Source organism: Paenirhizobium naphthalenivorans, from assembly GCF_007992095.1.
Classification (GTDB): Bacteria; Pseudomonadota; Alphaproteobacteria; order Rhizobiales; family Rhizobiaceae; genus Allorhizobium; species Allorhizobium naphthalenivorans.
In genome coordinates this window covers 1-86,675 of record NZ_BJZP01000021.1, presented here as the reverse complement: position 1 = coordinate 86,675, position 86,675 = coordinate 1, and the positions used below count along the sequence as shown (strand labels likewise).

Here is an 86,675-nt window from a genome sequence, read left to right as displayed (position 1 = left end):
TCGATCACCCATACTGATCCGCGATCAGTGGCGGAAATGGCGAATGCCGGTGAAGACCATCGCGACATTGTGCTCATCGGCCGCCGCGATCACCTCTGCATCGCGCATCGATCCGCCCGGCTGAATGACGGCGGTGGCGCCGGCGGCGATTGCCGCGAGCAACCCGTCAGCAAACGGGTAAAAGGCCTCGGAAGCAACGGCCGACCCTTTGGTCAGCGGCTCTGCAAGGCCGAGCGCCTTAGCCGCATCCTCGGCTTTGAGCGCTGCGATGCGGGCGGAATCGACCCGGCTCATCTGGCCAGCGCCGATGCCGGCGGTCTGACCGGCCTTAGCATAGATCACCGCGTTCGACTTGACGTGCTTGGCAATCTTGAAGGCAAACTTCATGTCCTCCAGCTCGGCCGGGGTCGGCGCGCGCTTGGTGACGACCTTGAGCTCGAGGTCCTCGACCATGACATTGTCGCGCGACTGGACGAGCAGGCCACCCGAAACCGTCTTCGCAACGATACCGCGGGCACGCGGGTCCGGAAGTGCGCCGGTGGTGAGAAGACGCAGGTTCGGTTTGGCGGCGATGATCGCCTTCGCCTCGTCGGTAACGGACGGAGCTATAATGACCTCGGTGAACAACTTGACGATCTCTTCGGCCGTCGCGGCGTCGAGCATCTGGTTAAGAGCGATAATACCACCAAAGGCCGATGTGGAATCGCAAGCCAGCGCCCGCCTGTAGGCCTCGACCAGACTCGGGCCGGTTGCCACACCACAGGGATTGGCGTGCTTGATGATGGCGCAGGCTGGACCATTCTCCGGCGGGAATTCGGCCACCAGCTCGAAAGCGGCATCGGTGTCGTTGATGTTGTTGTAGGACAGTTGCTTGCCCTGGAGCAGGGTCGCGGTGGCAACACCCGGACGCTGGTCGCCGGTAACGTAGAAACCGGCGCTCTGGTGCGGGTTTTCGCCGTAGCGCATGGCTTCCTTCAGCACGCCGCCGATCGCGCGATACTGCGGCATGTCAATCGATAGCGCCTCGGCAAACCAGTTGGAGATCACCGAATCGTAGGCGGCGGTGCGGGCAAAGGCCTTGGCGGCCAACTTCTGGCGCAGCGCATAGGTCGTCTGGCAATCGTCCGCCTTCAACGCTTCAAGCAGCGCCGGATAGTCGGATGGATCGGTGAGCACGGTCACATAGGCATGGTTCTTAGCCGAGGCGCGGATCATTGCCGGACCGCCGATATCGATATTCTCGACCGTCGTCGGATAGTCGCCGCCAGCTGCACGGACTTCCTCGAAGGGATAGAGGTTGATGACCGAGAGATCGATGCTCTCAATGCCGTGCTCGCGCATTGCAGCGACATGATCCTCGTCGTCACGGATCGCCAGCAGGCCACCATGCACATTCGGGTGCAGCGTCTTGACGCGGCCGTCCATGATTTCCGGAAAGCCCGTCACCTCGGAAACGTCGATGACCGGTAGACCAGCGGCGGCGATCACCTTGTGCGTGCCACCGGTCGACAGCAGCTTCACGCCCATGGCATTCAATGCTTGCGCCAGCTCCACAATGCCGCTCTTGTCGGAAACCGACAGCAGGGCGGTGCGGATTTTGACGCGCTCGGGAACGGGAATTTTCTTGGATACGACGGCCATGGTTCTGCTCCGATCTGAGGTGCCGCGCCGCGTGAAGATGGGAGATCGCGAGCGCGATGCCGCCGCCTAGCACAGCTTACCCAAGGATGGAACCATTCTATGCGTGATGGGCGAGAAACCAGCGTATTTCCGGGCCATGGAAGGCCACTTCCAGCTGCTGCGAGGGCCGAATGCCGGAAGCGTCGGCGAAGAACACGTCCTCACCGATCTCGAGTGTGCCTGCCGGAACAGAGAAAGTCCAGCTCTCGCCGTCCGTTGCCATCAGCCGGATCCTCCGCTCGTCGATGCGCTCCAGCATGATCGCGGGATGAATGTGAAAGCGGGCAATGGCCGGCTCGGACAGCGCCTCGGTTTCGGGCGTACCGTCCGCATGCAGGAACCGGTCGCGCCCGGCGATCTTGTTGCCGGCTTCGTTGATGCGGATCTCGCGCTCATGCAGCACACCGAACTTGCCGAGATAGCCGTCGTGGTTGGCACAGAGGCGGTCGCTGGCGTCCGGGCCGGTCTGACGCGAGACATCGACCTTGGATACACCGGAAATCATCACCGGACCGAGAAAATCGGACTCGGAAAAGCGAGCCGAAGAGGCCGTTCCGACGCAGACAGTGGAATGGGCAGCCGTGGTGCGGGCGAGTTGGCGCAGTTTTTCACCGGCAAAGCGCGGCGAGCCGCTGTTGACGATGAAACGGTGCCGACCGGAGGACAGCTCGAAGGAGAGACAGCCGGCATGCGCCGTACGCGTCAGTTCGGACGAAAGCGGCAAACCGGTATCGATCAGCAACACCGTACTGCCGGCGGCCATCCGGTGATACTGTGAATGAGGCAGCGCCTTGAACGGTTTACCCGCTGTCTCGTCATAGCGCAGCACGGACATGAGATCATTGGCAAGCGTCGAACTTGCCCCGTTGAACAAGGCGAGGTCGCCACTCTGATGGCGGAAGAAACGGATCGCCGGATACATGCGATCGATCGCCGGGATCAGCTTCGCCGGCACGTCATGGCCAAGGTTGATGTAGGTCTGCCGCAACGGCAAGAGATCGAACAGGAGATCGACCGCCGCCTGGGGGTTGCGCGACACATGGCCTCCGTCCGGCAGAATCTGCCGCTCGAGTTCGCGGTCGAGTTCGCGCGCCGCCCTGCGGAGCCGGGTCACGCGCGTTTCCATCGAGATCGATGCCATGGCGAGCGCTATGCGCAACCTGAGACGCGGTAGACCGGCCGGCGCGTGACCCACCAAGCGACGCATGTAGCGGACCTGGAAGGACAGGCTCGCGAGAAAGCGGCGGTAGAAGGCGCTATCGGCGTCTTGGAGCACAACGGTGGAATGGGAAAGCCAGGCAATGACCCGCTGAGCGAGCACATCGGCTTCCCAGGCAACTCCATCGACCCGCGATCCATGCAGATCGATCCAATCATCAAGAATGGCACGGGCATTGGCGCAGGCTCCCGCACTCTTGTCGGCACGAATATGCCGGAGCCAGGAAAAACTGTGGAGCCTCACAGCGAAATGGTAAGACGGCAGTTCCAGCAGGAAGGGCGACTGGTTTCCGGCATCAAGAACGCGCCCCGCCAAGGGGAACCGCCCCTCGTAGATTTCTTCCGCAACGAAGGGATCAATGGCACGCAGATCGGTCGGAGCAACGATGAGGCGGCCCGTGCCAGTTCCCGGAAGGCTGACCGATAATGCCCGAGGCTGTTGTAGAACACGGGCGAGCCATCGCCGGGTTTGGGCGAGATAGAGATAGACCAACCTTTGGCGTTGCGTCAGTCGCATCGTCTTCCCAAGCCGTGGCACAGGACCCGATCCGGCAGGGTCGTCGCCTCCGACCGTCCCGCCTTGATCCGCTCTGTCGCCTGCCTTGATGACCGGGCCCTGCCCGTCAACATGTCGCCGCAGCACCCGCCCGATGAGGCGCCGAGTGCGCATTCCTTCAAGATCCAACAATTCTAATGAAATTTCCGTTAAATTTTAGCGATTACACAAGCATAGAAGCCGTCGACGCCTCCATCGCTTCCCAGCATGGCCGGAGTCGTTCGTATTTCGCCGCGCGGTGTGATCGCTTCCTCCAGCCCAGGCCAATCCTGCGGTGCGACCGGAACAAGGCGGAAGTCCGGATTGTCGGCAAGGACGCGAGCGACCATGTCTTCGCCTTCAAGCGGATCGAGCGAGCAGTTGGAAAAGACCACGCGCCCACCGGAGCCGACCAGAGTCAGGGCATGGCGAAGCAACTTCTCCTGGAGCTCCGCCAGCTTGGCAATGTCGGCCGGCCCCTTGGTCCAGGCAACATCGGGATGGCGCCGCATTGTGCCGGTCGATGAGCAGGGCGCATCGAGAAGGACGGCATCGAAAGGCTGGTCGGGGTAAAAGTCGAGAAGGCTGGCGAGCACGCAATCGGCCTTGAGACCCAGGCGAGCGAGATTGCCCTCTAGCCGCTTGAGGCGGGATTGCGATTGCTCCACGGCGGTCACGGCGGCGCCCTGGTTGATCAACTGCGCCGTCTTGCCGCCGGGGGCAGCACAGAGATCGGCGACGCGTTTGCCACGAATATCGCCGAACAGGCGGGCGGGAATGGCGGCGGCGGCATCCTGCACCCACCATGCACCATCCTCGAACCCTTCAAGGGTCGGGATCGCACCGCGGAACTTCTCCAGCCGTACGCTGCCGGTTGGCAGGACCTTGCCGTTCAGCCTTTCGGCCCAGCCTGCGGCATCCTGCTTGACCGTCAAATCGATCGCCGCGGGCTGAAGCTGAGCTTCGGCGATGGCCAACGCAGCGTCTCGCCCGTAGATGGCAGTCAGTCGGTCGAGGAACCAAGCAGGCAGACAGGGAAGCGCCGCGACGCTTTCGATGAGCGCCTCCTTCTCGCGTCCGATACGGCGCAAAAGGGCATTCACCAGCTTGGCGAAACGACGGTTGCGCGGATCGCGATTGGCCTGTTCGACGGCAAGATCGACCGCCGAATGATCCGGCACCTCGAGGTAGAGCATTTGAGCGGCCGCGATGATCAGCAGATGCTTGAGCGAACGGGCACCTTCTGGCAGCGGCGTATCGAGCAGGCTGTCAAGAATAGCTTCGATCCGCGGAAGATGCCTCAGCGCGCTGTGCAGAATGGCCCGCACCAGCGATCGGTCAGCCTCGGAGAGGTTGCGGATCGCGGGATTGCCGTGTTCGCCATCCAGCATACCATCCAGCGAGGTCTTCTTGTCGATGACCGCACTCAGGATCCGGGTGGCCGCGATCCGGGCATCAAGCCCTGCCTTTTCGATGGGGTCAGGTCGGCGAGCCGAACCTGTCGGCCTTCCCGGCTTGGTATTTTTCGATTTTCCGCGCGATTTCTCGTCGTTCAAGACCATGGACCCTTGGGTGATTCGGAGCCGCCGCGACCCCACCCCGTATTCGGGACGGAACGCGCCTTGCGGGGCGCATTAGCAGTGCGTTCCGGCCACGTCGATCCCCCAGAACCGCTTTCCGGCATGTCGAGCAAGGCCGCGATACGATTTTCGGTGTTCGGGTGGGTGGAAAAAAGGTTGTCCATCCGCTGGCCGGAGAGCGGATTGATGATGAACATATGTGCTGTCGCGGGATTACGCTCGGCATCGTAATTCTCGATGTGCGAAGCATCACCGGCGATCTTCTGTAGGGCAGAAGCGAGAGAACGCGGACTGCCGCAAATCTGGGCGCCGCGCCGGTCTGCCGCATATTCGCGCGTGCGGCTGATCGCCATCTGCACCAGCATGGCCGCCAGGGGTGCAACAATCATCGCGATGAGCACGCCAACGAAGCCGAACGGATTGTTGCGGTCGTCGCGGCTACCGCCGAACAGGAAGGCGAAGTTCGACAACATGGAGATGGCGCCGGCAAGTGTCGCCGTCACCGTCATGGTCAGGGTATCGCGGTTTTCGACATGCGCAAGTTCATGCGCCATGACGCCAGCCACTTCCTCGGGAGTCAAGCGTTGCAGGAGACCGGTCGAGGCTGCGACCGCGGCGTTTTCGGGGTTGCGACCCGTCGCGAAGGCGTTGGGCTGGGGACTGTCGAAGACATAAACGCGTGGCATGGGCAGGCCAGCATTCGCCGAAAGATCTCGGATCATGTAGTAGAACTCGGGAGCGGTGCGCTCGTCGACCTCCTGCGCATGGTAGGTGGACAGCACCATGCGATCGGAGTTCCAATAGGAAAAGAAATTCATCGCCGCCGCGACGACGAAGGCAATCAGCATACCGCTCTGACCGCCAATCAGATAGCCGACTCCCATGAACAAGGCCGTCATAAAGGCGAGCAGCATGGCGGTACGCATGAAATTCATCGCTTTTCTCCGTCCTTACGCGCAAATCGCGGGTCGACGCTTGGTTGACGCGCCCGACTGCACTAGATGTAAACGGCCTTCAGCAAGTTTCAATGATGACCGGAACGAATCGGACATGAGCAGCAGCGCCGACAACGACAACCACCAGACCTCAGCGAACGAAACGCTCGCCGAACAGCCGCCTCGCAAGCCGCTCAGCGAAGCGGCAAAGCGAGCTCTGGCGGAGGCGGAGGAACGGAGAAGGGCCGAACAAAAGGCAGAACCTGCGCCCGAAATCGGCGGTCGCGGCGGCGCCGACCCCGCCCGCTTCGGTGATTGGGAGATCAAGGGCCGGGCTATCGATTTCTAACCTGAATAAAAGCCTATTGATCCCAATGCGTGATAGGAATATCTTCTCTTCATGCGTGATCTCCGGCCTCTCACCACCACCAAGTTCGTATTTGCTTTGCTGACCACTATCTCGGCAGCGGGCAATGTCGAAGGCAGCGAGAGGATTGCCGGGCCGGTAGCAGCCGAACTTATCCGCGTGATTGACGGCGATACCGTGCTGGTAAGCGCTACGCCCTGGCCGAATCATCACGTGACGACTTATGTCCGACTAAGAGGCATCGACGCGCCGGAATTGAAATCACACTGCCCGACGGTCCGCTCGGCAGCGCAACGGGCGCAATCCACACTCACGCAACTGCTTGAAGCTTCGCCCATCGTGGCGCTGCGAGACATATCGGGTGACAAGTACTACGGGCGCGTGGTCGCCGCGATCACGCTCGCTGACGGCAGCGATCCTGCCGATACCCTGCTTGCCGCTGGGATCGCCGTTCCTTACCACGGCGGCCGGAAAAAGCTGGCCGTCTGTCCCTGAAGCGGGAAGGGGAACAAGTCCTGGTTGACGAAGATGGTGGACAAGGGCGGTTCCATCGTCTTCAATCCCTGCATGATCAGCCCCACGGTTTACATGCCCTCCAGACACGCATTCGCCAAGTTGCTGATTGCGATGCTCCTTTTCTTGCCGCCGGTGGGCGCTGAAGCCAAACAGCCGAAGAATCCGGACTTTCCGATCTGGCTCGCTGCGGGGCGCACCTGCAAGCAGGTGGCGAATTGCGCCGAGGCGGTAGAACTCTGGTGCAGCGGTTATAGCCGCGCCGACGCCGACCACGATGGCATTCCTTGCGAGAACGTCTGCCACTCGCGCGACGAGGTCGACCGGATCCGCGGCACGATCGGCTGCTGACCGCGCAACATACAAAAGGCCCCTCCAAATGAACGGAGAGGCCTTTAAGCTTATGACGGCAGGATCGATCAGGCGCTTTTGTTCTGCCGGTTGGCGATCAGATCTTCGACGACGCTCGGATCGGCCAGTGTCGACGTGTCGCCGAGCGAACCGAAATCGTCCTCGGCGATCTTGCGCAGGATGCGGCGCATGATTTTGCCGGAGCGGGTCTTCGGCAGGCCCGGAGCGAACTGGATCTTGTCCGGTGTGGCGATCGGACCGATCTCTGTGCGCACGTGCTTGATGAGCTCCTGGCGAAGCGCCTCGTCACCCTCGTGCTCGGACATCAGTGTCACATAGCAATAGATGCCCTGGCCCTTGATCCCGTGCGGATAGCCGACGACCGCCGCTTCGGAGACGAAGTGATGCGACACCAGCGCCGATTCCACTTCGGCCGTGCCGAGGCGGTGACCGGAGACATTGAGAACATCGTCGACGCGACCGGTGATCCAGTAGTAGCCGTCCTCGTCGCGTCGGCAGCCGTCACCGGTGAAGTACTTCCCCTTATAAGTGGAGAAATAGGTCTCGGCGAAGCGATGATGGTCGCCGTAGATCGACCGCGACTGCCCCGGCCAGCTGTCGATAATGCACAGGTTGCCATCGGCGGCCCCCTCGAGCACATTGCCTTCGTTGTCGACCAGCTGCGGCTTGACGCCGAAGAAGGGCAGGGTAGCCGAACCCGGTTTGAGATCGGTCGCGCCCGGTAGTGGCGAAATCAGGATGCCACCAGTCTCGGTCTGCCACCAAGTATCGACAATCGGCGACTTCTGCTCGCCAACGATGTTGTAATACCATTCCCAGGCTTCCGGATTGATCGGCTCGCCGACCGAGCCGAGCAGACGCAACGACGAACGCGACGAACGCTCGACGAACTGGTCACCGGCGCCCATCAGCGAACGAATGGCTGTCGGCGCTGTGTAGAAGACGTTGACCTTATGCTTGTCGATGACCTCCCAGAAACGGCCCTGATCGGGAAAGTTCGGCACGCCTTCGAACATCAGCGTCGTCGCGCAGTTGGCCAACGGTCCATAGACGATGTAGGAATGGCCGGTGACCCATCCGACGTCGGCCGTGCACCAGTAGATTTCGCCGTCCTTGTAGTCGAAGACGTATTCGTGCGTCATCGAGGCATAGACGAGATAGCCGCCGGTGGTATGCACAACACCCTTCGGCTTGCCGGTCGAACCGGAGGTATAGAGGATGAACAGCGGATCTTCCGCCTTCATCTTGGTCGGCGGGCAGTCCGGTTTCGCCTTGGCGGTTTCCTCATGGTACCAGAGGTCGCGGCCAGGCGCCCAGCCGGTCTTGCCGCCGGTACGACGGACAACGAGGACCTTGTTGACGATCACATACTGCTTGGCGGCGATGTCGATCGCCGTATCCGTGTTTTCTTTGAGCGGAACCGGCTTGCCGCCACGCAGCCCCTCATCGCAGGTGATGACGAAGGTCGATTCGCAGTCGACGATACGGCCAGCCAGCGCCTCCGGCGAGAAACCGCCGAACACCACCGAATGGATGGCACCGATGCGGGCGCAGGCGAGCATCGCATAGGCCGCTTCCGGGATCATCGGCATGTAGATGGTGACGCGATCGCCCTTCTTGACACCCTGTTCCTTCAGCACGTTGGCGAGGCGGCAGACATGTTCATAGAGCTGATTATAGGTGATCTTCTTGTCGATATAGGGGTTGTCGCCTTCCCAGATGATCGCGGTGCGCTCGCCATGGGTCTTCAGGTGACGGTCGATGCAATTGTAGGAAACGTTGGTGAGGCCATCCTCATACCACTTGATCGACACCTTGCCCTTAAAGTTGGTGTTTTTCACCTTGGTGTAGGGCTTGAACCAGTCGATCCGCTTGCCATGCTTGTCCCAGAATTTTTCCGGATTCTCAATGCTCTCTTCATACCACTTCAGGTATTTGTCCTTGTCAATAAGGGCACGATTCTTGGCCGATTTGAGCACCGGATAGATTTTGGCTGACATGAACACCTCCTCATGTTGACGCGCCAACTATTATTCAGGCCGCAGGCACTCCTCCCGAGACCCCTGTGCGTCATTCATAGCAGCTAAAGCCGCTACAGCAATTAGACAAAGGTCATTCGCAAGCAGATGAATTGCATTCGTTGACTTTTGCGGCTATATAGCCGTTGATTTCCGGAAATTGTGGTTGAGACCCACGGCCCGCGGCTCCCGGCGCGGACGCAGAGAAGGATTGTTTCCATGGCTCAGACATTGCTCATGCCAAAGGCGACGGCCGTATGGCTGGTCGACAACACAGCGCTGTCATTCGATCAGATCGCTCAGTTCTGCAAGCTGCACCCGCTTGAGGTGAAGGCGATCGCGGACGGCGAGGCGGCGCAGGGCATCAAGGGTCTCGATCCGATCGGCACAGGCCAGCTGTCGCGCGATGAAATCGCCCGCGCCGAAAAGGATCCCAACTATAAGCTGAAGCTCTCCGAGCCGAAGGTTCGCGTTCCGGAGAGCAAACGCCGCGGCCCACGCTATACGCCGGTGTCCAAGCGCCAGGATCGCCCGAACGCCATTCTCTGGCTGGTTCGCAACCATCCGGAACTGAAGGACGCACAGATCTCGCGTCTCGTCGGCACGACCAAGTCGACGATCGAACAGATCCGCGACCGCACCCACTGGAACTCGACCAACCTGGCGCCGATGGACCCGGTCACGCTCGGCCTCTGCAGCCAGATCGACCTCGACATGGAAGTGGAAAAGGCCTCGAAGGGTCGCCCTCTGCCGACCGCCGCCGAACTCGGCGCGACGCTGCAGTCGGCCAGCGAAACCGAGAACCTCGATTTCAGCTACCATGAAGAGAAAGAAATCGACGCAAATGCCGTCTTCGCCAAGCTGCAATCACTAAAGTCGGATCGCACCGAGGACGAGGACGACGATCGCTTCTGATCGTAACGTCGTCTGGAACGAAAAAAGCCCCGGTCAAACTGCTGACCGGGGCTTTTTCTTGCGTGGCGTTTACTGGGCCATGCCGTGCTCTTTAAGCACCACGGTGATCTCGTCGAGGATGGCCGGGTCGTCGATCGTCGCAGGCATCTTCCACGGCATGCCATCGGCGATCTTCTGCATGGTTCCACGTAGAATCTTGCCAGAACGGGTCTTGGGCAGACGCTCGACCTTCATCACGTTCTTGAAGGCGGCGACCGGTCCGATTTCGTCGCGCACGAGCTGCACGATCTCGCGCTCGATCGCCTTGAAATCGCGATTCACATTGTGCTTTAGCACCAGGAAGCCGCAAGGGATCTGACCTTTGAGCGCGTCGGCAATTCCGACCACCGCACATTCCGCGACATCCGGATGCATCGCACAGACTTCTTCCATCGCCCCCGTCGACAGACGATGCCCGGCGCAGTTGATGATATCGTCGGTGCGTGCCATGACGAAGACATAGCCGTCTTCATCGATGATGCCGGCATCAGCTGTCTTGTAGTAGCCAGGGAACTCATCAAGGCAGGACGAGCGGAAGCGCTCGTCGGCGCCCCAGAAAGTGACCAAACAGCCTGGGGGCAGAGGGAGCTTGACGACGATATTGCCGAGCGTGCCATGCGGCACCGAATGGCCGGCATCGTCGAGCACGTCGAGATCATAGCCCGGCATTGGCACGGCTGGAGAACCATACTTGACCGGAAGTAGACCGAGGCCCACCGGATTGGCGGCAATCGCCCAGCCTGTCTCAGTCTGCCACCAATGGTCAATGACCGGCACCTGAAGCATCTTCTCGGCCCATTTGATGGTTTCCGGGTCGGCGCGTTCACCGGCAAGGAAGAGCGTGCGTAGACCCTTCAGATCGTACTTTCGGACAAACTCGCCATCCGGATCGTCACGGCGGATCGCGCGGAACGCGGTCGGCGCGGTGAAAAGCGCCTTGACGTCGTGATCGGCAACAACACGCCAGAAAGTACCGGCATCCGGTGTACCGACCGGCTTACCTTCGAAAATGATCGTCGTGTTGCCAGCCAGGAGTGGAGCATAGACGATGTAGGAATGACCGACGACCCACCCGATGTCGGAGGCGGCCCAGAAGACCTCGCCCGGCTTCACGCCGTAGATATTCTCCATCGTCCAGGCAAGCGCCACCATATGGCCGCCGTTGTCGCGAACGACGCCCTTGGGCTGGCCAGTCGTGCCGGAGGTGTAAAGCACGTAAAGTGGATCGGTCGCGGCTACAGGCTCGCAGGCGGCGGGCGTGCCATTGACCTTCTCGACCTCGACCGCCTTTGCCAGGTCGACATCGCCATGCTCATAACGCAGCGGCGCATGAAGCTGGTCACGCTGCAACACGAAGGAGTATTCCGGCTTGACCTTCGCCATATCGACCGCGTGGTCGAGCAGCGGCTTGTAGGGGACGATACGGCCGGGCTCAAGGCCGCAGCTCGCGCTGATCACGGCCTTGGCGTTACAGTCATCAATGCGCGTCGCAAGTTCATGCGCGGCAAAACCACCGAACACCACCGAATGGATCGCACCGATGCGGGCGCAGGCGAGCATGGAGAACACCGCCTCGGGGATCATCGGCATGTAGATGATGACCCGGTCACCCTTGCCGATGCCATGATTCTTCAGCACCGCAGCAAACGCCGTAACCTCGGTCAGCAGGTCATCAAACGTGTAGCTCCGCTTTTCCCCAGTCATCGGACTGTCGTAGATGATCGCGTTCTGCGCACCACGTCCAGCGGCCACGTGACGATCGACACAATTGTGACAGGTATTGGTTTCCGCACCGGTGAACCAGCGTCCGTAAACGCCGGCATCGGCATCGAAGATCTTATCGGCGGGCTTGAACCAATCGAGACGGTTAGCCTGGTCCTTCCAGAAAGCTTCCGGATCTCCCATCCATGATTGATAGGTTTCCAGATAGTTACCTTGCATGAATCCCTCCCGATGCGACGCGAGACTATTGTTGGTTTTGCCGCAATACTAAGGATGGAACTGGCATCTGGAAAGTCAGACGAAAGCGGTATGCCCGCCCCGGTGGCAGACAGACCTATAGCCTCCGGCGCAAGAGCACTCGTCAGCGCGACCCGAAGATCGCCGACCCAACCCGAACGCTGGTCGCCCCAAACCCGATGGCAGTTTCAAAATCTCCGGACATTCCCATGGACAGTCTATCGAGACCGTTCTCCGCGGCAAGCTTGGCCAGCAACGCGAAATGCGGTCCGGGATTTTCGTTGGCCGGCGGAATACACATCAGTCCCTCGATCGAAAGGCCGATTACCTCGCGACACAGCTTCAGAAAAGTCGGCACCTCGTCCGGTGCGATCCCGGCCTTCTGCGGCTCCATGCCCGTATTTACCTGAACATAAAGGCGCGGGGTTCGACCCTGCTGCTGCATTTCGACAGCGAGTGCGCGGGCGATTTTCTCGCGATCCACCGTCTCGATTACATCGAAAAGAGCGACGGCATCGGCCGCTTTGTTCGATTGTAGGGGACCGATCAGATGCAGCTCGATCCCCCCTGTCTCCTGCTTGAGACCCGGCCACTTGCCTTGAGCCTCTTGAACACGGTTCTCGCCGAACATCCGCTGGCCGGCAGCAATTACCGGGCGGATATATTCCGCATCGAAGGTCTTCGAGACGGCGATGAGCTCAATAGAATCCGGCTCACGATCAGCCTCGGCCGCCGCTTTCCGGATTCGCTGACGTACTTCGGCCAATCTTTCCTCTACGCTCATGTCTCAATCCGTTCGTTTCCGGTTTCCTGTACGCCGATCTCACGGGGGCAATGGCCAGTTGATCGACTTATTCGTAGCTGCTTTTAGCAGCGACCGGCAAATCGCCGCAATGGCCTCGAAAACTTGACGCTTGGCCGGTTTCGTGGTGAAGGTCGGCACATCCTTCCTAGCTATTCCGGAAATGCGAAATATGGCCACCGAACGTTACAATCCGCGCGATGCCGAGCCCCGTTGGCAGGCGAAATGGTCCGAAGCAGGCGTCTTCGTCACCGACAACAACAACAAGCGCGAGAAGTACTACGTCCTTGAGATGTTCCCCTATCCTTCGGGCCGCATCCATATGGGTCACGTTCGCAACTACGCGATGGGCGACGTGGTTGCACGTTACAAGCGCGCCCGCGGCTATAACGTCCTGCATCCAATGGGCTGGGACGCCTTCGGCATGCCGGCGGAAAATGCCGCCATGCAGAACAAGGTCCATCCGAAAGAATGGACTTACCAGAATATCGCCACCATGCGCGGCCAGCTAAAGTCGATGGGCCTATCGCTCGACTGGTCGCGCGAATTCGCCACATGTGACGTCGAATACTACCAGCGCCAGCAGTACCTGTTCCTCGACATGATGGAAAAGGGCCTGATCTATCGCAAACAGTCGAAGGTCAACTGGGACCCGGTCGACCATACGGTGCTTGCCAATGAACAGGTCATCGAAGGTCGCGGATGGCGCTCCGGCGCGCTGGTCGAACAGCGCGAACTGACCCAGTGGTTCTTCAAGATTACCGATTTCAGCCAGGACCTGCTCGATTCGCTGGACACGCTCGACCAATGGCCGGAAAAAGTGCGCCTGATGCAGAAGAACTGGATCGGCCGTTCGGAAGGGCTGACGCTGCGCTGGGAGATCACCGGCGCTGCTCCGGCAGGTCATTCGGAAGTGACGGTTTATACGACCCGTCCCGACACCCTGTTCGGCGCCTCCTTCCTGGCCATCGCCGCCGATCATCCGCTGGCCAAGGCGGTGTCGGAGAAGAACGCCAAGGTGGCAGCCTTCTGCGACGAGAGCCGGCGCGCAGGGACTTCGCTCGCGGCGCTCGAGACGGCCGAGAAGAAGGGCATAGACACCGGCGTGAAAGTGCGCCATCCCTTCGACCCCTCCTGGGAACTGCCAGTCTATGTCGCCAACTTCGTCCTCATGGACTATGGCACGGGCGCAATCTTCGGCTGCCCCTCGGGAGATCAGCGCGACCTCGATTTCGCCCGCAAATACGACCTGCCCGTCGTTCCGGTCGTCATGCCGAAGGACGGCGATGCCGCAACCTTCTCGGTGGGCGACACGGCTTATGACGGCGACGGCGTGATGATCAATTCCCGCTTCCTTGACGGCCTGGATACCGCGGAAGCCTTCAAGCTTGTGGCCGACAAGCTGTCGTCGACCATGCTCGGCAATGCGCCGCAGGGCGAACGCAAGGTCCAGTTCCGCCTGCGTGACTGGGGTATTTCCCGCCAGCGCTACTGGGGCTGCCCGATCCCGGTCATCCATTGCGACGATTGCGGCGTCGTCCCCGTGCCGAAGAAGGACCTGCCGGTCAAGCTGCCCGATGACGTCACATTCGACGTTCCCGGCAATCCACTTGACCGTCACGCGACCTGGCGCCACGTTGCCTGCCCGGAATGCGGCAAGCCGGCACGACGTGAAACGGACACGATGGACACGTTTGTCGATTCGAGTTGGTACTTCGCCCGCTTCACGGCACCGCGCGAGGACCTGCCGACCGTTCCGGCAATCGCCGACCATTGGTTGCCAGTCGACCAGTATATCGGCGGCATCGAACACGCGATCCTCCACCTGCTCTATTCGCGTTTCTTCACCCGCGCCATGCGCGAGACGGGCCACGTCGGTCTGAGCGAGCCTTTCAAGGGCTTGTTCACCCAGGGCATGGTGGTGCACGAGACCTATAAGCTTGGCGCCGGCGCTCAAGGCCAATGGGTGGCGCCGGCTGACATCCGCATCGAAGAGGTTGATGGAGGCCGGAAGGCCTATCTGCTCTCTTCTGGCGAGGAAGTCGCCATCGGCTCGATCGAGAAGATGTCGAAGTCGAAGAAGAACGTCGTCGATCCAGATGACATCATCGCGTCCTATGGCGCCGACACGGCGCGCTTCTTCGTGCTGTCGGACTCGCCACCCGACCGCGACGTGATCTGGTCCGAGGCGGGGGTAGAGGGTGCACACCGCTTCGTACAGCGCGTCTGGCGGCTGATTTCCGAAGCCGCGGAAGCCATGGCAACGACAGAGGCGAATCCGGCTAAAGAGGGCGCCGCCATGACGGTGTCCCAGGCTGCGCATCGCACGCTCGCCGCTGTCCAGAGCGACTATGACAAGCTCGCTTTCAACAAGGCCGTGGCGCGTATCTACGAGTTGGTCAACACCCTGGCCGGACCGCTCATGGATGTCGCGAACGCTAAAGTCGACGCAGTAATGACCGCCGCCGTTAAGGACGCCGCAGAGATCCTGATCCAGCTGATTAGCCCGATGACGCCACATCTGGCGGAGGAATGCTGGAAGGCTATCGGCCGCGAGGGACTGGTCGCCACCGCACCTTGGCCGGCCTTCATTCCGCAACTCGTGCAGCTGGACGAGGTCGTCATGCCGATCCAGATCAACGGTAAAAAGCGCGCTGAATTGACAATCAGCCGCGACGCGGACCAAGATGCTGTCCAGAATGCGGTTCTTGCACTCGACGCCGTAAAGGCCGCCCTTGCCGGGCAGACTCCGAAGAAGATCATCGTCGTTCCGTTAAGGATTGTGAACATTGTCGTCTGACCCCGTCCGCCTGCCGGTTCGCCGGACCAGCCTACTGCTTGCCTTGGGCCTTTCGGCGATTCTCGCCTCGTGCCAGGCTCGCCCACTCTATGGCGACAGCGCCGCAACTCAGAAGAGCCTCGGGGCAATAGCCTATTCCGAAGCGGATGATCGCGTTGAGCTCGAAGTGCGCAATCAGCTGATTTTCATGACCGGGGGTGGGGCGGGGGAACCGGCCGCGCCAGAGTATAGGGTCGAGCTCAAGGTCGAAACCAAGACGACCGGCGTATTGCTCGATCGATCCTCCGACACATTCAAGGCGGGCCGCGTGGCGGTATCGGCGGATTATACGCTCGAGCGTATCGCCGACAACACCGTACTCAAGGCCGGTCATCGCCAAGCCGTCTCGCTGGTTGATTTCCCGGCTCAGGAGTTTGCCAAGCACAGGGCCATTCGCGATGGTGAAAACCGTGCTGCCCGCGAGCTGGCCGAACTCATTCGTGCCGATCTCGCCATGGTTCTCGGGCGCTGAGGGCACCCGCACCATGGCAGAGGTCAAATCCCACGAGTTTGAAGGCTTCCTGCAGAAATCCGTGCGGCATTACCGCATCTTTGTCGTTTACGGACCGGACCGCGGCCTGGTGGCCGAGCGCGCGGCGCAGATAGCCGCAACCACGGGGGTCGACCTCTCTGACAACTTTGCGCTAATCAGGCTCGACGTTGGCGACATCACTTCAGATCCCGGCCGTCTGATGGACGAGGTGAATTCCTTCGGTCTGTTCGGCGGCGACAAGCTGGTCTGGATTCGTGGCGCGGCCAACGAGAAAGCTTTGGTCGACGGATTGCAGATCATCGTCGAAGCCCCGCCGGAAAACAGTACCGTCCTCATCGAAGCGGGCGATCTGAAGAAGGGATCAGCGCTGCGCAAGGTGGCCGAGGCAGCTCGCAGCATAGCAATCGTTCCCTGCTACCAGGACGATGCAAGGGCGATCAACGCGCTGATCGACACAGAACTTTCAGGGGCAGGCCAGCGCATCACGCCTGCCGCGCGCGAGCTTCTGACTGAATCGCTCGGGGGTGACCGGATCGCATCCCGCAGCGAAGTACGCAAGCTGCTGTTATACTGTCTACATGAGCCGATAATCGACGAGCAGCATGTGGTCGACATCATCGGCGACGCGAGCGCCATCTCGACCGACGAGGTGGTTGACGCGGTGCTATCTGGCGACCCCGATGGCTTCCTGCATGCGTTACAGAAGATCGTAACCTCCAAGACGCCGGTCTTTCTTGTGCTCCAGTCCTGCCTGCGTCAGTTCCAGCAGCTTGAACTGATGCGAATCGAGATGGAAGATCGTCAACAGCAAGCGGGCCAGGTCATACAGTCGCTGGGCCGGGGAATACACTTCCGCCGAAAGCCGCTCATTGAGCGGGCCCTGCGCAACTGGAACGCGACCGATCTGGCCAGGGAAGCCAGCCGCATCCAGGCGACGATCCTACAGACCCGCAAGAAGGCGGCGCTTGAAGACAAGCTGGCCATGCAGACGCTTTTATCGACCACATTGCAATCGGCGCGGCGCAATCGCCGCGCCTGAGGGGCTCAGCTTCGACCTTCGAGCAGACGGCAGATTTCCTCGAGCTGTTCGAGGGTCTTGTAGGAAATCCTGATCTGACCGCCACTGCCCTTGTGGTTGATGGCAACAGCCAGGCCCAACCGATCCGTCAGGCTACGCTCCAGCGCCACTGTATCGGAATCCTTCGGCTCACGGGGCTCCGCCGGCGGTGCGCTCTGAGCCTTGATATGGGTCTGGGCCAGCTTCTCCGCATCACGCACAGACAGCCCTTTGGCGGCTATGGTTTTGGCAAGCGTCACCGGATCCGGGGTGGACACCAGCGCCCGGGCATGGCCGGCCGACAAACTGCCCTCGGCCAACATATCACGCACCGGCTCCGGCAGCTTCAGCAACCGCAAACTGTTGGCCACATGGCTACGGCTCTTGCCGATGATTTCGCCAAGATCATTCTGGGTATAACCATGTTCGGCAATCAGTTGCTCATAGCCGAGCGCCTCTTCGAGCGGATTGAGATCGGCCCGTTGAACGTTTTCGACAATGGCGAGTTCGAGCGCGGTGCGGTCATCTACGTCGCGCACAACAACGGGGATCTCGACCAGCCCTGCGAGCTGAGCCGCTCGCCAGCGCCGTTCGCCGGCGATAATTTCAAAACGATCTTTGGCAAGGGTCCGCACGACGACCGGCTGGACGATACCATGTTGCCGGATTGAGCCAGCCAGATCCTGCAATTCGGTTTCGTCGAAATAGCGGCGAGGATTTTTCGGGTTGCGGGCGACGAATTCGATCGGCACGGTGCGGTCGGGATTAATTCTGGGGCGGACTTCCCCCACCGGCACGGGCTGATCCATCTCTCCGATCAGAGCAGCCAAGCCCCGACCAAGCCGCCGCTTGGAAAGATCGTCACTCATATATTATGCTCCATAACTAATTAGCGCAAACAATCACGCCGCCTTGCGCTGTCTTTCCCGCTGAATGACTTCGGATGCCAGCTGCAGATAGGCTTGGCTGCCGGCACATTTCAGATCATAGAGGATCGCCGGTTTACCATAGGAGGGCGCCTCGGAGACACGGACATTGCGCGGGATGAGCGTCGTATAGACCTTCTCGCCCAGATGCGTCCGCACATCACTGACAACCTGTTGCGCAAGGTTATTACGCGCATCGAACATCGTCAGTACGATGCCCTGGATATCGAGGCTCGGATTGACCGTCTGACGGACCTGGCTGATCGTCTCGAGCAACTGGCTGAGGCCTTCGAGCGCGAAGAACTCGCATTGCAGCGGAACCAGGACGGAATGCGCGGCGGCCATGGCATTCATGGTCAACAGGTTGAAGGAGGGTGGGCAATCGACCAGAACATAGGTGAACCGCCGCGCATCATCCGTCGCAAGGGCCTTCTTGAGCCGGAAAACGCGGTCCGCTTGCTGGGCGATCTCCATTTCAAAACCGAGGAGGTCTAGCGTAGACGGAACGATGGCCAGGTTCGGCACAGCCGTTTCAATAGCCGCTTCGGCAACGGAACGGCTACCGACTAGAACATCATATGATGAAAACTTGCGATCCCGCCGATCGATACCCAGGCCTGTGCTGGCATTCCCCTGCGGATCGAGATCGACAATCAAAACGCGTTCGCCGATGGCGGCAAGCGCAGTGGCCAGATTAATTGCAGTCGTCGTCTTGCCGACGCCACCCTTCTGGTTAGCAATGGTAATGATCCGGTTTTTCTCAACAGTCATTCCGCACCTGACGCTGGTTGACCAATGCGCCGAATATTGGCCAATTCCAAAATGACGGAGTCGGCCTCGATCGCGCTCTGGTGTATTACCAGATCGAAGTGCCAGCGACCACGGGCTTTGTCGATCTCACCGAGATAATCCCGACCTTTGTGGAAATAGCAGCGCAGTGAGGGATTGCGCTCCGCCCAAGGTGCCGCAAAAACGAGCAATTGATCCAGATCGGCCAGTGCGCGAGCAGAGATGGCATCGCAATTGACCAGTTTCTTCTGGGCTTCTTCGATCCGGATCGGATGCACCGCTGCGCGCGCGCCCGTCTCGTTCAATGCGACACGCAAGAAACCTGCCTTCTTGTGATTGCTCTCCACCAGATCGACCCAGCCATCTCCCTGATCTGAAAGAAGAATCGCTGTAATCACGCCCGGAAATCCCCCGCCGCTACCAAGGTCAATCCAATGTTTCGATTCCGGAGCGAGTTTAAAGATTTGCGCGCTGTCGGCGATATGCCTCTCCCAGAGGGATTCCTTTGTGGATGGTGCCACAAGATTGATCGCACGCGCCCATTTTTGAAAAAGACTCGCAAAACGTTCGAGTTTCCCGAGCGTTTCACGTGAAACGTTCAATCCTAGATCAGAGAGAGTTTTCGTCATTGTTATCCGACCTTCAACAGCGGCACCGCCTTGCGCAGATGCGCAATCAACAGCGATAGTGCCGCCGGCGTCATACCGTCTACCCTCTTCGCATGGGCAACCGACCATGGACGCGCTGCGGCAAGCTTATGTTTCAACTCATTAGACAGACCAGGTAGCACCGAATAGTCGAAGTCAGACGGAATCACGCGTTCTTCCTCGCGCTGAACACTCAGTATGTCCGCGTCTTGTCGCTCGATATAGGCCGAATATTGAGCGTCAATCGAGACACCCGTTGCCACTCCGCCCGTAACAGCGCCAAGTTCAGGCCAGATGCGACACAGCGCATGCCAATCCACATCCGGATAAGACAATAGTTCCCGCGCCGTGCGCCTCTTCCCGTCCTGATTCACCGAAATTCCGCCGGCTTGGGCCTCATTTGGCGTTACCGACAGTTCCCCGAGCGCCCGATAGATAGCCAATCTTTCAGTCTCATAGGCCGCGAACCGTGAAGCCCGCTCGCCGCCAACACATCCCAGGTCGATGCCCAAAGGTGTCAGCCGCATGTCCGCGTTGTCTGCCCGTAACGTCAAGCGATACTCAGCCCTAGAAGTGAACATCCGATAGGGCTCGGTGACGCCCGAAGTCGTCAGATCATCCAGCATAACGCCAATATAGGATTGCGTGCGGCTGAACACCACGCCGTCAGCACCACCAGCCAAACGCGCCGCATTGAGGCCCGCCACAAGACCCTGCGCAGCAGCCTCCTCGTAACCGGTCGTGCCATTGATCTGGCCCGCCAAGAATAGACCCGGCACCTTGGTTACCTCGAGGGTAGGCCGCAACTCCCGCGGATCCACATAGTCATATTCAATCGCATATCCGCACTGCAAGATCCGCACGTTCTCCAAGCCGGGAATGGTACGAATATATGCCTCCTGCACATTTTCAGGCAGCGAGGTAGAAATTCCATTGGGATAGACAGTATCGTCATCAAGCCCTTCCGGCTCCAGAAAGATCTGATGACCATCCCGATCGCCAAACCGCATGATCTTATCTTCAATCGACGGACAATATCGCGGCCCAACGCCTTCAATTTGCCCAGAATACATAGCCGACAAATGAATATTGTCGCGGATCACCTTATGGGTCGCGTCTGTTGTTCTGGTTATACCACAGCTGATCTGTGGTGTTTCGATTTGATTGGTCATGAATGAAAATGGTATCGGATCCGAATCGGATTCCTGGCGGTCGAGGCCACTCCAGTTGATCGTCTTGCCGTCCAGACGCGCGGGCGTCCCCGTCTTAAGTCGTCCAATTTTCAACTGCGCGGCAGAAAGCACAGCACTCAAGCCCACAGACGGCGGTTCACCGACGCGACCCGCAGGGATCTTGCGGTCACCTATATGAATGAGGCCTCGCAAGAAGGTCCCGCTGGTGAGAACGGCCGCGCCGCAACGAATTTCTCGGCCATTTGAGAGTGTGACGGAACGGATAGCACCACCAGCATCCAGCGCAAAAGAAACCACATCTCCTTCGAGAATCATCAGGCGTTCTTGCTGAGCCAGCGCCGCTTGAACTGCGTTCTTGTAGAGCTTGCGGTCAGCTTGGGTGCGAGGCCCCCACACCGCTGGCCCTTTGCGGCGGTTCAGCATGCGGAACTGAATGCCGCCAAGATCCGCGCAACGCCCCATAATACCATCCAAGGCGTCGATTTCGCGAACAAGATGGCCCTTACCCAAGCCACCAATCGCCGGATTGCAGGACATCCCGCCGATCGTATCCGCACGGTGGGTTATCAATCCCACCCGCGCGCCCATGCGAGCGGCAGCACTGGCTGCTTCGGAGCCCGCATGCCCGCCACCGATGACGACAACGTCAAAAGGTAGATCTGCCATTCCCATTCCTCCACCGATGATGCGGCCAAAGCCGCAGACCATTTCGGAAGCGTTGTTTCACGTGAATCATTTGCCGACACAGAACTCGGAAAAGATCTTCCCGAGCAACATTTCCACATCGATCCGGCCTGTGATGCGGCCGAGCGCATCGGAAGCACGTCGAAGATGCTCAGCGCGAATCTCGAGACCAAGATCGTCACGCTCAATGGCTCGCCCAACTTCATCAATCGCGTCGCGAAGCTGTTGTCCATGCCTCAGTCGGCTGGGAATCGCAAGCGAAAATGTCCCCACTCGCTGCTCCACAAACGCCAAGACCTTCGCCTTTAGCTCCGTAATTCCATAGCCAGACGCACTGGAGATGAGAATATCAGTTATCGGTTTCGGATCCGAATCAGTGAGTAGATCCGCCTTGGTGCACACACGTACGACGGAACAACCAGCTGGCACCTCGACAAAATCATCGGGGGTATCGACGCTGGCGAGGGACAGTACAAGATCCGCCTCGTCAATCTGACCAAGTGCCCGACGAACCCCTTCGCGTTCAACAGGTTCCGAGGCATCGCGAATGCCAGCTGTGTCGTAGAAGTGCACCGCATAGCCTCCAATATCCAGCTCGCAGTGCAAGATATCACGCGTCGTACCCGCATACTCCGTAACGATCGCCACGTCCCGCCCGGCTAGCGCATTAAGAAGGCTTGACTTCCCGGCGTTCGGCCGACCCGCAATCACAACCTTGAACCCGTCGCGAATAATCTCTCCGGCCTTTAGAGCGTCCAAGGCCTTTTCAAGTTCCGACTGAAAGGCGCGCATGTCGCTCCAGATTCGATCCGAAACCGAACCGGGAATATCGCCTTCATCGGAAAAATCGAGCTCCGCCTCGATCATAGCCCGCGCTTCGACCAGCTTACCGCGCCAGCCCTCATAGAGACTCGACAGATGGCCGGCGCTTTGCTCAACCGCCAACCGACGCTGCATCTCTGTATCCGCTGCCAGGAGGTCGGATAGCCCTTCAATCTCGACTAGGTCGAGCTTTCCGTGTTCGAAGGCGCGCCGCGAAAACTCACCAGGTTCGGCCATCCGGCAATTGTCGAATGTGGATAACTCCTCGAGAATCTTGCGCACGAGTGCGCGACCACCATGCAGATGAAGCTCGAGACAATCCTCTCCAGTGAAAGAGTGTGGTGCCGGAAACCAAAGAACGAGGGCCTGATCGAGCAATAAATCATTACGGGAACGAATCGAGCGAAGCACGGCATTCCTTGGTGCCGGCAATCTCCCCACCATTTCCAGCGCAACCAAACCTGCACCTGGGCCACTCACACGAACAATCGCCACCCCAGAGGGGAGGGCACCGCTGGACAGCGCAAATATAGTTTCCCGAGGGGAGCGAAGCATGGCTTATCACCTCAACAGGCATGAGCGACTTTGGTTCGGAAGCGAATCGAGCGGCAGTTTGACCCGCCGCTCGTTAGAAATTGCATCAAATTCAAGCCTAAGTCAGGTATTCATCGAATCGAAGAAGTCCGCATTGTTCTTGGTCTGTTTCAGCTTGTCGATCAGGAACTCAATGGCATCCGTTGTTCCCATTGGAGCCAAGATACGGCGCAGAACAAAGATCTTCTGTAGATCCTGTCGCGGAACGAGCAGATCTTCCTTACGTGTACCGGATTTCAGAATATCCATCGACGGGAAGATGCGCTTATCGGCGACCTTACGGTCGAGCACGATTTCCGAGTTACCGGTGCCCTTGAATTCCTCAAAGATCACTTCATCCATACGGCTACCTGTATCAATCAACGCCGTCGCGATAATGGTCAGAGAACCACCTTCTTCGATGTTGCGTGCTGCGCCGAAGAAGCGCTTCGGACGTTGCAGGGCATTGGCGTCCACACCGCCCGTCAGCACCTTGCCCGAAGAGGGGACAACAGTGTTGTAAGCGCGGCCAAGACGGGTGATCGAGTCGAGCAGAATGACAACGTCACGGCCGTGCTCAACAAGGCGCTTGGCCTTCTCGATGACCATTTCAGCGACCTGAACGTGACGGACAGCCGGCTCATCGAAGGTAGAAGACACGACTTCCCCCTTAACCGAGCGCTGCATATCGGTCACTTCTTCAGGGCGCTCATCGATCAGCAGGACAATGAGATAGCATTCCGGATGGTTAGCAGTGATCGAGTGGGCGATGTTCTGCAAAAGCACGGTCTTACCAGTGCGCGGCGGCGCGACGATCAGGCCGCGCTGACCCTTGCCAAGTGGTGCTACCAAATCGATGACACGGGCAGACAGGTCCTTCGAGGTCGGAACGTCGAGTTCCATCTTGAACCGTTCATTCGGATAGAGAGGCGTCAGATTATCGAAGTGAACCTTGTGACGGATCTTTTCCGGGTCTTCGAAATTGATTGTATTCACCTTGAGCAGGGCGAAATAGCGTTCACCCTCCTTCGGTCCGCGAATTGGTCCTTCGACCGTATCGCCAGTCTTAAGCGAGAAGCGCCGGAGCTGCGAAGGAGAAATGTAGATGTCATCCGGACCAGGCAGGTAATTGGCATTGGCCGAGCGAAGGAAGCCAAAACCGTCCTGCAGGACCTCGACAACACCCTCGCCGATAATTTCGACGTCCTGAGACGCCAACATTTTCAGGATTGCAAACATCAGCTCCTGCTTGCGCATCGTGCTGGCGTTCTCGACTTCAAGCGATTCGGCGAAGGCGAGCAGATCGGTCGGCGATTTGCTCTTAAGTTCTTGTAGCTTCATTTCAGCCATGAAGATGGACCACGTTCGTTTATTTTTTCAGGGGAAGGCGAGCCGGTTGAATTCGGTACGATCGCGAAAGGCCGCAAATGACAGAATATTACGCAAGCCGAAAAGATGAGATGGCGGGAAAATAGCGGGTCAGCCTTTTGCCCGCAAGCAAAAAGCAGAATCGGACGAAAATAAAGGTCCAGAGTCGTTCAAACGCGCGCTCAAAACGGTTTGACGACCACCAGGACGACGATAACGATCATCAAAAGCGTCGGAACCTCGTTCATCAGGCGCCAAAAACGAGCGTCGCGCACATACTGCCCACGTCCAAAAGCCTTGACCGATCGAGCGAAGAAGCCGTGGACACCAGAAAGACCAAGAACGGCGAGCAGCTTCAAATGAAGCCAGCCACCCTGGAAGCCGAATACCGTCCAGGCCAAATAGAGGCCCAGGACCCATGAAACGATCATTGCGGGGTTCATGATCACCTTCATGAGCCGCACCTCCATCACGCTGAAGGTCCGGGCCTGATCGGAATCCGGCTCGCAATCACTGTGGTAGATGAAAAGTCGCGGCATGTAGAGCATACCCGCCATCCAGGAAATGATGGCGATGACATGCAGCGCCTTGATCCAGGAATAGGCGGCATCCTCACCGAAAACGGCAATCGCCAGAGCGATGGCGCCGAAGAACACCAGTGCGATCGCCGCCTTGGTGGCCGCCTTACGTCCCGGTGCCAGATCCGTCTGCCGCTCGGCCATGCTACTTCCCCCTTCCTCGGACACGCTCAACGAGAAGGCTGACGTTTTTCGGATCAGCCTGAGGCGTGATGCCATGGCCGAGATTGAAAATCAGCGGTCCATGCCCAAGCTTGTCAAGAATACGATCGATCCCTTCCTCGAGCGCCTGCCCTCCGGCGACGACCCGCATGGGATCGAGATTGCCCTGCACCGGCCCGTCCTTCTGCAACTCGACTGCGAAACTCAAGGGCACCGTCCAATCGAGGCCAATCGCATCCGCGCCGGTCTTCTGGCGATAGTCGCGCAGCAGAAGACCAGCCCCCTTGGCAAAAGCAATAACCTTCGCGTAGGGTCTCTGCGCCTTCACCGAAGCGATGATTCGCGCCATGGGCCGAACACAGAAGCGGCCAAACTCCTCCTCGCCGAGAACACCGGCCCAAGAATCAAAGATCTGCACGGCATCCGCCCCGGCATCGATCTGGGCCACCAGATAGGTGGCAGACATGTCTGCGAGAAAATCAAGAAGATGGGCGAAAGCCTCCGGCTCTCGGTAAGCAAAGAGCCGGGCCGGCGCCTGATCAGGTGTGCCGTGTCCAGCAATCATATAGGTCGCGACGGTCCACGGCGCGCCACAGAATCCAAGCAGCGTCGTCTCACTGGGCAAATACTGCCTTAGACGGCCGACCGTTTCGATGACCGGAGCAAGATGCTGCATGAAATCACCGCAAACCAATTTGCGGATACCCTCGGCATCGATCGGATCCATCTGCGGCCCATGCCCTTCGGTGAAATGGACATTGCGATTCAGCGCATCAGGAATCACCAGAATATCGGAGAAAAGAATCGCCGCATCGAAACCATAGCGCCGAATGGGCTGCAGTGTGACCTCGACGGCATAATCGGGCGTGTAACAGAGATCGAGAAAGCTCCCGGCCTTGGCACGTGTCTCGCGATATTCCGGAAGGTAGCGCCCAGCCTGCCGCATCAACCAGATAGGCGGTGGGCTCACTGTCTTGCCGTTCAAGACTTCGAGGATTTTCCGTTCGGTACCGGTCAAGGCGTCAGCCCTCTTAAAAAAGAAAAGATAATTGAATCTTCTTCTATTTCTAAGAGTCTGTGACTATCAAGCATTAAACCCCATCCACAGTTGAACCCGGTTTCGGCACCGCATTCTCTATGAAGTGGTCAGAGCACGGCGGTTATTTCTAAATATTGGGGATAGCGTCAAAAAAGGTAAATAAATCATTTTGTTATAGAGATTTGAGATTGCTGCTTAGCTGTGGATAAGTGGTGGATCAATTTGAAAAACTGCGGCTTCTTACCACAATCCACAATCATCCTTGAGAGAGTGCCGAACAAAGGCCGATGTGGATAAGTTGGCAGTTTTCCCCTTGCCCGAGGCGGGCTTGCGCCGCTACCTCTGTTTGTCCCGAATTATCAACAGGTGGCCGAGAAGAACGTGGAGAACCGGAAAAACTTCTTCCATCTGCATCTCATTTCTGACTCAACGGGCGAGACTCTCATCTCCGCTGGCCGTGCGGCCGCGGCACAATTCAAAGCGTCCAATGCTATAGAGCACGTCTATCCGTTGATCCGCTCGAAGCGTCAGTTGATGTTGGTACTTCAAGCGATCGACAACGAGCCGGGAATCGTCCTCTACACCATCGTCGAACCCGACCTTGCGACTCTCATTGACACCACCTGCCGCGAAATGGGTGTGCCGAGTGTCAATGTGCTGGCGCCGGTAGTGGATACTTTTCAGACCTATCTCGGTGCGCCGTCGCGGGGGAGGGTGGGCGCACAGCATGTCCTCAACGCCGAATACTTCGCCCGGATCGAAGCGCTCAACTTCACAATGGATCACGATGATGGGCAGGCACCGGACGATTATGACGGCGCCGACGTGGTGCTTATCGGCATAAGCCGGACATCGAAAACGCCAACCAGCATCTATCTCGCCAATCGTGGTATTAAGACCGCTAATATTCCGATTGTCGTCGGTGTGCCGCTTCCGGAAAGTCTGATGCGGGCGAAAAATCCACTCATCGTTGGTCTGATCGCTACATCGGACCGTATCTCTCAGGTGCGCGAGAACCGCGAGCTCGGCGCAACGCCGGGCTATGATCGCAGTGAATATACCGATCGAGCCACGATTGCTGAGGAACTGAAATATGCGCGGGCCCTTTGTGCCCGAAATAATTGGCCGATCATCGATGTGACCCGTCGCTCGATCGAGGAAACGGCGGCGGCGATCGTTGCCCTGAGGATCAAGCTGCGTTAATCCGATTCCCAGGGTTAACCGTTTCCAAGGATGCTGCCGTCATGGCTGAAACACTCGTGCTTGCCTCAGCGAGCCAATCACGCCGGACGCTGATGGAAAATGCCGGCCTCGCTTTTGCAGCGGTTGCCGCCGCGATCGATGAACGGGCAGTGGAGCGGTCGATTGAACACCGCAGTCTAGGGCCAGCCGAACTCGCGGTTGAACTTGCCTTACAAAAGGCGCTCGAAGTCAGCGACCGTTTTCCAGGAGCGCTCGTCGTCGGTTGTGACCAGACCATGTCGCTTGGACAGGAGGTCTTTCACAAACCGAGCGACCGCGTGGAAGCACGGACAAATCTGCAAGCTTTGAGGGGCAAGACGCATCGGCTGAACAGTGGTGTGGTTCTGGTGCGGGACGGCGCGGAAATCTGGCGTCACGTTTCGATAGCGGATCTGACGATGCGTGATTTTTCCGAGGATTTTCTCGATGACTATCTGGAGCGTTGCGGCGAGGCGGTGATGAGAAGCGTCGGTTGCTACCAGCTTGAAGGAATCGGAATCCAGCTATTCACTACGATCTTGGGCGACTATTTCACGATACTCGGACTCCCCTTGTTACCATTGCTGGAACGGTTGCGGGCGCTTGGAGAAATCGATGTCTGATTCACGTGAAACAATTAACCATCATGCCTTTGTTGTCGGCTACCCGATCAAACACTCGCGCTCGCCATTGATACATGGTCATTGGCTGAAAACTATGGGTATTGTCGGGACCTATGAACGCGTGGCTGTCTCTCCCGAGGATTTTGCCGATTTCATCGCAGGCGTAAAAAGCGGGGCGCTTGGCTATTGTGGCGGCAATGTAACCATTCCTCATAAGGAGGCTGCGCACGCACTGGCCGATGAAACGGATGCACTGACCGATGAGCTGGGCGCGGCCAATACACTCTGGGTCGACGATGGCAAGCTTAAGGCGACGAATACGGATGGGATCGGCTTTACATCCAATCTCGATGATCGTCATCTGGGTTGGGATCGTGGCGAGACAGCCGTCGTGCTCGGCGCCGGCGGCGCGAGCCGGGCGGTCATTCAAGCGTTGCGTGAAAGGGGGTTCAGGGAGATCCATGTCGTCAATCGAACGCTTGAGCGGGCGAGGGAGCTGGCGCACCGTTTCGGACCGCGCGTCTACCCGCATGCCATGGAAGCTTGTGCCGAGGTGATGCAGGGTGCTGACTTCTTCGTCAATACGACGTCGCTTGGCATGGACGGGGATCCAGCACCTATTCTGCCCTTTCACAGCCTGGAATCTGATGCGGTCGTTACCGACATTGTCTATGTGCCACTGAAGACCGCGTTTCTCGATCAGGCCGAAAGAGTAGGTTTGGCGACTGTTGATGGTCTGGGCATGCTCTTGCATCAAGCGGTTCCTGGCTTTGAAAAATGGTTCGGCAAGCGGCCTGTCGTTGACGAGGTTCTACGGGCCCTGGTCATAGCCGATATGGAGGCGCACGGATGATCGTTCTCGGTCTCACTGGATCCATTGGTATGGGCAAGTCGACGACTGCGAGCCTTTTTGCCGAGGCCGGAATTCCGGTCAACGACGCCGATCAGATGGTGCATGATCTCTATCGCGGCGAAGCGGTCAAAGAGGTCGGCAAGCTGTTTCCCGACGCCATCAGGGATGAGGTGGTCGACCGCAAATTACTCGCGGAGAATCTGGCGAAGAATCCGGATAAATTTCGGGATCTTGAAGAGATCGTCCATCCGCTGGTGCGCGAGCGGGAAAAGCATTTTCTCGAACTCCAGCGTATCGCGGGTGCCGACATGGTCGTCCTAGACATTCCACTGCTATTCGAGACCGGCAACGCCTCGCGTGTCGATAAGATCGTGGTGGTGAGCTGTGACGCGGCTATCCAGCGGCAGCGCGTGCTCGAAAGGCCGGGAATGACGGCAGAGAAATTTGAAATGATCTTGTCGCGGCAGATGCCGGATGCTGAAAAGCGCCTGAGAGCGGATTTTGTCATCGATACAGGCCATGGTGTGGACGCGGCCAGGGAACGCGTGCGACAGATCATTGCTGAACTGAGAGCTGGCAAGGAGAAAATGCCGAATGCGTGAGATCGTCTTCGATACGGAAACCACTGGCCTTGAGTTCAAGAACGATCGCGTCATCGAAATTGGCGGCATCGAATTGTTTAACCATTTTCCGACCGGGCGCAGTTTCCATGTTTATATTAATCCCGGTGATCGGCGGGTTCATCCGGACGCTCTCGCCGTCCATGGGATCACCGACGATTTCCTGAAAGACAAGCCGACCTTCGACCAGATCATCGACGAACTGGTGGAGTTCTTCGACGGCGCGCGCTGGGTGGCGCATAACGCCACCTTCGATATGACCTTCATCAATGCCGAGTTCGCGAGGATCGGGCGCGAGGCAGTGCCGGGCGAGCTGGTTGTGGATACGCTGGCGCTGGCTCGGCGCAAGCATCCCATGGGCCCCAATTCGCTTGACGCGCTGTGCCGCCGTTATGGCATCGACAATTCGCATCGCACCAAGCACGGAGCGCTGCTCGACTCCGAGCTGCTTGCCGAAGTCTACATTGAGATGCTTGGTGGTCGCCAGGCAACTTTCGGCCTGATGCCGGTGCAGGAAGGGCGTGAGCGAGGCAGTGAGGAGACCGAGGTCATCGAGGTGAGCTACGAGCGGCCCCGCCCTCTGCCGCCGCGGATCTCGGCCGCAGAAATGCAGGGCCATGCAGGCCTTGTGGCACGGCTTGGGCAAAAGGCGATCTGGGGGAAATACGGCGCGTAATAAAAAGCCCGGTCACGAGACCGGGCTTTGAGCACTTTCAAGACCGTCGCCTAAATCAGTTAGGTACAGCCTGAACCTTGGCGCGAGCCTGTTCTTCGGCGACACGCTGGGCGAACATCTGAGCGAAATCGATCGGATCGATCAGGAGTGGCGGGAAGCCACCATTGCGGGTCGCATCGGCAATGATCTGGCGGGCGAATGGGAAGAGCAAGCGCGGGCACTCGATGAAGAGGACCGGCAGCATGTGTTCCTGCGGAAAGCCAGTGACGCGGAAAACGCCGCCATAGACAAGCTCGGCCGCGAACAAAACCTTGTCGCCTTCCTTAGCTTCAGCAGTGAGCGCCAGGACGACATCAAAATCGGAATCCGTCAGCGGATTGGCGTTGACATTGACGTTGATGTTGATTGCCGGGGCTTTGTCGCGCGACTGCAGCGAACGCGGTGCACCGGGATTTTCAAACGAAAGATCCTTGATGTACTGGGCAAGAATGTTGAGGGAAGGGCTTCCAGTTCCCTGATTGTCGTCGGCCATTGGGCGTTCCTCACAGCTTGATTTGGTGAGGCCATCTACCATTTTGCCACAGGCCTTACAACCCTGGCCCCAATGGGCTGACCCTGTGAGTCAATCCTTGCGACCTTTGTCAAGCGACCAGGGCGATTGGCGGTTCGGACCGCGATGAAAGTCATTCTCGTCGAGATCGATCGTTGTCGATTCGGACGGGCTTTGGTCGTTCGAGGTGGACGAGGAGGCTTGATAGGAGAAGCGGCTTTCCCGCACGACCGCCACATGCGGCTTAACCAGTTTCCAGGCAAAATCACGGATGAAGGGCAAGAACAGAAGGATGCCGACGATGTCTGTCAGGAAACCTGGGATGATTAGCAGGAACGCAGCAATGACGATCATCGCGCCATGCACGATTTCGCGCCCTGGATCGGCGCCGTTGCGGCTTTCGCTTTGAAGCCTGCGAAGAATGCCGGCGCCTTGCACACGCAGTAACGAGAGCCCGACGACACCGGTGAGGACAGTCAGACCGAGCGTGGCCAACACGCCTATATATTTGCCCACCACGACGAAGGCAGCAATCTCCGCAAGCGGCAGGAAGAACAGGATCGCGAGCGGCAGGCGCATTTCGGTCACTCCGGTCAGATCTCGCGTCGGGGTCTCAGACGCGAGGAAGGATGATGGGGCTTATCAAAGAAAGCCGATTGGCTATTTGAATGATCAGCATTCGCAGACTATATGGGTGACACGACCTAAAATTTAAACAAGGCCGACTGATTGCCATGGGCTCCAACGATTTTGTCACTCTCTTCTTTCTTGTTGCTGCTGTTCTGATTTTTCTTCAGCTGCGTAGCGTGCTGGGTCGTCGGACAGGCAACGAGAAGCCGCCGTTCGATCCCTATAGCCCACGCGATCTGGCCAAGGGCCCAGGTAGCGATGACAGCAAGGTGGTGACCCTGCCGAAACGTGATGACGCAGGCGACGAAAGTTTCGCCGCGATCGATGCCTTTGCCAAGCCGGACACGGCGCTCAATAGCGCGCTGCGCGAATTGGTCCAGCACGATCCGAGTTTCAATCCGAAGGAATTTCTCAACGGAGCGCGCATGGCCTATGAGATGATCGTCATGGCTTTTGCCGATGGCGATCGCAAGACGCTGAAAGGGCTGCTGTCACGCGAAGTGTTCGAGGGTTTCGAGTCGGTGATCGCCGACCGCGAATCCCGCGGCGAGGTGGTGAAATCGACCTTTGTCGGTATCGAGAAGGCCGAGATCACCCAGGCCGTGGTGCGCGACAATGAAGAGCAGATCACCGTTCGCATCCTCTGCCAGCTGATCAGTGCGACCTTTGACAAGGCCGGTACGCTGATCGATGGCGACGCAGAGCAGGTCACCGAAGTCAATGATCTATGGACATTCGCCCGCGACATTCGCTCGCGCGATCCCAACTGGAAGCTGGTCGCCACCGAAGCGGATGCATGAGGGCTAAGTCATGGAGTTCCGTCTTCGGCCGGTCGGCTTCGATGCGCTGCCGGGCTGGGCCGAGGATGATCCGAGCCCACTGTTTTCCGCCCTTGCGGCCTGTCGAAGGCATATTCTTGAGGAAAAGCCCTATCGTACCGGGTTGAGCGGTTTGTCCTCTGATGATCTCATACCCTTGCTGGATGCGGCGGCAAATGTGCAGCCAGAGAATGCGACGCAAGCCCGGGCGTTCTTCGAGGCTGAGTGCCGGCCGTTCGCAATCGATCTGGCGGACGGCGCGCGCGGGTTCGTTACCGCCTTCTACGAGCCGGAGGTCGAGGTCTCCCCACGGCCGGATTCCGTCTACTGTTTCCCCTTCTATCGCCGTCCTGACGATCTTATCGACGTAGACGATAGCAACCGGCCACCCGAACTCGACCAGAGTTATGCTTTTGGCCTTGCGACGGGAAGCGGCATTGCCGCCTATCCCGATCGTCGCGCTATCGATCAGGGCTACCTGGAGGGCAGGGGGCTGGAGATTGCCTGGGCCAAATCGAAGGTCGATGTGTTCTTCGCTCATGTCCAAGGGGCTGCCCGGCTCTGCTTTGGCGACGGCCGGCAGACCCGCGTCACCTTTGCGGCGAAGGCCGGACATCCGTTTTCGGGGATCGGCCGGTTTCTGGTCGAGCGGGGCGAGATCCCGCTTTCTGAGATTTCCATGCAGTCGATCCGCGCCTGGCTGGCGGCGCATCCAGATAGCGTGGACGAGGTTCTCTGGCACAATCGGTCCTACATTTTCTTCCGGGAAGCAGAGGTCGAAGACAGCGCCCTTGGACCGATCGCCGCCGCCAAGGTGCCACTGGTCGCCGGCCGCTCGCTCGCCGTCGACCGTAAGATCCACAGCTTCGGCTATCCGTTCTTTATCCACGCCGAGAGCCTGACACGCCTTGATGAGGGGCGTCCCTTCGCGCGACTGATGCTGGCGCTCGAAACCGGAACGGCCATCGTTGGGCCCGCACGCGGTGATATTTTTACAGGCTCGGGTGAGCGGGCCGGAGACCTGGCTGGTGCCGTGCGCAACGCCGCCGATTTCTATATACTCGTTCCGAAGCAAGCGGCATCGAGGTTCGGCGGGTGACGGGAAAAGGAAAACTGAACGCGGAAGATCGCATCCTCTGGGGCAAGGTAGCGCGCTCGACGCGACCCATGCCAGGCCGGCTCCAGGATTTGCTGGAGTTCGAGGAAGAGTTCAGTGAGCCCACGGCGCCATCGGTTGTGAGCAAACCGGATATCGACAGTTCCGGGCAGCCCGAGAATTCGTTGCCACAGAAAAAACCGGGCGGTACTCATCATCCGCTGGAAAAGCCGGTGAAGCGCAAGCTCTCCCGCGGTCACCTGGCGCTCGAAGCGCGGATCGATCTGCACGGTCTGATCCAGAGCGAGGCGCATGGCATCCTGCTCGACTTTCTCATCCGGGCCCACGAGCGCGGTCTGCGCCATGTCTTGGTGATCACCGGCAAGGGCAGTTCGCTCGGCAGCGACGGCGCCCTCAAGCGCGCCGTGCCGCTGTGGTTTTCCAAGACGGAATTCCGCTATCTCATTTCGTCTTATGAGACAGCGGCACGGCAACATGGCGGAGAGGGCGCTCTGTATGTCCGCCTGTCACGCGGTGGGGGAGAAAGGCGATGACAACCCCCTTCGGCGAAGCCTTGCGGCGCCTGCGCGATCGCAAGGGCGTCTCGCAAAAGGAAATGGCGGCGGCGATCGGCGTTTCCCCGGCTTACCTATCGGCCCTTGAGCACGGACGACGTGGCCGGCCGAATTTTGATTTTCTCCAGCGTGTCGCCGGCTATTTCAACATCATTTGGGACGAGGCGGAAGAATTGTTCATGGTGGCCGATGCCTCCCATCCGCGCGTCATCGTCGATACATCCGGTATGCCCGCCGAATATACCGCTTTGGCGAATGAACTGGCGCTGAAGATTCGCCACCTTTCGCCCGATGTGGTACGAGAATTGAGAAACTTGGTTGAAGCGGCGGGAAAACCGGCCTGACGGCCCGAGAAACGCCGCATATCCACGGGATATGCGGATCCCGCATTTGGAACTTGCTTCAAACCTCTTATAGTTCATTCGCTTGAAGCCGGTGATTCGAGGATCCGGCCTTTTGAAGATTTGACTGGAAAGATTGCTGAATGACCGACACACCGATCGCCGAGAATGCTGCACAAGCAGAATATGGTGCGGATTCGATCAAGGTGCTGAAGGGGCTGGACGCCGTCCGTAAGCGCCCCGGCATGTATATCGGTGACACCGACGATGGTTCCGGTCTTCATCATATGGTTTATGAAGTCGTCGACAATGCGATCGATGAGGCGCTGGCTGGTCATGCGGATATCGTCACCGTGACGCTCAATGCCGACGGGTCGGTCACCGTTACCGATAACGGTCGCGGTATTCCGACGGATATACACACGGGCGAGGGCGTTTCGGCGGCCGAAGTCATCATGACGCAGCTCCATGCCGGCGGCAAATTCGACCAGAATTCCTACAAGGTATCCGGTGGTCTGCACGGTGTTGGCGTTTCGGTCGTCAATGCACTTTCCGTCAAGCTGAAGCTGAGGATCCGCCGCTCCGGGAAAGTCCATGAAATCAACTTTACGCACGGCGTTGCCGATGCGCCGCTCGCTGTCGTCGGTGACTATGATGGCCGTTCGGGCACGGAAGTGACCTTCCTGCCGAGTCCCGAGACTTTTACCAACATCGAGTTCGATTATGGCACGCTCGAGCACCGGCTGCGCGAACTCGCCTTCCTCAATTCCGGTGTGCACATTCTGTTGACCGACAAGCGACGGTCCGACATTCGTCAGGAAGAAATGGTCTATGATGGCGGGCTTGAGGCCTTTGTCGCCTATCTCGACCGGGCAAAAAAGCCGCTCGTCGAAAAGCCTGTCTCGATCCGAGGCGAGAAGGACGGCATTACCGTCGAAGTCGCCATGTGGTGGAACGACAGCTATCACGAGAACGTGCTGTGCTTCACCAACAACATTCCGCAGCGCGACGGCGGCACGCATATGGCGGGCTTCCGGGCGGCATTGACCCGCCAGATCACCTCCTATGCCGATAGCTCCGGCATCACCAAGAAGGAGAAGGTCAGCCTCACAGGCGACGACTGCCGTGAAGGCCTGACGGCGGTGCTCTCGGTCAAGGTGCCGGATCCGAAGTTCTCGTCGCAGACGAAGGACAAGCTCGTTTCCTCGGAGGTTCGTCCCGTCGTCGAAAGCCTGGTGAATGAAGCGCTGAGTTCCTGGCTGGAAGAGCATCCGTCGGATGCTAAGATCCTTGTTGGCAAGGTGGTTGAAGCCGCTGCCGCGCGCGAGGCCGCGCGGCGCGCCCGTGAACTGACGCGTCGCAAGGGCGTTCTCGACATTGCCTCGCTGCCCGGCAAGCTCGCAGACTGCTCCGAGCGCGACCCGTCGAAATCCGAACTCTTCCTCGTCGAGGGTGACTCCGCTGGCGGCTCGGCCAAGCAGGGGCGCTCGCGCGAAACCCAGGCCATCTTGCCGCTTCGCGGCAAAATCCTGAACGTGGAACGAGCCCGCTTCGACCGCATGCTGTCGAGCCAGGAAATCGGCACTCTGATCACTGCCCTTGGAACATCCATCGGCAAGGACGAGTTCAACGCCGACAAGCTGCGCTATCACAAGATCATCATCATGACCGACGCTGACGTCGACGGCGCGCATATTCGGACCCTGCTGTTGACCTTCTTCTTCCGTCAGATGCCGGAACTGATCGAGCGCGGGCATATCTATATCGCCCAGCCGCCACTCTATAAGGTGGCTCGTGGCAAGTCTGTGCAATATCTGAAGGATGAGAAGGCTCTCGAAGAATACCTGATCTCCATGGGCCTTGAGGATACGATGCTTACCCTCGGTCATGGCGAAGTGCGTGCCGGCCAGGACCTGCGCGAAGTCATTCAGGACGCACTGCGGCTGCGTTCGCTGATTGATAACCTGCATTCGCGCTATAATCGCAATGTCGTTGAACAGGCTGCCATTTGCGGCGCGCTCAATCCCGAGCTCACGGGCAACCACGATCAGGCCGAAGCGACTGCGGCCGAGGTGGCCAAGCGCCTTGACCTCATCGCCGAAGAGACCGAACGCGGCTGGACCGGTCATGTGACCGAAGAGGGGGGCCTGCGCTTCGAGCGTATGGTGCGCGGGGTCAAGGAAACCGCAAACCTCGACAATGCCCTTATCGGTTCGGCTGACGCCCGCCATATCGATCAGATGGCGACACGTCTGCATGATATCTACGGTATCCCGCCGGTCTTGCAGCGTAAGGAAGACAAGAGCGAGATTTCCGGACCGCGCGCGCTTCTGGCGTCAATCTTCGCGGTTGGCCGCAAGGGCCTGACGATGCAGCGCTATAAAGGTCTTGGCGAGATGAATGCCGAGCAGTTGTGGGAAACCACGCTTGATCCCAACGTCCGCTCTCTTCTGCAGGTCCGGGTCAACGACGCGACGGATGCCGATGGCCTGTTCTCCCGCCTGATGGGTGATGAGGTCGAGCCGCGTCGTGAGTTCATCCAGGAGAATGCGCTGAGCGTCGCCAACCTCGATATTTGATGAGGTTGTTTCACGTGAATCCGGCTAAGGAGTGATTCACGTGAAACACTTCGTTAACCTGGACGATCAGCCGACCGGAAAGCCGCGGGCAAAGGCGACATCAGCGAGCTTTTTCCGCCCGTTCGGCATTTCTCTGGCCTTGAGGTGATCCGGTAGACCGGCCGGGTCGGCGCGCTTGCCGATGGCCACTGCAGCCTCGGCATGGAAGCCGACCGGCGCGCCGAGCACCTTGATCGCCTCGTCGAAGTCGACACCGGCCATGGCGTGGGCGAGATAACCCGAGCGAAGTGCCTGTAGCGACATCATTGCCCAGGCCGCCCCCGTGTCGAAGCTGTGACTGCGCATCAGCCTGGGCTCTGACCCGTCATGCCTGCGGCTCAGCGTATCGGAAAAAAGAAAGACCAGCGCGGAGGCAGATTTTGCCCAGACCTGGTTTGATTCATTCAGCAGACCGACGAAGCGGTCCCATTCAGGCTCGCTGTTCAACGCATAGACAAAGCGCCATGGCTGGTAGTTGTTAGCCGAAGGCGCCCAGTGTGCAGCCTCGAGAATGGTCAACAGCACCGTTTCGTCCATTGCCTCACCGGTAAACGCGCGCGGTGACCAACGATCGAGAAAGATCGGGTCGATATCGAATTCGGAAGTGCGACTATTGCTGGTGGTCATGGGGACAAGAGCTCCGGATCAAAGACATAGGTTAGGTCTGTGGGATAAGTGAGTGCGACGAGATTAGATATAGGTCGAGCATTTGCTTGCAAGGTGTAGCACCTGTCCTTGCCGCCATCGAATGCAAGGAGCAGCAGCGTTAACCAGCTTCGCCCGTGGAACTTTAACGCCTTCGTGTAATTGTCGGGATGACGACTATCATAGCCTACCCCCAAGATAGCAGGGGGAGGGTACCAACAAAGCGGTTCCTAATTAACCAAACTCTGCTAGTTTTGCAGACCCACGGAAAAACCGCGCGACGCGGAAACCAAAAGGCGGCGAGATTTCATGTTCTACCAGCTCTATGAAATGAACCATGCGGCAATGGCGCCCTTCCGGGCCACAGCCGATGCCATGCGGCTCGCCTACAGCAATCCTCTCAATCCCCTGACCCATACGGTCATGGGTCGGACGCTCGCTGCTGGATTCGAAGTTTTCGAGCGCGTCACACGCCGTTATGGCAAGCCGGAGTTCGGCCTTGCCACGACGACCGTAGACGGCCAGACGGTTGCCGTACGGGAAGAGATCGTCTGGCAGAAACCGTTCTGCAATTTGATCCATTTCAACCGGGACCTGCCGGCCGGTTCGGCACCCGGACCGCGCATCCTGATCGTCGCCCCGATGTCGGGCCATTATGCGACGCTGTTGCGTGGCACCGTGGAAGCGTTGATGCAGGGTGCCGACGTTTACATTACGGACTGGGTCGACGCCCGCATGGTGCCAGTGACCGACGGTGATTTCGATCTCGACGATTACATCGATTACGTGATCGACATGGTCCACCATCTGGGTGCCGACACACATCTGGTTGCCGTCTGTCAGCCGGCTGTGCCGGTTCTGGCCGCTGTTGCAGTCATGGAGGCCAACAATGACCCGCTCTATCCGTCATCCATGACGCTGATGGGTGGCCCGATCGACACGAGGATCAACCCGACCGCAGTCAACGAACTCGCCCAGAACAAGCCGCTCGACTGGTTCAGGGACAATGTCATCATGAACGTTCCTTGGCCACAGCCGGGCGTCATGCGTTCCGTCTATCCGGGTTTCCTGCAACTGTCGGGCTTCATGTCGATGAACCTCGATCGGCACATGATCGCCCACAAGGATTTCTACATGCACCTCGTCAAGAATGACGGGGATTCGGCTGAGAAGCACCGCGACTTCTATGACGAGTATCTGGCGGTCATGGACCTCACCGCCGAGTTCTACCTGCAGACGGTCGATACCGTGTTCATCAAGCACTCTCTTCCAAAGGGCGAAATGATGCATCGCGGCAAGCTGGTCGACACCAAGGCGATCCGCAATGTCGCGCTACTCACTGTGGAGGGCGAAAACGACGACATTTCCGGCATCGGCCAGACACAGGCGGCCCAGACCATCTGCCCGAATATCCCGGACGAAAAACGGATGCACTATTTGCAGCCGGATGTCGGTCACTATGGCGTATTCAACGGTTCGCGCTTCCGCAAGGAAATCGCCCCGCGCATCATCGCCTTCGCCACACAGCAGAGCCGCAGCGTGAAGCAGAGCCGGGTCAAGCGTGTCATCAAGGGCGGCAAGTCCGCTTGATGTGCTCACGTTTTTCGTGAAGGTTTCAGTATATTAGCCGATTGCCAAAATGCTCTCCTTGAACGCAAGGGGAGCGTTTCCCACATCGATTTCATCGGACGGCATATCGCCCCCGATGAAAGCGAGGGTAATTGATGATGAACCAGTCAGCACTGCTTCGGCCGGATTGGACGCCGGCGACCGTTGCCTTGATGGTGCTCGGCTTCATGGTGTTCTGGCCCCTGGGCCTGGCCATGCTGGCCTATATTGTCTTTGGTGATCGTTTCGCCGCTTTCAAGCGGAACGCCAATCAGACGGCCGACGGCATCTTCGCTAAGTGCCGGCACAGCGGATTCCGCGGCGCTCATTTCTCTACCGGCAATGGCGCCTTCGACGATTGGCGCAAGACGGAACTTGATCGCCTTGAAGAGGAACGTCGTAAGCTCGACGAGATGCGTGCCGATTTCGACCGCTATGTCCGCGAACTGCGCCGCGCCAAGGATCAGGAGGAATTCGATCGCTTCATGCGTGGCCGTTCGACCGAGCGCCGCAGCGACAACGCTGCTTCCGGCGCGACCGGCGTCTGATCCTTATCGAGAGCAATCGGCCGGCACCTTGGCGTGCCGGCTTTTTTATGCGCGTAATGTCCGAATCGGCTAAGACGAAGTCATGTTTTCATTCTTGCAAAAGCCAGCCCGGTCAAAGGCACCGGCCACATCGAGCCGCGTGCTCGAGGTGAGCGGTCGCGAGATGCCGCTGGCGATCCGCAGCAACCCGCGCGCCACCCGCATCACGCTGCGCATCGAGCCGGGCGGCAGGGGGCTGAAGATGACGATCCCGCCCGGTCTGCGGGAACGCGAGATCGCCGATTTTCTCGAGCGCCATCGTGGCTGGCTCGAAGTGAAGCTTGCCAAGTTTTCGAGTGACAAACGGCTCGCCGATGGTGGCGAAATACTGCTCCGGGGCGTTCCTCACCGCATCATCCATTCCGGCCGGCTGCGCGGTCTGACTGAAGCGATCGATTCCGAGATTGGTCCAGTGCTGAGCGTAAGCGGCATGGAAGAGCATCTCGGTCGTCGCATCGGTGATTTCCTCAAGAAGGAAGCCCGGCATGATCTCGAGCTGCTGGTCGACGGACATGCAAAGGCTGTCGGTAAGTCCTTCAGGTCACTGACGATGAAGGATACCCGCAGCCGCTGGGGCTCCTGTTCCTGGGATGGCAAGCTGAGTTTCTCCTGGCGCATTGTCATGGCGCCCCCGCCGGTGATCGACTACCTTGCGGCCCATGAGGTCGCGCACCTGCAGGAGATGAACCACGGACCGGCTTTCTGGGCGCTTTGCCGCGACCTTTGTCCCCATATGGAGACGGCTAAGGCCTGGCTGAAGCGGCATGGCACCCAGTTGCATGCCGTCGACTTCGATTGATCGTCGGCGCGGCGAACAGCTTGCGTAGCAAATTGGCTCGACTCTTTTGCATTTTCGTGCGACTTCGGCTGCCATGATACCCGATATAAAGATCTGCGGATTGAAGACGCCGGAGGCGGTGGATCGTGCCGTCGAGCGTGGGGCCACCCATGTCGGCTTCATTTTCTTTGAAAAGAGCCCGCGCAATATCGAACCGGACTTGGCCGGGCACCTAGCCGACCGGGTGAGGGGACGCGCCAAGATCGTCGCCGTTACCGTAGATGCCGACAACGACGAGCTCGACGAGATCATCGCGTTGGTTCGGCCAGACATCCTGCAGTTCCATGGCAAGGAGAGCCCAGAACGGGTGCTGACCGTCAAGGCGGTGAGCGGGCTGCCGGTGATGAAGGCGTTTTCCATCCGCGAGCCCGATGACCTGAAGCGGATCGAGCCCTATATCGGTATCGCGGATCGGTTCTTGTTCGACGCCAAGCCGCCAGCTGGTTCCGATCTGCCGGGCGGCAACGGAGTATCGTTCGACTGGTGCGTTTTGCAGACGCTTGACGACAGTGTCGATTACATGCTTTCCGGTGGCCTCAATAGGGACAATATCGCCGCCGCGCTCCGCGAAACCGGGGCGCGAGGTATCGATGTATCGTCCGGCGTGGAGAGCGCACCGGGCGTCAAGGATCTGGACAAGATGGACGAGTTTTTCGCGGCAGTCGAACGGGCTTCGGCCCGCGAGCCGGTTTCAGGGAGCGCACAGTGAACGAGACACCCAGACCCAACTCCTTCCGCGAAGGACCCGATGAGGACGGCCTGTTCGGCATTTTCGGCGGACGTTTCGTCGCGGAGACGCTGATGCCACTCATCCTCGAACTTCAGGACGAGTGGGAGAAGGCGAAGACCGATGCCGAGTTCCAGGCCGAACTTGCCCATCTGAATACCCATTATACCGGCCGTCCGAGCCCGCTCTATTTCGCCGAGCGGCTGACGGAAGAGCTGGGTGGCGCGAAAATATACTTCAAGCGCGATGAGCTGAACCATACCGGCAGCCACAAGATCAACAATTGCCTCGGTCAGATCCTGCTCGCCAAGCGCATGGGCAAGACCCGCATCATCGCCGAGACCGGTGCCGGCCAGCACGGGGTCGCCTCGGCGACCGTTGCCGCGCGCTTCGGCATCCCTTGCGTCGTCTACATGGGCGCGACCGACGTGGAGCGCCAGGCGCCGAACGTCTTCCGCATGAAGCTTCTCGGCGCCGAAGTGCGGCCGGTGACCTCCGGCCACGGCACGCTGAAGGACGCGATGAACGAGGCGCTGCGCGACTGGGTCACCAATGTCGACGACACCTATTACATGATCGGCACCGCTGCCGGTCCACACCCCTATCCGGAAATGGTCCGTGACTTCCAGTCGGTGATCGGACGCGAAACCCGGGAACAGATGATGGCGGCCGAAGGCCGGCTGCCGGACATGCTGGTGGCGGCCGTCGGTGGCGGGTCCAACGCCATCGGCCTGTTCCACCCCTTCCTCGACGACGCGTCGGTCAAGATCGTCGGCGTCGAAGCCGGCGGCAAGGGTCTCGACGGCGAAGAGCATTGCGCCTCGCTGACGGCCGGTTCGCCGGGCGTTCTGCATGGCAACCGCACCTATCTGTTGCAGGACGGCGACGGGCAGATCAAGGAAGGCCATTCGATCTCGGCCGGCCTCGACTATCCGGGCATCGGTCCGGAGCATTCCTGGCTGAAAGATCAGGGCCGCGTCGAATACGTGCCGATCATGGACACCGAGGCGCTGGCGGCCTTCCAGATGCTGACCCGCACCGAGGGCATCATTCCCGCGCTGGAACCGAGCCATGCGCTGGCCGAAGTCATCAAGCGCGCGCCGAAGATGGACAAGGACCAGATCATCGTGATGAATCTCTGTGGCCGCGGCGACAAGGATATCTTCACCGTCGGCAAGATTCTGGGTATGGGGCTCTGACATGACCGCTCGTATGGACAAGAAATTCGCCGCACTGAAGGCTGAGGGCCGGCCGGCGCTCGTCACCTATTTCATGGGTGGCGATCCAGATTACGAAACCTCGCTGAAAATCATGAAGGCGCTTCCCGCAGCCGGTGCCGATGTTATCGAGCTTGGCGCACCGTTTTCCGACCCGATGGCCGATGGCCCGGCCATCCAGATGGCAGGCCAGCGTGCGCTGAAGGGCGGCCAGACGATGAGAAAGACGCTGCAGATGGCCCGCGAGTTCCGCAAGGGCGATGACACAACCCCGATCGTGATCATGGGTTACTACAATCCCATCTACGTCTACGGCGTAGATCGTTTCCTCGAGGATGCGCTCGAAGCCGGTATCGACGGCCTTATCATTGTCGACCTGCCGGCCGAGATGGATAATGAGTTGTGCATCCCGGCGCGCGCCAAGGACATCAACTTCATTCGCCTCACCACGCCGACGACCGATGACAAGCGCCTGCCCAAGGTGCTGACCAACACGTCGGGTTTCGTCTACTATGTGTCGATGACCGGCATCACCGGTTCGGCCCTGCCTGATCCGTCGAAGATCGCCGGTGCCGTCCAGCGGATCAAGAGCCAGACCGATCTGCCCGTCTGCGTCGGTTTCGGTGTCAAGACCGCCGAACACGCGCGCCTGATCGGCGCCTCCGCCGATGGCGTGGTGGTCGGTACCGCGATCGTCAATCAGGTGGCGACCTCGCTCGACAAGGATGGCCACGCCTCCGCCGATACGGTGCAGGCAGTCGCCACCTTCGTTCGTGGTCTTTCGGCCGGCGTTCATGCCGCTCGCCTTGCCGCCGCCGAATAGTCTTCCCATATTGACTGGGACAGTCAGGAGTTAGTCAAGTGAACTGGATTACCAATTACGTGCGGCCGCGGATCAATTCCATGTTGGGCCGCCGCGAGGTTCCCGAGAATCTTTGGATCAAATGTCCCGAAACGGGCGAGATGGTCTTTCACAAGGATCTCGAGGAGAACAAGTGGGTGATCCCGGCCTCGGGCTATCACATGAAGATGCCGGCGAAGGCACGCTTGACCGATCTATTCGACGAGGGGCGCTATGAAGCCTTGCCGCAGCCGAAGGTGGCACAGGATCCGCTGAAGTTCCGCGATTCGAAGAAATACGCCGACCGCCTGAAGGACAGCCGCCTGAAGACAGAGCAGGAAGACACGATTCTCGCCGGCGTTGGCACGGTTGAAGGCGTCAAGCTGGTTGCCGTCGTTCATGAGTTTAACTTCATGGGTGGTTCGCTCGGGATTGCCGCCGGCGAGGCTATCGTCAAGGCGTTTGAACGTGCCATCGCGGAGAAGTGCCCGCTCGTCATGTTCCCCGCTTCTGGCGGGGCCCGCATGCAGGAAGGTATCCTTTCGCTGATGCAGTTGCCGCGTACCACGGTCGCGGTCGACATGCTCAAGGAAGCAGGCCTTCCCTATATCGTCGTGCTGACCAATCCGACCACCGGTGGCGTGACCGCATCCTATGCGATGTTAGGGGATCTCCACATTGCCGAGCCAGGCGCAGAGATCTGCTTTGCCGGCAAGCGGGTCATCGAGCAGACTATTCGCGAGAAGCTGCCGGAAGGCTTCCAGACCTCCGAATATCTGCTGGAACATGGCATGATAGACATGGTGGTCAAGCGCCATGATATTCCGTCGCTGCTCGCGCGGACTTTGAAGATCATGTTGAAGCGCCCGGTCGGCGTGGGCGCGACAGCAGCCGAGTCTGCCGTGCCTGAGAAGGCATCGGCCTAAGTCGCTTATCGGCCCTGGAACGCGAAGCAGCGGAATATTGTGAATATGGCCGACCCCGCCTTCAGCAAGGCAGAACAGGTGATCAACGAGCTCATGGGGTTGCACCCGAAGGGCTTTGATCTCTCCCTCACACGCATCCGTCGGCTACTGGAACTGCTGGGCAATCCGCAGGACCGGCTGCCACCGGTCATTCATGTGGCCGGCACCAACGGCAAGGGCTCGGTGACGGCCTTCTGCCGTGCGCTGCTCGAGGCGCAGGGCCTCAGCGTCCATGTCCACACGTCGCCCCATCTGGTCCGCTGGCACGAGCGTTACCGTATCGGCGTCAAGGGTGGGGCGGGGCAACTGGTTGAGGATACGGTTTTTGCCGATGCCTTACGGCGGGTCGCCATCGCCAATGGCGGTCAGCAGATTACCGTCTTTGAGATCCTGACGGCCGTGACTTTCCTGCTTTTTTCCGAACAGCCTGCCGACGTCGCTATCATCGAGGTCGGCCTCGGTGGTCGTTTCGACGCGACCAATGTCATCGAGACGCCGGCCGTCTCGGTGATCATGCCGATCTCTCTCGACCACCAGCCCTATCTCGGAGACCGGGTCGAACTGATCGCCGCTGAAAAGGCGGGAATTATGAAGCGCGGCCAACCAGTGGTGATCGGTCAGCAGGAATATGACTCGGCCCGTGAGGTGCTGGTTACAACGGCTGAGCGTCTTGGCTGTCCGCTGGCTGTCTTTGGTCAGGATTTCGGTGCTCACGAGGAATTCGGTCGGCTTGTCTATCAGGACGAATTCGGCCTGATGGATCTGCCGCTGCCGCGGCTGCCGGGGCGGCATCAGTATGGCAACGCGGCGGCAGCGATTCGCGCGGTCAAGGCCGCCGGCTTCGAGGTGACTGCAGCCATGGCGGAAAAAGCGATGAATTCGGTTGAATGGCCAGGTCGCCTGCAGCGGCTGACCGAAGGCAATCTGATTGCCTTCGCGCCGTCGGGCGCGGAGATTTGGGTCGACGGCGGGCACAATCCGGGCGCGGGTGAAGTAATCGCCGAGGCCATGGCCGGTTTCGAAGAGCGTCAGTCGCGGCCGCTCTACCTGATCACCGGGATGATCAATACCAAGGACCCGGTTGGCTATTTCCGCGCGTTTGCCGATATTGCCCAGGACGTATTCACGGTGCCAATCCGTGGCACGGACGCGGCGCTTGATCCCGTCGCTCTGGCTCATGCCGCCTTCGAGGCCGGGTTGGTGGCCGCTCCGATGGAATCGGTTGCCGAGGCGCTTCAGGAGATCGCCGAGCGGATCGATCCGGACGCCGCCCCGCCCCGTATCCTGATCGGCGGCTCGCTCTATCTCGTCGGCAATGTCCTAGCCGATAACGGTACACCGCCCAAATAAGAAAAAGCCGGGCTCAAGCCCGGCTTTCTTGCATGTAACCGACGAGGCCGATCACGCTGCGCTGGAAATCCAGCTCGAAAGAGCGGTCTTCGGCGCCGCGCCGACCTTGATGTCGGCCACTTCGCCGCCCTTGAACATGGCAAGGGTCGGGATTGAGCGAACGCCGAACTTGGCGGCGATTTCCGGGTTCTCGTCAATATTGACCTTGACGACCTTGACCTTGCCGGCCAGCTCGTTGGAGATTTCTTCGAGACTCGGGGCGATCATCTTGCACGGACCGCACCATTCGGCCCAGAAGTCCACGACCACGGGCTCGGCCGAATCGAGGACTTCAGCCTGAAAATTGGAATTATCGACTTTTACCGTAGCCATGAGTTGCTCCTTTACCGGTAACGGTTTCAGCTAGATATGTGATGTGAACCAGCCGCAATTTCAATATGCGGTATCTCATGATGCCTTGAGCGCGGCAAGGGACTGCGACAGGGTATCCTCGTCAAGGCTCAGAACAGTGCCCGCCTCCGTGTAGACGAGAAGGCAGTCGAATTGGCGGTCCGGATAGAGCGGCCGCAGGATCTCGCGATAGATCGCCAGCTGCGCACGATGTGACAGCGGGGCGTCTGCGGGGCTGCGCGGCGAGGAGCGATTGGTCTTGTAGTCCACCAGCATCACTCGTTCATCGACCACGGCCATGCGGTCGATCCGGCCGGAAACGGCACGCTCCTCCCCGTTTAGCAGGAAACTGCCCATCACCGAGACCTCCGCCTGGCCGTCGTCCGAGAAGATGGCTTCGAGGTCGGGGTGCTCAAGCACCGCCATGATTGTCTGGACAAGCTTCTCCCGTTCGGCGGCGGGCCAGAAGCGGGCTGCCCGCGCCGCATAGCGCCGGGCAGCAGCCTCGCGTTCGGGTGCTGCGATTAGGGGCAGCATCTGCAGCATCCGGTGCACGAGGCGACCTTTTTGCAGGGCGATGCCGGCCGATTCCCGTTCTGCGAAGAGGGGAGAAGTCACCAGCGCGTCGTCGGCCTCGTCGATGATTATCGCACCGGCGCCCGAGGGGCTGAGCGGTCGCGGCAGGCCGGGGGTTGCCGGAAGAGGCGTGAGAAGCGCATCCGGCAAGACATCGTCGCGCGTCTCGGCGGATCTTTCGGCCTCGCTGTCAAAGTCCCTTGCCGGATCGGCAAGACGCCAGGCAAGGCCTTCCCATGTGCCGTCCGGGCTGGAATATTCGACCTCGCGGCAAGTGTCTGCCTTGGCACGCAAAGCGTCGGCGATCATCTGATGCCAGATTTCACCGGGTTCGCGCACTCCGCGGTAGCCGCAAATGATCAGGCGATCGGCGGCGCGCGTCATCGCTACGTAGAGCAGGCGGCGATACTCTTCCTCCGCCATCTGCCGACGCCGCTCGACATCAGCCTCGACCAGGGAGTTCGCCAGCGTCTTGTTCGGCACCCAAACGGGAAGCTGTGGTAGATCGTCGCGGGCCTCGATCAGGCGAAACTTGGCGAGATGGCTGTGGTTGAAGGGCTTCCCCCCGCCATCGACCAGGAAGACGATCGGTGCTTCCAGTCCTTTCGAGGCATGCACTGTCATGATGCGCACCTCGTCACGATCCTTGTCCTGTTCGCGCTTCACCTCGGGTGCTTCTGTCTCAAGGGTGGAGACAAAGGCCTGCAAGCCGGGAAGGCCGGCTGTCTCGAAGGCCAGCGCAAAACTCAGGAACTCGTCGAGGATGTCGCTCACCTCGCTGCCCAGGCGAGCAAGATAGGCGCGGCGGCCACCATGAACACCGAGAACGCGGGCATAGAAATCATGCACAGGCAGCCCCTGGGACAGACGGAAAAACGCGTCAAGCTGACTGACCGTTTCGCGCCATTGGTGCGGAGCGTCTTCGGCGGCGGCGCGCATATGGTCCCAAAGACCGCAGTTTGCGGGCCGATTGGCAGCCAGTTCGAAGAGGTCTTCCTCGCTGTGGTTGAACAGCGGGCTCTTCAGAAGCGCCGCGAGCGAGAGATCGTCAGCGGGCAGGAGAACGAAGCGGCCGAGTGCCAGCAGATCCTGCACGGCGATATGCGAGGTGAGCTTCAGCCGGTCGGCACCGGCGACCGGGATATTGTTGCGTCGCTTCAGCGCACGTGTGAGGGCATTGACGAAGCTGTCGCGTTTGCGCACCAGGACGAGAATGTCGCCGGCCCGGATCGGCCTGCGCTTGCCTTTCTCGACGATGGTTTCCTTGCCGATCAGCTGCTCGACGGTGAAGGCGATCCGCCGTGCAAGGATAGCTGAGGGTGCGCTCTCGGGCGTCGCGTCAAAGGGGGCCGTCCAGTCTTCCGTCTTGGCTGCAGGTTCCGCCGCGATCATGTTCCACAGATCGACCGTGCCGGGGTGTCCAAGCCGGCTGGACATGTGCACCACGTCTTCGCCACGGGCGCTGAGACCTCTCGCGTTACTCTCAACGGAGAAGACCTGGTCGACGGCGGAGAGAACCGCGGACGTCGAACGGAAGGAGAGCGGCAGGCGGACCTCGCTGAAGATCTGGCTTCCCGCTGCCACGGCGCGCGCCGTGGCTAAGGCCTCTTCGGAAAAACGCTCCGGCCGGGCGCCTTGGAAAGAATAGATGGACTGCTTTTCGTCGCCGACAGCAAAGAAGGTGCGCGTCAGGCTACGGGCGCTCTCGCCGGAGAAGAAATCCTCGCGCAACGAGCGGATGACCGACCATTGCACCGGGCTGGTATCCTGCGCTTCATCGACGAGAATATGGTCGATGCCCTGGTCGAGCTTGTAATGCACCCAGGGGCCGACGTCGCTGCGCAGCAGCAATTCGGCCGTGCGCACGATCAGATCCTCGAAATCGAGCTGGCTGCGCTTCTTCTTCAGCTCCTCGTAGTCGTCGTCGAGCCGAGCGGCGAGCGTTAGCGCCGCCAGGGTCGCCTGATACATGCGGAACAGGGCGAGCCGGTCTCGGAAGGCGACGAAGTGGTCGCGCGCTTCCAGCATGGCGTCGCGTAGATGCGCCGCCGCTTTGGTCATGGCGGCGGCGATCAGGGACGTGTCTGCCTTCGGCTTTCCCGACTTGGTCAAGAATGCGGCTTCCACCAGGCTGAGGCGCTTGCGCGAATCGATTTCATGCGCGGCGCTTTCCAGCAGATCGGCGACCTCCTGCACCGTCTTGCCGCCCTTGTCGCGCGCCAGAAGGATATAGGTCGTGAGCATCGCTCCATCGAGCGAGGGCAGGGGCCAGCTCTCTGCAAGCAGGCTGTCCTCCGTGTCATCCGCGCCAATGCCCAGCCCTTTGCGCAGCAGCGCATCCACGCCACCACCCGCTTCCGCGGCCCGGACAAAGGCGCGCATCGCATGCCGATTGGCGACGAGATCGCCAAGCAGTGTTTCAAGTCCGTTCTCGTCGGCAATGCTGAGGACCTGGGAAAAGGCATCGGCGAGAGTCGCGTCATCCTCGGACGAGGTCGCCGTCAGCAGCGAGCGGCGGGCTTCGGCAAGAACCGCATGGGCGGCACGGTCGTCGAGCACGGTGAAATGGCCCGCGACATTGGCCTCTAGCGGGAACTGATGTAGCAGCGCTTCGCAAAAGGCATGGATGGTCTGGATCTTCAGGCCACCCGGTGTTTCCAGCGCACGGGCGAACAGCCGCCGCGCTTCGGCGAGCTTGATCCGATCCGGCTGGAGACGCTCGATCGCATAAAGACGCTCGGCCAGTTTCTCGTCCGGCAACGTTGCCCATTCGGCGAGCCGCGAGAAGACGCGGTTAGACATTTCCGAGGCCGCAGCCTTGGTATAGGTCAGACAGAGGATCGAGGAGGGGCGGGCGCCAGCAAGCAGGAGGCGGATGACGCGTTGGGTCAGGACATGGGTTTTTCCAGATCCGGCATTGGCGGACACCCAGGCGGATCGCGCCGGGTCTGAGGCCACCGCCTGTTGCAGCGTTGTCCAGTCGAGCCAGACCGCCGGATCGTCGCCAGACGGCAACAGGCCATCATCAGTCGTCATTGGCGGGTTCCTCGCTGTCGGCAGTCGACCATTCCGCCACGCGGGCCAGATGGTCGTATTCGCCACCGAAATCATTTTGCTGGGCCGGAATCAGGCGCGAGACATAGCCGCGCTCGCCACTCCTCAGGGCTTCGACGAATCTCGCCAGCTCCTCGACAGACTGCTCGGCGAGGTCCACTGCCGATTTCTTGTTGTCGCCGCGACCGGTGAGTTCATTGTTCACCGGATCGACAATCAGGCTGTCGGCAGGCTTGAGGCGCACATAGAGAAGATTTTCAGGCGTCAGCCGGCCGGCATCCCGGAAAGCGCCGGCCATGAGGGCAGCGGCCTCAAGCGAAAGCTGCGGATCAAGCAGGCTGCGGGCCTGCGCCTGGCTGGGGCTGAGGCCGGTCTTGTAATCGATAATGTCGGCATGATTGGCACCCTTCAGGTCGATCCGGTCAGCCACACCGCTAAGGGTGATGCCGTTCGCCAGCTCGATTCGGCCGCGCGCCTCGGTGAAGGTCTTGCGGATCTCGGGTCGACGCTTGCGTTCCCACTCGATGAAGGCTCGGCCGACGCTGGCAAAACGCTGGCGCCATACGATGTCGATATGGATCGGCAGTCCTTCGGCATCAAACAGTTCGTCAACGATCTGTCGCATGACGGCTGGCGCCTCTGGGCCTGCCGGGTCATGGGCCTCGCTGACGAAGCGCTCGACGATCTTGTGGTAGAGCGTGCCGCGCTCGGCCGCACCCGGATCCTCGTTGAAGCCGTCGACTGGATCGAGACGCAGGATACGTCGGGCATAGAGCGCGTAGGGATCGCGCCGAAACCGGCCGACCTCGCTAAAGGAGAACTGAGTCGGCTGAAGCTCGGCTGGAGGCTTCGGGGCAGGGCGCTGGGCCGGAGCCTGACTCTCGGCGCGATCCAGAAGGGCCGCATAGTGCCGATAGAGATCACCGCGTGACTTCAGCTGACGCTCGAACTCGCTGCCGCAGAGCGCCACCAGCCGCTGCAACCAGCGGGACGCGACCGTTGGCGCCGACCCTTGACGCAAGGCGCGGGAATAAACGAGATGGCGGGTGCCACTCGCCATCTCGAAGTCATGCGCCAACTGGCCGATCCGCCGCTCGGGCGGCTCGAGCCCGATCTCCGCCTTCATCGTGCGCGACAGGAAGGGGTTGTTGGTTGTCTGTCCCGGCCATGAGCCTTCATTCAGCCCACCGATCACCAGCATGTCGACGTCTTGCAGCCGCGCTTCGAGTGTGCCGAAGACGAAAACGCGGGGATGGCGCATGGCACGTGGCTTGACCGCTGAACTCGCCGTCAGGGCCGAGAAGATGTCGATCCATTGTGGTCCGTCAGCCACGATCTCGCCATCGGTCGACATGATCTCGCCGAGCTGGTTTGCGAGCGTTTCGCCGGCCTCATCGGACCAGAGAGCCGACAGATCGCCGTGTTCGTCTGCGCAGACCATTTCCAGCACTCGGCCAGTGTGCTCCGCCCACTGGCCGAGTGGCAGCTTGTCGGTGAGAACGCGGTCATCGTCGATGCGCACGAGTGCGGAAACCAGCGGCTCGACGGAATTGGCAATCCGTGCGGCGAGATCGCGTGCCCTTTCAAGGGATTCCGGCGCCAGCGAAAGCCGCCACCGTGGTGCATGGCGGTCGGCGAGATGCTCCGCCAACCGCTGCTCGAATAGGGCGGGCAGAGTACTGAGATCGACCGCCTGAATGCCGCCGCGAAGGGCGATCATCTCCAGCGCGTCCGCAGCCTGGCGATAGCTTTGGGCACTCATACCGAAGCGCACCAGCGGATGCTTCAAGACTGATACGAGCGGGATTGGGTCTCCGGGACGCAGCGTGGCCTCAAGCAGGAGCTGGGTGAGGATGCCTTGCTGTGTGGCGCTGAAGGGCGTGCCGGCCGAATCGTCGGCGACGATGCCGAAGCGGGCAAGCTCGGCGGTTACCCGGCGGGCAAGGGCGCGGTCGGGGGTGATCAGCGCCACACGGCTTTCGTTGCCGTCGGCACCCGGACGTTCGAGCCCGAGACGCAGGGCAATGGCGATCGCAGTCGCCTCCTCCCGCTCGTTTGCCGCCTCGATCAGCGCCATATCAGCAAGGGCGGTCTGAAGCCGTGTATCGCCAAAACCCGCTCGCCATGCTTGCCAGCCGTCGGTCGCGCCGGCAGGCGCGAGCGCACGCGACAGTATCTCGGCGCGATCGGCGAGCGCATTGTTGGCGATGCCAAGGGTCTCGACGTCCGAGCGGTCAACCTGTAGTCGCTGCAGCAGCCGGTAGAGACCGTATTGCGGATGGCCGCGACTGGCCGGTTCGGCTGAGTGGCCGGCTTCCTGCTCGAGACCGACCTTCAGCCAGTCCTCCGGCGGCATGGTCATGTCAAGACCTGGCAGGACGATGACGCCCTGCGGGTGTTCGGCAATGGCGGCGATCAGGTCGGCGGCGGCCGGGATCGAACCAGTCGAGCCCGCGACGATCACCGGGTGGCCATGTTCGACCCCGGTAAGGCGCTGGGCCTCAGCTCTTAATCCCGCGTCGCGGTGACGGGCCGGCGATGAGCGCATCAACTCTTCCAGACGCGCGGGCCAGAAGGCGGTGGCGATTTTCAGGAACTCGACAGTCAGCTGCCACCAGGACGCAAAGTCGCGCGCATCCAGCTTGACGAGATCGGCCCAATCACAGCCCTCGGTCTCTACCGCGTCGATCAATTCGGACAGCGCGCGCGCCAGCCACACGGCGTCCGCCGGACTTGCCGGGGCGACGAGCGGCGTATCGGCATGGATGCTGCGCACGATCGCCGGGAGCTGGTTGCGCCAGGCAAGGATCAGCCGTGCCAGTTCTAGCAGCATGACGGTGCCGCTGACCGGTGGGGCTAGATCGATGAGGGCGGGCTGATCGGCCTCGAAGAAGCCGTTGTCCTCTTCCGTCTCGCCGAGTGGCCGGATGACCGGCAGGATGGCCGAGCGACCACCGAGCAGATCGACGAATTCCGAACGCAGAACGCGCGCCGCGCGCCGCGTGGGTACGAGGATCGTGACTTTGGCGAGCGATAGGGGATCGGCGGGATCGTAGCAGTAGCTGGGCGACAGGGTGCCGTCGAGGAGCCGCGCCGCCAGGATCTTCAGGAAGGGGAGCCCCGCCGGTATCGTCAGGACACGCGGTTGGTGGGTCCGAGCCATCCTCAGGCTCCATCGCTGTCAGCGGGCGGGAAGCGTCTGATCGTTTCTTCCGCCTCGCTGATCGCCTCCGGTGTGCCAACGGTCAGCCATTGACCAGCCATCTCGACGCTATAGAGCCGGCTGCGGGCGATGGCCCGGTCGAAATAGATGTTCAGGTTGAAGGCATCCTGCGGCGCGTCGTCAAAGAGTTCCGGCAAGAGCGCGATGGCACCCGCGTAGACGACCGGAGCGGGATCGCCCTCCGTATAGCGTTTGAGCCTGCCGTCGGCACCAAGCGAGAAGTCTTTCTTACCGTTATGCCCTGTGGTCCGCTCGAGCGGCACGCAGAGCAGCGCCATGTCCATCCGCGCCGGGTCGAAGAAATCGGCCAGAAGCGATAGATTGGATTTGTCCGCGCTTTCGTCGCCGATCCAGAACAGGTCGGCATTCATCACGAAGGCCGGCGAACGGTCGAGCAGCTTCAGCCCCTTGACCAGTCCGCCACCGGAATTCATCAGCGCCTCGCGCTCATCAGAAATGAGGATGTTCAGACCATGATATCCCGCAAGATGGGCTTCCATCTGTTCGGCGAAGTGATGGACATTGATCACCACCTGCTCGACGCCAGCCGCAACGAGGATATCGAGCACGTAGTCGATCATCGGTCTTCCGGCGATCGCAACCAGCGGCTTCGGCATGGTATTGGTGATCGGTCGCATCCGAGTCCCGAGCCCGGCTGCGAGCACCATTGCATGGGTGATTTTCATTATGCCTGCGCCAGTGATTCGGTTGGGCCGATTCCAACCCGTGCGCACCAGTCGCGCAAGGGGGCAAGCGCTTCGTGCTCAAAGGCGACGGAAAGATGCCAAAGCGTGCGTGGCATATGCTTCATGTAGCCGGGCTTATGATCGCGCTTCATCAGCCGGACCCAAAGTCCGTTCAGTTTGCAGGCGCGCTGGGCCGACATGATCGCCCATGCCTTGAGGAAGGACTGCTCATCGAAGTCCGGCTCGGCACGGCGAAGCGAAAGATAGTCGGCCATCAATTGGTCAACGAGCGGTCTTTCGACCGTGACGCGGGCGTCCTGAACGATCGACACGAGATCATAGGCAGACGGCCCGATCATCGCATCCTGGAAATCGATCAGGCCGATACGCTGAACGCCCAGCTCGGCGCCGCGCCAGATAATGTTCGGCGAATGGAAGTCGCGCAGGACCAGGTTCTTCTCGGTATCGGCAAGTTGGTCAATCAGTCTGTCCCAGATTGCTCCATATTCCGCGCGCTCTTCGTCCGATGCCGGCGCCCCGTTTCGCTTCCACGGCAGGTGCCAGTCGATCAGAAGCTCGGCTTCCATCTTCATCACCGTACGGTCGTAGTCCGGCACATGGTGCATGCCGCCGGTCGGCAGCGGAATGTCGCGGTCGAAGCGCGTCGCGTGCAGTGCCGCGAGGCATTCGACACTGGCCCGGTAGCGCTCGGCGATCGGCTTGCCGTCCTCGTCAAGAACAGTCTCTTGGCCTAAATCCTCGATCAGCAGCAGACCGGCTTCGCAATCGCTTTCATAGATTTCCGGAGCGGCAAATCCCCGGTCGCGCAGGGCCGTATCGATAGCGACAAAGGGGTAGACGTCTTCGGCCAGATGGGCGATCTGCGAATAGGGCTTGCCGTTGCGGATTGGCGGGCCGTCTGGCTGGCGCGGCGCATCCATGAGGATACGTCTTGTGCCGGCGTCGGCCGGATAAATGTACTCATAGGCACGGGTGGAGGCATCACCGGTCAGGTGCCGCCGGCGAGCGCCCGCATAGCCATGCGCGTCGAGAAAGCGCCGGATGAGGAAGACGCGCTCAATGCGGGCGATCTTGAGCGCTGGCGCCGTGATGGTGATTTGGCGTCCGCCACCTGGTTCGAAGCCGAAAGCGATGTCGATCCGTGACCCGGGCAAAGCCGTTCCCGCCTTGTCCGGCCATTCGACAAGGCAGACGCCGCTGTCAAGGGCGTCGGAAAAGCCTATCTCCTCAAGCTCTTCGGGGTCCGTGAGACGGTAAAGGTCGAAATGCGCGACAGCCAATCGCAGATCGTAGTTCTGGACCAGCGTGAAGGTCGGGCTCGGCACTTCGAGATAGTCATCATCCGCCATGGCCCGCAGCAAGGCGCGCGACAATGTCGACTTGCCGGCGCCGAGATCTCCCCAGAGCGCCAGGCAGTCGCCGGGCTTCACCACTAGGGCCAATTCCTCACCGAGGCGGTCGGTCTCGGTTTCGTCGGCGAGGCGCAGCGAAAGGCTCGATCGCGTGTCGGTCATCCGGCGGCGGCGATGGCTTGCGGTTCGAGCACGGCGGAAGGGATGCGGCAGGTCACGGTGGTGCCGCGTCCCTGCTCGCTGTCAATCGAAACCTCGCCCTGGTGCAGGTTGACGAAGCTCTCGACGATGGAAAGCCCGAGCCCTGCGCCACTGCGCTTGCCGGTCTTGGCATTGGTCGAAAAACGATTGAACACAGTGGCCAGCATGTCTTGCGACATACCGCAACCGTTGTCGTGGACCGTGAAGACGAAATCACCATCGTCGCGCCAGCACTTCAACTCGATCGACGATCCCTCCGGCGCGAAGTTCACGGCATTGGTGAGCAGCTTGATCAGAATCTGCTTGAGCCGCTGCTGGTCTGCGACGATATGGCCGAGCTGGGCGACAGCCGCGATCTCCAGGGAGACATTGCCTTCCTGCAGTCGGTCGGTCATCTGCATCGACACGTCGTCAAGCAGGTCGTTGAGATCGATCTCCGTATAGTCGAGCCGCATGATGCCGGCATCTACAGTGGCCAGATCCAGAATATCATTGACGATTGTCAAAAGAACTGAGGACGAGGTCGAAATATGGTCGATATATTCCGCCTGGCGTTCGTTGAGCGGTCCGATCGCCGGGGTCTTCAGGAGATCGGTGAAGCCGATGATATTGGTGAGCGGGGAGCGCAATTCATAAGAGACGTGCTGGACGAAGTCGTTCTTCAACTCGTCAGCCTTGCGCAGCGCTTCGTTCTTTTCCTTGAGTGCTCGCTCGGCTCGCACGCTGTCCGTCATATTGACGAAGGTCAGCATGGTCTGTGCATTCGGCAGGGGCGTCACGGCATAATCGAGAACCAGGCCGGAATAGAGCTCCAGCGTGCCTTGGCTCGACGGCCGCTCGTCCTCGAAACTGGTTATGATCTTGGCAAAGGCCTTCCAGCCGTCGGCTCCCTCATAGGACGGGGCGCAGGCAGCTTCGATCGCCTTGATATGAGTTCCATGCTTGGCGTCAGCCTCCGGAATACCCCAAAGCGCGCGAAAGGCTGGATTCGATAGTTCTATACGCCCGTCCGGACCAAATACCGCGACTCCTTCGGACAGATGATCGATCGTCTCGCCGCGAACCCTGAGCAGCGTATTGTAGCGGCTTTCCAGGTCGAATTGCGCCGTGACGTTTTCGAAAACGCAGGTTGCGCCACCCTGCGGATGGGCCGAGGCGATAACCCGCAGTGTCTGACCGTTCGGCAGATGCCAGAGCTCAGTCTGGGTCTCGAGCGAGCGATAGACCGAAAGCGTGTTTTCTTTCCACGCCTTCCAGCTCAGCTGCTCCGGCAGCTTGCGGGCCGAACGTAGGCGGTCCAGCAGCTCGCCATGGTCTGGATGCGACTCGAGGAAAAGCGGTTCGAGGTCCCAGAGTTTCTGGAACGGCTGATTGAAGAATTGCAGGCGTCGGTCGCCGTCGAAGATGGCGACCGGGGTCTCGAGGTGTTCAAGCGTTTCGGCATGGCTCTTCAGTGTGCGGGCCAGTTCCTCGCGAAGCTCTTCTTCGCCGCTGACGTCGACTGCCATGCCGCAAGAACCGGAAGGCTCGCGAACGTCGACCACATCGAAGAAGCTTCGCTTGCCGCGCACGGCAGTGGAGACGACGTCATGGAAGGGCGATTCGGGCGTCGCGCTTGCCTTGATCTTCTCCCGGGTCAGGCTGGTGAGGATCTCTCGGCTTTCGCGCACGGCTTGATCAGGCGACTTGGCCTCGACCGCTTCACTATAGGCATGGTTGACCCAGATCAGGTGTCCTTCCGCGTCGCGGCGCCAGACTGGTTGTTCGATGGCGTCGAGCAGTGATTCGAACGTTGCGATGGAATTCCTCAAGCGGTTGCGTTCGATCTTCAGTTCGGCGAGTTCGGCACGCAGGTTGTTGAGGGCGACGAAACGGGCGAATGCCCGCCCGCCGGAAAGGCGGCCTTGGACCTCGATCACTTCGCCTCGATGGGTCTCTATGATGACGTCGAAGCTCTCGGCCCCGTAGCGCAAGGCCTCGATCGCTTTTTCCAATTCGCTCGCCGAGGCTGGTTTCAGCCAGCGTCCGAAGGCGAGGAACTCCCCATCGGTTTGCGGCGCTCCGGTCTCGACCGGCAATTGGCCGAGGAATTCCGGCTTGCCGTTCTGTCCATCCCAGATAACAATCCGGCGGTTTTTTTCGGCAATCAGCGCGTGATAGCGTGAGATCTGCTGTTTCGCGTCGGAGAGGGCTGAACGCATTTCGGCACCTTCGGCCTCGAGCCGTCCGCGCTGGCGGATCAGCCACCCGGCAGAGAGCATCGCCGCCGAGAGGATGCCGAGAACAAGTGCGTATCCGACCATTTCGACCGATGTGAAGAGCTTTTCACTCGGCGGGATCACCGCGTCTGTCTGCGCCAAACTGGGAGAGAAAAAGCCGGTCAGGATGGTTCCGCCCATGCAGGCGCGCCACAATCGTGGCAGCAGACCCGGTCTCACGCGCGAACGAGTTCCCTCGTTCGCGCTGGCGTTTTCTTGGTTGCAATCCCGGGCGCGCCGCCGCGCTGCTTTGGGATCGACACCCGCCGCTTTGTTCCGATTGAACGGGCCGTTGTTATTTACCGACATCCTCGGTCTGTCTCCGTCCTATGTGCCGCATCGTCGACAAGACATCCCATTTCGCCGACGCCCTGATGGGTGCGCCACGAATCAAGTGCTAAAACAATACTGCTTAAGGAAATCTGCGGGAAGGGTCGGGGGCAAAAAAGAAACCGCAGCCTTTGTCAAGGCTGCGGTCACTAGATTTGGTAGATATCCAGAGGATTATCAATAGCGGTAGTGGTCCGCCTTGAACGGGCCCTGCGGCGTCACACCGATATAGGCGGCCTGTTCTTCAGAAAGTGTGGTCAGCTTCACGCCGAGCTTTTCGAGATGCAGCCGAGCGACCTTTTCGTCGAGGTGTTTCGGCAGGACATAGACCTCGTTCTTGTATTCGCCGGGCTTGGTAAAGAGCTCGATCTGCGCCAGAACCTGGTTGGTGAAGGAGGCCGACATGACAAAGGACGGATGACCGGTCGCATTGCCGAGATTGAGCAGGCGACCTTGCGAAAGAAGGATCATCCGGTTGCCCTTGGGGAACTCGATCATGTCAACCTGTGGCTTGACATTGGTCCACTTGAGATTGCGCAGAGCGGCGACCTGGATCTCGTTATCGAAGTGCCCGATATTGCCGACGATCGCCATGTCCTTCATCTCGCGCATGTGCTCGATGCGGATGACGTCCTTGTTGCCGGTGGTGGTGATGAAGATGTCGGCGGAGGCGACGACGTCTTCCAGCGTGACGACTTCAAAGCCGTCCATGGCAGCCTGCAGGGCGCAGATTGGGTCGACTTCGGTGACCTTGACGCGGGCGCCTGCGCCGCGCAGTGATGCAGCGGATCCCTTGCCGACATCGCCATAGCCGCATACGACGGCGACCTTGCCGGCCATCATCACGTCGGTGCCGCGGCGAATGCCGTCCACCAGCGATTCCTTGCAGCCGTACTTATTGTCGAACTTCGACTTGGTCACGCTGTCATTGACGTTGATCGCCGGGAAGGGGAGGAGGCCCTTCTTGCTCAGTTCGTAAAGGCGGTGAACGCCCGTGGTGGTTTCCTCGGTCACGCCGAGGATCGCATCGCGCTGCTTGGTGAACCAGCCAGGGGAAGCGGCGAGGCGCTTCTTGATCTGCGCGAACAGAATCTCTTCCTCTTCCGAGCCTGGATTGGAAAGCACGTCCTCGCCGGCTTCGGCGCGTGCGCCGAGCAGGATGTACATGCTGGCGTCACCACCATCATCGAGGATCATGTTCGAGACGCCGCCGTCACGCCATTGGAAGATCTGGTCGGTATAGGTCCAGTATTCTTCAAGCGTTTCGCCCTTGACGGCGTAGACCGGGATGCCAGCGGCGGCAATCGCTGCGGCCGCATGGTCCTGGGTCGAGAAGATATTGCAGGAGGCCCAGCGCACTTCCGCGCCGAGAGCCACCAGCGTCTCGATCAGAACAGCAGTCTGGATGGTCATGTGCAGCGAGCCGGTGATGCGGGCGCCCTTCAGCGGCTGGCTCTGGCCGAACTCTGTGCGGCAGGACATCAGTCCCGGCATTTCAGTTTCGGCAATGGCAATTTCCTTGCGGCCGAAATCGGCGAGGCCGATATCTGCGACGATATAGTCGTTATGTGCGGTCATGAAGCGCTCCCGGCTAGGATGACGGCGCAGGCCCGGCTCCGTGATCGGCGAAAGGCAAGCACCATGCGTGACCCCTCTGCAAAAGACGGGTTTCTGATCCGCGTTTAGCAGGGATTACCGAGATTGGCAAGATGACATAAAGAGGTCTTTATGTCTTTATATGATTAAGCGGTGATTACATCTCTTCGCCGAACTTGTCCGCGACGAGGGATTCCAGGGCGTCAAGCACCGCACTCGCCTGATTGCCTGTGGCGCTAACCGTAATCGAACAGCCCGGGCTGGCAGCCAGCATCATCAATCCCATGATGGAGGTGCCACCGACTGTTGTGCCGTCCTTGGTGACCTGCACGGAAGCGTCGAAATCGTTCACTGTCTGGACGAATTTGGCCGAGGCACGGGCATGCAGGCCACGCTTGTTGATGATCAGCAGTTCCCGCGAATTAGGCATGGAAGGACCTTCGGACAGATCACTTGCCGCTCAGCACGCGGCTGGCGACGTTGATATACTTGCGTCCGGCGTCGGAGGCATCCGCCAGCGCCTTTTCCATATCGTTCTCGCCGCGCACGCCAGCCAGCTTGATGAGCATGGGCAGGTTGACGCCAGCGATCACCTCGATCCGGCCGGTGTTCATCACGGAAATGGCGAGATTTGAAGGTGTTCCACCGAACATGTCCGTCAGGATGATCACACCATGCCCGTCATCGGCACGCATCACCGCGTCCAGGATGTCCTGGCGACGTTGATCCATATCGTCGTCCGGACCGATGCAGACGGTTTCGATGAATTTCTGAGGTCCCACGACATGCTCGACGGCATGCTGAAATTCCTCAGCCAGCTTGCCATGGGTGACAAGCACAAGTCCGATCATTCTTCTAATACCCCTTGCCTGCGCAGACAGATGGCGGAGATAACGCAACGCAGGTACTTCGTCCATCAGTGGCTCGCCATCTTGGCGATGAAAGCGCGAAGTTCAAGCGTAAACTGCGGTCCGTTTCGATGAAGCGAACGCGGTTTAGGAAGCGATCAAGGCATTTATGAAAGAAAAAGGCAAGCGCAGGTCGCTCGGAACGTGGAGTGCTGGCAAGCTGACTTCGCCAAAAAGTGTTTCCCTTGCCTTTTCGGGGGGCAATCGTTTTGCCTCGCCCCGTATCACCGGGACAACAGCATAGTGCAGCAGGGCGCGGGGAATACTGGCGATCCGCGCTATGCCGCCGTGGCGCAACTCGATCAGATCCTTGATGGTCTCGGGTCGCGAAGCCACGACATGCGTGCCGAAACGGGAGATGAAAACTTGGTCATCCGCCACCAAGGCGGCGAACTGGCCATGAAGACGTGCCTCGCACAAACAATCGAAGGCGAGCATCGACTTTCCCGATCCTGATGGGCCGATGAAGACGAGGCCGGTGGTGCCGACGACGATCGCTGTTGCGTGGATATTGACGCCGCGGCCGCTCAAGCCGCAGCCTCAACAGGCAGCGACAGGATGAACCGTGCGCCAAGCCGTCTGCCGGTTCCGGGTTCGATGATGTTCTCGGCCCTCAGGCTGCCGCCATGGGCCTCGGCTATCTGCCGGCTGATGGAAAGACCGAGACCGGAATTCTGGCCGAAGCTCTCGCCCTCGGGTCGGTCCGTGTAGAAGCGCTCAAAGATGCGGTCGATGTCCTCGGCCTGGATGCCCGGGCCATTATCCTCAATCTGAACGAGGCAGCGCCCTCGGGTGCGGGACAGTTTCACGGTGATCTTACCGCCTACCTCCGGCACGAAAGAGCGGGCATTTTCGATCAGATTGGTGATGATCTGGCCGAGTCTGAGATCATGTCCCTGGACGACAAAGCCGGTCTTGGCGCCTGGCTTCTGATCGATGATATAGTCAAGCTCGACCGGCTTCTTGGTGCTTCTGATTTGCCGCGAGACATCGACTAGACTGGACAGCAGCACTTCGAGGTCGACTGGCTTTGCATCGCTGCGCGCCAGTTCGGCGTCGAGACGGGAGGCGTCGGAAATGTCGCTGATCAATCGGTCGAGGCGACGTACGTCGTGCTGGATGACATCCATCAGCCGTTGTCGCGAGTGGTCGCTCTTGGCGAGCGGCAGGGTTTCCACCGCGCTGCGCAGTGAGGTAAGGGGGTTTTTCAGCTCATGGCTGACGTCGGCAGCGAAACTCTCGATCGCGTCGATCCGGTCATAAAGCGCATTGGTCATGTCGCGAAGGGCGACGGAAAGATTGCCGATTTCGTCTTGGCGAGCGGAGAAGTCGGGGATTTGCTCGCGCTCCCTGGCACCACGGCGCACGCGGATCGCCGCCGCCGCAAGTCGCCGCAGCGGGTTGGCGATGGTCGAGGACAGAAGCAGAGAGACGACAATGTTGACAAGGGCTGCGACCCCGAAGACACGCAGGATGGCCAGACGCTCGGCATGGACGATCTTGTCGATGTCGCCGGCCTGCGTGGAGAGCAGCAGGACGCCGAGAACCGCACGAAAGCGCTGGACGGGCACAGCGACCGAAACGATAAGTTCGCTCTGGTCGGTGACGCGCACGACGGCGCCGCGCACACCGGTGAGCGCATTCATCACCTCTGGATAGATCGATCCGTCGCCACCAGGCGCTTCCTTGTAGACCGGGAGATTCGACGGCTGGAGAGCCATGTTGAAGATGCGTGCCACCCAGTCGGTCACGCTGGAGGAGTCACCTTCGACTGGTGGCAGATCGAAGCGCAGAACCTGGCCACGTGAATAGAGGTGGCGCGAATCGAGCAAGAGGTTGGCGTCTGCGTCGAACAGCCGAGCGCGCGTGCGTGTTGGCGAGATCAGCCGTCTGAGCACAGGTGCGACCCGTTCCGGGTTGATGGGGAATTCGAGGTCCTCGTCGTTCGGAACCGGTGTTATGCTCTGTCCGGCTTGGAGTTCCAGTAGTTTCTGCGGATCGATGGTGATCGAGTTGGTGTCGACCGAGGCCGAGGCGGAAATGGCCCCGGCGATGATCTCGCCTTGGGTCAGCAGGCTTTCGACGCGCGCGTCGATCAGGCCTTCGCGGAACTGGTTGAGGTACATGATGCCGCCGACCAGCACGATCAGGGCGGCAAGGTTGAAGAAGACGATACGTCGGGTCAGGCTGGAAAACAGCGCATGACCGAAAATCCGTCGTATCAGCGTAAACGGGTGGACTGGAAAGTGGCGCTGTTCGCCTCCGCCATCCAGTTCGTCCATCATCCCGTTATCCAATTGCTTGGCCACGCTCAACCCTTTTGCCGGGCGGCCGATCAGGCCGCCGCGGCGTTACGCCGCTTCGCGGAAGCGGTAGCCTACGCCGTAGAGCGTTTCAATCATGTCGAAGTCGGTATCGACCATCTTGAACTTCTTGCGCAGGCGCTTGATGTGGCTGTCGATCGTACGGTCATCGACGTAGACCTGCTCGTCATAGGCCGCGTCCATCAGCGCGTCGCGGCTTTTCACCACACCAGGACGCTGAGCCAGCGATTGCAGGATAAGGAATTCTGTCACCGTCAGTGTTACCGGGTCGCCTTTCCAGGTGCAGGTGTGGCGCTCCTGATCCATGACCAGCTGTCCCCGTTCCAGCGTACGGGCCTGCTGCTCGGCGGCCGTCCTCGGGGGGCCGCCGGCGGCCAGGTTTTCCCGGCTCGCAGCGCGGCGAAGAATGGCCTTGACCCGCTCGACCAGGAGGCGCTGCGAGAACGGTTTTGTGATGAAGTCGTCGGCTCCCATTTTCAAACCGAACAGCTCGTCGATCTCCTCATCCTTGGAGGTCAGGAAGATCACTGGAATATCCGATTTCTGCCGTAGGCGCCGCAGTAGTTCCATGCCGTCCATGCGTGGCATTTTGATATCGAAGATTGCGAGTTGAGGCGGACGTGCCAGCAAGCCGTCGAGCGCCGATGCTCCATCGGTGTAAGTCTCGACCTTGTATCCTTCGGCCTCGAGCGCGATCGATACGGACGTGAGAATATTGCGGTCGTCGTCTACGAGCGCGATCGTCTGCATTGTATTTGTCTCCGTCATCATGAAGCGCGACTCCTGGTATCGTCCCAACCCAAGGTGTGGTGGCGTTCGGATGCGCTTATTGAGGATAAAGGTGGAACAAATTGTGGCAAAGATAAAGGGGCGTGCCGTAAGTCCTGCGGCAATCGGGGTGCAATGTGCTGTCACAACAACCGAAAGATGGTCATGCAAACCGATTTAAAAAATGTGATTCTGATTTAAATCGATTAATTATTTGAAATTATTGAATGTTTTTTGATTTGCTTCTTGCGTTTTGAAAACTCGAACACTAGGTTCGCCAAAATTCAACGTCACTTTCCTAATACAAGAGGATGCGCGCTCATGGAGGAGCTTGGTGTAAATAATCCCCTCATCGGGGTAGCAGCGATCGGTTTGGGAGACGCGGCTCGCGTCTACTACAATGTCCGTGAGCGCGACCTTTATGAAGAGGCGATTCGCCGTAACGAAGCTGTGCTGACTGCTGATGGCGCGCTTTGCGCGGTTACGGGGCAGCACACCGGCCGTTCGGCCAAGGACAAGTTTATCGTCCGCGACAGCCACACCGACGGCCAGATTTGGTGGGACAACAACAAGCCCATGTCGCCGGAGCACTTCGGTATCCTGCACAAGGATATGTTGGCCCACGCGGCAGGTAAGGATCTGTTCGTCCAAGACCTGATCGGCGGCGCTGATGCCGAGAACGAACTCCCGACTCGCGTCGTGACCGAGCTTGCTTGGCACTCGCTGTTCATCCGCAACTTGCTGATTCGCCCGGAGCGCTCGGCGCTCAGCGAATTCCAGCCGAAGCTGACGATCATCAATTTGCCGAGCTTCCGTGCCGATCCGGCCCGTCACGGCTGCCGTACAGAAACGGTCATCGCCTGCGACTTCACCAACGGCATCGTTCTCATCGGTGGTACGTCCTATGCCGGCGAAATGAAGAAGTCGGTCTTCACCGCACTCAACTACATGCTGCCGCCGAAGGGCGTTATGCCGATGCACTGCTCGGCGAATGTTGGCCCGGCCGGCGATGCTGCCGTCTTCTTCGGTCTGTCGGGCACCGGCAAGACGACGCTTTCGGCTGACCCGAGCCGCACGCTGATTGGCGATGACGAGCACGGCTGGGGCGAACATGGCATCTTCAACTTCGAAGGTGGCTGCTACGCCAAGACCATTCGTCTTTCGGCCGAGGCCGAGCCGGAAATCTACGCCACCACCAAGCGCTTCGGCACCGTTCTGGAGAACGTCGTGCTGGATGACGCCGGCGTGCCGGACTTCAACGATGCCTCGCGCACAGAAAACACTCGTTGCGCCTATCCGCTGCACTTCATTCCGAACGCATCGGACACCGGCCGTGCCGGTCATCCGAAGACGATCATCATGCTCACGGCCGATGCCTTCGGCGTGTTGCCGCCGATCGCCAAGCTGACGCCCGAACAGGCCATGTATCACTTCCTTTCCGGTTACACCGCCAAGGTTGCCGGTACGGAAAAGGGCGTCACCGAGCCGGAAGCCACCTTCTCGACCTGCTTCGGCGCTCCGTTCATGCCGCGTCATCCGGCTGAGTACGGCAATCTGCTGCGTGATCTGATCGCCAAGCACAATGTCGACTGCTGGCTGGTCAACACCGGCTGGACCGGTGGTGCTTACGGCGTCGGTCATCGTATGCCGATCAAGGCCACCCGCGCTCTGCTCGCCGGCGCACTGAGCGGCGAACTGAAAAAGGCCGAGACCCGTATCGATCCGAGCTTCGGCTTTGCCGTTCCGGTTGCGGTCGAAGGGGTCGACACGACGATCCTCGACCCGCGCTCGACCTGGTCGGATGGAGCGGAATACGATGCGCAGGCCAAGAAGCTGGTGGCGATGTTCATCACCAACTTCGCCAAGTTCGAGGATCATGTCGATCACTCGGTCCGCGCCGCTGCTCCGAGCGCAAATATCGCAGCTGAGTAAGACGGCAGTCATGACTTAATGAAACCCGGCGGATCAAACCGCCGGGTTTCTTGTTTTCCGCAGCGTTCGAATATGAAATAGAGCGGACGGAGACAGGACATGGCCAGCGAAGCACTTCTTATCAATAACCGGATCACCCTTGCCGGCTGGGAACTGACGGAGCAGTTTGTTCTGGCTGGCGGTCCGGGTGGACAGAATGTCAACAAGGTGTCGACTGCGGTCCAACTGTTCTTCAACATTGCCGGATCGCCCGCTCTCCCTGACAGGGTCAAGGAGAATGCCCTGAAGCTTGCCGGACGGCGTGCTTCGAAGGAGGGCGTGCTGATGATCGAGGCGAATCGCTTTCGTAGCCAGGAGCGTAACCGCGAGGATGCGCGTGACCGGCTCAAGGAACTGATCCTCGCCGCCGCCGCTCCCCCGCCGCCCCCGCGCAGAAAAACCAAGCCGACCAAGGGTTCTGTGGAGCGCCGGCTGAAGGAAAAATCGGGACGATCTGAAGTCAAGAAAATGCGCGGCAAACCTGCGGGAGACTAATTTAGCTTGCCATTCTGCGAATGGAACCTAGTCTTCCAAAGTGCGTTTTCTCGCTTAGCATAACGACAATCCGAAGGGAGTGATCATGGGTTTTTTCGACTTCATCAAGAGCGCAGGCAAGAAACTCGGAATCGGCGACGATGATGCTGCCCCCGATGTCGAGGCCGTCAAGAAGGAACTCGCCTCCCACAATCTCGGGACCGACAAGGTCGACGTTGCCGTCATCGATGACAAGGTCGTGCTCAAGGGCACCGTGAAGGACCAGTCGGCCTTTGAAAAGGCGGTAATTGCCGTGGGCAATACGCTCGGGATTTCCAAGGTGCAGGCGGACGAGCTCAAGATCGCCGGCCCCGACGCGGCGACGCTTGTGGAAGCGAAGGCGCCGGTCTTCTATACCGTGAAGAAGGGCGACAATTTGTGGAAGATTGCCGAGGCGCAATACGGCAAGGGTAAGGGTGCCAAGCACACCGTGATCTTCGAAGCGAACACGCCCATGCTGACCCATCCCGACAAGATCTATCCTGGCCAGGTCCTGCGTATTCCCGATCTCGCCGACTGATTTTGCGGTGAAGGCGGCGGCGGAAACGCCGCCGTTCTCGCGTTATGATTGAGCATTCCAAGCGTAGCCTGCCGGAAGGCCTTCGTTATGTCCCTGATCTCATCGACCGCCGAGACCAGGAAGACCTCGTCACGGCCATTCGTGATATCGCGGTGAAGGCGCCGCTCTTCGTTCCGGCCATGCCCGGTACGGGCAAGGAAATGTCGGTTCGCATGACGAATTGCGGTCCGCTTGGTTGGGTGACCGACAAGGAGCGCGGTTATCGTTATCAATCCACCCATCCGGTCACGGGCAAGCCTTGGCCCGCCATTCCCGCGATGTTGCTCAATATCTGGGACCGGGTTTCTGGTTGTGACAAGCGACCGGAGGCGTGTTTGGTCAACTTCTATGACGACAGCGCTCGCATGAGCCTGCACCAGGATCGGGATGAGAAGGATTTCGAGGCGCCGGTCGTGTCGGTTTCGCTTGGCAATACCTGCCTGTTTCGTGTCGGCGGTACCAGCCGCAAAGATCCGACCATCTCCCTGAAGCTCAGGAGCGGCGATGTTTTCATCATCGGCGGACCAGGACGGCTCTGCTTCCATGGTGTCGACCGGATTTATCCGGCGACCTCGACGCTTCTGAAGAATGGCGGGCGCATCAATCTGACACTCAGGCGGGTCAATCGCTGACCGACATTGATGGCGGGCTATCGAACGAATAGCCGGTGATGCATCGCTTACAGTTTTCTGAGCGCCACCTGCTCAACGAGGTGGTTGTCGCCCTTGCGCAGAATGAGATCGGCGCGCGGCCGAGTCGGCAGAATGTTTTCCCGCAGGTTCTTCAGGTTGGTATTTTGCCAGAGCCCCTCTGCGATCGTCAGCGCTTCTTCTTCGCTGATTGCCGCATAACGGTTGAAATAGGAATTCGGATCACGGAACGCGGTCTGCCGCAGCTTCATGAAGCGATCGACATACCAGCGATGAATGAGCGCCTCTTCCGCATCGATGTAGATCGAAAAGTCGAAAAAGTCCGAAACGATCGGTATGATCTTGCCGTCAGCCGGCAGGTCACGCGACTGAAGCACGTTGATGCCCTCGAAGATCAGGATGTCCGGGCGATCGATGATCTTGTGCTCGTTCGGCAGTACGTCGTAGATGAGGTGCGAATAGGCTGGCGCCTTGACGTTCGGCAGGCCCGCTTTGATCGCAGAGAGGAAGCGCAGAAGCGCGCCGGTATCGTAGCTTTCGGGAAAGCCCTTGCGATTGAGGATATTGTGACGAACCAGATGGGCGTTTGAATACAGGAAGCCATCAGTCGTCACGAGGTCGACCTTCGGGCTCGACGGCCAACGTGCCAGGAGCTCTTTCAGGATGCGTGCCGTCGTCGACTTGCCAACCGCCACCGAGCCGGCGATGCCGATCACGAAGGGCGTCTTCGAGACGCCCGCGGTGCTGAGGAAGCGACTGCGCTGCTGAAACAACAACTGGGATGATTCGACATGAGCCGAAAGCAGGCGCGATAGCGACAGATAGATGCGTCGCACTTCATCGAGATCGATCGGGTCGTCGATCGAGCGAAGCCGCTTCAATTCGTCGGACGTTAGCGTCAGCGGCGTGTCGGCCCGGAATTGGGCCCATTCTTCCGAAGTGAAGAACAGATAGGGCGAATAGCCGTTCGCCTGAAAGTGGTCGAGCATCTCTGGCGTTTCGGATTCCCGTGTCGCTGTCGTCATGGATCCTGCCGGCTGGCCTTTTCGCTGAGGCCCGTCTGGGCTGTGCGCCGTTGAAGCTCGTCAAGCACCGCTTGTAGCGGGATGTCGGCGATTTTCAATACGACCATCAGGTGATAGATGAGGTCGGCACTCTCGTAGACGAGGTTTTCCCGATCGTCCTTGATCGCGGCAATCACCGCCTCGACAGCTTCTTCGCCCAGTTTTTTTGCCGCCTTCGACTGTCCGCCAGCAACGAGTTTCGCCGTCCAAGATTCGCTAGGACTGGCCTGCGCGCGGTTTGCAACGATCTTCTCGAGGTCGGTCAGGGAGAAATCACTCATCACAGATCCCTTTCGCGTGGTTCAGTCGAGCCGCATGGCTATGCCATGCTGCGCCATATATTGCTTGGCCTCGGCAATGGAATAGGTGCCGAAGTGGAAGATCGAGGCGGCGAGCACGGCGGTGGCGTGCCCATCTTTGATGCCGGCGACCAGGTCATCGAGGTTGCCGACGCCACCGGAGGCGATGACCGGGACCCGCACGCTGTCGGCAATGGTTCTCGTCAATTCGAGATCGTACCCAATCTTTGTTCCGTCGCGGTCCATCGATGTGACAAGCAATTCTCCTGCCCCGCGCTCCACCATTTTCAATGCGAACTCGACGGCATCTATGCCGGTCGGCGTGCGGCCGCCGTGCGTATATATTTCCCAGGCGCTTAAGTTGTCGCCACCCGCTTCCTGCTTTCGGCGTTGCTTCGCATCGATCGAAACAACGATGCACTGGTCGCCGAACTTGTCCGCCGCCTCTGCGATGAAATCCGGATTTTTCACAGCGGCCGAATTGATGGCCACCTTGTCGGCGCCGCAGAGCAGCAGCTTTCGGATATCGGCGATTGTGCGAACGCCGCCACCGACTGTGAGCGGCATGAAACAGTGATCGGCGGTTTGCGCAACGACCTCGAAGATCGTGTCGCGATTGTCCGAAGACGCCGTGATATCGAGGAAGCACAGTTCGTCGGCACCGGCGGCGTCATAGGCCTTTGCCGCCTCGACGGGATCACCGGCGTCGATCAGGTCGACGAAGTTCACGCCCTTGACGACGCGGCCGTCCTTTACGTCCAGGCAGGGAATGACACGGGCTTTGAGCGTCATCGGTCTATCCTTGTTTAACTGCGTGCGGCGCGGATCAGTGCCAGCGCCTCGGCCGGATCGATGCGGCCGTCGTAGAGTGCACGGCCGGTAATCGCGCCCTCGAGCTTGGCCGCATCCGGCTCGAGCATCCGGCGAATATCGTTCATCGAGGCAAGTCCGCCCGAGGCGATCACCGGGATGGAGACGGCATCGGCCAGCGCCAGCGTCGATTCCCAGTTGATGCCAGTCAGGATGCCGTCGCGATCAATATCGGTATAGATGATTGCGGATACACCGGCTCCCTCGAATTTTTTCGCCAACTCGATCACACCAAGTTCGGAGGCTTCCGCCCAGCCTTCCACGGCGACTTTGCCGCCCTTGGCGTCGATGCCAACGGCAACCTTGCCCGGAAAGGCCTTGCAGGCCTCAATTACCAGACCCGGATCGCGCACGGCTACGGTGCCGAGGATGACGCGGGACAAGCCGCGATTGAGCCAGTTCTCGATATGCTCGAGGCTGCGAATGCCGCCGCCGAGCTGAACCGGGTTCTTGGTCGCTTTTAGGATCGCATCGACGGCAGCCCCGTTGACGCTCGTCCCCGCGAAGGCCCCGTTGAGGTCCACGACATGAAGCCACTCGAAACCTTGGTCCTCGAAGGCTTTCGCCTGGGCGCCCGGATCGGTGCTGTAGACGGTTGCCTGGTCCATGTCGCCGAGCTTGAGCCGTACGCACTGGCCGTCCTTGAGGTCGATGGCGGGAAAGAGGATCATGTGGAATGCCCGATACGCGAGGAGACTTACGGTTGCCAGGAAAGAAAGTTGGCAATCAGTTTGAGGCCGAGTGCCTGGCTCTTTTCCGGATGAAACTGGGCGCCGACCATATTGGCGCGGCCGACGAAAGCCGTCATTGGTCCGCCATAGTCTGTGGTGGCGATCACCTCTTCCGGATTTTCCGCAGCCAGATGATAGGAGTGGACGAAGTAGGCGTGCAGACCATTCGGCCCTGTCTTGATCCCATCGAACAAAGGATGCGGCTGATGCAGGTCGAGCGTGTTCCAGCCGATCTGCGGGATCTTCAGCGATAGGTCGCTCGGGGTCATCTCGACGACGTCGCCCTTGATCCAGCCGAAGCCGGGCGTGATGGTCTTTTCCAACCCTCGGGTCGACATAAGCTGCATGCCGACGCAGATGCCGAAGAAGGGGCGAGCCTTCTTTTCCACCGCCTCAACGATGGCCTCATGCATGCCGGCGACCGCGTCGAGGCCACGACGGCAATCGGCATAGGCGCCAACGCCCGGCAGCACGATGCGATCGGCCGTTGCCACGCGCTCGGCCTTGTCGGTCAGTTCGATGGTCGCGTCGATGCCGCTTTCGCGTGCAGCCCGCTCGAAGGCCTTGGTGGCTGACCGTAGATTTCCGGATCCATAATCGATGATCGCCACGCGCATCGTGGAACGTCCTCTTCCTGAAAGCGATGCGATGGAGAGAGGTCCCCGCCGCGCCGCAATGCGATGATCAAGCTGCCTGCCGCAGTCTCCCGGCGGGCGACTTCAGACGAGAGTGCCCTTGGTCGACGGGACGCGGCTTGCCTGGCGTGGATCGATCTCGAGTGCCGTCCGCAACGCCCGCGCCACGGCCTTGAAGCAGGTCTCGGCGATATGGTGATTGTTGGCACCATAGTGATTAAGAATATGCAAGGTGATGCCAGCGTTCTGCGCTAGGGCCTGGAAGAACTCACGCACCAGTTCGGTGTCGAAAGTGCCGATCTTCGGGGCGCTGAAAGCGACGTTCCACACCAGGAACGGCCGGCCGGAGACGTCGATCGCCGCCTTGGTCATGGTTTCGTCCATGGCGAGGTCGATCGAGGCATAACGGGTGATGCCACGCCGGTCGCCGAGCGCCTTGGAAATCGCCTGGCCGATGGCGATGCCGGTATCCTCGACCGTGTGGTGATCGTCGATGTGAAGGTCGCCCTTGACGTCGATCTCCGTGTCGATCAGCGAATGTCGGGCAAGCTGGTCGAGCATATGGTCGAAGAAGCCGACGCCCGTGGAAATCGTCGCCACGCCGGTCCCATCGAGATTGACGGAAACCGAAACGGAGGTTTCGTTGGTCTTGCGGGAAATGCTTCCCACGCGTCGCATTGCTGTTTCGCCCATCAGGGTCTGCTCCATTCCTTGGTCAGGGGTTCCTTATCAGGCGACCAGCCAAATATCCAGCAAAAGCAGGCGGCTCCATATCGCAATGCGTCACGAGATTGCATTCGCGCGGGACCAACTTACATAGGAACAAACAGCGCGGTTTCGCGCATCCAATCCAACACCCGGTGGACGGGCAGCAGGAGCGTCAATGACAACGATTATTACCGTGCGCAAGGGCGGCAAGGTCATCATGGCCGGTGATGGCCAAGTGAGCCTCGGTCAGACCGTGATGAAGGGCAATGCCCGCAAGGTGCGCCGTATCGGCAAGGGTGATGTGATCATCGGTTTTGCTGGAGCGACGGCCGATGCCTTCACGTTGCTCGAGCGGCTGGAAAAGAAACTCGAGCAATATCCCGGCCAGCTGATGCGTGCTGCCGTAGAACTGGCCAAGGACTGGCGTACCGACAAGTATCTGCGCAATCTGGAGGCGATGATGCTCGTCGCTGACAGGTCCATCACGCTGGCGATCACCGGCAATGGCGATGTGCTCGAGCCGGAGCATGGGGCCATCGCGATCGGCTCCGGCGGGAATTATGCTTTCGCCGCCGCCCGCGCCCTGATGGACACGGACAAGTCGGCAGAAGAGATCGCCCGCCAGGCCATGGCGATTGCCGCCGATATCTGCGTCTATACCAACGGTAACGTTGTGATCGAGACGCTCGACAGCGAAAGCTGATCCTCACTCAATTCCGATCGATTGGAACAAGCGACATGACGACTTTTTCTCCCCGCGAGATCGTATCCGAACTCGACCGCTTTATCATCGGGCAGCACGACGCCAAGCGCGCCGTAGCGATTGCTCTGCGCAACCGCTGGCGCCGTCAACAGCTTGACGAGAGCCTGCGCGACGAAGTGATGCCGAAGAACATTCTGATGATCGGCCCGACTGGTGTCGGCAAGACCGAGATCTCGCGCCGCCTTGCCAAGCTTGCCGGCGCCCCCTTCATCAAGATCGAGGCGACGAAGTTCACCGAAGTCGGCTATGTTGGCCGCGACGTCGAGCAGATCATCCGCGATCTTGTCGAGATCGGCATCGGCTTGGTTCGCGAAAAGAAGCGTTCCGAGGTGCAGGCCCAGGCTCACGCTGGCGCCGAGGAGCGGGTGCTTGACGCTTTGGTCGGAGCAACTGCCTCTCCTGCAACGCGAGACAGCTTCCGCAAGAAGCTGCGCGACGGCCTGATGGATGACAAGGAAATCGACATCGAGATTGCTGACAGCGGCAACGGGATGCCCGGCTTCGAGGTCCCGGGAATGCCAGGCGCTAATGTCGGTATTCTCAATCTGTCAGAGATGTTCGGCAAGGCTATGGGTGGTCGCACCAAGAAGGTTCGCACCACTGTGAAAGCCTCCTACGCCGATTTGATCCGCGACGAATCCGACAAGCTGATCGACAATGAAGTCATCCAGCGCGAGGCAGTCCGTTCGGTCGAGAACGACGGTATTGTCTTCCTCGATGAGATTGACAAGATCGCCGCGCGCGACGGCGGCGTGGGTGCCGGTGTGTCGCGCGAGGGCGTCCAGCGTGATTTGCTGCCTCTGGTGGAGGGCACGACGGTATCGACGAAATACGGACCGGTGAAGACTGACCATATCCTCTTCATTGCCTCCGGCGCTTTCCATGTATCGAAGCCATCGGACCTGTTGCCCGAACTCCAGGGCCGTCTGCCGATCCGAGTCGAGCTGAAGCCGCTCACCAAGGAGGACTTCCGCCGCATCCTGACCGAGACCGAGGCGAGCCTGATCCGCCAGTACAAGGCGTTGATGGCAACCGAGGAACTCAATCTCGACTTCACCGAGGATGCGATCGATGCGCTTGCCGATGTCGCCGTTAAACTCAATACTTCGGTCGAGAATATCGGCGCGCGGCGCCTTCAGACCGTCATGGAGCGCGTGCTCGACGATATTTCGTTCAACGCGCCTGATCGCGGTGGGTCTGCCGTGATGATTGACTCGGAGTATGTGCGTGAACATGTCGGGGAGATCGCTGCCGACGCTGACCTGTCGCGTTACATTCTGTAAGGCGGATGTAGAAAAGCGCCTTCATCGAAGGAATGTCGCAAATGTGAGGCGTAGCAAGGTCGACAAGCGCGGCCTTGTTTCTATAAGGGTGACGCCGCTGGCAAAGGCAAGTCGATGGTCTTGAACTGGAGGTGAAGGTACGTGGGTCGTTTTACTCGGGCAATCTTCCTGGTGCTGCTTGTCCTTACTCCGACAGGCGCTAGCGCAGGTTCCGTCCGGGTCGTGCCCGCAGGCAACCGCCACACAGAGCAGCCGGCGATTCCAGGTGCTTCGGTGCGCCGCACTCAAGCTGGCAAGACCACCTTTGACCTGAAATACGAGAAAGTACGCGATCTTCTCGCGTCGGACGATCGGCTGCGATCGAAGATCAAGGCGACGGCAGCGGCCTATGGCATTGATCCGATCCATATGGTGGGCGCGATTGTCGGCGAGCATACCTTCAACGTTGACGTCTATGATACCCTGCAGAGCTATTATGTGAAGGCGGCCTCCTATGCCGGCAACAGCTTCCGCTTTGCCTACGATGAAGAGAGTATTGCTGATTTCGTGGCCCGACCGGAATTCGGCGCCTGCGCGGACGAGACGGATTCCTATCATCTCTGGTCGTGCCGCGAAGATGTTTGGGAGAAGACCTTTCGGGGCCGTACCGTTGGCGGCAAGTCCTATCCGAACAACCGTTTCAGTGCGGTGTTTTTCCAGCCCTTTTACGCCGGCCAGACCTTCGGGCTCGGCCAGATCAATCCGCTGACTGCACTCATGCTGTCCGACCTGGTTTCAAAGACGTCGGGAGTAGCTAAGCTCGACGAGAACGATGCGGCAGGCGTCTACAAGGCGATCATGGATCCGGATCTTTCGCTCGCTTTCATGGCTGGCGTGCTGCGCAAGGCGATCGACGACTATCGCTCGGTGGCCGGGATGGACATCTCAAGAAACCCGGGCGTGACAGCGACACTGTTCAATGTCGGTAATTCCCTGCAGCGGGCGCGGATCCTTGCGGCCAAGAACGCGGCTTCAAGTTCGCCGGTCTGGCCTGAGGAAAACTATTATGGCTGGCTGGTCAATGACCGACTGAAAGAACTTGAACGCCTTTTCTAGCCGAAGGGCAGGGGCAGCCTGCGGAGACGAACCATGGCAAATGCCGATCGTCCTGACCGTTTCGAACCGCCGGCCCCGCAGCCTCGTCCGGTGCCGCTGTCGAGGCTAGCCATCATCCGAACGGTCCTGCGCAATCCGCTCGAGCTTTGGGGCGTTCCATCCTATACGCTGCCATGGATCGAGACCCGGTTCTTCGGCCGCAGCACCCTGATCGTCAACGATCCTGATCTCATTCGGCGCGTGCTGGTGGAGAATACCGGCAACTACCGGATGGACGAGGTTCGCCAACTGGTGCTGAGACCTATTCTGCGGGATGGCCTGTTAACTGCCGAAGGCGGTGTGTGGAAGCGCTCCCGCAAGGCGATGGCTCCAGTGTTCACCCCGCGCCATGCCCAGGGCTTCGCACGTCAGATGCTGGAAAAGAGCGAGGAGTTCGCCGAGCGCTACGCGACCGAGGCGTCGGTCGGCATGGTGCGCGATATCGCGGTCGACATGACCGAGCTTACCTATCTCATCCTGTCGGAGACGCTGTTTTCCGGTGAGATCGCCACCGATAGCGGTGACATCGCGGGTGATGTCGATGCGCTGCTTGAGACCATGGGCCGGATCGATCCGCTCGATCTGTTGGCGGCGCCGCAGTGGATGCCGCGGCTGAGGCGGATCGGCGGCTATCGCGTGCTGCGCAAGTTTCGCGCGCTGGTGCGCACCACCATGGAGGTGCGCAAGGCGGCGATGACGCGGGATCCGCAGGCGGCACCGCGGGATTTCCTGACCTTGCTGTTGGAAATCGAGGGGCCAAAGGGGCTCACCTCCGCGGAGATCGAGGATAATATCCTGACTTTCGTCGGTGCCGGCCATGAAACGACGGCCCGGGCGCTGAGCTGGGCCCTCTATTGCCTCGCCAAATGCCCGGACATTCGCGAACGTGTGGAAACCGAGATTGACGCGGTCGTGGAAAGCGGCGCCGATCCGGTTGACTGGCTGGAGCGCATGCCGCTGGTTCGCGCTGCCTTCGAAGAGACGCTGAGGCTCTATCCGCCGGCCCCGTCGATCAATCGGCAAGCGGTCGCTGACGACTGCTTTGAAGCCGCGGACGGCACTGTCCTCGATATTCGCAAGGGCACGACGATCCTGATCATGCCTTGGACACTGCACAGGCATGAACTTTACTGGGACGAGCCCAGGGTCTTTGATCCGAGCCGTTTCCTGCCGGAGAATCGCGACCGGATCGACCGCTTTCAGTATCTTCCCTTCGGTGCAGGGCCACGGGTCTGCATAGGTGCGACCTTCGCTCTGCAGGAGGCTGTGATCGCCCTTGCGGTCTTGATGCGGCTCTATCGGTTCGACGTGACCGAGGAAACAAGGCCCTGGCCGGTGCAGAAGCTCACAACCCAGCCGCAGGGTGGTCTACCGATGCGCGTCATGATGCGTCCGGCCAGGCGATAATTTGCCGCTTGTCGGCTGGTGCGACAATCTTTTGCCGTGCGATAATCGCATCCGGCAAAACGCCCAGAACCAGACCGAGGCAGTTCGCGTGACACTCCATTATATGTTGGGCATCGATACCGGCGGCACCTATACCGACGCCGTGCTTTATAGCGAGGAGAAGGGCATCCTCGCCAAGGCCAAGGCGCTGACGACGCGCCATGACCTCGCGATCGGTATCGCCGAGGTGCTCGACAAGGTGATCGCCGCCGCCGGCATCAACAGGGGTTCCATTGGCCTGGTTTCGCTGTCGACCACACTCGCCACCAATGCGCTGGTCGAAGGGCAGGGCGGTCGCGCCGGGCTGGTGATGATCGGTTTCGGTCCGGAGGACCTCAAACGCGACGGGCTTGTCGATGCGCTCGGGTCCGACCCGGTGCTCTTCCTGCCCGGCGGACATGACGTGCACGGCAACGAGACGCCGCTGGAGATCTCGGCGCTCGAGCAAGCCTTGCCGCACCTGGGTGAAACCGTCTCGTCCTTCGCCATTGCCGGCTATTTCGCCGTGCGCAATCCGGCCCATGAAATCCGGGTCCGGGATCTGATCCGCAATCATTGCGCCCTGCCAGTGACGTGCAGTCATGAGTTGTCATCCAGACTCGGCGGCCCGCGTCGGGCGCTAACCACGCTTTTGAACGCCCGGCTGGTGTCGATGATCGACCGTCTGGTCGGAGCTTGCGAGGCATTCCTCGCAAGCCGGGGTATTGAGGCGCCGCTGATGGTCGTGCGCGGTGACGGTGCGCTCATCTCCGCTGCCGAAGCGCGGCTTCGGCCGATCGAAACGATCCTGTCCGGCCCGGCGGCAAGCCTCGTCGGCGCGCGCCACCTGACGGGGCTTGCCAATGCGGTGGTCGCCGACATCGGCGGCACGACCACCGACGTGGCGATCCTCGACGGAGGTCTGCCGAGGCTCGATGCGGAGGGAGCCGTGGTCGGCGGATACCGCACCATGGTCGAGGCAGTGGCCATGCGCACCTATGGGCTGGGTGGGGATTCCGAGGTCAGGATCGACGATCGCGGCCTGCAGGTGCGCATCGAGCTTGGGCCGAGACGGCTGGTGCCGCTCAGCCTCGCGGCGATGCTCCACGGCGACGCCGTGATAGCTAGGTTGGAGCGGCAAGTGCGGGCCGCGCATCCCGGTCGCCAGGACGGGCGATTGGCTGTGCGCACCGGCGTTCCGCACCATCTGGCCACCGGCTTGTCGTCGCAGGAAGCCGCTCTCTTCGCCCGCATTGGGCCGGAGCCCGTGGCGCTCGATCAATTGCTGACCTCGACACCGCAACTGGCGATGATCGACCGTCTGGTGGCACGGGGACTCGTGCACATCTGCGGCCTCACGCCGTCGGACGCCATGCATGTGCTCGACCGGCAGGGGCAGTGGAACAGGCATGCGGCGGAACTCGGCTTGCGCATTGCCGCGCGGCGCAAGGACGGTGCCGGCCAGCCAATCGCCGCTTCGTCTGCTGACCTTGCACAACGGATTGTCGACCGGCTGACACGCCAGTCGGCCGAGATTGTCCTCATGGCCTCGCTTGCGGAAAGTGACCTGGCCGACATCGATCCGGCCCGCTCGCTGCTGATCGATCGGGCGCTGCGACGGCAGGCCGGTATCGTCAATTTTTCCCTGTCGCTCGACCGGCCGCTGATCGGTCTTGGCGCTTCGGCCTCGACTTACTATCCGGCGATCGGCGCCATGTTGGCGTCATCTTGCGAGGTTCCCCGTGACGCCGACGTTGCCAATGCGATCGGCGCGGTCGTCGGCCGCATTCGCGCCACCGTGACTACTTTCGTCACGGCGCCGGAAGAGGGCCTGTTCATGCTCTCGGGTGCCGGCGAGAGCATGCGCTTCGTGCGGGTACAGGAAGCCTTTTCAGCGGCCCGCGCGCGGGCCATGGATGCCGCCCTTGCCCATGCGAGGCAGAACGGCGCGACCGATGCGGTCGCAGTCCTCGTCGAGGAGGTCGATGCGCCGGAAAGCGACGGCAGCCGCAAGCTGATCGAGGCACGCTTCATCGCCACTGCCAGCGGCCGTCCGCGGCTGGCGTCCGCCGTGTAATTTCTTTTTTGGTATAAATCTTTGTAATTTGTGCCCGATTGACAGTGAATGAGAACAGATCATTGTGCGCAACACAGACAGCAGCAGGGATTTGCGAGGAGACATCACCATGAGCCGGATCGAAAGCCACGGACTTTCCATCGATACTGAACTTTATCATTTCCTGGTCGAGAAGGCTTTGCCGGGAACCGGGCAGGACGCGGAGAGCTTCCTCGCGGGTTTCTCTGCCATCGTGCATGATCTTGCGCCGAAGAATCGCGCATTGCTTGCCAAGCGCGACGACATGCAGGCGAAAATTGACGCCTGGTACAAGGCGAATGGCGCGCCGATCGACATGGACGCCTATGAGGCCTTCCTTCGGGAGATCGGCTATCTCCTTCCGGAGGGTGGTGATTTTCAGGTCTCGACATCCAATGTCGACGCCGAGATCGCGGAGATCGCCGGCCCGCAACTGGTCGTTCCGGTCATGAACGCGCGCTACGCGCTGAATGCCGCGAACGCCCGCTGGGGATCGCTTTATGATGCGCTCTACGGAACCGACGCGATCGCCGAAACCGACGGTGCGGAAAAGGGCAAGGGCTACAACCCCGTACGCGGCGCCAAAGTCATCGCCTGGGGGCGCCAGCTACTTGATGATTCTGCGCCGCTCGCCGCCGGCAAGTGGAGCGAAGTGGCTGACCTCGCGATCGACAAGGGCGCACTGTTCGTCACGCTTGCGGGCGGTGGTGTCACGGGCCTCGCCGATCCGACACAGTTCGCCGGCTATCGCGGCGCGGCTGACAAGCCGGAAGCCGTCCTGTTGGAGAAGAACAATCTCCACACCGAGATCGTTATCGATGCGGCGGGCATGATCGGCAAGAGCGATCCGGCCGGCATCAACGACATCTGGCTCGAATCGGCGATCACCACAATCATGGACTGCGAGGATTCGGTCGCTGCCGTCGACGCCGAGGACAAGGTCGTCGTCTATGGCAACTGGCTCGGCCTGATGAAGGGCGACTTGACGGAAGAGGTCTCAAAGGGCGGCAAGACTTTCACCCGCGCGTTGAATCCCGACCGTGTCTACACAAAGCCGGACGGATCGTCGCTGAGCCTGCATGGCCGCTCGTTGATGCTGGTGCGCAACGTCGGCCACCTGATGACCAATCCGGCCATCCTCGACCGCGACGGAAACGAAGTGCCGGAAGGCATCATGGATGCGGCGTTCACCGGTCTGATCGCGCTATTTGACATTGGCCCGAACGGCCGCCGCGCCAATTCTCGCAAGGGTTCGATGTATGTCGTCAAGCCGAAGATGCACGGTCCCGAGGAAGTCGCCTTCGCCTGCGAGATTTTCTCGCGCGTCGAAAATCTGATCGGCATGGCGCCGAACACCATCAAGATGGGCATCATGGACGAGGAGCGCCGCACCACGGTCAACCTCAAGGAATGTATCCGCGCCGCCAAGGATCGTGTCGTCTTCATCAACACCGGCTTCCTCGACCGCACCGGTGACGAGATTCATACGTCGATGGAAGCCGGTCCGATGATCCGCAAGGGCGACATGAAGCAGGCCGCATGGATCGGGGCTTATGAAAACTGGAACGTCGACGTCGGCCTGGAATGTGGCCTTTCCGGGCATGCGCAGATCGGCAAGGGCATGTGGGCCATGCCTGACCTGATGGCCGCCATGCTCGAACAGAAGATCGCCCATCCTAAGGCCGGCGCCAATACCGCCTGGGTGCCGTCGCCGACGGCCGCGACCCTGCATGCGACGCATTATCACCGCGTCAACGTCGCCGAGGTTCAGGAGAGCTTGAAGAGCCGTCCGCGCGCCAATCTGCGCGACATTCTCTCCGTGCCGGTTGCCACCCGGCCGAACTGGACACCGGAAGAGATCCAGCGAGAACTGGACAATAATGCGCAAGGCATTCTCGGCTATGTCGTCCGCTGGGTCGACCAGGGCGTCGGCTGCTCCAAGGTTCCTGACATCAACAACATCGGCCTGATGGAAGACCGCGCCACGTTGCGCATTTCGGCTCAGCACATGGCCAATTGGCTGCACCACGGCGTCGTCAATGAGGCGCAGATCGTCGAGACAATGAAGCGTATGGCCGCTGTGGTCGATGGTCAGAATGCAGGCGATCCTGTGTATCGTCCGATGGCCGGCAATTTCGATGGTTCGATTGCCTTTCAGGCGGCCGTCGAGCTGGTGCTCAAGGGTCGCGAACAGCCGAACGGCTATACCGAGCCGGTCCTGCATCGCCGCCGTCTCGAGCTGAAGGCGAGCCTTAAGGGCTGAGCGGCAGGTAATGGGCCAAAAAAAAGCCGCCGGAGCGTTCCGGCGGCCTTCTCTTGATGTCAATCCCGCGGCAGATTACTGCTGAACGACTACGCGAGCGCTCTTGCCGGGGCGGACGCGGCTGTAGAGATCGATGATGTCCTGGTTCATCAGGCGGATGCAGCCCGACGAGGCGGCGGTCCCGATCGAGGCCCATTCCGGTGTGCCGTGCAGACGGAACAGCGTGTCCTGGCCCTTGTCGTTGAACAAGTAGAGGGCACGTGCGCCGAGCGGATTGCGCAGGCCCGGGCCCATGCCATCCTCGACATATTTGGCGACGTCCGGCTTGCGGACAGCCATTTCCTTCGGGGGATGCCAAGTCGGCCATTCCTGTTTCCAGGCGATATAGGCCTCGCCCTGCCAGGCAAAGCCCTGCTTGCCGACGCCGATGCCATAGCGGACAGCCTTGCCGTTGGGCAGGACGTAATAGAGGAAGCGTTCACGCGTGTTGACAACGATCGTGCCGGCACGCTCTTTCGTCTGGTAGGAAACGATCTGGCGGTGGAACTTCGGGTTGACCTTATTGATCGGGATCGCCGGCAATGCATAGCCAGCGTCCGTAACGCTGCCATAGGAATCGGTGAAGATCTTGGCGGTCGTGGCTTCGACCTTTTCGGTCGAGGTGCCGGACGCGGTATCGGACGTGGTCGTGCAACCAGTGAGGCCGATCGTCGCGACGAGGCCGAACACAGTCAATGCATTGCGGAGGCGCATGGGAAACTCGTTCATTTGGGCTGGGAGATGGTTATCGTGACCATCTTTGATTATGGTTTATTTTTGATTAAAAGCGCCTTTGCAAGTAGCGGATCTCCGCCCGATGGCTTCGGCGCTGCAAAATGACTCCGCATGGCTTTTTTGCAACATGCGGATCTGCTTTCCTGGACCTGATTCATGACGATTCTTTCTATCGCCGTAAACAATCCGTTAATCGATGGCCGGCAGTCCGAGCGGGCTATGCTTGTGCGCCGTGGTGTGCAGGTCCTGCTTAAGGACATGCGGCTCGCCGTATTGCCCGAGCTGGCGCTCGCCAACGGCCGTCGCGCTGATCTGGTGGGTCTGTCGGAGAAGGGCGAGATCTGGATCATCGAGATCAAGTCCTCGATCGAGGACTTCCGCGTCGATCGCAAATGGCCCGACTACCGTGCCTATTGCGACCGGCTGTTCTTCGCCACCCATCCCGAGGTACCGCTCGACATCTTCCCTGAGGATTGTGGTCTGCTGCTGTCTGACGGCTACGGCGCTCATCTATTGCGCGAGGCGCCGGAACACAAGTTGGCGCCGGCAACCAGAAAGGCGGTTACACTCAATTTCTCGCGCACGGCCGCCCAACGACTGATGGCGGCGGAATGGGCGGCGCATACGCCGCCGCGCGACTGACCCTATTTCGGTGCGCGCTTGGCGAGAATGCGTTGCAGGGTCCTGCGGTGCATATTGAGCCGACGGGCGGTTTCGGAAACATTGCGATCGCAGCTCTCGAAAACGCGCTGGATATGCTCCCACCGAACCCGGTCGGCCGACATGGGGTTTTCAGGCACTTCTGCCTTCTCGCCCGGACGCTGGGTGAGCGCGAGGAAGATTTCGTCGGCGTCGGCGGGCTTTGCCAGATAGTCGAGCGCACCGAGCTTCACAGCGGTAACGGCGGTGGCGATATTGCCGTAGCCGGTAAGGACGACGATATGCGTATCGTCGCGATGCTGGCGGATCACCTCGATCACATCAAGGCCATTGCCATCACCAAGCCGCAGATCGATTACCGCATACTTCGGCGGCGCCGACTTGGCCTTGGCTATGCCCTCGGCGACCGACGCAGCCATTTCAACGGCAAAGCCACGGGACTCCATGGCACGAGCCAGGCGACGCAGAAAGGGCGCATCATCGTCAACGATCAACAGGGTCGGGTTGGGACCCAGCGCGTTTTCGCCGCTCATCGGCGAGGGATCAGAGTTTGCGTTTTCTGTCATGACTAAGCATTCCTGCGGGAAATCTCGAGCGTCAGTCTGTGGTTATGGCCAGTAATGCCATGCCGGTAAAGTCATTTCGCCATATTTCAGGCTTCCATCCGATGCCTGGGCCAGACGACCTCGACCCGGGCGCCCGGTTGATCCGGAGCCCTGTTTTCGAAGCGGAGCCGCGCGCCGGAGCGTTCGAGCAAGGTCTTGGCGATGAACAGGCCAAGCCCAAGTCCGCCGGCCTTGTCATCCCGCTGGCGATTGGTCACATAGGGTTCGCCGATCCTTTGCAGCACATCCGGCGAGTAGCCTTCGCCATCGTCCTCGATCATGATCGACACCTTCGATGCGTCATGTTCGACGGTGACGGTGACCTTCTCGCGGGCGAAGTCGACGGCGTTCTCGATAAGATTGCCGAGGCCGTAGAGAATGCCGGCATTGCGGATGCCGACCGGCTCCTGGCTGCGATCCGATTTCTCGATGAGATCGATCTTGATGCCGAACTCGCGATGCGGCGCCAGAACATCCTCGATCAGCGAGGAGAGTGGCAGCCGGCGCATATGCTCCTCGCTCTCGGATGGCAGCGTCGCGATCCTTTTGAGAATGTCGCGGCACCGCTCGCTTTGGCTCCGCAGCAATTGCACGTCCTCGCCGAAACGCTCGTCCTGGCCGAGTTCACGCTCCATCTCCTTGGCGACCAGGCTGATGGTGGCAAGGGGCGTTCCCAGTTCGTGGGCGGCGGCGGCTGCAAGTCCGTCGAGCTGGGAGAGGTGCTTTTCTTTCTGAAGCACCAGTTCTGTTGCCGACAGCGCATCGGCGAGAAGGGCTGCCTCCTGCGAGACGCGATAGGCATAAAACGCCGCAAAGGCCATCATCGAGGTGATCGCAAACCAAACGCCGACCTGCATCACCGGCTGAAGGGTTGGGGCACCGCCTTGATACCAGGGAAGCGGGTAGGGCGAGAGCGGCAAGGCCGAGATCAGCAGCATGGCGAGAGCGAACAGCGCCATCGCATGACGTAGCGGCTGTGAGGCAAACGAGATGATGACAGGCACACAGATCAGCGGGACGAACGGGTTGGCCAGTCCGCCGGTAATGAACAGCAGGGCGCCGAGTTGAAAGAGGTCCAGGGCGAGCACTGCGAAGGCGGCGAGTGGTTCAAGCCTATAGGTCGACGGAAAGCGCACGGATAGCAGGAAATTGGCCGCCGCCAAAGCGCCGATCAAAACCGCGCAGGCCAAAAGCGGCAGTGGAAAGTGCAGGGCGAAAGCGACAACCAGCACGGTGGTGCCCTGTCCTGCGACGGCCAGCCAGCGCAGCCAGACCAGCGTCTGCAGACGCAGTCTGCGGCTCGACGGACCGAATTGCAGTGCGGTGTCGGGAGTGGTCATGCGTCTGGGCCTCCTTGCTTCTCTCGGCGTCAGGTTCCGCGTGGCTTGGCGCGGCTGGTCGGCATGGCGTCGGCCGGATTATCCGGCCAGGGGTGTTTGGGATAGCGGCCGCGCATGTCGGCGCGCACGTCTTTCCATGACCCTGCCCAGAAACCGGGCAGGTCGCGCGTGGTCTGGATCGGCCGGTGGGCCGGTGAGGTCAATTCCAAAACGAGCGGCAATTTTCCCCCGCCGACGGCGGGATGCGTTTTAAGCCCGAACAATTCCTGGACGCGGATCGACAATATGGGTTCCGCACCGTCATATCGAATAGGGTGGTTCTGCCCCGTCGGCGCGGTGAAATGAGTCGGCGCCAGCCGGTCGAGTTCGCGCTGCAACCCATGGGGAAGCAAACCAACAATTCCATCGAACAGCGTGCCGGGAGCTATATCGTCAAACCCGCGCGCACTCGTCTGATAGGGGATGAACCAGTCATCAAGCGTGTCGAGGAGGGCTTCATCCGACACGTCGGGCCATGGTTCGCCGATCGTGCGGTGGAGGAAGCCGATACGCTGGCGCAATTGTCCGGCTGCCTTGGAGAAGGGAAGAGCACTAACCCCGAGCTGGCGCACACCTTCGGCCAGCGCTGCGGCTGCGTCGGGGCCTGTCGGGCGGGCCAGCGGCGTCTCGTCCAGCACGATGGCGCCGAGCCGGGTCACCCGGCGCGCCCGAACCTGCCGGCTTGCCGCATCGAAAAAGCACTCTTCGCCGCGCTGGACGGCATCTGGAAGAACAGACTCGATCATCGATCTTTCGACTTCGGCGGCCGCAAGGACCCGACCTTGAGCTGCCCGGCCGGTCAGATCGGCGATCACCAGCATGTCGGCGCCCGCCAGCCGCTCTGTCTCGGGAATCTCGGCGCCGCGGCCATTGGCCATGACGAATCGCCCGCGCCCGCCGCGCCTGAGTGCGATCCTGTCGGGATAGGCGTAAAGCAGGAGCTCGCCTGCTGGCACAGGGTTTTCCGGCCCCTTTATCGCTCCGGCGCTGGTCGCCAGCCGTTCAGCGAGACTACGTGCCGCCTTGGCACGCTCGCCGCCCTCTTGGCGGAAGCGACGCAACCGATCCTCTATATCTGTGCCGGTGCCGCCGAGCCCCTGTTCCGTCAGCAGCACGGCAAGTTCGGCCGCTTGGCGGCCCGCGCCTGCTTGGCACGCTGAAAGTACCATGGCGGCAAGTCGCACTGGCAGGCCGAGATCACGGATCCTGCGGCCGGAGGCGGTGATCGCGCCCGCAGGCTCCAGCGCACCCAGCAGTCGCAGCAGGGCCCTGGCCTCGTTCCAAGCGGGAGCCGGAGGCGGATCGATGAAGGAGAGGCCGCACCGGTCGAGAACGCCCCAATGCGCCATGTCGAGCACGAGATTGGAGAGGTCGGCCGAAAGGATTTCCGGCGGAGTGAAGGCGGGGAGAGCAGCCGTCTGCCCGGGATGCCAAAGACGGATGGCGATGCCGGGCGCGGTTCGACCAGCTCGGCCAGCGCGCTGGTCCGCCGAGGCCCGCGATGCGCGAACGGTCTCCAGCCGGGTAATGCCGGTGGAGGCTTCATAGACCGGCAGACGCTGAAGCCCGCTGTCTATTACCACGCGCACGCCGTCGATCGTGATCGAGGTTTCGGCGATCGAGGTGGCGAGGACGATCTTGCGGCAGCCCTCCGGCGCTGGCCGGATCGCCGCGTCCTGTTCCCTTTGGCCAAGGTTGCCATAGAGCGGAGCGACCAGCGTGCTGTCGTCGAACCGGCCCGCAAGCCGCTCGGCCACCCGGCGGATTTCTGCCTGTCCGGGCAGGAAGGCAAGGATCGATCCGCTTTCGTGGCGATGCGCGTCGAGGATCGCTGCCGTCACCGTGTCCTCGATCCGTTCACCGCCGGGCCGGTCGCGGTGGCGGATTTCGACCGGGTAGCTCCGGCCCTCGCTTATGATCACCGGCGCATCATCGAGAATGGCGGCGATTCGCTCGATGTCCAGCGTCGCGGACATGACCAGGATGCGCAGGTCCGGCCGGAGCGCCGATTGCGCATCGAGCGCCAGCGCCAGACCGAAATCGGCGTCGAGTGAACGCTCGTGGAATTCGTCGAACAGAACCGCGGTAATGCCGGAAAGCTCCGGATCCTCCAGGATCATCCGGGCAAACACGCCCTCGGTCACCACTTCGATGCGGGTCTTGGCCGAGACCCGGTTGTCGAGCCGCATGCGATAGCCGACGGTCGCGCCGACCGGCTCTCGCAGCAGGCTCGCCATTCGCGCCGCAGCGGCGCGCGCCGCCAGCCGCCGCGGTTCGAGCAGAATGATCCGCCCATCGCCGCGCCAGGGCTGGTCGAGCAGATGAAGCGGCACGATCGTCGTCTTGCCGGCGCCGGGCGGCGCCGACAGGATCGCCCGGTTGGCCTCCTGGAGTGCAGCGCTAAGGGCCGGCAGGCTGTTGCTGACCGGCAAGTGGGGCAGATCGGGTGACATTACGTGTCCTGGTGGGTGAAGGGCTCCATCACGGTCTCGTAGGCGAGGATCGCTCCGGCCAGATCTTCTAGTGCGGCCCCGACCGATTTGAACAGGGTGATTTCTGCTTCGCTTGAACGGCCCTTGTGGCGACCGGCGGCGAGATCGAAGAGATCGGCTTTAATGTCGGCCTCGCGGATGACGCCGGCTTTCAGCGGCTGAACGATGTCGCCCGCCTCGCTAAACGCCCCGTCGCGCGTGTCGACAAAGATCGTCGCGCGGCGCACCGCTTCATCGTCGCTTTCCCGCATGTTCGGCTTGAACGCACCGATCAGGTCAAGATGGGCGCCGGGTTTCAGCCAGGCGCCGTGGATCAGTGGTTCGCTCGACAGCGTCGCGCAGGAAATGATGTCCGCTTGGCGTGCGCACGCCTCGAGATCAGTGCAGGCAATCGCGTCAAAGCCCAGCGCGCGCGCTTCCTCCGCCGTCTTCTCGGCATTGGCGGGATTGCGGCCCCAGATGGAGACGCGCTTGATCGGCCGGACGCTCGCGTGCGCCTGGATCAGGTTGAGGGAGAGACGGCCGGTGCCGACGACCAGAAGCTCGGACGCGCCGGGACGAGCGAGATACTTGGCGGCAAGCGCCGAAGTCG

The 86,675-nt window shown here is 60.3% G+C and carries 76 protein-coding genes and 1 pseudogene; 36 read left to right on the top strand and 41 right to left on the bottom strand.

The annotated features are described in order from the left end of the window. Nucleotides 1-24: 24 nt before the first annotated feature. The 4 genes from purH to htpX form a co-directional block, all read right to left on the bottom strand. Nucleotides 25-1,641: a bifunctional phosphoribosylaminoimidazolecarboxamide formyltransferase/IMP cyclohydrolase gene (gene purH, locus RNA01_RS17730; protein ID WP_147181540.1), complete on the bottom strand. Its 1,617-nt coding sequence runs from the start codon at nt 1,639-1,641 to the stop codon at nt 25-27. A gap of 97 nt (nt 1,642-1,738) precedes the next feature. Then, on the bottom strand, nt 1,739-3,415 hold the full coding sequence (locus RNA01_RS17725) for a heparinase II/III family protein (RefSeq protein WP_147181539.1): 1,677 nt from the start codon (nt 3,413-3,415) through the stop codon (nt 1,739-1,741). 188 nt (nt 3,416-3,603) lie between these two features. Next, a complete protein-coding gene (locus RNA01_RS17720) occupies nt 3,604-4,995 on the bottom strand; it encodes an RsmB/NOP family class I SAM-dependent RNA methyltransferase (RefSeq protein WP_147181538.1) in 1,392 nt (463 codons plus the stop codon). Continuing rightward, nucleotides 4,986-5,948, bottom strand: coding sequence for a zinc metalloprotease HtpX (htpX, locus tag RNA01_RS17715; RefSeq protein ID WP_147181537.1), 963 nt, complete (start codon nt 5,946-5,948; stop codon nt 4,986-4,988). Before htpX ends, RNA01_RS17720 begins: the two co-directional genes overlap by 10 nt. A gap of 115 nt (nt 5,949-6,063) precedes the next feature. Between htpX and RNA01_RS17710 the strand changes: the two genes are divergently transcribed. From RNA01_RS17710 to RNA01_RS17700, 3 genes are read left to right on the top strand one after another with little or no spacing between them, the layout of a single operon-like run. Beyond that, a complete protein-coding gene (locus tag RNA01_RS17710; protein ID WP_147181550.1) occupies nt 6,064-6,297 on the top strand; it encodes a DUF1674 domain-containing protein in 234 nt (77 codons plus the stop codon). Between the two features lie 51 nt (nt 6,298-6,348). Then, on the top strand, nt 6,349-6,810 hold the full coding sequence (locus RNA01_RS17705) for a thermonuclease family protein (RefSeq protein ID WP_147181536.1): 462 nt from the start codon (nt 6,349-6,351) through the stop codon (nt 6,808-6,810). 33 nt (nt 6,811-6,843) lie between these two features. Then, nucleotides 6,844-7,179, top strand: coding sequence for an excalibur calcium-binding domain-containing protein (locus RNA01_RS17700; RefSeq protein ID WP_235916744.1), 336 nt, complete (start codon nt 6,844-6,846; stop codon nt 7,177-7,179). 68 nt (nt 7,180-7,247) lie between these two features. Here RNA01_RS17700 and acs read toward each other — a convergent pair whose 3' ends face one another. Further along, nucleotides 7,248-9,200, bottom strand: coding sequence for an acetate--CoA ligase (gene acs, locus RNA01_RS17695; protein WP_147181535.1), 1,953 nt, complete (start codon nt 9,198-9,200; stop codon nt 7,248-7,250). A 237-nt stretch (nt 9,201-9,437) separates the two neighbouring features. On the opposite strand from acs, the gene RNA01_RS17690 reads away from it, so the two are divergent. Further along, nucleotides 9,438-10,133 (top strand): DUF1013 domain-containing protein, encoded by a 696-nt coding sequence (locus tag RNA01_RS17690; protein WP_147181534.1) that lies wholly within the window; start codon nt 9,438-9,440, stop codon nt 10,131-10,133. 69 nt (nt 10,134-10,202) lie between these two features. On the opposite strand, the gene RNA01_RS17685 is transcribed toward RNA01_RS17690, so the two are convergent. Together RNA01_RS17685 and RNA01_RS17680 are read right to left on the bottom strand one after the other, a co-directional pair. Then, nucleotides 10,203-12,113 carry a propionyl-CoA synthetase gene (locus tag RNA01_RS17685; protein ID WP_147181533.1) on the bottom strand — a complete coding sequence of 637 codons (1,911 nt, stop codon included), beginning with the start codon at nt 12,111-12,113 and terminating at the stop codon, nt 10,203-10,205. Between the two features lie 142 nt (nt 12,114-12,255). Further along, the gene (locus RNA01_RS17680) at nt 12,256-12,915 is read right to left on the bottom strand and encodes a YggS family pyridoxal phosphate-dependent enzyme (protein ID WP_147181532.1); all 660 of its coding nucleotides are present in this window, start codon (nt 12,913-12,915) and stop codon (nt 12,256-12,258) included. A gap of 190 nt (nt 12,916-13,105) precedes the next feature. Here RNA01_RS17680 and leuS point away from each other — a divergent pair, with 190 nt between their 5' ends. Genes leuS through holA form a run of 3 tightly spaced genes read left to right on the top strand, consistent with a single transcriptional unit; the run spans nt 13,106 to nt 17,304 of the window. Next, nucleotides 13,106-15,733: a leucine--tRNA ligase gene (gene leuS / locus RNA01_RS17675; protein ID WP_147181531.1), complete on the top strand. Its 2,628-nt coding sequence runs from the start codon at nt 13,106-13,108 to the stop codon at nt 15,731-15,733. Then, nucleotides 15,723-16,244 carry a hypothetical protein gene (locus RNA01_RS17670; RefSeq protein ID WP_147181530.1) on the top strand — a complete coding sequence of 174 codons (522 nt, stop codon included), beginning with the start codon at nt 15,723-15,725 and terminating at the stop codon, nt 16,242-16,244. The genes leuS and RNA01_RS17670 overlap by 11 nt, the downstream gene beginning before the upstream one ends. A gap of 13 nt (nt 16,245-16,257) precedes the next feature. After that, a complete protein-coding gene (gene holA / locus RNA01_RS17665) occupies nt 16,258-17,304 on the top strand; it encodes a DNA polymerase III subunit delta (RefSeq protein WP_147181548.1) in 1,047 nt (348 codons plus the stop codon). A gap of 5 nt (nt 17,305-17,309) precedes the next feature. Here the strand turns inward: holA and RNA01_RS17660 are convergent, their stop codons facing one another. From RNA01_RS17660 to hemE, 8 genes are all read right to left on the bottom strand, one after another. Next, entirely contained in the window at nt 17,310-18,191 is an 882-nt protein-coding gene (locus tag RNA01_RS17660; RefSeq protein ID WP_147181529.1) for a ParB/RepB/Spo0J family partition protein, read from the bottom strand. 33 nt (nt 18,192-18,224) lie between these two features. Continuing rightward, the gene (locus tag RNA01_RS17655) at nt 18,225-19,019 is read right to left on the bottom strand and encodes a ParA family protein (protein ID WP_147181528.1); all 795 of its coding nucleotides are present in this window, start codon (nt 19,017-19,019) and stop codon (nt 18,225-18,227) included. Beyond that, on the bottom strand, nt 19,016-19,666 hold the full coding sequence (gene rsmG, locus RNA01_RS17650) for a 16S rRNA (guanine(527)-N(7))-methyltransferase RsmG (protein WP_147181527.1): 651 nt from the start codon (nt 19,664-19,666) through the stop codon (nt 19,016-19,018). The genes RNA01_RS17655 and rsmG overlap by 4 nt, the downstream gene beginning before the upstream one ends. A 2-nt stretch (nt 19,667-19,668) precedes the next feature. Continuing rightward, a complete protein-coding gene (gene mnmG, locus RNA01_RS17645) occupies nt 19,669-21,543 on the bottom strand; it encodes a tRNA uridine-5-carboxymethylaminomethyl(34) synthesis enzyme MnmG (RefSeq protein WP_147181526.1) in 1,875 nt (624 codons plus the stop codon). A gap of 66 nt (nt 21,544-21,609) precedes the next feature. Then, nucleotides 21,610-22,938 (bottom strand): tRNA uridine-5-carboxymethylaminomethyl(34) synthesis GTPase MnmE, encoded by a 1,329-nt coding sequence (mnmE, locus tag RNA01_RS17640; protein ID WP_147181525.1) that lies wholly within the window; start codon nt 22,936-22,938, stop codon nt 21,610-21,612. Between the two features lie 102 nt (nt 22,939-23,040). Further along, a complete protein-coding gene (gene rho / locus RNA01_RS17635) occupies nt 23,041-24,306 on the bottom strand; it encodes a transcription termination factor Rho (RefSeq protein ID WP_147181524.1) in 1,266 nt (421 codons plus the stop codon). Between the two features lie 200 nt (nt 24,307-24,506). Next, nucleotides 24,507-25,046 carry a protoporphyrinogen oxidase HemJ gene (gene hemJ, locus RNA01_RS17630; protein ID WP_147181523.1) on the bottom strand — a complete coding sequence of 180 codons (540 nt, stop codon included), beginning with the start codon at nt 25,044-25,046 and terminating at the stop codon, nt 24,507-24,509. A gap of 1 nt (nt 25,047) precedes the next feature. Next, nucleotides 25,048-26,082 carry a uroporphyrinogen decarboxylase gene (hemE, locus tag RNA01_RS17625; protein WP_147181522.1) on the bottom strand — a complete coding sequence of 345 codons (1,035 nt, stop codon included), beginning with the start codon at nt 26,080-26,082 and terminating at the stop codon, nt 25,048-25,050. Between the two features lie 402 nt (nt 26,083-26,484). On the opposite strand from hemE, the gene RNA01_RS17620 reads away from it, so the two are divergent. The 5 genes from RNA01_RS17620 to dnaQ are packed head-to-tail and all read left to right on the top strand — an operon-like array spanning nt 26,485 to nt 30,096. Further along, nucleotides 26,485-27,306, top strand: coding sequence for a pyruvate, water dikinase regulatory protein (locus RNA01_RS17620; protein WP_147181547.1), 822 nt, complete (start codon nt 26,485-26,487; stop codon nt 27,304-27,306). 41 nt (nt 27,307-27,347) lie between these two features. Beyond that, the gene (locus RNA01_RS17615; protein WP_147181521.1) at nt 27,348-27,947 is read left to right on the top strand and encodes a Maf-like protein; all 600 of its coding nucleotides are present in this window, start codon (nt 27,348-27,350) and stop codon (nt 27,945-27,947) included. Continuing rightward, a complete protein-coding gene (locus RNA01_RS17610) occupies nt 27,940-28,800 on the top strand; it encodes a shikimate dehydrogenase (RefSeq protein WP_147181520.1) in 861 nt (286 codons plus the stop codon). Before RNA01_RS17615 ends, RNA01_RS17610 begins: the two co-directional genes overlap by 8 nt. Continuing rightward, nucleotides 28,797-29,402, top strand: a complete 606-nt coding sequence (gene coaE, locus RNA01_RS17605; RefSeq protein WP_147181519.1) for a dephospho-CoA kinase — start codon at nt 28,797-28,799, stop codon at nt 29,400-29,402. The genes RNA01_RS17610 and coaE overlap by 4 nt, the downstream gene beginning before the upstream one ends. Beyond that, nucleotides 29,395-30,096 carry a DNA polymerase III subunit epsilon gene (gene dnaQ, locus RNA01_RS17600; protein WP_147181518.1) on the top strand — a complete coding sequence of 234 codons (702 nt, stop codon included), beginning with the start codon at nt 29,395-29,397 and terminating at the stop codon, nt 30,094-30,096. Before coaE ends, dnaQ begins: the two co-directional genes overlap by 8 nt. 55 nt (nt 30,097-30,151) lie before the next feature. Here the strand turns inward: dnaQ and secB are convergent, their stop codons facing one another. Together secB and RNA01_RS17590 are read right to left on the bottom strand one after the other, a co-directional pair. Continuing rightward, the gene (gene secB, locus RNA01_RS17595; protein ID WP_147181517.1) at nt 30,152-30,628 is read right to left on the bottom strand and encodes a protein-export chaperone SecB; all 477 of its coding nucleotides are present in this window, start codon (nt 30,626-30,628) and stop codon (nt 30,152-30,154) included. A gap of 90 nt (nt 30,629-30,718) precedes the next feature. Beyond that, nucleotides 30,719-31,225 carry an FxsA family protein gene (locus RNA01_RS17590; RefSeq protein ID WP_147181516.1) on the bottom strand — a complete coding sequence of 169 codons (507 nt, stop codon included), beginning with the start codon at nt 31,223-31,225 and terminating at the stop codon, nt 30,719-30,721. A gap of 155 nt (nt 31,226-31,380) precedes the next feature. Here RNA01_RS17590 and RNA01_RS17585 point away from each other — a divergent pair, with 155 nt between their 5' ends. The 5 genes from RNA01_RS17585 to gyrB all read left to right on the top strand — a co-directional run bounded on the left by RNA01_RS17585 (nt 31,381) and on the right by gyrB (nt 36,685). Continuing rightward, nucleotides 31,381-32,076 carry a Tim44/TimA family putative adaptor protein gene (locus RNA01_RS17585; RefSeq protein WP_147181515.1) on the top strand — a complete coding sequence of 232 codons (696 nt, stop codon included), beginning with the start codon at nt 31,381-31,383 and terminating at the stop codon, nt 32,074-32,076. A gap of 10 nt (nt 32,077-32,086) precedes the next feature. Beyond that, nucleotides 32,087-33,193 (top strand): murein transglycosylase A, encoded by a 1,107-nt coding sequence (mltA, locus tag RNA01_RS17580; protein ID WP_147181514.1) that lies wholly within the window; start codon nt 32,087-32,089, stop codon nt 33,191-33,193. Further along, entirely contained in the window at nt 33,190-33,744 is a 555-nt protein-coding gene (locus tag RNA01_RS17575; RefSeq protein WP_235916743.1) for a Smr/MutS family protein, read from the top strand. The genes mltA and RNA01_RS17575 overlap by 4 nt, the downstream gene beginning before the upstream one ends. Then, nucleotides 33,741-34,109, top strand: a complete 369-nt coding sequence (locus tag RNA01_RS17570; RefSeq protein WP_147181513.1) for a helix-turn-helix domain-containing protein — start codon at nt 33,741-33,743, stop codon at nt 34,107-34,109. Before RNA01_RS17575 ends, RNA01_RS17570 begins: the two co-directional genes overlap by 4 nt. A 140-nt stretch (nt 34,110-34,249) precedes the next feature. Beyond that, nucleotides 34,250-36,685 carry a DNA topoisomerase (ATP-hydrolyzing) subunit B gene (gyrB, locus tag RNA01_RS17565; RefSeq protein WP_147181512.1) on the top strand — a complete coding sequence of 812 codons (2,436 nt, stop codon included), beginning with the start codon at nt 34,250-34,252 and terminating at the stop codon, nt 36,683-36,685. 66 nt (nt 36,686-36,751) lie between these two features. Here the strand turns inward: gyrB and RNA01_RS17560 are convergent, their stop codons facing one another. Further along, nucleotides 36,752-37,351 (bottom strand): nitroreductase family protein, encoded by a 600-nt coding sequence (locus tag RNA01_RS17560; RefSeq protein WP_147181511.1) that lies wholly within the window; start codon nt 37,349-37,351, stop codon nt 36,752-36,754. Between the two features lie 327 nt (nt 37,352-37,678). Between RNA01_RS17560 and RNA01_RS17555 the strand changes: the two genes are divergently transcribed. From RNA01_RS17555 to RNA01_RS17520, 8 genes are all read left to right on the top strand, one after another. Continuing rightward, nucleotides 37,679-38,959, top strand: a complete 1,281-nt coding sequence (locus RNA01_RS17555) for a polyhydroxyalkanoate depolymerase (RefSeq protein WP_147181510.1) — start codon at nt 37,679-37,681, stop codon at nt 38,957-38,959. A 137-nt stretch (nt 38,960-39,096) separates the two neighbouring features. Then, nucleotides 39,097-39,525, top strand: a complete 429-nt coding sequence (locus tag RNA01_RS17550) for a DUF2852 domain-containing protein (protein ID WP_147181509.1) — start codon at nt 39,097-39,099, stop codon at nt 39,523-39,525. Between the two features lie 82 nt (nt 39,526-39,607). Further along, a complete protein-coding gene (locus RNA01_RS17545; RefSeq protein WP_147181508.1) occupies nt 39,608-40,363 on the top strand; it encodes a M48 family metallopeptidase in 756 nt (251 codons plus the stop codon). Between the two features lie 73 nt (nt 40,364-40,436). Further along, nucleotides 40,437-41,111, top strand: a complete 675-nt coding sequence (locus RNA01_RS17540; RefSeq protein WP_147181507.1) for a phosphoribosylanthranilate isomerase — start codon at nt 40,437-40,439, stop codon at nt 41,109-41,111. Then, nucleotides 41,108-42,328: a tryptophan synthase subunit beta gene (gene trpB, locus RNA01_RS17535; RefSeq protein WP_147181506.1), complete on the top strand. Its 1,221-nt coding sequence runs from the start codon at nt 41,108-41,110 to the stop codon at nt 42,326-42,328. The genes RNA01_RS17540 and trpB overlap by 4 nt, the downstream gene beginning before the upstream one ends. A gap of 1 nt (nt 42,329) precedes the next feature. Beyond that, nucleotides 42,330-43,169, top strand: a complete 840-nt coding sequence (trpA, locus tag RNA01_RS17530; RefSeq protein ID WP_147181505.1) for a tryptophan synthase subunit alpha — start codon at nt 42,330-42,332, stop codon at nt 43,167-43,169. Between the two features lie 38 nt (nt 43,170-43,207). Beyond that, nucleotides 43,208-44,113 (top strand): acetyl-CoA carboxylase, carboxyltransferase subunit beta, encoded by a 906-nt coding sequence (gene accD / locus RNA01_RS17525; protein WP_147181504.1) that lies wholly within the window; start codon nt 43,208-43,210, stop codon nt 44,111-44,113. Between the two features lie 45 nt (nt 44,114-44,158). Beyond that, nucleotides 44,159-45,502 (top strand): bifunctional folylpolyglutamate synthase/dihydrofolate synthase, encoded by a 1,344-nt coding sequence (locus tag RNA01_RS17520; protein WP_235916740.1) that lies wholly within the window; start codon nt 44,159-44,161, stop codon nt 45,500-45,502. Nucleotides 45,503-45,553: 51 nt separating this feature from the next. Here RNA01_RS17520 and trxA read toward each other — a convergent pair whose 3' ends face one another. From trxA to RNA01_RS17460, 12 genes are all read right to left on the bottom strand, one after another. Then, nucleotides 45,554-45,874 (bottom strand): thioredoxin, encoded by a 321-nt coding sequence (gene trxA / locus RNA01_RS17515; RefSeq protein ID WP_147181503.1) that lies wholly within the window; start codon nt 45,872-45,874, stop codon nt 45,554-45,556. Nucleotides 45,875-45,949: 75 nt separating this feature from the next. Beyond that, on the bottom strand, nt 45,950-49,504 hold the full coding sequence (gene addA, locus RNA01_RS17510; protein ID WP_147181502.1) for a double-strand break repair helicase AddA: 3,555 nt from the start codon (nt 49,502-49,504) through the stop codon (nt 45,950-45,952). After that, the gene (gene addB / locus RNA01_RS17505; RefSeq protein ID WP_147181501.1) at nt 49,494-52,685 is read right to left on the bottom strand and encodes a double-strand break repair protein AddB; all 3,192 of its coding nucleotides are present in this window, start codon (nt 52,683-52,685) and stop codon (nt 49,494-49,496) included. Before addB ends, addA begins: the two co-directional genes overlap by 11 nt. 2 nt (nt 52,686-52,687) lie before the next feature. Then, nucleotides 52,688-53,431, bottom strand: coding sequence for a nucleotidyltransferase family protein (locus RNA01_RS17500; protein ID WP_147181500.1), 744 nt, complete (start codon nt 53,429-53,431; stop codon nt 52,688-52,690). Further along, on the bottom strand, nt 53,431-54,966 hold the full coding sequence (tsaE, locus tag RNA01_RS17495; protein WP_147181499.1) for a tRNA (adenosine(37)-N6)-threonylcarbamoyltransferase complex ATPase subunit type 1 TsaE: 1,536 nt from the start codon (nt 54,964-54,966) through the stop codon (nt 53,431-53,433). The genes RNA01_RS17500 and tsaE overlap by 1 nt, the downstream gene beginning before the upstream one ends. Beyond that, nucleotides 54,963-57,404 (bottom strand): sensor histidine kinase, encoded by a 2,442-nt coding sequence (locus RNA01_RS17490; protein WP_235916738.1) that lies wholly within the window; start codon nt 57,402-57,404, stop codon nt 54,963-54,965. Before RNA01_RS17490 ends, tsaE begins: the two co-directional genes overlap by 4 nt. A gap of 366 nt (nt 57,405-57,770) precedes the next feature. After that, nucleotides 57,771-59,171 carry an adenosylhomocysteinase gene (gene ahcY, locus RNA01_RS17485; protein ID WP_147181497.1) on the bottom strand — a complete coding sequence of 467 codons (1,401 nt, stop codon included), beginning with the start codon at nt 59,169-59,171 and terminating at the stop codon, nt 57,771-57,773. Nucleotides 59,172-59,346: 175 nt separating this feature from the next. Further along, nucleotides 59,347-59,619 carry an HPr family phosphocarrier protein gene (locus RNA01_RS17480; RefSeq protein ID WP_147181496.1) on the bottom strand — a complete coding sequence of 91 codons (273 nt, stop codon included), beginning with the start codon at nt 59,617-59,619 and terminating at the stop codon, nt 59,347-59,349. Between the two features lie 19 nt (nt 59,620-59,638). After that, the gene (locus RNA01_RS17475; protein WP_147181495.1) at nt 59,639-60,040 is read right to left on the bottom strand and encodes a PTS sugar transporter subunit IIA; all 402 of its coding nucleotides are present in this window, start codon (nt 60,038-60,040) and stop codon (nt 59,639-59,641) included. Between the two features lie 144 nt (nt 60,041-60,184). Next, the gene (locus RNA01_RS17470) at nt 60,185-60,628 is read right to left on the bottom strand and encodes an HPr kinase/phosphorylase (RefSeq protein WP_147181494.1); all 444 of its coding nucleotides are present in this window, start codon (nt 60,626-60,628) and stop codon (nt 60,185-60,187) included. Further along, nucleotides 60,625-62,379: a sensor histidine kinase gene (locus RNA01_RS17465; protein ID WP_147181544.1), complete on the bottom strand. Its 1,755-nt coding sequence runs from the start codon at nt 62,377-62,379 to the stop codon at nt 60,625-60,627. The genes RNA01_RS17470 and RNA01_RS17465 overlap by 4 nt, the downstream gene beginning before the upstream one ends. Before the next feature lie 69 nt (nt 62,380-62,448). Beyond that, nucleotides 62,449-63,171: a response regulator transcription factor gene (locus RNA01_RS17460; protein WP_210245773.1), complete on the bottom strand. Its 723-nt coding sequence runs from the start codon at nt 63,169-63,171 to the stop codon at nt 62,449-62,451. A gap of 339 nt (nt 63,172-63,510) precedes the next feature. On the opposite strand from RNA01_RS17460, the gene RNA01_RS17455 reads away from it, so the two are divergent. The 4 genes from RNA01_RS17455 (at nt 63,511) to RNA01_RS17440 (ending at nt 66,885) form a co-directional block, all read left to right on the top strand. Continuing rightward, nucleotides 63,511-65,121, top strand: coding sequence for a phosphoenolpyruvate carboxykinase (locus RNA01_RS17455; protein WP_147181493.1), 1,611 nt, complete (start codon nt 63,511-63,513; stop codon nt 65,119-65,121). A 99-nt stretch (nt 65,122-65,220) separates the two neighbouring features. Then, the gene (gene arfB / locus RNA01_RS17450; RefSeq protein ID WP_147181492.1) at nt 65,221-65,655 is read left to right on the top strand and encodes an alternative ribosome rescue aminoacyl-tRNA hydrolase ArfB; all 435 of its coding nucleotides are present in this window, start codon (nt 65,221-65,223) and stop codon (nt 65,653-65,655) included. Between the two features lie 85 nt (nt 65,656-65,740). Continuing rightward, entirely contained in the window at nt 65,741-66,214 is a 474-nt protein-coding gene (lysM, locus tag RNA01_RS17445) for a peptidoglycan-binding protein LysM (protein WP_147181491.1), read from the top strand. Nucleotides 66,215-66,282: 68 nt separating this feature from the next. After that, the gene (locus RNA01_RS17440) at nt 66,283-66,885 is read left to right on the top strand and encodes an alpha-ketoglutarate-dependent dioxygenase AlkB family protein (protein ID WP_147181542.1); all 603 of its coding nucleotides are present in this window, start codon (nt 66,283-66,285) and stop codon (nt 66,883-66,885) included. Between the two features lie 47 nt (nt 66,886-66,932). Here the strand turns inward: RNA01_RS17440 and coaA are convergent, their stop codons facing one another. From coaA to hisB, 6 genes are all read right to left on the bottom strand, one after another. Continuing rightward, complete coding sequence (gene coaA / locus RNA01_RS17435; protein ID WP_147181490.1) at nt 66,933-67,928, bottom strand: type I pantothenate kinase; 996 nt, start codon at nt 67,926-67,928, stop codon at nt 66,933-66,935. Next, nucleotides 67,925-68,248, bottom strand: a complete 324-nt coding sequence (locus RNA01_RS17430) for a phosphoribosyl-ATP diphosphatase (RefSeq protein WP_147181489.1) — start codon at nt 68,246-68,248, stop codon at nt 67,925-67,927. Before RNA01_RS17430 ends, coaA begins: the two co-directional genes overlap by 4 nt. Nucleotides 68,249-68,269: 21 nt before the next feature. Next, nucleotides 68,270-69,058 carry an imidazole glycerol phosphate synthase subunit HisF gene (gene hisF / locus RNA01_RS17425; protein WP_147181488.1) on the bottom strand — a complete coding sequence of 263 codons (789 nt, stop codon included), beginning with the start codon at nt 69,056-69,058 and terminating at the stop codon, nt 68,270-68,272. Between the two features lie 14 nt (nt 69,059-69,072). Further along, nucleotides 69,073-69,807 (bottom strand): 1-(5-phosphoribosyl)-5-[(5-phosphoribosylamino)methylideneamino]imidazole-4-carboxamide isomerase, encoded by a 735-nt coding sequence (hisA, locus tag RNA01_RS17420; RefSeq protein ID WP_147181487.1) that lies wholly within the window; start codon nt 69,805-69,807, stop codon nt 69,073-69,075. A 26-nt stretch (nt 69,808-69,833) separates the two neighbouring features. Beyond that, nucleotides 69,834-70,484, bottom strand: coding sequence for an imidazole glycerol phosphate synthase subunit HisH (gene hisH / locus RNA01_RS17415; RefSeq protein ID WP_147181486.1), 651 nt, complete (start codon nt 70,482-70,484; stop codon nt 69,834-69,836). Nucleotides 70,485-70,586: 102 nt separating this feature from the next. Next, complete coding sequence (hisB, locus tag RNA01_RS17410; protein WP_147181485.1) at nt 70,587-71,195, bottom strand: imidazoleglycerol-phosphate dehydratase HisB; 609 nt, start codon at nt 71,193-71,195, stop codon at nt 70,587-70,589. 190 nt (nt 71,196-71,385) lie between these two features. Here hisB and hslV point away from each other — a divergent pair, with 190 nt between their 5' ends. The 6 genes from hslV to RNA01_RS17380 all read left to right on the top strand — a co-directional run bounded on the left by hslV (nt 71,386) and on the right by RNA01_RS17380 (nt 80,173). Continuing rightward, nucleotides 71,386-71,913 (top strand): ATP-dependent protease subunit HslV, encoded by a 528-nt coding sequence (gene hslV, locus RNA01_RS17405; RefSeq protein ID WP_147181484.1) that lies wholly within the window; start codon nt 71,386-71,388, stop codon nt 71,911-71,913. 35 nt (nt 71,914-71,948) lie between these two features. Then, nucleotides 71,949-73,256: an ATP-dependent protease ATPase subunit HslU gene (gene hslU, locus RNA01_RS17400; protein ID WP_147181483.1), complete on the top strand. Its 1,308-nt coding sequence runs from the start codon at nt 71,949-71,951 to the stop codon at nt 73,254-73,256. A 162-nt stretch (nt 73,257-73,418) separates the two neighbouring features. After that, nucleotides 73,419-74,351, top strand: coding sequence for a DUF1402 family protein (locus RNA01_RS17395; RefSeq protein WP_147181541.1), 933 nt, complete (start codon nt 73,419-73,421; stop codon nt 74,349-74,351). A gap of 33 nt (nt 74,352-74,384) precedes the next feature. Next, nucleotides 74,385-75,797 (top strand): cytochrome P450, encoded by a 1,413-nt coding sequence (locus RNA01_RS17390; RefSeq protein WP_147181482.1) that lies wholly within the window; start codon nt 74,385-74,387, stop codon nt 75,795-75,797. 88 nt (nt 75,798-75,885) lie between these two features. Beyond that, the gene (locus tag RNA01_RS17385) at nt 75,886-77,892 is read left to right on the top strand and encodes a hydantoinase/oxoprolinase N-terminal domain-containing protein (protein WP_147181481.1); all 2,007 of its coding nucleotides are present in this window, start codon (nt 75,886-75,888) and stop codon (nt 77,890-77,892) included. Between the two features lie 109 nt (nt 77,893-78,001). Further along, complete coding sequence (locus RNA01_RS17380; protein ID WP_147181480.1) at nt 78,002-80,173, top strand: malate synthase G; 2,172 nt, start codon at nt 78,002-78,004, stop codon at nt 80,171-80,173. 75 nt (nt 80,174-80,248) lie between these two features. Here the strand turns inward: RNA01_RS17380 and RNA01_RS17375 are convergent, their stop codons facing one another. Continuing rightward, nucleotides 80,249-80,926 (bottom strand): L,D-transpeptidase, encoded by a 678-nt coding sequence (locus tag RNA01_RS17375; protein ID WP_147181479.1) that lies wholly within the window; start codon nt 80,924-80,926, stop codon nt 80,249-80,251. A 177-nt stretch (nt 80,927-81,103) separates the two neighbouring features. On the opposite strand from RNA01_RS17375, the gene RNA01_RS17370 reads away from it, so the two are divergent. Beyond that, nucleotides 81,104-81,589, top strand: coding sequence for an MmcB family DNA repair protein (locus tag RNA01_RS17370; protein ID WP_147181478.1), 486 nt, complete (start codon nt 81,104-81,106; stop codon nt 81,587-81,589). A 2-nt stretch (nt 81,590-81,591) separates the two neighbouring features. On the opposite strand, the gene RNA01_RS17365 is transcribed toward RNA01_RS17370, so the two are convergent. From RNA01_RS17365 to RNA01_RS17350, 4 genes and pseudogenes are all read right to left on the bottom strand, one after another. Next, nucleotides 81,592-82,173: an ActR/PrrA/RegA family redox response regulator transcription factor gene (locus RNA01_RS17365; RefSeq protein ID WP_147181477.1), complete on the bottom strand. Its 582-nt coding sequence runs from the start codon at nt 82,171-82,173 to the stop codon at nt 81,592-81,594. Nucleotides 82,174-82,259: 86 nt separating this feature from the next. After that, a complete protein-coding gene (locus RNA01_RS17360) occupies nt 82,260-83,552 on the bottom strand; it encodes an ActS/PrrB/RegB family redox-sensitive histidine kinase (protein ID WP_147181476.1) in 1,293 nt (430 codons plus the stop codon). Nucleotides 83,553-83,581: 29 nt separating this feature from the next. Further along, complete coding sequence (hrpB, locus tag RNA01_RS17355; protein ID WP_147181475.1) at nt 83,582-86,044, bottom strand: ATP-dependent helicase HrpB; 2,463 nt, start codon at nt 86,042-86,044, stop codon at nt 83,582-83,584. After that, nucleotides 86,044-86,675: pseudogene (locus tag RNA01_RS17350) on the bottom strand (bifunctional Delta(1)-pyrroline-2-carboxylate/Delta(1)-piperideine-2-carboxylate reductase); the annotation flags it as partial. The pseudogene RNA01_RS17350 and the gene hrpB, both read right to left, overlap by 1 nt.

What these genes read in the sequence shown, in the direction of transcription:
- RNA01_RS17520 (WP_235916740.1), top strand. Translation starts at nt 44,159, where the DNA reads ATGGCCGACCCCGCCTTCAGCAAGGCAGAACAGGTGATCAACGAGCTC.
- hslU (WP_147181483.1), top strand. Translation starts at nt 71,949, where the DNA reads ATGACGACTTTTTCTCCCCGCGAGATCGTATCCGAACTCGACCGCTTT.
- dnaQ (WP_147181518.1), top strand. Translation starts at nt 29,395, where the DNA reads ATGCGTGAGATCGTCTTCGATACGGAAACCACTGGCCTTGAGTTCAAG.
- RNA01_RS17705 (WP_147181536.1), top strand. Translation starts at nt 6,349, where the DNA reads ATGCGTGATCTCCGGCCTCTCACCACCACCAAGTTCGTATTTGCTTTG.
- leuS (WP_147181531.1), top strand. Translation starts at nt 13,106, where the DNA reads ATGGCCACCGAACGTTACAATCCGCGCGATGCCGAGCCCCGTTGGCAG.
- mltA (WP_147181514.1), top strand. Translation starts at nt 32,087, where the DNA reads ATGGAGTTCCGTCTTCGGCCGGTCGGCTTCGATGCGCTGCCGGGCTGG.
- arfB (WP_147181492.1), top strand. Translation starts at nt 65,221, where the DNA reads ATGGCCAGCGAAGCACTTCTTATCAATAACCGGATCACCCTTGCCGGC.
- tsaE (WP_147181499.1), bottom strand. Translation starts at nt 54,966, where the DNA reads ATGACCGACACGCGATCGAGCCTTTCGCTGCGCCTCGCCGACGAAACC.
- secB (WP_147181517.1), bottom strand. Translation starts at nt 30,628, where the DNA reads ATGGCCGACGACAATCAGGGAACTGGAAGCCCTTCCCTCAACATTCTT.
- RNA01_RS17560 (WP_147181511.1), bottom strand. Translation starts at nt 37,351, where the DNA reads ATGACCACCAGCAATAGTCGCACTTCCGAATTCGATATCGACCCGATC.
- trpA (WP_147181505.1), top strand. Translation starts at nt 42,330, where the DNA reads ATGACCGCTCGTATGGACAAGAAATTCGCCGCACTGAAGGCTGAGGGC.
- RNA01_RS17480 (WP_147181496.1), bottom strand. Translation starts at nt 59,619, where the DNA reads ATGCCTAATTCGCGGGAACTGCTGATCATCAACAAGCGTGGCCTGCAT.
- RNA01_RS17725 (WP_147181539.1), bottom strand. Translation starts at nt 3,415, where the DNA reads ATGCGACTGACGCAACGCCAAAGGTTGGTCTATCTCTATCTCGCCCAA.
- RNA01_RS17460 (WP_210245773.1), bottom strand. Translation starts at nt 63,171, where the DNA reads ATGCAGACGATCGCGCTCGTAGACGACGACCGCAATATTCTCACGTCC.
- hisH (WP_147181486.1), bottom strand. Translation starts at nt 70,484, where the DNA reads ATGCGCGTGGCGATCATCGATTATGGATCCGGAAATCTACGGTCAGCC.
- mnmG (WP_147181526.1), bottom strand. Translation starts at nt 21,543, where the DNA reads ATGGCAGATCTACCTTTTGACGTTGTCGTCATCGGTGGCGGGCATGCG.
- RNA01_RS17365 (WP_147181477.1), bottom strand. Translation starts at nt 82,173, where the DNA reads ATGACAGAAAACGCAAACTCTGATCCCTCGCCGATGAGCGGCGAAAAC.
- hisB (WP_147181485.1), bottom strand. Translation starts at nt 71,195, where the DNA reads ATGGGCGAAACAGCAATGCGACGCGTGGGAAGCATTTCCCGCAAGACC.
- RNA01_RS17610 (WP_147181520.1), top strand. Translation starts at nt 27,940, where the DNA reads ATGTCTGATTCACGTGAAACAATTAACCATCATGCCTTTGTTGTCGGC.
- RNA01_RS17720 (WP_147181538.1), bottom strand. Translation starts at nt 4,995, where the DNA reads ATGGTCTTGAACGACGAGAAATCGCGCGGAAAATCGAAAAATACCAAG.
- RNA01_RS17375 (WP_147181479.1), bottom strand. Translation starts at nt 80,926, where the DNA reads ATGCGCCTCCGCAATGCATTGACTGTGTTCGGCCTCGTCGCGACGATC.
- RNA01_RS17475 (WP_147181495.1), bottom strand. Translation starts at nt 60,040, where the DNA reads ATGATCGGACTTGTGCTTGTCACCCATGGCAAGCTGGCTGAGGAATTT.
- hrpB (WP_147181475.1), bottom strand. Translation starts at nt 86,044, where the DNA reads ATGTCACCCGATCTGCCCCACTTGCCGGTCAGCAACAGCCTGCCGGCC.
- RNA01_RS17465 (WP_147181544.1), bottom strand. Translation starts at nt 62,379, where the DNA reads ATGGACGAACTGGATGGCGGAGGCGAACAGCGCCACTTTCCAGTCCAC.
- acs (WP_147181535.1), bottom strand. Translation starts at nt 9,200, where the DNA reads ATGTCAGCCAAAATCTATCCGGTGCTCAAATCGGCCAAGAATCGTGCC.
- hisA (WP_147181487.1), bottom strand. Translation starts at nt 69,807, where the DNA reads ATGATCCTCTTTCCCGCCATCGACCTCAAGGACGGCCAGTGCGTACGG.
- holA (WP_147181548.1), top strand. Translation starts at nt 16,258, where the DNA reads ATGGCAGAGGTCAAATCCCACGAGTTTGAAGGCTTCCTGCAGAAATCC.
- RNA01_RS17545 (WP_147181508.1), top strand. Translation starts at nt 39,608, where the DNA reads ATGTTTTCATTCTTGCAAAAGCCAGCCCGGTCAAAGGCACCGGCCACA.
- rho (WP_147181524.1), bottom strand. Translation starts at nt 24,306, where the DNA reads ATGGCTGAAATGAAGCTACAAGAACTTAAGAGCAAATCGCCGACCGAT.
- rsmG (WP_147181527.1), bottom strand. Translation starts at nt 19,666, where the DNA reads ATGACGAAAACTCTCTCTGATCTAGGATTGAACGTTTCACGTGAAACG.
- RNA01_RS17585 (WP_147181515.1), top strand. Translation starts at nt 31,381, where the DNA reads ATGGGCTCCAACGATTTTGTCACTCTCTTCTTTCTTGTTGCTGCTGTT.
- hisF (WP_147181488.1), bottom strand. Translation starts at nt 69,058, where the DNA reads ATGACGCTCAAAGCCCGTGTCATTCCCTGCCTGGACGTAAAGGACGGC.
- hemJ (WP_147181523.1), bottom strand. Translation starts at nt 25,046, where the DNA reads ATGGCCGAGCGGCAGACGGATCTGGCACCGGGACGTAAGGCGGCCACC.
- RNA01_RS17490 (WP_235916738.1), bottom strand. Translation starts at nt 57,404, where the DNA reads ATGGGCGGAACCATCCTGACCGGCTTTTTCTCTCCCAGTTTGGCGCAG.
- RNA01_RS17550 (WP_147181509.1), top strand. Translation starts at nt 39,097, where the DNA reads ATGAACCAGTCAGCACTGCTTCGGCCGGATTGGACGCCGGCGACCGTT.
- htpX (WP_147181537.1), bottom strand. Translation starts at nt 5,948, where the DNA reads ATGAATTTCATGCGTACCGCCATGCTGCTCGCCTTTATGACGGCCTTG.
- RNA01_RS17570 (WP_147181513.1), top strand. Translation starts at nt 33,741, where the DNA reads ATGACAACCCCCTTCGGCGAAGCCTTGCGGCGCCTGCGCGATCGCAAG.
- ahcY (WP_147181497.1), bottom strand. Translation starts at nt 59,171, where the DNA reads ATGACCGCACATAACGACTATATCGTCGCAGATATCGGCCTCGCCGAT.
- RNA01_RS17360 (WP_147181476.1), bottom strand. Translation starts at nt 83,552, where the DNA reads ATGACCACTCCCGACACCGCACTGCAATTCGGTCCGTCGAGCCGCAGA.
- trxA (WP_147181503.1), bottom strand. Translation starts at nt 45,874, where the DNA reads ATGGCTACGGTAAAAGTCGATAATTCCAATTTTCAGGCTGAAGTCCTC.
- RNA01_RS17555 (WP_147181510.1), top strand. Translation starts at nt 37,679, where the DNA reads ATGTTCTACCAGCTCTATGAAATGAACCATGCGGCAATGGCGCCCTTC.
- RNA01_RS17685 (WP_147181533.1), bottom strand. Translation starts at nt 12,113, where the DNA reads ATGCAAGGTAACTATCTGGAAACCTATCAATCATGGATGGGAGATCCG.
- RNA01_RS17390 (WP_147181482.1), top strand. Translation starts at nt 74,385, where the DNA reads ATGGCAAATGCCGATCGTCCTGACCGTTTCGAACCGCCGGCCCCGCAG.
- RNA01_RS17655 (WP_147181528.1), bottom strand. Translation starts at nt 19,019, where the DNA reads ATGACTGTTGAGAAAAACCGGATCATTACCATTGCTAACCAGAAGGGT.
- gyrB (WP_147181512.1), top strand. Translation starts at nt 34,250, where the DNA reads ATGACCGACACACCGATCGCCGAGAATGCTGCACAAGCAGAATATGGT.
- RNA01_RS17690 (WP_147181534.1), top strand. Translation starts at nt 9,438, where the DNA reads ATGGCTCAGACATTGCTCATGCCAAAGGCGACGGCCGTATGGCTGGTC.
- hslV (WP_147181484.1), top strand. Translation starts at nt 71,386, where the DNA reads ATGACAACGATTATTACCGTGCGCAAGGGCGGCAAGGTCATCATGGCC.
- RNA01_RS17660 (WP_147181529.1), bottom strand. Translation starts at nt 18,191, where the DNA reads ATGAGTGACGATCTTTCCAAGCGGCGGCTTGGTCGGGGCTTGGCTGCT.
- RNA01_RS17500 (WP_147181500.1), bottom strand. Translation starts at nt 53,431, where the DNA reads ATGAAAATCACCCATGCAATGGTGCTCGCAGCCGGGCTCGGGACTCGG.
- RNA01_RS17370 (WP_147181478.1), top strand. Translation starts at nt 81,104, where the DNA reads ATGACGATTCTTTCTATCGCCGTAAACAATCCGTTAATCGATGGCCGG.
- coaA (WP_147181490.1), bottom strand. Translation starts at nt 67,928, where the DNA reads ATGACGACAGCGACACGGGAATCCGAAACGCCAGAGATGCTCGACCAC.
- lysM (WP_147181491.1), top strand. Translation starts at nt 65,741, where the DNA reads ATGGGTTTTTTCGACTTCATCAAGAGCGCAGGCAAGAAACTCGGAATC.
- RNA01_RS17615 (WP_147181521.1), top strand. Translation starts at nt 27,348, where the DNA reads ATGGCTGAAACACTCGTGCTTGCCTCAGCGAGCCAATCACGCCGGACG.
- coaE (WP_147181519.1), top strand. Translation starts at nt 28,797, where the DNA reads ATGATCGTTCTCGGTCTCACTGGATCCATTGGTATGGGCAAGTCGACG.
- RNA01_RS17710 (WP_147181550.1), top strand. Translation starts at nt 6,064, where the DNA reads ATGAGCAGCAGCGCCGACAACGACAACCACCAGACCTCAGCGAACGAA.
- purH (WP_147181540.1), bottom strand. Translation starts at nt 1,641, where the DNA reads ATGGCCGTCGTATCCAAGAAAATTCCCGTTCCCGAGCGCGTCAAAATC.
- RNA01_RS17455 (WP_147181493.1), top strand. Translation starts at nt 63,511, where the DNA reads ATGGAGGAGCTTGGTGTAAATAATCCCCTCATCGGGGTAGCAGCGATC.
- RNA01_RS17680 (WP_147181532.1), bottom strand. Translation starts at nt 12,915, where the DNA reads ATGAGCGTAGAGGAAAGATTGGCCGAAGTACGTCAGCGAATCCGGAAA.
- RNA01_RS17700 (WP_235916744.1), top strand. Translation starts at nt 6,844, where the DNA reads ATGGTGGACAAGGGCGGTTCCATCGTCTTCAATCCCTGCATGATCAGC.
- RNA01_RS17540 (WP_147181507.1), top strand. Translation starts at nt 40,437, where the DNA reads ATGATACCCGATATAAAGATCTGCGGATTGAAGACGCCGGAGGCGGTG.
- RNA01_RS17430 (WP_147181489.1), bottom strand. Translation starts at nt 68,248, where the DNA reads ATGAGTGATTTCTCCCTGACCGACCTCGAGAAGATCGTTGCAAACCGC.
- RNA01_RS17380 (WP_147181480.1), top strand. Translation starts at nt 78,002, where the DNA reads ATGAGCCGGATCGAAAGCCACGGACTTTCCATCGATACTGAACTTTAT.
- mnmE (WP_147181525.1), bottom strand. Translation starts at nt 22,938, where the DNA reads ATGCTTCGCTCCCCTCGGGAAACTATATTTGCGCTGTCCAGCGGTGCC.
- RNA01_RS17590 (WP_147181516.1), bottom strand. Translation starts at nt 31,225, where the DNA reads ATGCGCCTGCCGCTCGCGATCCTGTTCTTCCTGCCGCTTGCGGAGATT.
- addA (WP_147181502.1), bottom strand. Translation starts at nt 49,504, where the DNA reads ATGACGACTGATGATGGCCTGTTGCCGTCTGGCGACGATCCGGCGGTC.
- addB (WP_147181501.1), bottom strand. Translation starts at nt 52,685, where the DNA reads ATGGCTCGGACCCACCAACCGCGTGTCCTGACGATACCGGCGGGGCTC.